Raw genomic sequence first — 112,694 nt, 5'->3', positions numbered from 1 at the left:
GACTCCCCGCGGTCCTCCGAGCGGTACAGCGCCGCCGGTTCCGTCCCCGCGTAGACCACGTCGGGCTCGGCCGCCGCCGGGTGCAGCTGCCACACCCGCTCCAGCGAAGCCCCGGTGTCCTGCGGGAACTTGACGGCGGGCGCGGCCGGTTCGGTCCAGGTGCGGCCGAGGTCGTCGGAGTGGAACACCGACGGGCCCCAGTGCGCGCTGTCACCGCCGACCAGCAGCCTCGGCCGCTCGCCCCGCGTGTCGACGGCTACCGAATAGATCGCCTGTGCGTTGAAGTACGGCGATTCGTCGAACTCCCATGTGCTGCCGCGTCGGCGCCCGATGAACAGGCCTTTGCGTGTGCCCACGGCGAGCAGTACCTCGGTCATGCCGATCTCCTCCGCTGTGTCTTCGACCTCGTTGTCCCAGACACCGGCCAGTCTGCACCCCGCCACTGACAGTCACCTCCGGACAACCCGTCACCGCAGGTCACAGTGGTCGCGCCGGTCCCGGACCGCATGTCCTCGGCCACGTTCGGACGGACGCCTGCGCGGGCGGTGTGACGCGTGCGACCGTCGGGACCGGGGACTCGCCCTGAGCATCCGGACCGCCCGCCCCGTATGGGAGGGCGGTCCAAGGATGTTCGTGCGCTCATGAGGAGGAAGCCTTCGATGGCGTTCCGTGGTCCGAAGGTGTGGCTGTGGCGCTGGCGGCGCAACCCGCTGAGGCGTCGCGCCGACGCGGTGGAGGCCTGGGTCGTGCTCGGTGCCTGGGTACTGACCGTCCTCGTCGGGGTTCTGGCGGGCTGGGGGGCCGCCGTGTCCGTCGAGCACGGGCTGGCCAGAGAGCGCGTCGAGTGGCGCCCCCTGGAGGCCCGGCTGACCGAACCGGCCCCCGGCAAGGCCGGCGGGCAGTCCGGCTCCGCCGGTGCCGACCAGGTCTGGGCGAAGGTCGGCTGGACCGGCCCGGACGGCTCCGCGCACACCGGTCAGGTCCGGGTCGCGACCGGCAGCCCCACCGGCACCCCGGTCACCGTCTGGACGGACCGCCAGGGCCGCCTGGTCACCCAGCCCGCCACCCCCGCCCAGGCCCGGCTGCGCTCCACCCTGGTCGGCGGCCTGGCCGGGGTGGCCGCGGCGGCGCTGCCCTTCGCGGGCGGCCGTCTTCTGCGCGGCCGACTGGAACTGCGCCGCATCGCCCAGTGGGACACCGACTGGGCCCGCTTCGACGCCCTGCGGGGTCGCCCGATGAGCTGACCCCACCCACGCGGCCCGCCGCCAGCCCCCCGTAGCACCGGGGCTACACCCCGGCCGCCACCTCCCGGCACAGCCGCAGCAGTTCCTCGTCCCTCGGGATGTCATGGCTGCCGTGGCCGTCCGGGCGGGCGGTGTGGCGGCGGGGTGCGGAGAGCTCCCCCGCCGCCAGCTCCCGCAGGGGCGCCGCACCGGAGCCGAGGGCGGCCAGACACGCGGCGATGTCCACGCGCGCGTGCGGGTGCCCGGCCCAGGCGGAGCGCAGGGTCGCCTCGACGGCCGGATCCTCCTCCCCGGTGATCCGGGCCACCGCACACGCGGCGGCCGTCCGTTCCGCTTCGGGGCGCTCCGCTGACGCCGTCCGGCGCAGCACGGCCAGCGCCGGACGCGCGGCACCGCCGAGCCGCGCCAGGCGGCGGGCGGCGCGTGTTCGGCGCCGGGAGTCCCCGTGCGCAGCCTCCCGCAGCAGGACGGGCAGCACCCTCCCGGCGTCGCCCTCGATCGCCCACAGGGCGTCCACGACGGCGAGCGCGAGCTCACCCTCCCCGTCCTCCCGTACGTCCCCCCACAGCCGCAGCAGCGAGGGCACGGCCTGCGTGTCCCGCAACGCCGTCACGGCCGCCAGCAGGGGCAGAGCCGCCTCGGGGGCGCCGGGCGGGGTCGCCGCGAGGGCGCGCCGCAGGTCCGGCGCCAGCGGGGCCGCGTGGACGCCCAGATGAACGACGACGGAACCCAGGTCCCGGGGCACGACCGGTTCCTCCGCCAGCCGGGCCAGCACCGGGACCGCGCGAGGATCCCCGGCCCGGGCCAGGGCCCGCAGCGGCGCGCCGAGCGCGGGCGCCCCCGGTGGCCACCGCCGCACCCACAGGTCGGGCCGCGCGACCACCAGGGCGTGGAGTCCGTCGGCGGCCGGGGCGGCCAGCGCGAACAGGCCCTCCAGGACGGACACGGCCGTGTCGCACCACCGTCCCGGCTCCCCGCCCGCCGCCCGCAGCCCCTCGCCGATCAGCGCCACCGTCGCGCTGTGGTCGCCGCGCCACTCCCGGAACAGCGCGGAGGACAGCACCAGAGCGTTGCACCGGTCGGTCGGCACCGGGCTGCCCAGCTGACCGTGCAGCAGGGCGATCCGGTCGGACAGCCGGTCGTCGAGGGCGGTGTGCAGCGTGCGCAGCAGCCGGGCCCCCTCCTCGTCGGAGGGAGTCAGCCGGCGCATCCGGTCGACGAGCGAGTACGCCGCATCGGGCGCCGGCACGCGCGCGTGGCACGCGCTCTCCCCGGCGCGCTCCTCGAGCAGACCGAGGACCGTCGGCACCAGGTCGGCCGGGAGCCGCCCCGGAGCGCCGGCGGCGAGCTGCCCCAGCGCGGCCAGCCGAGGCCCGGGACCGTACGGCGGAGCGCTCCGCTCGGCCAACAGCTCCACCGCTTCACCGGCAACCGCCGGAGTCCCGCCGCGCGAACTCACCGAGGCACTCGATCAGCGGGATCACCAGCCGGTCGTCCCGCTCCACCGCCAGCCGCCGCCGCAACAGCTCCAGCACCCGCGCCGGTTCGTCCAGAAACCGTACGACCGCCCCCGCCGCCGCCCGCCGCACCCCCGCGTCCGGATCCCCGGCCAGCCGCGCGAACACCTCACCGCCCGCCCGTACGGCAGCGGCACCCCCGCTCTCGACGCCCTCGGCACCGCGCGTCGTCCCGGCGCCCTCCGCGTCGGCCCCTCCGGCACCGGCATCCGGCGCCGCGGTCCCGATGGCGACCAGCAACTCCACCACCCCGCCCCGCTCCGGCACCCGCTCGTCGGCGGCCAGCGCGAGCAGAAACGGAACGCAGGCGAGCGTCGCGTCGTACACCCTCCCCTCGCCGTGCACCGCGTCGTAGAGCCCGTCCAGCGCGCTGTGCCGGGTGTCCGGGTCCTCGGAGGCGAGCCCCCTGAGGAGTCCGGGCACGTCCTCCGCGCTGCCGTGGGCGTGGCGCAGCGCCGCCCAGTCGACGCGGTCGATCCCCGTGAACACGGTGTCCTCCCCCGGACGGAGTGCCAGAAGTGCCAACCGATCACGAGTCTGCACCACGCCACTGACAACCAACCGGAATCGGACGACGACTCACAGGGACGGGGCGTCAGTTGGGGGCGGGAAGGCTCCTGTCCAGGATTCCGCCGACGTCGGCCCCGTCGGGGAGGGTGCCGAAGGCGTACCCCCAGTCGCCAGCGAGCCGGGTCGCGCAGAACGCGTCCGCCACCGCGGGCGGGGCGTGCCGGACCAGGAGGGAGGCCTGGAGGGTGAGGGCCATCCGCTCGACCAGCCGGCGCGCACCGGACGGCGTCGCCGAGCCCAGGTCGGACCGCAGCCGTGCGACGGCCGCGTCCAGCCGGGCGTCCGCCCCCCGCGCCAGGGCGAGTTCGCCGAACAGCGCCTCGGCGGTCCCGGGTTCCCGTGTCAACGCGCGCAGGACGTCGAGGGCGTTGACGTTGCCCGAGCCCTCCCAGATCGACAGCAGCGGCGCCTCGCGGTAGTGGCGGGGCATGCCGGAGTCCTCCACATAGCCGTTCCCGCCCAGGCACTCCAGCGCCTCCGCCGTGAAGGCCGGACCCCGCTTGGTCACCCAGTACTTGCCGACGGCCGTGGCGATCCGCCGGAAGGCCCGCTCGGACCCCTGGTCGTCGTCGCCCCGCACCGCGCGGTCGGCCGCCCCGGCCAGCCGCAGCGTCAGCGTGGTCGCCGCCTCCGACTCCAGCGCCAGGTCGGCCAGGACGTTGCGCATCAGCGGCTGGTCCAGCAGCCGTGCGCCGAACGCGCTGCGGTGCCGTACGTGATGACCCGCCTCGACGAGCGTCCTGCGCATCAGCGCCGCCGACATCATCACGCAGTCCAGACGGGTGCAGTTGACCATCTCGATGATGGTCTTCACCCCCTGCCCCTCCGGCCCCACCAGCCAGGCCACGGTTCCGTCGAACTCGGGCTCGGAGGACGCGTTGGAGCGGTTGCCCAGCTTGTCCTTCAGCCGCTGGATGCGGAACGTGTTGCGCGTGCCGTCCGGCAGCACCCGCGGCACCAGGAAGCAGGACAGCCCGCCCGGCGCCTGTGCCAGCACCAGGAACAGGTCGCACATCGGCGCCGACGTGAACCACTTGTGCCCGCGCAGGGTGTACACCCCGGGCTCCGCCGTCGGCGAGGCCGCCGTGGTGTTCGTACGGACGTCCGAGCCGCCCTGCTTCTCGGTCATCCCCATGCCGGCCAGCAGCCCGCGCTTCTCCGTCGGCACCCGCAGCCCCGGGTCGTACTCCCGGCCGGTCAGCAGCGGCTCGTACACCTTCGCGAGCTCCGGCTGCCGGCGCAGGGCGGGCACGGCCGCGTACGTCATCGACGTCGGGCAGCCGTGCCCGGCGTCGGTGTGCCCCCACACCAGCCCGCCCGCCGTCCGCGCGACGTGCGCGCCGGGCCGGTCGTCCGCCCAGGGCGCGCCCGCCTGGCCCTCGGCGACCGCCACCCGCATCAGCTCGTGCCAGCTCGGGTGGAAGTCGACCTCGTCGATCCGGTGGCCGTACCGGTCGTGCGTGCGCAGCACGGGTTCGTGCCGGTTGGCCAGCTCGCCCCACTCCTGCGCCTCGGGGCCGCCGGCCAGCAGCCCGAGCCGGCGCACGTCCGGCTCCGCCCAGCCGGCGCCCTCCCGCCGCAGCCCCTCCAGCAGGGCGGTGTCTTCGGAGGCGTCGTAGGGGGACAGCGGCGGCGGCTGATTGGACACGTCGTGCGTGTCGTACGGCTGCGTCTGTGCGGGAGTCGAGGTCATGCGGTCATGTTGCACTTTTTCTTCAGCCGCATCAATAGTGCAACATCACGGGGGACGTACAGTACGTGCCCATGCGGATGAACGTCTCGGCGGAACCCGGCGGGGTCGATCTGCGCCCTCTGTCCGCCCGGTCGGTGGTGCTGAGCCTGCTGCTCGGCGCGCACCCGCCCGAGCTGCCCGCGCGGGACCTGGTGCGCGGCGTGGAGCCCTTCGGGGTGGGCGGATCGACGGTGCGGGCCGCCCTCAGCAGGATGGTGGCCGCCGGTGACCTGCGGCGCACGGACACGGTCTACCGGCTCAGCGACCGGCTGCTGGAGCGGCAGCGCCGCCAGGACGACGCCGTCGGTCCCGACACGCGCGCGTGGGAGGGCGACTGGGAGATGGCCGTGATCACCGCGACCGGCCGGGGCCCCGCCGAACGCGTCGAACTGCGCAGCCGGCTGACCGCCCTCAGGCTCGCCGAACTCCGCGAGGGGGTGTGGCTGCGCCCCGCCAACCTGGGCCGCCCCTGGCCCCCGGACCTCGACCAGGTCCTCCGGCGCTTCACCACCCGGCCCGAGGCGCCCGCCCCCGATCTGGCCGCGGGCCTGTGGCCGCTCGGCGCCTGGGCGGGCACGGCGAGGGCCCTGCTGGCCCACGTGGAGCGCTCACCCGGACCGGCGGACCTCTTCACGGCCCTGGCCGCCGTCGTACGGCACCTGCTGGCCGACCCGGTCCTGCCTCCCGCGCTGCTGCCCGCCGACTGGCCGGGCCCCGCGCTGCGGACCGTGTACGAGGACCGCCGCCGCACCCTCGCCGAGCTGGCACTCGGCACCCGGACATAGGAGCGGCGGCCGTGCGAAGCGCCGTGCGGGGGCGCTTCGTACGGCCGCCTTCACCGTGGGGGGACGGTGGGGGAGGGGGCTACTTGTACGTGAGGTCGGCCGCCGTGTAGTTGCAGTAGGTGCCGTCGGCGCTGGTGCCGTTGGTGGTCGGCTCCGCACCCGTGTTGTTCCCGATGTACTTCTGGCAGGGGATGATCTTCTTGCTGCTGTCGCCGACGACGGTGATGGCGCGCAACGCCACGCTGTCGCCGTAGTTGGTGTTGATGCCGGCGATCCGGCCGCCCGGGTAGGTCACCTCGATGGTGTTCAGGATGATCGTCCGCTTGTACTGCGTCTTGCAGTTGCCGCAGGACCGCACGAAGGTGCCGAAGTTCTGCACGGCGAACTTGGAGACGACCAGCTTGCCCGCGCCGTTGAACTGGAACACCTTGTCGCTGGCGGCCTTCGCGCCCCCGCCGTAGACGGTGTAGACGCTCGACGAGGAGGTGCCCTTGAAGGTGGCGGCGTCCTCGCCGACGTCCTCCCACCACACGTTCTGCAGCGTGCAACTGCCCTTGCAGTGGACGCCGTCCGCGGCCGGGGCGCCGATGATGACGTTCTTCAGGACGGCGCCGTCGGCCAGTTCCAGGATCGGCCCCTGGTCCTCGTCCTGGCTGCCGCTGCCCAGGTCGCCGGTGCCGTAGAGGCGGAGGTACCCGTAGTCCTTGGTTCCGGACACGGAGATGGTGGAGGAGACGGCCTGGCTGCCGGTCGCGGTGGGCCAGGTGGCGGCGTGCGCGGGCGCTGAGCCAAATGTCGTGATCATGCCAACCGAGAGGCCGAGGGCGGCCAGCATGCCGGTCAGCGCGCGCACGAAGCTGCGCGGTCGTGCCGAAGAAGTCATGTCCCGATTCCTTCTTCCTGGTTGGGGGCAGGGCCCTGCGGAGAGTGGTCAGAGCTTTCCGGCGCCCGCGCCGGACGTCACCGAGGCGACGACGGTCGAGGCGGGCTCGGCGGTGTAGCCGTACGGCGGCTTGGTGAACGTCCCCACCTGCGACACCTCGGTCGCGGCTCCGCCGAGGTCGTTGCCGGTGAGGTTGGCGTAGCCGTCCACGTCGCTGTCCCGGCTGGTGGTCACGGCGACCAGGGTCGAGCGGAAGACGTTGTTCTCGACCAGCATCTGGGCGCCCATACGGGAGTGGACGGCCGTCTCGGCGCCGACGACGTAGTTGTCGTAGAAGTGCCCGGTGCCGAACCGCAGACTGGGGATGCGCGAGTAGACGTTGCCGAACAGGTTGTGGTGGTACGTCACCCTCAAGTGACCTGTGTCCTCACCGGCGTTGTTGTCGCTGTGGCCGACGAGTGAGCCCTTGAAGTGGTCCTTGAAGGTGTTCCAGGACACCGTCACGTAGTCCGAGGCGTGGTTGATGTCCAGCAGGCCGTCGTAGTAGTCCTTGTCGTGATCGCGGTCCGCGGAGAAGGAGTTGTGGTCGATCCACACCTTGGTCGAGGCCTGGACCTCGATGCCGTCGGCCGGCTTCAGCGGCTTGCTGATGTTCAGATTGCGGATGACGACGTTCGTCACCTTCTTCAGCCGCAGCCCGCCGCCGGTGAATCCCGACGACGAACCGACGCCCAGCACCGTTGTGTTGGAGCCGATGTCGACCTGACCGCTCAGCGTGATCAGGCCGTTGACCTTCACGACCTTCGATGTGCTGCCGGTCACCGCCGTCTTGAAGGCGTCCAGTGTCGAGACGGTGACCGCCGTGGCGCTTCCGCCGCCGGTCGTCCCGGCGCCGAACCCGACCGGCGCGGCGTCGGCCGCACCGGCCGGCTGGGGGAGGGCGAGCACCGCCGTCGCGGCGAGAGCGGCGGCAGCCGCGACGAGGGAGGACCTTTGCGGTTGTGTACGTGGGGGGCCTGTGCGCATGCGGATGCGTCCCTTCGGGAGGCTGGGGAGAACGCATGTGTAAACGTTGTTCTTGTATCTGAACAGCGGAATGCCGGGAGCGCGACCTTTGGGGGATCTTGGGGAGCGGCTCGGTCACACTGCTGAACGGAACGTAGAGGGCAAGCGCTTTCTAGTCAACGCTTTGCGCAGAACGCGTCGCCGTACGCGAATGCCGTGGGAGCGCTTCCATGGGAAGCATGCGCATGCCACCATGCGAGGCGGACTCCACGTACGACGTCCCCCGAGCCCCCACGAGAAAGGGACAAGCACGTGTCCGACTTCTTACGAAGAGCGCTGCGTTCCTTGGGGGGAGCCCTCGCGCTCCTGCTCGCCGCAGCCCTCCTCGCGGCCCCCGCCGCCGCGGCCCGCCCGCAGGCCGCGGCGCCCGTCCCGACCGCCACCCTCACCGAGGTCACTGACTTCGGAGCCAACCCCAGCGGTCTGCGGATGTACGTGTACGTGCCGACGAGCGTCACCGCGCACCCGGCCGTCCTCGTCGCGGTGCACTGGTGCACCGGCTCCGGCCCCGACATGTACAACGGCACCGAGTACGACGCACTGGCCGACCAGTACGGGTACATCGTGGTCTACCCGTCGGTCACCCGCAGCAGCAAGTGCTTCGACGTCTCCTCGCCCCAGGCGCTCAGGCGCGGCGGCGGCAGCGATCCCGTCGGCATCAAGTCCATGGTCGACTGGGTGACCACCAACTACGCCGCCGACACGAGCCGCGTCTACGCCACCGGCATCTCCTCGGGCGCGATGATGACCAACGTCCTGCTCGGCGACTACCCGGACGTCTTCGCGGCGGGCGCCGCCTTCTCCGGCGTCCCCTTCGGCTGCTTCGCCACCACCGACGGCTCCGAGTGGAACAGCGCCTGCTCCGGCGGCACGGTGATCCACACCGCTCAGGAGTGGGGCGACATCGCCCGCGCCGCCTACCCCGGCTACACCGGCACCAGGCCCCGGATGCAGCTGTGGCACGGCACCGAGGACGACGTCCTGCGCTACCCCAACTTCGGGGAGGAGATCAAGCAGTGGACGAACGTGCGCGGTCTCGGTCAGACACCGGCCGCCACGGACTCGCCCCAGTCCGGCTGGACCCGCACCCGCTACGGCGGCACCGGTGACCAGGCCCCGGTGGAGGCGATCAGCCTCCAGGGCATCGGCCACAACCTGTACACGTACGGCATGGCGGCCCGCGTGCTCACGTTCTTCGGCCTCGACAGCGGCGGCACGGTCCCCCAGCCCCAGCCCGGTGGCTGCAAGGTGACCGTCACCACCAACGCCTGGAACACCGGGCTGACCGCCTCGGTGACCGTCACCAACACCGGCACCACCACCGTCAACGGCTGGCAGCTCGCCTTCACCCTGCCCTCCGGCCAGACCATCACCAACGGCTGGAACGCCACCTACACCCCGGCCTCCGGGGCGGTGACGGCGACGAACGCGTCGTACAACGCCACCATCGCCCCGAACGCGAGCGTCAGCATCGGCTACCAGGCGAACCACACCGGCAACAGCGCGGCACCGGGTGCGTACACCCTCAACGGGGCCGCCTGTACGACCGGTTGAGACCCATGCGGTCCGTCGGCAGGTGAACTCGGCTCTCCGCGCGGGAGGCAGGCCCGCACGGAGAGCCCCGGTGGCCTACGCCGCCGCTCCCCGGGCCTCCCCGCCACCGGTGGGCGGCGTCGCCGTCTCCGGCACCGAACCGCCCTTCGCCGGGAGGTGGTTGAAGACCAGGTTCAACGCGATCGCCGTCAGACAGCCCGCGCTGATACCGCTGTTCATGATCGTCTGGAACCAGTCGGGGAACTTGTCGTACACCGTCGGCACCCCGACCGGCAGCATGCCGACGGCCACGGACACGGCGACCACGGTCAGGTTGTGGTTGTCCCCGAAGTCCACCCGGGCCAGCGTGCGCAGCCCGCTCGCGGCGACCGTCCCGAACATCACCAGCCCCGCTCCGCCGAGGACCGGCGCGGGCACGGCCGCCACCAGCGCGCCCAGCTTGGGCAGCAGGCCGAGCAGGACGAGGATGCCGCCGGCGGTGGCCACCACCCAGCGGCTGCGCACCCGGGTCATCCCGACCAGGCCGACGTTCTGCGCGTACGCCGTGTAGGGGAAGGTGTTGAAGACGCCGCCCAGGACGGTGGAGAGGCCGTCGGCGCGCAGCCCGTCGGCGAGGGAGCGCGGCTCGACCCTGCGCCCGGTCAGCTCGCCGACCGCGATCAGGTCACCCGTCGTCTCCGTCATCGTCACCAAGGCCACCACCAGCATCGACACGATCGCCGAGGCCTCGAAGGAGGGCGCCCCGAAGTGGAACGGCGTGCTGATCCCGAGCCAGTCGGCGTCCTGGACCCCGCCGAAGTCGGTGAAGCCGAACGGCACCGCGACCGCGAGCCCCACCGCGATGCCGGTCAGCACCGCGATCCGGCTCAGGAACACGGGCGCGAACCGCTGCACCGCCAGCACCACGGCGAGGACGAACGCGGCCAGCGCGAGGTTCTTCGGCGCCCCGAAGTCCTTCGCGCCGGCGCCGCCCGCCGCCCAGTTGCCGGCGACCGGCAGCAGCGAGAGACCGATGATCAGGATCACCGTGCCGGTGACGAGGGGCGGGAAGAACCGCAGCAGCCGGCCGAACACCGGGGCCAGCAGCACGATCGCGAGCCCCGCGACGATGACCGACCCGTAGATCGCGGGCAGTCCGCCGCCCGTCGTCCCGATCAGCACCATCGGCGACACCGCCGCGAACGTACAGCCCTGCATGATCGGCAGCCGTACGCCGAAGCGCCGGAACCCGACGCACTGGATCAGCGTGGCGATCCCGCACACCAGCAGATCGGCCGTGATCAGATACGCCAGATCGGCGGGCGAGAGCTTCATCGCCCCGCCCACGATCAGCGGCACGGCCACCGCGCCGGCGTACATCGCGAGCACGTGTTGCAGGCCGAAGGCGGCCAACTGCCGTACGGGGGGCACCTCGTCGACGGGATGAACGGGTGCGGTCGTGGCCATGGGCACTCCTGAGCGGGGCGACATCCGAACAGCACGGGACGGTACGGGGCTTGAACAGATTGTTGATTTCCGGGGTGTTGCCGCTACGTGCAATCGTCAGCGGTCTCTGCCCGGCCCGCGGCCGTCCGCAACGCCGCCCAGTCCGGCAGTTTCACCACGCCCCGCCCCAGCGACGCCCCGAGCTCCGCCTCGGCCCGCTCGATCGCCAGCCACCCCTGCCACCCGACCGGCTCGGCCCCCGCCGCCCTCAGCGGCGGCAGCGCATCCTCCGGCACCGGCGTCCGTACGAGCCGGGAGGCATCCTCCAGCAAGGAGGCCACCGTCTCCTTCGCGCACGGCCGGTTGGTGCCGATCACCCCGGTCGGGCCCCGCTTGATCCACCCCGCCACGTACTCGCCCGGCGCCACCGCGCCCGCGCGCACCACCCGCCCCGCCGTATGCGGCACCGTGCCCCGCGCGGCGTCGAACGGCAGCCCCTCCAGCGCGACCCCGCGATAGCCGACCGACCGCAGCACCAACTGCGCCTCGACCTCCTCGTAGCGACCCGTGCCCGTCACCCCGCCCCGGCCGTCGGGTACGGTCCGCTCGAACCGCACCCCGCCCACCCGGCCCCCGACGGCGAGCAGTTCGACCGGCCGCAGGAAGAAGCGGAGCCGGATCCGCCGCCGTACGTCCCGCGACGGCAGAGCCGTCCAGCCGCGCAGCACCTCCACATTGCGGCGCTGGGCCGCCGGCAGCCCGGACGGATCGCCGTACGCCGGGTCGAGCGCCAGCTCCGCCTCGTCCACCAGCACGTCCGTGTCCGGCAGCGCGCCGAGTTCCCGCAGCTCCTTGGTGGTGAAGCGGGCCTGGGAGGGGCCCCGCCGGCCCACCATGTGGAGGTCCGTGACCCCGCTCGCGGCCAGCGCGGTCAGTGCCGCCTGAGGCATGTCGGTGGGGCTCAGCTCGGCCGCGCCGCGCGCCAGGATCCGGGTGACGTCCACCGCCACGTTCCCCACCCCGACCACCGCCGCCGAGCGGACACCCCGTACGAAGCCCTCGCCGGCCGCGTCCGGATGCGCGCTGTACCAGGAGACGAACTCCGTGGCCGACCAACTGCCGGGCAGCTCCTCGCCCGGGATACCCAGCCGGCGGTCGGCCGCCGCACCCACGCAGTACACCACCGCGTGGTACAGCTCGCGCAGCCGGGCGACCGGCACCCCGCCCGCGCCGATCTCGACCCCGCCGAGGAACCGCACCCGCTCGTGCTCCAGCACCGTCCGCAGGTTCCCCTGGAGCGACTTGATCTTCTCGTGGTCGGGGGCCACGCCGTACCGCACCAGGCCGTACGGGCACGGCAGCCGGTCCAGGACGTCGACGCGCACCTCGGGATCCTGCTGGACGAGGCTCTGGGCGGTGTAGACCCCGCTGGGCCCGGAACCGACGACGGCGACACGCAGCACGGCGTGACTCCTTACCCGCACGACTCACCCGTGCGACGGAGGAGATCGCTGGTGCCTCCAGCATCGCACCGAGAATGCTCCGCTGACAGGGTGCCGTCACTCCGACCCGTGTGCGTGTCCGTTCGTATGGAAAGTGATCATGCGGTTACGTTGCGTGTGTGCTAGAAGCATCTTTCCTTAATCTCTCCGATCGTTCCGCAGAGGACGGGACCGTGTCCGTGTGGCCGGCCTGGGAGGTGCGGGAGAGCGGCGAATCCACCGTGACCTGGTTCGACGTCCGGCTCGCCTTCGCCGACGGGGCCGGTGTGGACCTGCTGGCCGTGGTGTCCGAGGGGAGCGTCTCCATCGAGGACGTCCACGCCCGGCCGCCCCTCTCCCTCGTCGATCTGACGGAGCTCGCGGACTGGATCGAGGGTCCGCTCTTCGACGCGTGCGCGGGCGGCGCGGAGGCGGAGACCCGGGAGATCACCGCCTGGCCGGACGGTCCCCGGCGCGCCCGCCCGGCCTGGCCGCGCGGGGGCGAGGGGTGTCGGCTGGTCGCCCAGGAGTACCGCGCGGCCCAGCGGGAGGGCGTGGACCCCGTCCTCGCGGTGATGTGCGCGACAGGGCACAGCCGCCGCAGGTCCCTGCGCCTGATCGCCCAGGCGCGGGACGCGGGCTATCTGACACCGCGTCACGCCAAACGGTAGGCGCCGCGCCCCGGGGCTCGCTCACCGCATCTGCTGCATCCGGGCGATCTCGCTCGTCTGCTGGGCCACGACGTCGTCCGCCATCTCCTCGATCCGCAGGTTGTTGCCCTGCGCCTTGACCTCGGTGGCCATGGTGATCGCCCCCTCGTGATGCGTGATCATCAGGCTGAGGAAGAGGGCGTCGAAGGACGTGCCGCGCGCCGCGCGCAGCTTCTTCAGCTGGGCCGCGCTCGCCATGCCGGGCATCGTGGTGTGCTCGTGCGCACCACCGGTCTCGGCCTTGTCGTAGGACCCGAGCCAGGCCTTCATGGCCTCGATCTCCGGCCCCTGCGCGGCCGCGATGCGCAGCGCCAGGCGCTTGACGTCGGCCGACTCGGCCCGCTCCGGGACGAGTTCGGTCATCTCCAGGGCCTGGGCGTGGTGCAGGATCATCATCCGGGCGTACGACACGTCCGCCGAGTTGGGGGTGTCGTCCTCGGCCCGCTGCTCGGCCGCCTCCTGGGCGGAGAGCGTCCGGTTCCCCTCGCCCGGCCTGCCCGGCGCGATCACCGAAGGGCCGCTCGCCGCGGCCGACTTGTCCTGCGTACCGGAGTCGCAGCCCGCGAGGGCGAGCACGAGCAGCGCGGCCGTGGCGGTGAGGAATGCGCGGCGGTGGGGCACAACGACCTCCTGGAGCAAGGGGGTTGCGGACCTGGACCTTCCATTTCCGGCTCTGCTGCGAGTCGCCCTTGGGATCTTCGCATCAATGACCGGAAGGAATCATTACGAGTACGTTGCCAGCCTTTGATATGTGCATGATGAAGACGATACTTCAGGGGACCGTGAACCGTTCCACAGGAACGGAAACGAGGGAGGACGCAGTGACCCTGTTGAACGATCCCCGAACGCGGCGCAGACGGCTGGGCGTTACCGCTGCCTGTACCGGGCTCCTGGCCGCGTTGCTCACGGCGGTCCCGGCCGCCGCCACCCCCGACCCGGGGGACGCGCCGGCCGCGGAGCGCGGGATCTCCAGAAGCGCCCAGGCCGAGGCCGCCGCGGCGATCGCCGACGGCGAGATACCCGGACAGGACGAGATCGTCCACTCCGACAACGTCGAGCACCTCACCAACATCCCCAAGGACGCGCTGTCCGGCATCAATTCGGACCTCGCCTTCCAGGGGAAGTACGCCTTCGCCGGCAACTACGACGGCTTCCGCATCTTCGACATCAGCAACCCGAAGGCCCCGAAGACCGTCTCGCAGGTGCTCTGCCCCGGCTCGCAGAACGACATCTCCGTCTCCGGCGACCTGCTCTTCCTCTCCACCGACTCCTCGCGCAGCGACAGCAGTTGCAACAGCACCACGCAGCCCGCGACCGAGAAGTCCTCCTGGGAGGGCATGAAGGTCTTCGACATCAGCGACAAGAAGAACCCGAAGTACGTCGCCGCCGTCGAGACCGCCTGCGGCTCGCACACCCACACCCTGGTGCCCGAGCGCAAGAACGTCTACATCTACGTCTCGTCGTACTCGCCCAGCGCCACCTACCCCGACTGCCGGCCCCCGCACGACGGCATCTCCGTGATCAAGGTGCCGCGCAAGGCGCCCGAGACGGCGGCGGTCGTGAACTTCCCCGTCCTCTTCCCGGGCGAGGGCCCGGACGGCGGCGGCAACCCCGGCTCGCCCACCAACCCGGGCGTGTCCAAGACCACCGGCTGCCACGACATCACCGTGCTCCCGGAGAAGGACCTCGCGGCCGGCGCCTGCATGGGCGACGGCATTCTCTTCTCGATCAAGGACCCGGAGAACCCCAAGGTCATCGACCAGGTCCAGGACAACGTGAACTTCGCGTTCTGGCACTCGGCGACCTTCAACCAGAAGGCGAACAAGGTCGTCTTCACCGACGAGTTGGGCGGCGGCGGAGCGGCCACCTGCAACGCGGCGATCGGCCCGAACCGCGGCGCCGACGGCATCTACGACATCGTCGGCAAGGGCGACAAGCGCAAGCTCGTCTTCCGCAGCTACTACAAGATCCCCCGCCACCAGGCGGACACCGAGAACTGCGTCGCCCACAACGGCTCGCTGATCCCGGTCAAGGGCAAGGACATCATGGTCCAGGCCTGGTACCAGGGCGGCGTCTCGGTCTGGGACTTCACCGACTCCTCCGCCCCGAAGGAGATCGCCTGGTTCGAGCGCGGCCCGCTGAGCACGACGGCGCTGTCGGTGGGCGGCGCGTGGTCGGCGTACTACTACAACGGCTACATCTACTCCAACGACATCGCCAAGGGCTTCGACGTGCTGAAGCTCAGCGACCGGCGCACGGATCCGGCCAAGCGGATCCATCTGCGGGAGCTCAACGTCCAGAGCCAGCCGGACTACTTCGACTGATCCCCGGCGGACGGCTCCGTCGCGAAGTAGCGCGACAGATCCGCCTCACACCTCCCGCCGGGCGCCTCCGCGCCCGGCGGGACCCCCGACTCCCAGTCCAGCCGGTAGCGTTCGAACAGTTCCGCGCGCAACGTGGCCAGTGGCAAAGGCACGTTGGGCAGCACCAGCGCGTAGACGGCGCCCATGAGCTGGGAACGCAGCATCGGATAGTCGTGCTCGACGTCCTGCGAGCCGTGCCGGACGGCGGTCTCCCGCAGTAGCTCGGCCAGCCGCTGCTGCTCAGGACACTGCACGAACCCCTCGGCCTGCAGCAGTCCGGCCATGTGCTGGCGCATCAGCACCGTACGGTCCCGGGCCAGTCGGAGGATCGCGTCGATGGCCCGCGCCATCCGCTCCCGGCCGTCATCGGTGCACGGCTCCCGCTCCAGGGCCTCCTCCAGCGTACGGTGCATCAGCCGGTGCACCGCCGACTGCACCAACTGCCGCTTGCCGGGGAAGTAGTAGGACACCAGCCCGCGCGCCGCACCGGCCCGGTCCGCGATGTCGCCGAGCGTCGTCGCCTCGTATCCCCGCTCGCTCACCAGCTCCAGGGCCGCCTGCAACAGCCGCTCCCGCGAACGTCGCCGCAATTCTTCATTGACCGAGGCGCTGCGCGGGGACATCCTGTAACTCCTGCGTTGACTGGCTATCAGCCAACTATACTCAGCGCATCCCGGACGGCTCCGCACGGAGCGGGTCCGGGCTGCCGCCCGCTCTGGGCGACGCGGGGGATCGTCCAGAGTGGGCGTGCCTCCACCCCGATGGTGGCCTCGGGCTACCGACCTGTGGTGTCGCGGCGGGGCTGTCTCCGTGGCGGGTCACCTTTACGGCGGGCGGGTCGCCCTTGCGGTGGGCGGGTCATGTTTGCGGCGGGCGGGGTCACGCTTGTAGCGGGTCGGCCACCGTCTCGCGGTTCGTCGGCCCGCTCCCGGTGTCCGCCGGACGGCTGTCGGCTGTGTCGGTCGGGCCACCGTTTGCCAGGTCGTCGGCCGACTACCCGTTCCCGGCCTCCCGGGCGCGGCTCACCAGGTTCAGGACCGGCCGGAGTCCGTCCGGCCGGTCGGCCGCCGGGAGATGGTCCACGAAGTGCACCGCGCAGCCCAGCGTCGCCGCCCCGCCGTCCGCCCGCCGGTCGTCCCCGACCATCAGGACCGCGCGCGGATCGACCCCGAGCGCCTCGCAGGCCACCGCGAACAGCCGGGGGTCCGGCTTCTGCACCCCGTGCTCGTACGACAGCACATACGCGTCGACGAACCGGTCGAGCCCGTGCTCGCGGAACACCGGCCGCAGATCCCAGCCGATGTTGCTGACCACGCCCACCGAGACCCCCGACTCCCGCAGCCCGCTCAGCACATCGAGGGCGTCGGGGTACGGCGCCCAGGCCGCCGGCGTCATGTGCCGGTCGTACAGCGCGTCGTGCAGACCCGCATCCGGCAGCACCACCTGACGGGACAGCCCGGTGTACGCCGCCCGATGCGCGGCGGCACTCTCGTCCCGCACCCGCCACACCCCGGCCATCTCCGCGGGCACCCGCCCGGGAGCCGCCCCGCCCGGCAGCGCCCCGGCCACCTCCAGCGCCCGCGCGGTGGCGGTCACCTCGCCCTCCGGCAGCCCGACCCCCGCCTCCTCCAGCACGGCACGCAACCAGGCCTCGGCGGACTCGATTCGGAAGAGGGTCCCGGAGAAGTCGAACAGAACGGCAGTCATGCGCCCGATCCTAGGAACCCCGGGGATCCCGCGGGGCCACGTTCCACACGACGGGCAGCTCCTCCTCGCAGAACACGCAGACGTACACCCCTTCACGCACCACATTGATCTCCCGGCACCGCTCGCACCGCCGGAACACCAGGGCGTGCGTGAACCCCTCGGGCCGTGCGACACCCGCCCGGTCCAGGGCGGCGGCGACCGCCGGCCAGCAGTCGGGGTCGGGGCAGTAGCCGGTGGACTGGTTGCTGACCTCGTGGACCTCCCAGCCCCGCCCGGTGCCACGAAACGAGATCTCGCCCGCGCCGAGCACGTCCCCACCGCCCGCGCAGGCCACGTGCTCGCTGCGCCGTGGGGCCAGACGCAGCCGTCCGTCGAGCCCGACGACGTACGTGTACGGCTCCCCGTCCTCCACCGCGAACGCGGCCAGGTCGGCGAGGCCGCCCACGACGTGTCCCTCGGCGCCCGGTGCGACGGCCCGCCGGATGTCCTCCGGCCCTACGTAGGGATACGGCGGCACGCTCATGGCTGCCGGTGGCGGTGCGCCATGATGGCCACGGTCACCAGCAGGGCGCCCAGGAGCCAGCCGCCGAGGACGTCCGAGGGCCAGTGGACGCCCAGCCAGATCCGGGTCAGGCCCACGCCGATCACGGAGACGACCGCCACCGTCACGGCCGTACGCCATACCGGGCGGCTCACGCCGTGGCGGTGCAGGACCCACAGGAGGAGACCCAGGACCACCGTGGCGGTCAGGGCGTGGCCGGAGGGATACGCCTGGTAGTGGGCGGAGTCGACGGGGTCGGGCCATACCGGGCGGTCCCGGTCCACCGCCGCCTTCAGGCCCTGCTGGACCAGCGTCCCCACCGCCGACGTCACCACCAGCCAGCCCGCCGTCCACCAGGCCGCGTACCGCCACACCAGCCACACCGCCACCGCGGCCCCCAGCAGTCGCATTGTCACCGGATCCCACACCCAGTCCGTGAGGATGCGGCAGGCCTGGGTGACGTCGGGGTCGGCCAGGGCCCAGCGGTGGGTCGTACGGGAGAGGTCGCCGTCGACGGACATCAGCGGGTGCCACGCGGTCGCGACCAGGAGGAGAAGGGCGGCCGAGCACAGGCCGAGAGCCGTGGCGAGGCGGGCGGCCGTGTGCTGGGCCGGCGGACGGGGTGGGGAGTCGACGGACCGGGTGTGCATGATGCGATCCTCGCCGACCCATGGGGTGAGAGGCCAATGCGGGGTGTCGCGGAGCCCGGCCCTGGGGTTTCCGCGAGGTGACGTGTGGGTGTACGGCGTGGGGTGTACGGCGACGCCAACCCTCAGGCCGGCGCCTGCGGTCCGGCTTTCACTCAGCCTGGCGTCCCGGCTTCCGCCCAGCCTGGCGTCCCGGCCTCCGCCCAACCGGGCGGCCCGCCCCCGCCTCAGCCCAGTGCCCGCAGCCCCGGTGCCAGTGCCACCAGCACCGGGATCACCGGCACCAGTGAGGCCGCCGCCGTCAGGCGCAGTCTGCGGGCCGCGGGGAGTCGGTCCGGGGGTGTGAGGAGGCGGTGCACCCGCTGCGGGACGTGGGCCTGCGGGGTGGGGGAGGGGCCGAACACCCCGCGGTCCTCGTTGAGCTCGACCAGCGCCAGCGCGGTGGTCAGCCGGCCGAACCGGCGGGAGGCCATGTCGTCGGCGGCCAGTTCCACCAGCCGGTGCATCTCGTCGCGGAACGCCGCGAACACCGGCACCTGCGGAAACCCGGTCGCCAGCGCGGACGACGAGTGCAGCAGCCAGTGGTGCCGGGCCTGCGCGTGCCCCTGCTCGTGCGCGAGCAGAGCGTCCAGCTGACGCCCCTCCAGGCGCTGCAACGCGGCCGTGGTGACGACGAGTTGGGGCGCGGCCCCCGACAGCCACCAGGCATCGGGCCGCTCGCCCTCCAGGACGACGAGCCGCCCCGCCGCCGGCTCCTCACCCGGCAACAGCGGTGCGCGCAGGCGCAGTTCGGTCCGCCGGACCCGGCTGCGGGTCCGGGCGCGCGCCACCTCCCGTACCAGCATCGCCCCGCTCCACAGCCCGGCACTGGCCAGCGCCACCGCGGTGGCCGCCGCCCAAGGGCCGGTCGGACCCAGGGCGTAGGCCTCCACGACCGCCCGCGGCGCCGGCGCGAAGACATGACCTCGTACCGCCTGCCAGGCCGCCGCCGCGCTCAGCGTCATCGACAGCGCACAGCACAGCAGGACCGCCGCCACCACGCACTGCCAGGCCCACAGCGCGACCACGGGTTCCCGGTCCGGCCAGTCGGCCCGGGCGAGCAGCCGGGGCGCCCCGACCGCGGTCAGGGCGCCGAGCAGCAGCAGGACCGCGGGGACCATCATGAGCAGCACCCTATGAGCGGTGCACCGCCCGGGGGTACGGCTTCTCCCGGCAAAGTGACGCAGGCCACGGCCGAGTTGGGTCAGCCGGGGATCACATCGCCAGCAGCATCGCCACCATCCCGATCCCCATCGACAGCCGGCACGCCCGCGCCAGCTCGGGGCGGTCGCTCCAGCCGACGGCGCCCCCGGCGGACGAGGGCGCCCTCGCGGCTCCATCGGTCCCACCAGTCCCATCAGCCCCACCGACCTCACCGGCCCCACTGGTCCGACCGGCCCCGACGGTGACGGCCGCGCCGGCCACCGGCAGCAGTCGTGCCCCCGAGAGGAGGACGTATCCGGTGAAGTAGACCAGCAGTGCGCCCGTGAGGAGCGGGACGCCGGAGGCCGCCGCACCGTGGGCATGTGCGTGGGGCGGCGCGAGGGCCATGGTGACCGCCATGTAGACCATGGCGGAGGTGCCGACCAGGTGATGCAGATGGTGGGTGTGCGTACGAGCCGCCCACAGGGCCCGCAGCGTGGCCGCGCCGAAGACCGTCGCATGGGCCGGCCAGGCCCACGGGGGCGGGGTGAACACCCCCGGGGGCACCGCCATCACCGCCATCCCGAACCCCATCAGCGCCTCGCCGCCGGCGGCTCTGCGCTGCTCCTCGACACGGCTGCGCATCCGCAGCAGACAGTAGGCGCCGGTCGCCGCACACAGCGTGACCAGCAGCCAGCCGGGCGAAGTAGGTCCGTGCACGCGCACCTCCCGCTCGACGGTCGTGTCGAGAGTTGCGATGCCCACGGGACGCGGCGCGCACGCGGCGCAACGATGTACACGGGGAGCATGCGGGGGAGCACACTGGGTGAGCGATTGCCCGGCGCATATGGCACCCCGTCCGGGGTGCCCGGTCCGCCCGCGGCTCTCCGAGCGGCCCCTGGCTCCGACTGATCTTTCACGAGTAAAACACATGCTAAATTGATGAGCATGCCCGGACCCCGCCTCCCGCTGGCCGGCGTGCTGCGCCTCGGCCGTCCCTCCGACATCTGGTTCAAGCCCGCCCTGAGCGTGGTCGCCGCGGTCGCCCCGCCGAACCTGATCCTGCTGGCCCTAGGCCGGCTCGACCTGGCGGCGTACACCATGGCGGGATCCCTGTGCGCCCTGTACGCCCACAACCGCCCCTACGCCGCCCGCGCCCGGGTCCTCGCCCTGGTGGTCCTGGGCATGACCGGCGGCCTGGCCCTGGCGCTCCTGGCGGCCTCGCTCACCGCGAACCCGGTCCTCCTGGTCACCGTCGGCGCGCTGCTGGCCGCCGCCCAGAAGACGCTCTGTGACGCGACCCGCCTCGGACCGCCCGCCCACGTCGTCCTCACCTTCGTCAGCTCTGCCGCGCTGTTCACACCGCAGACCCTCGGCCAGGTCCCCGGCCATCTGGGCCTGGCACTGGCCGCGGGCGCCTGGTCCTGGATGATCGGCATGGCACCGGGACTGCTGCGCCCGCACGGCCCGGAGCGCCGGGCCACCGCCCACGCCCTGCGCACGGCCGCCGTGTACGTCGCCGCCCAGGGAACGGGGACGCCCGCGGCGCCGCCGCACGGCCCCGCCGGGGCCCGCGCCCGCGCCGCCGCTGCCGCCGCCGTCCACGCGGCCCGGCAGACCCTGCTAGTGCCGCGGCAGGCAACGTTTGCCCCGTCGCGGCGCCCGGCACGCACTCTCACCGCACCGGCCGAAAGCCCAAGTACGTCCAGTACGAGGGCTTCCGGCCGGCACTCCCCCAGAGGGGGGACCCCCAGAGCACGCACCGGACGCCGCTCCTTGACGGGCAAACGTTGCCTGCCGCGGCACTAGCGCCCCGCACCCCGGGCCCGCGGCCCGCCGGCCACGGCAAGGACACCCGTCGCGCCCTGGAACGGCTCCTCGTCCGTGCCGAGACCGCCCTCGCCGCCCCCGCCGACACCGACCCGGAACGCCTGCGCACCTGGGCCCGCGCGCTGCGCGGCACCGGCCCGGTCCCCCGCCCCGACGACCTGCCGGACGACGACGAACTCCTCGGCATCGACGCCGAACCCGCCACCGCACCACCGTCGTTGTGGCACCGGCTGGGCCCGCTCGCCCCCCTCGCGGCCCGCACCGCCCTCGGCTGCGCCCTCGCCGGATACGTCTCCCTCGCCCTCGGCATCGGCCGCCCCTACTGGGCCCTGGTCACCGCCGCGTCCCTCTACCAGGCGAACATCACCCTCACCTGGAACCGCGCCGTCCAGCGCGTCGTCGGCAATCTCGTCGGCGTCCTCGCCTTCGCCGCGCTCGTCCCCCTCGCCCACCTCCACCAGGCGGCCCTGGTCCTGGTCTGCCTCGCCCTCAACTTCGGCGCGGAGGCGCTGATCAGCCGCAACTACTGGCTCGGCAGCGTCTGTGTGATCCCGATGGCCCTGCTCATCACCGAGTTCGCCCACGACCAGGACGCGGGCCGGCTGATGACCGAGCGGCTGGTGGACACCCTCGTCGGCGCGGCCGTCGGCTTCGCCGCCGCGCTCGCCGTCACCAACCGCCGCTCCGGCGCCCGCCTGGAACAGGCCCTGACGGCCGTTGCGGAGGCCCGTGACCGCGCCACGCGCCTCCTGGCGCAGCCCGAGCCCGCCCCCGCCGCGGCCCTGGAGTCCGCCCGCCGCGCCCTCGCCGCCGCGCTGGTGGATCTGCGGGCCGCCGCCGACGCCGCGTCCGGCGAGTGGTGGCGGCGCGCCCTGCCCGAGGAGCGGGTCGTGGCGGCCGAGCGGTCCGGACACCGTACGCTCGCCGCGACGGTACGGCACCGGGGGCTGCTCCCGGGCCGGGACGCGACCACGAGAGCGGAGGGCGTACGGCGATGACGGCGACGCGGGGACCAGCGGTGGCCGGGGACGGGGCGGGGAGGGACACCGTCGCGGCGGTGGTGGGGCAGTGGCAGGCCGTGCGGCCCGATCTCGACACCGGGCCCATGGAGATCATCGGCCGCGTCAACCGCTGCGCCGCCCTGCTCCAGCAGGCCGAGGACGCGCCGCTGCGCCGGGCGGGCCTGAGCCGCCCGGAGTTCGACCTGCTCGGCGCGCTGCGCCGCACCGGCCATGAACTGACCCCCGGCGACCTGGCCCGGGAGACCTTCTCCTCCGGCGCCGCCGTCACCAAACGCCTCAAGCAGCTCACCGAACGCGGCCTGGTGGAACGCCGGGGCGACACCCGCGACCGCCGCGTCGCCCACCTGCGCCTCACGGACGCCGGCCGCGATCTCGTGGACGCCGTCCTCCCCGAGCAACTCGCCTACGAGCGGGCGGTGCTGTCCGCGCTCGACGGCGACCGCCAGGGCGAACTGGCCGGGCTGCTGGGTGAGTTGCTGAGCCGCCTGGAAGGGCACGTAAGCACGCTCCGGGCCTGAGGCGTCAACCAGCTCTTCGTGCAGCGGAGTTCAGCGGAGTTCACCCTTCGTCCCCCGCCCGGTACACCCCGAACACCGCGCCCTGCGGATCCCGCAGTACGGCGATCCGCGGGCCGTCGGGCACGGACGTGGGCTCCATCGGCGCGGTGCCGCCCGCTGCGGTCGCCGTGGCCGTGGAGGCGTCCACATCGGCCACCGCGAAGTACGGCAGCCAGTGCGGCGGCACCTCGGGCGGGAACTTCTCGTCCATCCTGATCATGCCGCCGAAGTCGGCGCCGCCGACCCCCCACTGCAGATAGTTCTCCGACGAGCTCACGGTCCAGCCGAAGACAGTGGTGTAGAAGGTCTCCGCCCGGTCCGGGTCGCGGGTCAGCAGCTCCACCCAGCCGAGCGAGCCGGGCGCGTTGAACAGCCCCGCGCCCGGAAAGGCCCGCGCCTGCCACAGCTGGAACGCGGCCCCGCCCGGGTCGAGGGCGACCACGAAACGGCCCACGTCGAAGATGTCCATCGGGCCCACCAGCACCTTGCCGCCGGCCTCGGTCACCAGCCGTGCGCTGACATCGGCGTCGGTCACCGCGAAGGACACGTTCCAGGCGCACGGCTGCGCCTTCTGGTACAGGGGGGTCAGTGCGGCGACGGCCGCCTCGCCGAGATGCGCGACGGTGTACCCGCCGGCCTCCTGCCGCGGATCCGTCTCCGCACGCCAGCCGAACAGCTCCGCGTAGAACCGCTTCGCCGCCTCCGGATCACTGGTCCCCAGCTCGGCCCAGCAGGGCCCGCCGGGCACGGGCGCGTCGAGCTTCATGGCGTTCCTTCCAGAAAAAGGGGACCCCTCCAGCACGCTAAGCCCGCCTCCGCGCCCTGGCATCCGCTCAGCTTTCGACAGAAGATGTCGGGAACCCCTGGGGATGCGGGGCCCCAGCCGACATGCGGCTCCGCCGCGTGGGCGCGACCAGCCCCAACGCACCCGCACTCGCCCTCGGCGGGCGCGAACCGAGTCGGCAGGCAGCCTCTACAGCCCCGGCCGATACCTGATCGGATGATCCGCCGGCACCTCCACCACCACGATCGGCGTCCCGTCCGGATCCTCGATCCACATCTCCACCAGCCCCCACGGCTCCTTCACCGGCGCCCGCACCACGGCGACCCCCTTCGCCCGCAGCTCCTCGTACGCCGCCGTCACGTCCGCGACCTGCAACCACAGCCGTACGGCAGGCTCCGGCGGCGTCTGGGAGCGCCCGGAGAGCTCCAGGAAACCGCCGCCGAGGAAGTAGACGACCCCGCGCTCCGGCCCCGTACCGAACTCGCGGTAGACCGCCAGGCCGAGCTGCTCGCCGTAGAAGGCACGCGAGCGCTCGGGGTCGGTGGGGCGGAGGAGGACCCTACTGCTGAGTACATGCACCATGCGTGGGGAGCCTAGCCGCCGGCCGCCGAGGCGGGCGGCCGGACGGGCCGGGCGGCGGTGCGGATACGCTCGTCCGAGTCCCAGCCGCGCCACACACCGGAGACCGCCCGCATGGACACCGCCGCCACCGCCCCCACCTTCCGTGACGCCACCGACGCCGATGTGGACGAGCTGGTCGCGCTGGTCGAGTCCGCCTACCGCGGGGAGTCCAGCCGGGCGGGCTGGACCACGGAGGCCGACATCCTCGAGGGGCCGCGCACCGACCCCCAGGGTGTCCTGGAGATCATCGGGTCGGCCGACGGACGGGTGCTCACGGTCGAGCGGGACGGCCGGATCGTCGCCTGCTGCCAGCTCGAACACCGCGGCGACCACGCCTACTTCGGCATGTTCGCGGTCAGCCCCACGGCCCAGGGCGGCGGCCTCGGCAGGATCGTCCTCGCCGAGGCCGAGCGGCAGGCCCGGGAAGGCTGGGGCGCCGCCGAGATGCACATGACGGTGATCTCCGTACGCGACGACCTCATCGCCTGGTACGAGCGCCGCGGCTACCGCCGCACCGGACGGATGACGCCCTTCCCCTACGGCGACGAGCGCGTCGGCATCCCGCGCCGTGCCGACCTGCAGTTCGAGCTGCTGGTCAAGCCGCTGTCCTGACACCGCTCAGGCCGTGAAGCGCCCCGTGCGCCTGATCTCCGGGTAGTCGGTGGTCGCCCCGTCCAGCTCCAGCGCGCGCACCAGCCGCAGCTGGTACTGGGTGTTGACGACCCAGCCGATGATCCGCAGATCCCGTCTGCGGGCCTCCTCGACGATCTCCAGGGTGAGGCGCCGCAGGTTCAGACACACGGTCGTGGCCCCGGCGTCCGCGGCCCGGGAAACGATGTCGAGGCCGAAGCGGCTGCCGATCAGCGCGGTGCGCACGCCGGGGACCAGCCGGGCCATCTCGGCCACCGCCTCGTCGTGGAACGAGGACACCTCCACCCGGCCCACCAGGTCCCGGTCGCGCAGCACCTCGGCCAGCGCCCGCGCCGCCTGCACGTCCTTGATCTCGGCCTGCAGCGGCAGCGTCACGGCGTCCAGGACCTCCTCGAACACCGGCACCCGTTCCCCGCGCCCCGCGTCGAGGGTCTTGAGCTCCGCGAGGGTCTGGTCGGCGATGGGCCCGGTCCCGTCGGTCGTACGGTCCACATCCGGATCGTGCATGACCACCAGGGCGCCGTCCTTGCTCAGATGCAGATCGAGTTCGATCACATCGAGGCCGGCTTCCTCGGCGGCGACGAAGGAGCGGAGGGTGTTCTCGGGCTCGACACCCATGACACCGCGATGACCGATGGTGACGAAGTTCAAGACGGGACTCGCTTCCGTCGACGAGCGGGTGCGCAGATCCGCAGCCTAACGGCCCGGGCTCGTCATGGACACGTGTAGATGCCGTGGGGTGCCTCGTGTACCCACTCTGAACGGAACCAGTCACTCCTCCGGTGTCGGACAGGAAAAACTCACGTGAAACTGTGGGTGCGCAGGATAATTTCCCGTGGCCCCACTTGCTGGAGGAAACCTCGTATGCATACGGTGTCCTTACGTGAGGTTCTCCCGTGGAGGATGGGGCATGACGGAAATTCTTGTGCAGGCGGCGACGGGGGAGCGGGTTCCTCCCGGCGGCAGGGTGGTGGAGCACCCGGCGTGGCCCGTGCTCAAGGGTGCCGTGGAGCGGATCCGCCCCTGGCAGTCCAAGGACGGATCGGTCGACTTCACCGCCGTGGACGCGCCCGGGCGCGCCGAGGCCGAGCGGGCCGTGCAGGACGTGATCGACGCGGTCGGCACGCTGTCCCCGCTGCTCCCGCACGACGCCCACTACCACCGGGCCCTGGTCGAGGACCTGCGGCGCTGGGCCGACGGCGGCTTCGAGGTGCCGGACTTCCTCGACTCGCTGCTGGCCTTCCAGCCCGCCGCGAACCGCGCCGACGGACTGCAGCACCTGGTCGTCTTCCCGATGTACACGCAGAACGGCAACCCGGACCGCAACCTCGAGGCGGTCGTGCTGCGTATGGTCTGGCCCGACTGGCTGGCCGAACTGGAGCGCACCCGCTACGACAACCCGCTGTTCTGCGGCATCAAGTTCGAGGACTTCACCTCCGGCTACGACACCAACTCGGCCGTGCTCTTCCCCGAGACCATCGCCGTCCGTGAGGCGCCGGAACGTTTCTCCTGGGGTGGCATCTTCTGCGACCGCGAGGCCGCCCGCTTCCGCCGGGTCACCGACGCCGCCGTCGGCATCCTGGGCCTGGAGCTCCCCGAGGACATCGCCGCCATGGTCCACGACCAGAAGCGCTGCGAGGAGGCCTTCGTCCTGTGGGACATGGTCCACGACCGCACCCACAGCCACGGCGACCTGCCCTTCGACCCGTTCATGATCAAGCAGCGCCAGCCGTTCTGGATGTACGGCCTGGAGGAGCTGCGCTGCGACCTCACCGCCTTCAAGGAGGCCGTGAAGCTCGAGGCCGACGGCGTCCCGCAGGCCCGTGACGTGCAGTACGCGGTCCTCTTCGACCGTATGTTCCGCTTCCCGGTCACCGGCGAGCGCGTCCGCAACTACGACGGCCTCGGCGGCCAGCTGCTCTTCGCCTACCTCCACCAGCACGGCGTCGTCCGCTGGACCGACAACAAGCTGCACATCGACTGGCAGCGCGCCCCGCAGGTCACCAACGAGCTGTGCGGCGAGATCGAGAAGCTGTACCGCGACGGCATCGACCGCCCGAAGCTCGTCCACTGGTTCGCCGGCTACGAGCTGGTCTCCGCCTACCTCTCCCCGCACCCGGGCTCCCGCTGGGCCAAGGGCCCCGACGCCCTGGATCTGACGCAGCCGCCGCGCAAACTCGTGGATGACGTGCTTCCGGACGAGTTTCCGCTGAGCATGTTCTATGAGGCACTGTCCAAGAAGCTGAAGAACGTGATCGCCTCCACCAAGGGCATCACGGCGGACGGCGCCGAGAGGGTCGCCGCGTGAGCGACCGTACGGACACCGCTCAGCAGGAGGCAAGGATGGGGAACGGCGCTCTCAACGGTGCGGTGATCGCGGTGGCCGGCGCGGGCGGACCCGCCGGCCGTGCGGCACTGCTCCGGCTCGCCCGCGCGGGCGCGACCGTCGTCGGCTCGGACAACGACCCCGAGCGCCTGGCGGAGGCCGTCGACCACGCCCGCTACGAGGCCGGCGGCGCCACCGTCACCGGCGACACCGTCGATCTGCTCGACCTCAACTCCACCCGCGAGTGGGCCACCCGCGTCGAGAAGGACTTCGGCCGCGTCGACGGACTGGTCCACCTCGTCGGCGGCTGGCGCGGCAGCGAGACGTTCGTCAAGACCAGCCTGGACGACTGGGACCTCCTCGAACTGCTGCTCGTCAAGACCGTCCAGCACACGTCACTGGCGTTCTTCGAGGGCCTGCAGCGCAGCGAGCGCGGGCGGTATGTGCTGATCAGCGCGGCCGGCGCCTCGAAGCCCACCGCGGGCAACGCCGCCTACGCCGCGGCCAAGGCGGCAGCCGAGGCCTGGACGCTCGCGCTCGCGGACGCCTTCCACAAGGCCGGGGGTGCCGCCGGACCCACCTCCGCGGCTGCCATCCTGGTGGTGAAGGCGCTGGTGCACGACGCGATGCGCGCGGACCGGCCCAACGCGAAGTTCGCGGGCTTCACCGATGTCACCGACCTCGCCGAGGCGATCGCCGGGGTCTGGGAGAAGCCCGCCCCCGAAGTGAACGGACAGCGTCTGTGGCTCACCGAGAAGCCGTGAACCCCCCGAAGACCGACGCCCGCCGCCATCACGACCCGGACATCCGGGGATTCGCCAGCGACAACTACGCCGGGGCCCACCCGGAGGTGATGGCCGCCCTGGCCCTGGCCAACGGCGGCCACCAGGTCGCCTACGGGGAGGACGACTACACGGAGAACCTCCAGCGGATCGTCCGCAGCCACTTCGGCCCCACGGCCGAGGCGTTCCCGGTCTTCAACGGCACCGGCGCCAACGTCGTCGCGCTCCAGGCGGTCACCGACCGCTGGGGAGCGGTGATCTGCGCCGAGAGCGCCCATATCAACGTCGACGAGGGCGGTGCTCCGGAGCGGATGGGCGGCCTGAAGCTGCTCACCGTCCCCACGCCCGACGGAAAGCTCACCCCGGAACTGATCGACCGGCAGGCCTGGGGCTGGGAGGACGAGCACCGCGCGATGCCGCAGGTCGTCTCGATCACCCAGAGCACGGAGCTCGGCACCCTCTACGCACCGGACGAGATCCGCGCGATCTGCACCCACGCCCACGCGCACGGCATGAAGGTGCACCTGGACGGATCCCGCATAGCCAACGCGGCCGCCTCCCTGGACGTCCCGATGCGGACCTTCACCAACGCGGTCGGCGTCGACATCCTCTCCCTCGGCGGGACGAAGAACGGCGCTCTGTTCGGCGAGGCGGTCGTCGTCCTCAACCAGGATGCCGTCCGCCGCATGAAGCATCTGCGCAAGCTGTCCATGCAGCTCGCCTCGAAGATGCGGTTCGTCTCGGTGCAGCTGGAAGCACTGCTCGCCAAGGACCTGTGGCTGCGCAACGCCCGGCACGCCAACGAGATGGCCCAGCGGCTCGCCGAGGGTGTGCGCGCGGTGCACGGCGTGGAGATCATCCACCCGGTCCAGGCCAACGGTGTCTTCGCCCGGCTGCCGCACGAGGTGAGCCTGCGGCTGCAGAAGCGGTTCCGCTTCTACTTCTGGGACGAGTCCGCGGGCGTCGTGCGCTGGATGTGCGCCTTCGACATCACCGAGGAGGACGTCGACGCGTTCGTCGCGGCGGTCAAGGAGGAGATGGCGCACTGACGCCGGCCCGGCAGGGCTTCATGCATAGATATGCGGCCACCCGAAAAATCATTGACGCTCGGGTGGTCGCGTTTCTATGCTCTCCGATCATGGAGCTGATCCAGGAGAACCCCGACCTGTCCGCTTATCTGGCAGCCGACGAGGTCATCGACCACCATCACCCGCTCGTCCGGGAGACCGCCGCACGGCTCGCCAAGGACGCCATGGACTCGTATGTCTATGCGCGCCTGGCCTTCGAGTTCGTGCGGGACACGATTCCCCACTCGTACGACTCCGGCGACCCGCGCGTCACCTGGCGCGCCTCCGACGTGCTGGAGCAGGCCACGGGCATCTGCTACGCCAAGGCCCACGCCCTCGCCGCGCTGCTGCGGGCCGAGGACATCCCCACGGCGCTGTGCTACCAGCGCCTCAGGCACGACACCGGTGCGGGCCACTGTGTGCACGGACTGGTCGCCGTACGCTTCCACGGCGCCTGGCACCGTCAGGACCCGCGGGGCAACAAACCGGGAGTGGACGCGCGATTCTCCCTGGACGGCGAACAGCTCGCCTTCCTCCCGGATCCGGAGGCGGGCGAGCTGGACTGTCCGACGCTGTACGCGGCACCGCACCCGGCGGTGCTGGACGCGCTCAAGGCCGCCCCGGACCGGGCGCACCTGTGGGAGACGCTTCCGGCCGAGCTGACCTGAGGCGCCTCCCGGCCCGCGTCAGTGGGCCTCGGTCTCCCGCACCTGCTCCGGCGTGGGCGCCGTACCGCCCAGGTGCGCCGGCATCCACCAGGTGTCGTTCGCGTCCTTCGGGCGGACCGGATAGGCGCGCTGGGCGGCCTCCAGCAGCTCCTGGACGCGCTCGCGCAGCTGACGGGTGATCGCGCCCGCGTACTTGTCCTTGGACGCCTCGATCGCCTCACCGACGCGGATGGTGATCGGGGTGTGGCTGCGCTTGAAGTTGCGCGGGTGGCCCTTCGTCCACAACCGCTGCGTCCCCCACACCGCCATCGGGATCAGCGGGACGCCCGCCTCCTGCGCGAGCCGCGCCGCACCCGACTTGAAGCTCTTCAGCGTGAACGACTGGGAGATGGTCGCCTCGGGGAAGACCCCGACGATCTCGCCCGAGCGCAACGAGGCCAGGGCGTGCTGGTAGGCCGCCTCGCCCTGGTTGCGGTCCACCGGGATGTGCTTCATCCCGCGCATCAGCGGACCGGAGATCTTGTGGCGGAAGACGGACTCCTTCGCCATGAACCGAACGAGACGTTTCTGCGGGAGCGCGGCCAGACCGTCGAAGATGAAGTCGAGGTAACTGATGTGATTGCTCACCAGCACGGCGCCGCCCGTGCGCGGGATGTTCTCCGACCCCTTGCAGTCGATCTTCAGATCCCAGGCCTTGAACAACGTCAGGGCGAGGCCGACGGCGGGACGGTAGACAAGCTCTGCCATGGGCGGCGCGGACCCTTCCTTCTACCCGGGAAGGGATTCCCCCTCGGGCAAAGTTACGCAGCCGTAGGTTTACGGCATCTCGCAGATCGTGCCCGAAGAACGGCCGGGGGGCCAGTCCCCGTGCCCGTGCACGACGAGATCCTCGTCACTCCGCCCCCGTGATCCACCTCGGCCTTTTAAGCCGCCTTTACTGCGCGCCCGCCGTCACCCGCCGCACCAGCAGGTACAACTCGCACCCCAGGCAGTACCCGAAAGCGGCATTGAGGAAGGCCGCCGCGAGCGCCGCACCGGTCGCCGCGAGCCCCAGCCAGCCGGGCCCCAGCGCCAGGCCCACCAGCCCCACGCCGGCGAAGACCAGCCCCACCGCCTGCGCGAACCGCGGCGGCTCCGGCGACTCGAACTCCGTCGGCGGCCCGATCCGCGGCCGTACGACCCTGCGGAAAACCCAGCCGTACGGCGAACGCCCCACCCCGCCCGCGGCGCCCAGTGCGAACGCCAGCGTCTGCCAGGCCAGCAGCCACACGCTGCCGGTCACCAGAACGACCGCCAGTACTACGGTCGTGACGGCGGCCCCGAGGCGCGGGCCCCTCACATCGATGTCCATGGATCGAGCATTCCTCAGAAGAAACGATTCTTGGTGCGGGGAATCTTTGCAGTCTCATGAACGCTGGAGCAGCTGGTGACCGGACTGGTGGTGTGCGTGACGGTGCTCGCGGCGGCGAGCGCCTACGGAGTGCTGCAGCGGCGGCGGAGCGGGAGGGTGCGCGTGCGCGGGCGCGACGACGGAAAGCGGCTCGGATCCGACCGGCTCGGCGGCGAACTGGGGGAGCGGGCCACGCTCGTGCAGTTCTCCAGCGCCTTCTGCGCCCCCTGCCGGGCCACCCGCCGCGTCCTCGGCGAAGTCGCGGACATGGTCCCCGGGGTTGCCCACATCGAGATCGACGCCGAGGACCACCTGGACCTCGTCCGCGAGCTCGACATCCTCAAGACCCCCACCGTCCTGGTCCTCGACGCCGACGGCCGGATCGTGCGCCGCGCCACCGGACAGCCCCGAAAGGCCGACGTGATCGCCGCTCTGGGGGAGGCCGTGTGACCCGCCACCAGGTGATGCCCAGGCACCTTCCAGTTTCCGGAACGTACTTGACTGGACACGCCACCCATCGTCAGCCTGACCACATGCCTGAGGAACTCCTTCTCCACGGACGGGTCCACGTCGACCTGGTCCGTACCGCGAGCGCGCGCTGTCCGGGCCTTTGACCGCCCCCGGACCTTCCCGCCGCCGCTCCCTCCAGAAGGACGACAACTCCATGACGGCCTCGCTCGACCTCGGCACCGCCCAGCTCGCCTCCCCCGACCTCCTGCGCTCCGTCTTCCGGCGGCACGCCGCCGGAGTCGCCGTGATCACCGCTCCGGGTGCCACCGGCCCGGTCGGCTTCACCGCCACCTCCCTCACCTCCGTCTCCGCCGAACCCCCGATGCTCTCCTTCGGCGTCGGCACGGGCGCCTCCAGCTGGCCCGCGATATCCCGGGCGGAGCACGTGGGTGTGCATCTGCTCGGCGACCACCAGCAGGAGCTGGCCGCCACCTTCGCCCGCAGCGGCGCCGACCGCTTCGGCGCGCCCACCGCCTGGCGCGAGGGCCCCGAGGGTGTCCCCGTCCTCGACGACGTCCTCGCCTGGCTGGTCTGCCGGGTCGTCGCCCGCGTTCCCGCCGGCGATCACCGGATCGTGCTGGCCGAGGTGATCCTGGGCGACCCGGCGGGCGCGGGCCGGCCGCTGCTCTACCACCAGGGCCGGTTCACCGCTCTGCGGGATTGATCACTGTCCGGCTCTCCTGCGAAGCCGTCGAGTTCCGGTTACGCTGCGTTGCAGAGGTCACAGTTCAAAGCGCTTGCTTAGCGGGCAGGAACTGGGTGTACTGACGAGTAATATTTCGTTCGGAGCGCGGGCCGCCCCGATCGGGATCGGCCGCTTGTGGCGCCTATGCTGCCTGAAAGAAGGCAGCCGAGAACTGACGATGCAGTAGGAGAGCCGGCGTGAGCTTGAGGATCGTTGTCACTGTGAAGTACGTGCCCGACGCCACTGGCGACCGGCACTTCGCCGATGACCTGACCGTCGACCGGGACGACGTGGACGGCCTGCTCTCCGAGCTCGACGAGTACGCGGTCGAGCAGGCGCTGCAGATCTCCGAGAACTCCGACGACGACGTGGAGATCACCGTTCTCACGGTGGGCCCGGAGGACGCCAAGGACGCGCTGCGCAAGGCGCTGTCGATGGGCGCGGACAAGGCGATCCACGTCGAGGACGACGACCTGCACGGCACCGACGCCATCGGCACCTCGCTGGTGCTGGCCAAGGCGATCGAGAAGGCCGGCTACGACCTGGTGATCTCCGGCATGGCCTCCACCGACGGCACCGCCGGCATCGTCCCGGCCCTGCTCGCCGAGCGGCTGGGCGTCCCGCAGGTCACCCTGCTCTCCGAGGTCTCGGTCGAGGACGGCACGGTCAAGGGCCGCCGCGACGGCGACGCCGCGAGCGAGCAGCTCGAGGCGTCGCTCCCGGCGGTCGTGTCGGTCACCGACCAGTCGGGCGAGGCCCGTTACCCGTCCTTCAAGGGCATCATGGCGGCCAAGAAGAAGCCGGTCGCCGCCTGGGACCTGTCCGACCTCGACATCGAGGCGGAGGAGGTCGGCCTGGACGGCGCCTGGACCAAGGTCGAGGACGCCTCCGCGCGCCCGGCCCGCACCGCCGGCACGATCGTCAAGGACGAGGGCGAGGGCGGCAAGCAGCTCGCCGAGTACCTCGCGAGCCAGAAGTTCATCTAAGGCTCGACACGCCGACCGCCCCCTCAACTTCGTTTCGCAGGAGAGCAATCCCATGGCTGAAGTCCTCGTCTACGTCGACCACGTGGACGGTGCCGTCCGCAAGCCGACCCTGGAGCTGCTGACGCTGGCCCGCCGGATCGGCGAGCCCGTCGCCGTCGCGCTCGGCGCCGGTGCGGAGAACACCGCCGCCGCGCTCGCCGAGCACGGCGCGACCCGCGTCCTCACCCACGACGCGTCCGAGTACGCCGACTACCTCGTCGTACCGAAGGTGGACGCGCTGCAGGCCGCCGTCGCCGCCGTCTCCCCGGCCGCCGTGCTGGTCCCCTCCTCCGCCGAGGGCAAGGAGATCGCCGCCCGTCTGGCGCTGCGCATCGGCTCCGGCATCATCACCGACGCCGTCGACCTCGAGGCCGGCGACGAGGGCCCGGTGGCCACCCAGTCGGTGTTCGCCGCGTCCTTCACCACCAAGTCCCGTATCGCCAAGGGCACCCCGGTCATCACCGTCAAGCCCAACAGTGCCGCCGTCGAGGCCGCTCCGGCCGCCGGCGCGGTCGAGGCCCTCGCCGTCACTTTCTCCGCGCAGGCCACCGGTACCAAGGTCACCGGCCGCACCCCGCGCGAGTCGACCGGGCGTCCGGAGCTGACCGAGGCCGCGATCGTCGTCTCCGGCGGTCGTGGCGTCAACGGCGCGGAGAACTTCGCGATCATCGAGGCGCTCGCCGACTCCCTGGGCGCGGCCGTCGGCGCCTCGCGCGCCGCCGTCGACGCCGGCTGGTACCCGCACACCAACCAGGTCGGCCAGACCGGCAAGTCCGTCTCGCCGCAGCTCTACATCGCCAACGGCATCTCCGGTGCCATCCAGCACCGCGCCGGCATGCAGACCTCGAAGACCATCGTGGCCGTCAACAAGGACGCCGAGGCCCCGATCTTCGACCTCGTCGACTACGGCATCGTCGGCGACCTCTTCGACGTCGTCCCGCAGCTCACCGAGGAGATCAAGGCCCGCAAGGGCTGATCACCCGATCGGCGCAGTCGCCCGAGGCCCCTGTGACCCCCGCGGTCACGGGGGCCTCGGGCGTTCACTTCAGGCTCACCGACGCCAGCACCGGCAGATGGTCGCTCGGATAGTGGCCGTTCACGGTGAAGGGGTCGGCCCACGCCCGGTGGACCGTCACGTCGGGGGTCGACAGTATCCAGTCGATGCGGTCGCCGTCGGGCTTGAGCCTCTTCCAGCCGTTGAACGTCCCGAACAGCGGACCGTTCTCCCGCGCCGTGTCCCAGGTGTCGACGAGTCCGGAGTCCAGCAGGGCGGCGTAGGCCTCGTCCGTGTGGGCGACGGCGTTGAAGTCGCCGGTCAGCAGGACCGGACGGGAGGGGCCGAGCCCGCTGATCCGCTCGGCTATCAGCCTGGCCGCCCGCACGCGCGCGTACTCGCTCCGGTGATCCAGATGGGTGTTGAGCACATGGAACTCCCGTCCCGGGTCCTGCCGGTCGCGGAAGAGAACCCGGGTCACCAGCCGGGGGAAGGCCGCCCCCCAGGTGTTGGAGCCCGGCACGTTCGGCGTGTCGGAGAGACGGAACACGTCGTGTTCGAGGGGCTCGAGCCGACGGACGTCGTAGTAGATCGCCACCGACTCCTCGTCACCGCTGCCCGGGGTGCCGATCCAGTCGTAGTGCGGGCCCATGTCGGCCCACACGGCCTGGAGTTGCCGGAACTGCCCCTCCTGGGTGCCCATGACATGCGGCGCGGTCCTCTGTAACAGCGCCCGCATCACCGGGCGGCGGTGGACCCAGCTGTTGCCGTCCTGGTCGACCGGGACCCGGAGGTTGAACGTCATGATCTTCAGCGGGGCCACGGGGTGCGGCCTCCGGGCCCGTGCCGGGGCCGATCCGCGCGGCTCGGCGGCCCCGACCGCGGCGAGCAGAGGCACCCCGACGGCTGCCGCGACCATCGTTCTCAGTCCCGTCCGCCGCGTCGGTCCCGCGGTGCCTGTCATGTGTCCCCTCTCGCCCCGTGAGCCAGGATGAAGGTGTGCGGGTCTGTGCGGAAGAGGGTGAAGGTGCGGAAGTGATCACACAGAACCATGGCTCCGTGCTCGCCCGGGGCACTCGGTGTGCGCGAGATGACCAGGGCGTGGACGGGGTGTTGACCCGCCGGAATGTCCACGGATAACTTCACTCTACGGACTATTGATTCCGCTATACGGAAAACTGGAGGGTGCGGGATGGGTCAGGGCCAGCAGGAGACGGTGGCGACGAGCCTCGCGGGCGCCGTCAGCGAAGAGATCAGCGCTTCCCTCGCCCCCGTCGACGCCGAACTCGACCGCCGCTACCCCGGCGACCCCGGCACCCGCCAGCCCGTCCACACCGTCTACGTCCCCGCGGACACCTTCGCCGGCGACACCATCCGCTCCTGGGGCGACCGCGCCCTCGCCGCCCTCGACGAACACGCCCCCGACGCCGCCACCTTCGCCGCCTGCCTCGGCCTCTCCGACGAACTCGCCGAACCCGTCCACGCACGCGTGCGGGCCAAACTGGAGCGCGAGCCGGTGGAAGACCTGCGCATCGACTTCGAGGACGGCTACGGTCCCCGCCCCGACCCCGAGGAGGACGAGACCGCCGCCCGCGCCGCCCGGCTCGTCGCCGAGGCCCACGCCAAGGGCACTGCGGCCCCGTACATGGGCATCCGCATGAAATGCATGGAGGCCGCCGTCCGCGACCGCGGCATCCGCACCCTCGACATCTTCCTCACCGGCCTGCTCGCGGCCGGCGGCCTGCCCGAAGGCCTGCTGCTGACCCTGCCGAAAGTCACCTACCCCGAACAGGTCACCGCCATGGTGCGGCTCCTGGAGGCCTTCGAGAAGGCACACGGCCTCACACCCGGCCGGCTCGGCTTCGAGATCCAGATCGAGACCAGCCAGGCCATCCTCGCCACCGACGGCACCGCGACCGTCGCCCGCATGATCCAGGCCGCCGAGGGCCGCGCCACCGGACTGCACTACGGCACCTTCGACTACAGCGCCTGCCTCGGCGTGTCCGCCGCCTACCAGGCCAGTGACCACCCGGCCGCCGACCACGCCAAGGCGGTCATGCAGGTCGCCGCGGCCGGCACCGGCGTCCGCGTCTCGGACGGCTCCACCAACGTCCTGCCCGTCGGCCCGACCGCGCGGGTCCACGACGCCTGGCGGCTGCACTACGGCCTCACCCGCCGCGCCCTGGCCCGCGCCTACTACCAGGGCTGGGACATGCACCCCGCCCACATCCCCACCCGCTACGCGGCCGTCTTCGCCTTCTACCGCGAGGGGTACGCCCAGGCCGCCGAGCGCCTCGCCCGGTACGCCAACCGGACCGGCGGCGACGTGATGGACGAACCGGCCACCGCCAAGGCCCTCAGTGGCTACCTGCTGCGCGGCCTGGACTGCGGCGCCCTCGACCTCGCCGAGGTGACCGACGCGACCGGGCTGTCCCGGGCGGCCCTGGAGGGCTTCGCGGCCCCTCGACGAGGCGATCTCACGGCTTCGGCACCCTAGGGCGTGTCCGCAAAGTCCCGTCGTCCGCCCGAAGGGCGGGCCGTGCGGCGTCTGGTGCGCGCTCTCGGCGTGCCGGGGCGGAGACCCTCGTACTGGATGTACTTGGGGCTTCGTCCGGCGCGGCGGGTGGGGGTGCCCCCTCTGGGGGAGAGTGCCAGGCGTCGCGGGGCTGGGGGTACCCCCTCTGGGGGAGGGACTTTGCGGACACGACCCAGGGCCCCGCAGCCCTCAGGGGCTACTCCTCGGAGAACGTGTACGGGCGCGTGATGATCTCCATCCCGTGCCCGGCCGGATCCATGAAGTACAGGCCCCGGCCGCCGTGGTGACGGTTGATCTCACCCGGCTGCTTCCCGTGCGGATCCGCGAAGTACGTGATCCCCGCCGCCTGGATCCGGGCGAACGCGGCGTCGAACTCCTCGTCCGAGACGAGGAACGCGTAGTGCTGCGTCACGATCGACTCCGCCGGCACCGTGACGAAGTCCAGGGTGACCTTGTTGGTGGTGTCGACGGGGACGAACGGGCCCCATTCCGTTCCGACCTCGAGCCCGAGGATGTGGGCGAGGAACTCGGCGGACTCCCGGTTGTCACAGGAGTGGACGATGGTGTGGTTCAGTTCTATGGACATGTGTGGAATGCCTCCGCAAGGCAATCTCACGGGCACCTCCATGCCTCACCCGGCCGGTGACCGACACGCGATGCCGTACTCCGATCCTAGCCGCACCGCAGATCCTCCAGCCCGGAACACGTCACCCGCTTCTCCTCCGCGAACAGCCGCGTACCCCGCTCGCAGAGCCGCACGTCGGCCCTGGCCCGGGCCACGAACTCCTCCGGCGTCGCACCGAACAGCCGTCTCAACGCCGGTGATTCCACAAGGAGTTCGGCGATGAGCACACGCTGGCCCGGGTGGCTGCGCGGGGAGCCGCCGCCGTTGTGCAGGACACCGTGCCGATTCACGTACGAGAACACGTCGTCGAGCACCTCGCCGCTCTCCAGCTCGACCCGGAACCGCGCTGCGGGCAGGACGACCCGGTCGTAGTTCGGCTCGGTCGCGTCGACGGCGGCGAGCTGCTCGTCGTCCAGCCAGATGACGAACAACTCCCGTGCGGTGCCGGGGGAGTCGACCGGAGAGGCGGACATGTATCCCAGACGGCTGACGTGCGCCGAGACGCCGACGTCGATACCCGTCACCCGGGTCCGCACCATCGGGACCGGGGACGTGATCCCCAACACGGCCATCTTGTACCGCAGTTGCCCGGCAGAGGCGTTGGAGCCGACGGCCAGGACCGGGCTGCGCCCGGGATGCGTGAGCCGGTCCAGGGGCAGCAGCAGATCACCGGCGAGCAGGCCCGACTCGGCCGGCCACACACCCGGGTAGATGAGCGGATGGTCGCGCGGCGCACGGGCCAGACCCAGCGCCTCCAGCGTGCGGTGCTCCTGGCGTTCGTCCATCTGTGCCCAGTCTGCCTCAGTCCGCGGGCGCCAGCTCGCCCGAACCGCGCATCACCAGCCGGGTCGGCAGCTCGATGCGCTCCGGGACGACGAGCGTGCCCTCCAGCTGCCGGAACAGCCGCTCCGCGGCGGTCCGGCCGAGCGCCGCCGCGTCCTGCGCGACCACGGTCACCCCCGGCTGCAGCAGATCCGCCAGCTCCAGGTCGTCGAAGGCCACCAGCGCCACCCGGCGGGACCGCTCCGCGAGGACCCGGATCGCGGTGACCGTCACCCGGTTGTTGCCCGAGAACACCGCCGTGACCGGCTCGGGACCGGACAGCATCTCCTCGGCCGCCCGGCGCACCCGGTCCGGATCGGTGGTGCCCAGCGAGACCCAGGCGTCCGCGACCTCTGTCCCCGCGTCCTCCATCGCCGTCCGGTAACCGCGCAGCCGCTCCGCGGCGGTGTGGATGCGCGGCATGTCACCGATGAAGCCGATCCGCCGGTGCCCGTGCGCGATGAGATGGGCCACGCCCGCACGCGCCCCGCCGAAGTTGTCCGACAGCACGCAGTCGGCGTCGATCTGCCCGGCCGGCCGGTCCACGAACACCGTCGCCACGCCCGCCTTGATCTCCGGCTCCAGATACCGGTGGTCGTCACCGGCCGGGATCACCACGAGCCCGTCCACCCGCCGCGCGCACAGCGCCAGCGCCAGCTCCTGCTCACGGTCCGGGTCCTCGGCGCTGGAGCCGTTGATCAGCAGCGCCCCGTGGGCCCGGGCCACCTCCTCCACCGCGCGGCTGAGCGGGCCGTAGAACGGGTCCGCGAGATCCTCCAGGACCAGACCGATGCTCGCGGTACGGCCCTTGCGCAGCACCCGCGCGCTGTCGTTGCGGCGGAAGCCCAGCGCGTCGATGGCCTCCTGGACGCGGCGCTCCGTCTCGGGGGTCACCCCCGGCTCGCCGTTCACCACCCGGGAGACCGTCTTGAGTCCGACCCCGGCGCGTGCCGCGACATCCTTCATGGTGGGACGGTTGCCGTAACGGCTGTCGGGGCGGCGCGGCGTCTCGGGCACGATGCGGAGTCCTGTTCCTGTCGTCCACGGGACGGCGGCCACGGCGGCGATCGGAAGACGACACCGGTGGGGTGGATGGGTCCCTGGATTTGTATGAGGATGTGGCGTCGAGCATAGAGCCTGGACAACGTTGTCAGATGCGAGAGAGACTGTCCAGCGACAAACTCCGGCCCACGTCCCCCACCACAGGCCGGCCGGCCCCTTTTCCAAGGTTGACGGGGAGAACCGAGACTTGATGCAGACCGACCTCGTGGCCGCGCTCGACATGGGCGGCACCAAGATCGCCGGAGCTCTGGTGGACGGCGACGGCACGATCCTGGTCCGTGCGCAACGGCCCACGCCCGCGCAGGAGGACGGCGACACCGTGATGGCGGCCGTCGAGGAGGTGCTCAAGGAGCTGACCGCCTCGCCGCTGTGGCCGCGCGTGTACGCCGTCGGCATCGGCAGCGCCGGCCCGGTGGACGCCTCCGCCGGCACGGTCAGCCCGGTGAACGTGCCCGGCTGGCGCGACTTCCCGCTCGTCGACCGCGTCCGTGCCGCGACCGGCGACCTGCCGGTCGAGCTGATCGGCGACGGCGTGGCGATCACCGCGGCCGAACACTGGCAGGGCGCCGCCCGCGGCCACGACAACGCCCTGTGCATGGTGGTCTCGACCGGGGTCGGCGGCGGCCTGGTCCTCGGCGGACGCCTGCACCCGGGCCCCACCGGCAACGCCGGCCACATCGGCCACATCAGCGTCGACCTCGACGGCGATCCCTGCCCGTGCGGGGCGCGCGGCTGTGTGGAACGCATCGCCAGCGGCCCCAACATCGCCCGGCGCGCCCTGGAGAACGGCTGGCGGCCCGGCCCCGACGGCGACACCTCCGCGGCCGCCGTGGCCACCGCCGCCCGCGCGGGGGACCCGGTGGCCGTCGCCTCCTTCGACCGCGCCGCCCAGGCCCTCGCCGCCGGCATCGCCGCCACCGCGACCCTCGTCGAGATCGACATCGCGGTGATCGGCGGGGGCGTGGGCAAAGCCGGCGACATCCTCTTCGCACCGCTGCGCCGGTCGCTGGCCGACTACGCCACCCTCTCCTTCGTCCAGCGCCTGACGGTGGTCCCGGCCCAGATGGGGACCGACGCGGGGCTGGTGGGGGCGGCCGCGGCGGCACTGGCGCGGGCCGGGGCCGTACGGGTGTGAGGGCCTGCCCCGCAAGAACGTTCAGGCGGGCCGTGCGGCGGGAGGTGAACGCGGTCCGGGCGTGACCTCCATCCGGTCCGGCCGTTGGAGTGGGCATGAAGAAGCGCAGCATGCTCGCCATCGCCTCCCTCGCCACCGGGTTCGTCGTCGCGGCCATCACCCCCTCCCACGGCCTGGGCGCCGACGACCTCGACGACCTGAACGTCCGCGACACCGTCGGCAGCCTCGACCACACCATCGCCAGCGACAGCCTGGCGATCGAGGACAACGCCCTGGGCCAGGGCGACTGACGGCGGGCGCGGCACGCCGGACGCAGCGGGCCGTGGCGCCGGTGCCCCTTCGCGGGAGCACCGGCGCCACGGCCTTCGTGCGCCCTCTTCCCGGAGGTGGTTTCCGTGGCAGGGTGGAGCGGGCAAGCCACAGGGGGCCAACAGAAGAGGGGGACATGTGACCGTCGTTTGGATCAACGGCGCGTTCGGTGCGGGCAAGACCACGACCGCACGGGAACTGATCGACCTGATCCCGAACAGCACGCTCTTCGACCCCGAGGTCATCGGCGGAGCGCTCCCGCACCTGCTGCCGCCCAAGCGCCTCGCGGAGGTCGGCGACTACCAGGACCTGCCGATCTGGCGCCGGCTCGTGATCGACACCGCGGCCGCGCTCCTCGGCGAGGTCGGCGGCACCCTCGTCGTCCCCATGACCCTGCTGCGCCAGGAGTACCGCGACGAGATCTTCGGTGGTCTCGCCGCTCGCCGCATACCGGTCCGCCACATCCTCCTCGCCCCGGCGGAAACGATCCTGCGCGGGCGTATAGCCGGCCGGGAGGTCCCGCCCGACCTCCCCGACGGCGAGATACGCGTCCGCCAGTGGTCCTACGACCACATCGAGCCCTACCGCGCCGCCCTCGCCTCCTGGCTCACCACCGACGCCCACCTGGTCGACACCAGCCACCTCACCCCGTACGAGACCGCCGTCCGCATAGCCGACGCGGTCGGCACCGGGACCGTGCCCGCCTGCGACATCGTCCAGACCCCCGAACCCACCGGCGAGACCCTCGCCTCCGGCGTGCTGCTCTTCGACGATCAGGACCGGGTGCTGCTCGTCGACCCGACCTACAAACCCGGCTGGGAGTTCCCCGGCGGGGTCGTGGAACCCGGCGAGGCACCCGCCCGCGCCGGGATGCGCGAGGTCGAGGAGGAGACCGGCGTCCACCTGGACGACGTACCCCGGCTGCTCGTCGTCGACTGGGAACGGCCCACACCCCCCGGCTACGGCGGACTGCGCCTCCTCTTCGACGGCGGCCGGCTCGACGCCGCGGCCGTCGCAGGGCTGCTGCTGCCCGGCCCCGAACTGCGCGGATGGCGCTTCGTCACCGAGGCGGAGGCGGCGGATCTCCTGCCGCCGGTCCGCTACGAGCGGCTGCGCTGGGCGCTCAGGGCACGGGAGCGCGGCGCCGCCCTGTACCTGGAGGCCGGGGTTCCGGTCGGCTGAGCCCACCTCGGCCGAGCGCACGCCGCACCTCCTGCGCCGGGAACGGAGCCGAACGGCTCCCCTCCACCAGCCTGCGCCGGAACTCCTCCATCACGACCGCGACCGGGGCGTGGCGGCGCAACAGCGAGGCCGCGCCCTCGGGGACCCCTGCGACCGAAGGCCCTCCGGGCAGGCACGCACGAAGGCCTCACGCTCCTCGCGTCCTGGTGTACGGCGAGGAAGTCCCGTTCCCGGAGGCCGAGCCGGAACCGGGCGGACACGGCGAGGCCGTGGTCGGCCGCGTGGTAGAGCCGCCGCCCGTCGGTGGATGTTGCGGAATGCGCGTCGAAGTGGAGGAGCCGACGCTCACGGAGGAAGGACGCGAGGGCCGACAGCTCCCGGTCCACCAGCGCGCACGCCGCCTCCGCCGCCGCGTCCGACGTACGCAACCGCGCCGCCAGCCAGTCACGGAGGGTGCCTGGGACGTACGGCCCCTCTTCCGTCACAGGAACGGTACGTGTCCGCTCATCCTGCCGCGTAGTTCCGCAAGAACAGTGCTTCCGCCACGGACAGGCGCTCCAACTCCTCCGGCGACACGCTCTCGTTGACCGCGTGGATCTGGGCCTCCGGCTCGCTCAGACCGATGAGGAGGATCTCCGCGGCCGGGTACAGGGCCGCGAGGGTGTTGCACAGCGGGATCGAGCCGCCCTGGCCCGCGTACTGCATCTCCTGGCCCGGGTAGGCGACGGCCATCGCGTCGGCCATCGCCGCGTACGCCGGGCTGGTGGTGTCGGCGCTGAACGGCTGGCCCTGGCCGATCTGCTCCGTGCTCACCCGCGCACCCCACGGCGTGTGCGCCTCCAGGTGCGCCTGGAGCAGCTTCGTCGCCTCGGCCGCGTCCACGCCCGGCGGCACCCGCAGGCTGATCAGCGCACGGGCGCTCGCCTGCACGGACGGTGTGGCGCCGACCACCGGAGGACAGTCGATGCCGAGCACGGTGACGGCCGGGCGGGCCCAGATCCGGTCCGCGACCGTGCCGGAGCCGATCAGCCCGACGCCGTCCAGCACCTTGGCGTCCCGACGGAACTGCTCCTCGTCGTACTGCAGCCCCTGCCACCGCGCGTCACCGGTCAGCCCGTCGACCGTCGTCGAGCCGTCCTCGGCCCGCAGCGAGTCCAGTACGCGGATCAGCGCGCCCAGCGCGTCGGGGGCCGCGCCGCCGAACTGCCCCGAGTGCAGGTTGCCCTCGAGTGTGTCGATCTTCACGCGCAGCATCGTCATACCGCGCAGGGTGGAGGTGGCCGTGGGCAGACCGACGCGGAAGTTGCCCGAGTCGCCGATCACGATCGCGTCGGCTTCCAGCAGCTCCGGGTGCTGCTCGGCGTACCGCTCCAGACCGCCCGTGCCCTGCTCCTCCGAACCCTCCACGATCACCTTCACCTGCACCGGGACACCGCCGTTCGCCTTCAGGGCGCGCAGCGCGAGCAGATGCATGATGAAGCCGCCCTTGCAGTCGGCGGTGCCGCGCCCGTACCAGCGGCCGTCGCGCTCGGTCAGCTCGAACGGCGGGGTGGTCCAGCCCGACTCGTCCAGCGGCGGCTGCACGTCGTAGTGCGCGTAGAGCAGAACCGTCCGCGCGCCCTCCGGGCCCGGCAGACGGCCGTACACCGACTGCGTGCCGTCGGGGGTCTCGAGCACGGCCACGTCCTCGAAGCCCTCGGCCCGCAGCGCGGCCGTGATCCAGTCGGCGGCGGCCTCGCTCTCGCTGCGCGGGAACTGGTCGAAGTCCGCCACCGACTTGAAGGCCACCAGCTCGGTGAGCTCCGCCTTCGCCCTGGGCATCAGCGAGGCGACGGTCTCGGCGACCGGATTCGACGACATGGGCACGCTCCTTGTGGGTGCGACGTTGTACAGGGTGGCACGGGTCCGTTCGAGGGACCGTGCGAGCGTACGCGCTGCCGGGATGGGGTCGCGCACCTCGCCGATCTTTCCACAGCGGACTGTCATCGGGCCGTGACGATCTCCGCCGTAGGATGCGGGGGACAGGTGCGGCAGGCGGCTTGATCGGGAGCAGTAGACCATCGTGAGCAGCGAGAACTCTTCGGCGGACGACGTGCGGCAGGTGTGGGACGTCGTCGTGGTGGGCGCGGGACCCGCGGGGGCTTCGGCCGCCTATGCGGCGGCGGTCACAGGACGGCGCGTGCTGTTGCTGGAGAAGGCGGAGCTGCCCCGCTACAAGACGTGCGGCGGCGGCATCATCGGCCCTTCGCGGGACGCGCTGCCACCCGGCTTCGAACTGCCCTTCCGCGACCGGGTGCACGCGGTGACCTTCTCCAACAACGGGCGCTTCACCCGTACCCGCCGCTCGCGGCAGATGCTGTTCGGGCTGATCAACCGGCCCGAGTTCGACCAGCAGCTGGTCGAGCACGCGCAGAAGGCGGGCGCCGAACTGCGCACGGGCGTCACCGTCACCCGTGTCGAGCAGCACGGCTCGGCGGTGCCCGACCGGCGCACGGTGGCGATCGTCCTGCAGGGCGGCGAGACCCTGCTGGCGCGCGCGGTGGTGGGCGCGGACGGCAGCGCCAGCCGCATAGGGGCGCACGTCGGCGTGAAGCTCGACCAGGTCGACCTGGGCCTGGAGGCGGAGATCCCGGTCCCGGACACCGTCGCCGAGGACTGGAAGGGCCGCGTCCTCATCGACTGGGGCCCGATGCCCGGCAGCTACGGCTGGGTGTTCCCCAAGGACGACACACTGACGGTCGGTGTGATCTCCGCGCGCGGCGAGGGCGCCGCCACCAAGCGGTATCTCGAGGACTTCATCGGGCGGCTGGGCCTGGCCGGCTTCGAGCCGAGCATCTCCTCCGGCCATCTCACCCGCTGCCGCGCCGACGACTCGCCGCTCTCCCGCGGGCGCGTGCTGGTCTGCGGGGACGCGGCGGGCCTGTTGGAGCCGTGGACCCGCGAGGGCATCTCCTTCGCACTGCGCTCGGGCCGGCTCGCGGGTGAGTGGGCGGTCCGCATCGCTGAGGCGCACGACGCGGTGGACACCCGCCGCCAGGCCCTGAACTACGCCTTCGCGATCAAGGCGGGCCTCGGCGTGGAGATGGCCGTCGGCAAGCGGATGCTCGCGGCCTTCGAACGCCGCCCCGGCCTCTTCCACGCGGCCCTCACCGGCTTCCGCCCGGCCTGGCGCGCGTTCGCCGACATCACCCGCGGCCGTACGACTCTCGGTGAGCTCGTCCGTTCGCATCCGATGGCCCAGCGCGCGCTGACCCTGATGGACCGCAGGCAGGAGCCGGTCGCGACACCGACGGAGGAGCCCGAGGACGCCTGAACCGGCGGGCGGCCGGGCCGGAGGCGGTGCGCCGCGCTCGGTGCGGGCGTGCGCCGCTGGGGCGGGCGTGCGCCGCTGGGGCGGGGCTGTGTCGGTGGACGGCTGTGCCGGGGCCAGACCTGTGCCGGGCAGACCTGCGCCGGCCGAAGCTGTGTGGGGCGGGGCCGCGCGGGGCGGCGGGTGGGGCTGTGCCCGGCCGGGCGGGCGGCTGCGGGCAGCCAGCGGCGCGGTGGAGCGCGGGTCGCGGCGGCTGGGCCTGGCCTGGAGACAACCGCCGTGCCGGGACCATGGCCGAGTCCTTCCCCGAGTCCGATTCCGATTCCGGGGCCGGGCTTGTGGGCAGCCCGTGGCCGGGCTTGCACGCCTGCTGGGAACTTCGCCGAGCTGCGGCCGCCGCAGAGCGGGCCCTGGGTGAGTTGTCGGCCCCGCGTGGTCAGCCCTCGACCGTGATCCGGAACACCGGGTGGTCGGGGGCCGCCGCCACGATCTCCTCGTCGGTGGACTTCGACGTGACCCCGTTGAAGTACTGGTTGACCTCCCAGCCCCACTTCTCCAGATAGGTCCGCAGGATCGGGAGCTTCTCCTCGTCGGGGAGCTCCACCGCGGTGAACGTCCGCACCTTGCGCCCCACCCGCAGCTCCCCGCCGCCGGCCACACGCATATTGCGCACCCACTGGGAGTGCCCGCGCGCCGAGACCAGGAACTGCGCCCCGTCGTACGCGTGCGGATTGACCGGGATGCGCTGCAGCTGCCCGCTCTTGCGGCCCCGTACGGACATCTCCGCCGAGCCCATGAGGCTCAGCCCGTGCCGGGCCAGCCAGCCGATGACACTGTTGAGACGGACGTTCAGCGGGCTGCCCTTGAGGTAGTACGGCTGCGACGACATCGGTGACCCCAGTCATTTGGGAGAGCGGTGCTCTCGCTTGATTCGAGTGTGCCGGAGAGTGGCGATCCAATGCAAGAGCAGTGCTCTCGAATTTTTGCGTCGCTCTCGAATGTGTGCACTGATCCGCTCCCATGGGAGACTGGCGTACATGAGCAGCAACGCCGCCCAGGGGGCCCGCGCCCGCGCCCGGATCGAAGTCACCGCCGCCATCAAGGAGGAGGCGCGCAGACAGCTGGCCGCCGAGGGCGCCGCCAAGCTCTCGCTGCGGGCGGTGGCGCGTGAGCTGGGCATGGTCTCCTCCGCGCTGTACCGGTACTTCCCGAGCCGCGACGACCTGCTCACCGCACTCATCATCGATGCGTACGACTCCCTCGGCGAGCGCGCGGAGGCCGCGCACGCCGCCGTCGCCGGGGCGGACCCGGTCCGGCGCTGGGTCGCGGTGTGCGAGGCGGTGCGCGGCTGGGCGCAGGCGCATCCGCACGAGTACGCGCTGATCTACGGCACACCCGTCCCCGGCTACAGCGCACCCCGGACCACCGTGCCGGCCGCGTCCCGGGTCGGTCTGCTCCTCATCGCCATCGTCCGGGACGCGCACCGGTTGCAGATGCTGGAGGTGCCGCTCCTCGCCGACGAACTCGTTCCGGAGGCCGTGCGGATGGCGGGCGACTTCGCCCCCGACCTGCCGCCGGGAGCGGTCGCGGCGCTGGTCGCGGCCTGGGCGCAGCTGTACGGACTGGTCGGCTTCGAACTGTTCGGCCAGTTCAACCGGATGGTGGAGGAGCGCGAGCCCTTCTTCCGCCACGCGGTGACGCGACTGGCGTACGGGGTGGGGCTGCGCTAGAGCCCTTCGGAGTGTTCGTCGACCGCGCCTCCGGGGCTGCGGTCGTGGCCACGACCGGTGGGTGGGCCGGGCTGTTCGGCCAGGTGAGTGAAGTCCCGGACGAACCGGGTCAGCAGCCGGGCCAGCGCGTCACGGTCCTCGGGCGGCCACTCGGCGACCGTCTCGGCGACCACGCGGTGGCGGAAGTCGTGGATACGGGCGAGGGCGGTGCGCCCGTCGCCGGTGAGGGTCAGCAGGGACCGGCGGCCGTCGCGCTGATCGGCCTCGCGACGCAGCAGCCCGGCCTGCAGGGCCTGCGCGGCGAGGCGACTGGCCCGGGGCTGGTCGACGCCGAGCGCGGCCGCCGCCTCGGTCACCGTCAGGGCCTCGCCCCGTTCCGTGGCGGACTCGACCACGTCCAGGAGATCGAAGACGCCGTCGGGCAGCGCGGCGTGCTCGCCGGTGCGCTCGGCGCGCCGCTCCGACAGCCGGGCCAGGTTCCGGCGCCGTTGCGCCCGGCGCAGAGCCACGACGGCCCGCTCGATCGCCGCCGTGCCCTCGTCCGCACCCGTCCCGCCCGCCGGGGCCATGGGGTCCGCCGGGTCCGCCGGGCCCACAGGGCCCACAGGGTCCGAAATCGGCTTGCCGCCCACGAGCCCTCCTGCGCATAGTAGAAGACAACTACATGTCATTTTACATGGAACTGATCTGGAAATGGGTATGCGATCTCTTCCGGAGGCCTCCGTGTCCGTTCCCGCCCGTCCCCTCGGCTACTGGCTCAAGCACCTCGACAACCTCCTGGACCAGCACTTCGAAGCCACCCTCGCCGATCTCGGCGTCAGCCGGCGCGAGTGGCAGGTGCTCAACACGCTCGCCGACGGCGGCCCTGTCGGCCGCGCCGGGCTCTCCGACGCCCTCGCCCCGTTCTGGACGGAGGGCGGCCCCACCCTGGACGAGGTGCTCGGGCGGCTCACCGCCCGGGAATGGATCCCGGCCGGCCCGGACGAGCGCCTCGCCCTCACGGACGAGGGCCGCGCCGCGCACGCGGAGGCGCGGGCCCGCGTCCGGACGACCCGAGCCACCCTCCTCACGGGCCTGACCGGCGAGCAGTACACGCAGACCGTGCGGGTGCTCTCCGTGATGGCGGGCAACGTCGAGGCGGCGCTCGCGGCCCGCTGAGGACGGCCGTCCGCGCGGGCGGCGGGACCGGTCCTACTTCCAGGGGAGTACGGCTGATCACCTCGCCCGGCGGACGTCCGGCGCGGCTCCCGACGTCTAGCGTGGCCGACATGGACGCAGAACAGGCGCGCGGGGACGGCGGCCCGGGGTGGTGGCGGGGGCACGGCCCGCCGTGGCCGCGCCGGGCGGGGGAGGGAGCGGACGGCAGCCGTTGGCCGTGGCGCTCCACCCTGCTGCTGACCGCCTTCGTCCTCGCCGGCTCGAACTTCGCCGCCCAGGTGCAACAGGGCGAGCGGGCCGAGCTCGATCCCTTCGCCCGTGTCCTGCTGCTCGTCGCCTGCGCGCTCCTGCTGTGGCGGCGGCGCCATCCGGTGGCCGTCGTGTTCGGTACGGCGGTCGTGGTCGCGCTCTATCTGGGGGCGGGCTATCCGTACGGGCCGGTCTTCTTCACGGTGGCCGTGGCCTGCTTCTCCGCCGTCGTCGCCGGGCACCGGCGGGCCGCGTGGACCGCGCTCGGGCTGCTGTGCGCCGTACATCTGCTGGTCGCGTACTGGCTGTACCGGTGGCTGCCGCCGTCCGGTGACGAGCCCGCGTCCCTCGGGCAGGAGATCGTGATCACCGGCTGGGTCGTCGCGATCGTGGCGGTCGCGGAGCTGGCCCGGACCCGGCGAGAGCAGTGGACACGGGAGCGGGCCGAGCGCGCACAGGCCGCCCGGCGGCGCGCCGACGAGGAACGGCTGCGGATGGCCCGTGAACTGCACGACGTCCTCGCGCACAGCCTCTCCGTCATCAACGTCCAGGCGGGTGTCGGCCTCGCCCTCCTCGACGCCGACCCGGACCAGGCGCGCACCGCGCTCACCACAATCAAGTCCGCCAGCAAGGAGGCGCTCGGCGAGGTGCGCCAGGTACTCGACACCCTCCGTACGCCGGGAGACGCGCCGCGCGCTCCGGCACCCGGCCTGGACCGGCTGCCCGAGCTGGTCGAGCAGGCGGCACGCGCGGGACTCACCGTCGAGGTGGCGGGGGAGCCGCCCCGACTGTCGCCCGGCACCGATCTCGCCGCCTTCCGTATCGTCCAGGAGGCCCTCACCAACGTCGTACGCCACTCCGGTTCGCGGCACGCGCGCGTACGGCTCGACGGGGACCTCGACGAGGACGGCACGACGCTACGGCTGCGTATCGACGACGACGGGCCGGCGACCGGCGCGGACGCGGGCGGCAGCGGCAACGGTCTCGCCGGGATGCGGGAGCGGGCCTCGGCGCTGGGTGGCACGATCGAGGCGGGGCCGCGCGCCGACGGCGGCTTCCGTGTGCTCGCCGTCCTGCCGGTGCGGACGAGGACGACGACGGCCGAGGATGGGGAGGACCAGTGATCCGCGTACTGCTCGCCGACGACCAGTCCCTGGTCCGTGCGGGATTCAGGGCGCTGCTCGACGCGCAGCCGGACATCGAGGTGTGCGGGGAGGCCGCCGACGGGGAGGAGGCCGTGCGCACGGTCGGCGAACTGCGGCCGGACGTCGTCCTGATGGACATCCGCATGCCCCTGCTGGACGGCCTGGCGGCCACCCGCCGAATCACCAGGGACGACGCCCTCGCACAGGTCAAGGTGGTCATGCTGACCACCTTCGAGCTGGACGAGTACGTCTTCGAGGCGATCCGGTCCGGGGCCTCCGGCTTCCTGGTCAAGGACACCGAACCCGAGGAACTCCTGCGTGCGGTACGGGCGGTGGTGGCCGGGGACGCGCTGCTCTCGCCCGGTGTGACGCGCCGGCTCATCGCCGAGTTCGCCGCCCGCTCCAAGGAACCGGCCGCAGCCGACGAGTTGGGCCGGCTCACGGAACGCGAGCGGGAGGTGATGGCACTGGTCGGCATCGGCCTGTCCAACGAGGAGATCGCCCGCCGCCTGGTGGTCAGCCCCCTCACCGCCAAGACCCACGTCAGCCGCACCATGGTGAAACTGGGCGTCCGCGATCGCGCCCAACTGGTCGTCCTGGCCTATGAGTCGGGCCTGGTGCGACCGGGCTGGCTGGGCTGACCCGCCCGGGAGAAGCGTCGCAGCACGCTCACCACACGGACCACGAACAGCACCGCGGCCAGCCCGTACCCCGTGCCCAGCAGCAACCGGGCGACGGAATCCGGCAGTTCGAACAGCAGCACCGGGCCGGCGACCGTGCCGAAGACGACCACCGCCGCGAACGCGGCGCTGAACAGCGCGTATCCGATCTCCACCGTGATCGCATCCCGCTCGGCCCGACTCCGCCGACCCCCGTGACCGCCCATCCCGCGATTCTCACAGCCGTGCGCCCGGCGGGGCAACCACCACCGCCGGGCGCCGACTTGGAGACGATGCCCCGGTCAGTCGCGGACCACCGGTACGCGGTCCGGCTGCGCCGACTCCACCGTGGAGCTCGCGACGACGACCGAGCCCCGGGCGCGCCGGGTACGCAGACCGGGGAGGGTGATGAGGAGGCCTGCGGCGGCGATGGCCGTCACCACCGCGAGGCCGGGGCGGTAGCTGTCCAGGACCGCCTGCGGGGTGGGGTCGGCCGGGGTGCCCGCGGTCACCACCGCCGTCACCACGGCGAGGAAAATGGCGCCGCCCACCTGCACGGACGTGTTGAGCAGACCGGACACCATGCCCTGCTCATGGTCCGCCACACCGTTGGTGGCCTGGATGTTGAGCGAGGGGAAGACCAGCGCGCAGGCCGCGCCGATCAGCAGCATGGTCGGCAGGATCACGGCGGCGTACACCGGGTCGAGGTCGACGCGCAGGAACAGCGCGTACCCGGCGACCATAAGGGCGAAGCCGGTCGCGATCAGCCGGGGCGTGCCGAACCGGTCCACGATCGCGCCGACCTTGGTCGAGGACACCGCCACCAGCGCACCCGCAGGCAGGAACGCGAGGGCCGTGTGCAGCGCCGACCAGCCGAGCAGCGACTGCATGTAGAGCGTGGCCAGGAACTGGAAGCCGACGTACGACCCGAAGAACGCCATCGCGCCGAGCTGGGCGCGGATCTGGCTGCCGGAGCGCAGCACACCGAGCCGGATCAGTGGTCCGGCGGAGCGCCGCTCCACCCGCACGAACACCGTCAGCAGGACGGCGACCGCGAGGAACGAGAGCAGCGTTCGCGCGGACGTCCAGCCCGCCTCCGGTGCCTGGACGACCGTGAACACCAGCAGCAGCATCGACAGGGTGCCGAGGACGGCGCCCGGGACGTCGTACCCGTTGTGCTCACGTTCGCGTTCGCTGCGCGGCAGCAGCCTGATCCCCGCGACCAGTGCGATCAGGGCGATCGGCGCGGGAAGCAGCATGGTCAGGCGCCAACTGGCCTCCGTGAGCAGGCCGGAGAGGACCAGGCCCATGGAGAAGCCGGTGGCGGCGCAGGTGGTGTAGATGGACAGGGCCCGGTTGCGCAGCGGCCCCTCCGGGAACGTCGTCGTGATGATCGACAGTCCGGCCGGTGCGGTGAACGCCGCGCTCAGCCCCTTGATGAAGCGGCTGGCGATCAGCAGCGGACCCGAGTCGACGAGCCCGCCCAGCAGCGAGGCGAGCGCGAAGACACCGAGGGCGACCAGGAAGACCTGGCGCCGGCCCAGCAGGTCGGCGGTCCGGCCGCCCAGGAGCAGCAGTCCGCCGTAGCCGAGGATGTAGCCGCTGACGATCCATTGCAGCGTCGAGGTGGAAAGGCCCAGGTCGGCGCCTATGGACGGCAGTGCGACGCCGACCATCGACACATCGAGCGCGTCCAGGAACATCGCGGCGCACAGCACCAGCAGGGTGCCCCACAGCCGGGAGGTCCAGCGTCCCTCTGGCACGCCGGGGACGGGGGAGGTGAGCGGAGAGGTCATGACGACGACAGTACATGCGCATGCATTGAGTGCAAGCGCATTTAATTCCCGTGCAACAAAATCGTTTCTCTGCTACGGTGCGGGCCATGGCGGCGAAGAACGGCGAGGTGGACGGAGCCGAGCGGGCGCTGGTCGAGCAGTGGCGGGACATGCTGGCCCTGCACGCCCGGACGCAGTGCGAGCTCGACCGGGTGCTCCACCGGCACGGCCTGTGTGCCAGTGACTTCGAGGTGCTGGACGTCCTCGCCGACTCGACCGCGAACGTGGTGTGCGGCTACCGCGTCCAGGAGATCGCCGAGCGCGTCCATCTCACCCAGAGCGCGCTGTCCCGGCTGATCGCGCGGCTGGAGAAGGACGGCCTCGTCGAACGCGGCCTGTGTGCCGAGGACCGGCGAGGCGTCCGGGTCGAGCTCACCGGCAAGGGGCGAGCGCTGCACGGGGACGTCCTGCCGGTCCAGCGAGCAGTGCTCACCCGCATGCTGGCGCGGCCGGACGCCCACTAGCTTCAGGTGACGGCGGACTTCTCCCGCCACAGGGCCGCGAGTGCCGGGTCGCCGGTGACGGCGGGGAACGGCAGGCGGTTCCACAGCGCCAGGTAGAGCAGCGCTGCCGGTGCGGTGATCTCGCAGTCCGCGTCGCCGTCGGCGGTCCGCTCCGTCACGGGCGGCTCGGGGGACAGTCGTACGGTCCACACGGCGTCCTCCGCGAGATCCGTCGCCCGTACCCGCAGCACCCGGGGCTTCTCGGTGCGCACCCTGCTTCTGTCGCGGGCGTGGAATCCGCTCAGCAGCTCGTCGATGCCGTCGGCGGCGAAGGCGGCGGGCAGACTCCGCGCGCTCTCCTCCGGGCTGCGGCCCAGCGCCGAGTCGGCGTCCACGCGGTGGACGGCCGTCTCGTGCGCCTGCCGTCTGGCCCAGAACGCCAGCGGCGACGGAGCGGGCAGGAAGTGCCAGCACGCCACGTCGGGCTGTGCGGTGGTCAGGGTGTCGACCAGTCGGCGGTGCCCCTCGCGGAACCAGTTCAGCAGCTCGGTCCCGTCGAGGTCCGGCTCGCCCTCGCCTGGGTGGTACGCCGTCCTGCCCTCCGCCACGAACGACGCCGCCCACCGGTGCACCGTGCCCGTGTGCCGCAACAGGTCGCCGACCTGCCAGCCCGGGCAGGTGGGCACCTCGGCGTCGGTGCCCGCCCCGGCCGCAGCGTCGGCCAGTGAACGGCCCTCCCGGTCGAGGGCACGGATGAACTCGGCAGTCTCCATGAGGGTGAGTCTGCCGGACGGGGCGCGGTCCGAGGCCGGAGTTTCGGGAGGTGGTCCTGATTCGACGGGTTCGCTGGTCGCTCCCGCTCAGGCCACCCGTCGGGTGCCGAAGCCGATCAGCGCGGCCAGCCCGGCGAGGGCGGCCACACTGGTCAGGGCGATGGAAAGGGAGAGCCACTCGGCCAGGAAGCCGATGGCGGGCGGTCCGAGGAGCATGCCGCCGTAGCCGAGGGTGGAGGCGGTGGCGACCCCACCGGGGCCGGCCAGGGCGCCCGCGCGTTCGACGGCCACCGGGAAGAGGTTGGCCAGGCCGAGCCCCGCGATCAGATAGCCCAGCAGCGCCGCCCAGAGCGCGGGGGCGAGTGAGCCGAGCAGCATCCCGGCCGCCGCGACGGAACCGCCGGTCACCACCGTACGCGTGCGGCCGAGCCGTTCGAGGAGAGTGGTGCCGGTCAGCCGGCCGACGGTCATGGCCAGCGCGAAACACGAGTACCCGATCGCGGCGGCCCCGGCGGAGGAGCCGAGGTCCTGCCGCAGATGCAGCGCACCCCAGTCGGCGAGGGCTCCCTCACCGTAGGCCGTGCACAGGGCGATCAGGCCGAAGACGAGGACGAGCCGACGGGTGCGGGCGTCGGACCGGGGAGCACCCACCGGCTCCGGGCGAACCGCCCGGGAGTGGCGGGCCGCAGCCGACTCGGGGGAAGAGTGAGACAGCGGCGCGGGGTGGCCGGCTTCTGGTGAGGGCTGCGGCAGTGTCGCGGGAGCGGCGGCTTCCGGGGAGGGCTGCGTGAGTGTTGAGGGGTGGGTGGCTTCGGGGGAGGGCTGCGTGAGTGTTGAGGGGTGGGCGGCTTCGGGGGAGGGCTGCGCGAGTGTTGAGGGGTGGGCGGCTTCGGGGGAGGGCTGCGCGAGTGTTGAGGGGTGGGCGGCTTCGGGGGAGGGCTGCGTGAGTGTTGAGGGGTGGGCGGCTTCCGGGAAGGGCTGCGCGAGTCTTGGGGAGTGGGTGGCTCCCGGGGAGGACTCCGGCAGTGTCGCGGGGGCGTTGGCGTCCGGCGAGGGCTGCGCGAGCGTCGCGGGGACGGCCGGTTCCCGGGAGGGCTGTGACAGCGTTGTCGGGGCGGTCGGGTTCGGTGAAGGGTGTGGCAGGCTCGCGGTGGCGGGCGGTCCCGCAGGCGTACGCGGTTCCCCGGGCGTATCCGCCCCCGTCGGCGCGGGCCGCCCCGCGGAGGTGCCCGGCGCCGCCGAGCTGTGTCCCCCGGCGATCGCCTCTGAGCCGTGCTTCCCAGCGATCGTCGCCGACGCCCCCGCGGCCGATGCCGATGTCCATGCAGGTGCCGAGGCCGGTGCCTCGCGCAGCAGTGCCGGGCCTGCGGCGGCCGTGACGGTCAGGCCGATGATTCCGAGGCCGAGCAGATGGACGGTGGGCGAGAGCGCCCCGGCGACCAGCGCGCCGAGCCCCGCGCCGAGCATGCCGCCCAGGCTGAACGCGGCGTGGAAGGTGGGCATGATCGGCCTGCGCAGTGCCGCGACCAGGTCGACGGCGGCGCTGTTGAAGGCGACGTTGATCCCCCCGTACGCACTGCCGAACACGAGGAGCACGAGCCCGAGGGTGAGGGCGGAGTGGGTGAGCGGGGGCAGCATGACGCCGAGGGAGAGCAGGACGGCGCACACGACCGTGACCGGATGGCTGCCGTGGCGGCGGCACAGCCGTCCGGTCAGGGTCATGGTGACCACCGCTCCGGCGGAGACCCCGAGCAGGGCCAGGCCGAGGGTGCCGGCGGTGGCGCCGGTCTGGTCCTTGATGGCGGGGATGCGGACGACCCAGCCGGCGAAGACGAAGCCGTCGAGGGCGAAGAAGACGGTGAGGATGATCCGGAGGCGGGTGAGGTGGTTGCCCGGCACGGCACTGTGCGTTCGGGTTTTGTTTATCAGCGGCACAAACTCAGGCTAGGGGTGTGCCGGGGTTCGGACAAGGTGGCGATTTTCATGCCGGCGGGGCCGGAACGGCGAAAACGCGCAGCTGAAGGGCGGGCGTGCCGCAGTACCCGATCAGTGTCGACAGTTCGGAGAGGGTGCGCTCCCCGGGAGCGGGGCCGAGCGGCATGGCGTTGACGGGCCCGGCAGACGTGAGTTCGGTGGGGTCCACGAGCCGCGGCCGCGGGTTCACCGCACCTCCTCGGCCAGCGTCGCCAGTTCCTCGTCCGTGGGCAACCGGCCCTCGTGCGCCATCAGTTCGCGGGCCCGGTCGAGCACCTTGTCCACTTGGGCGCGGCTGAGGGTGACGCCCTGCGCGGCCAGTTTGTCGGTGAGGGTGTAGGGGCCGCTGTCGGGGGTGAAGGGGACCCGGCGGGCGTTGCCGACCAGGCCGGGCTCCACGCAGTTGTGGAGGAGGGGGTCGATCTCCGTCTCCTGGGTGATGAAGTCCAGCCCGCCCCAGCAGAAGGCGTGGCTGCCGGTGACGGGGTGGTTCCAGGCGGTGTGATAGCCCGTCAACTCCTCACCCATCCGCGCCAGTTCGGTGAGGCGGTCGGTTCTGATGCCCGTGCGCACCCCGTACAGCGCCTCGAAGGCGAGTGCCGTGGCCGCGAGATCGGCGTTGCCGGGGCCGCCGCAGTAGCCGTTGACCGAGAGTTCGACGGCGGAGGCGCCCGCGCGGACGGCGGCGACCGCGCAGGCGACCGCCAGGCCGAAGGTGTTGTGCGGATGGAGGCCGACCTCGACCTCGGGGGCGAGGGCGCGGGTGAGCCGGACCAGGTGGGCGTACGCCTCGGGGCTCATCGCCCCCGGACCGTCGAACAGGGTGAGTTCGCTCGCGCCGGCGGCGGTGAGCACGGTGACCGACTCCTCGTGGCTCTCCTCGGTCGCGTACGACACCATCAGCAGCGGCACGATCACCCGCAGGCCGCGCTCACGGGCGTACGACACGAGCCGCGCGGCCCGGGCCAGTACGGCAGCCCGGTCGCGCGGGGTGTCCTCGGCGCGCCACTCCTCGCCGCGCCAGGCCCGGGCGTACGCCTGCGGCTGATAGAGCAGTGCCGCCTCGCCGAACGCCTGCACCCACACCTGTACGGCGTCGTAGCCGGCCGCGGCCGCGCGGTCGACGTCCTGCGCGCACCGCATCAGCGGGCAGATCACCCGGCACTCCTCGTTCGCCCCCTTGACCAGTTCCACCTCGCCCTTGAGCGCCGCGTCGGTCCGGCCGCCGAGCCCCGCCGTGACGACCTCGGCCACCCCGCCGGCCACGAGCCCGCGCAGGAACGCCTCCTTCGCCCCGGCGGTCGCCACGACTCCGGGCAGTGTCTCCACCGAGCGCAGCGTCGCGTCCCGCAGCCGCACCGACGCGGGCAGCGAACCCACCACGTCCGTACGGCGGTTGAGCGGGCTCACCGACCAGCGGCCGGGCTCGTGGGCGCCGGGGGCGCGCCGCGCCGCCAACTCCTCCCGGAAGCGGGCGATCTCCTCGGGCGTGAACACGGGTGGCTTGTCCATGGGCCTCCTTCGGGCTCCTTCGGGGTTCCTGTCCCTGCCATGCAGGTGACCTGTCGACACTATGGGCATTACCTTCGCATCGGAGCCGCAGATGTTTACTTTGTGTCGACACTTGGCTAGAACTGTCGACAGTTTAGCCGTTCGAGCGAGGAGCATCCATGACTCAAGACCTGCCCGACGACCTGCCAGGGCCACGGCTCGGCCGTCTCGCGGGCCGGATCGCCGTGATCGGCGGAGCCGGCAGTGTGGGCCCGGGCTGGGGCAACGGCCGTGCCACGGCGGTGATCTTCGCCCGTGAGGGCGCCACCGTCTTCCTGGCCGACCGGGACAAGGAGTCCCTGGAGGTCACCGCGCGCCAGATCCGAGAGGAGGGCGGCACCGCGCACACGGCGGTCCTGGACGTGACCGAACCCGAGGCCGTCCAGCACTACTTCGCCGAATGCGAGCGCCTGGCGGGACGCATCGACGTCCTCGTCAACAACGTCGGCGGCTCGCGGCCCGGCGGTGCGGTCGACCTCAGCCTGGAGGACTGGGAGAGCCAGTTGCGCACCAACCTCACCAGCGCCTTCCTCGCCTGCAAGTACGCCGTGCCCGCCATGCGGCGCGCGGGCGGCGGCGCCATCGTCAACACCGCCTCGGCGTCCGGGCTGCGCTGGACGGGCGCGGCGCAGGTGGGATACGCGGCGGCCAAGGCGGCGGTCATCCAGCTGTCCCGGGTCACCGCCGTGGAGTACGCGCCGGACAACATCCGGGTGAACACCGTCGTGCCCGGACAGCTGCACACCCCGATGGTGGAGGCGCGGCTCGCCCATCAGCGCGCGGGCGGCGACGTGGAGAGGCTGCTCGCCCAGCGGCAGGCCCGGATCCCGCTCGGCTTCATGGGCGACGGCCGCGACACGGCGTACGCGGCGCTCTTCCTCGCCTCCGGCGAGGCCCGTTTCGTCACCGGCACGGAGATCGTCGTCGACGGTGGAATGACGGCGCGCTGTGACTGAACACGCCGTACACGCAACGGAGTGGGTGCCGTCCCCGGGCTGTCCCCCGCCGCACCCGGCCCCCCGCATTCCGTCCCTGGCGCTCCCCAGGGACAGCTGCGACGCCCACTGCCACATCCTCGGGCCCGCCGACGTCTTCCCCTACGCCCCGGACCGCACCTTCACGCCCCTGGACGCCCCCAAGGAGCAACTACGCGCCCTGCACGCCCATTTGGGCATCGGACGGGCGGTGGTCGTGCAGTCCTCCTGCCACGGCTACGACCACGCCGTGCTGCTGGACGCCCTGCGGGCCGGCGAGGGGCGGCTGCGCGGGGTGGCGCTGATCGGCGAGCACAGCACCCGGGCCGAGATCGAGGAGCTGCACCGGGCCGGGGTGCGCGGGTTCCGGCTCAACTTCCTCCCGCATCTGCGCACTCCGCCCACCCGTGACGAGATCGACGCCGTGCTGGAGCGCGTCGACGGTCTCGGCTGGGCCGCCCAACTCCACGTCAGAGGCGAGGAGATCGCCGTCCTCGAAGACCTCGTACGGGCCCTGCCGGGCAGAGTGGTCGTCGACCACATCGGACGCGTCGACCTCGCGGCCGGACACGACGGCCCGGCGCTGCGCAGTCTGCGCGCCCTGCTCGACACCGGGAACGTATGGGTGAAGGTCAGCGGGGTGGACCGGGTCTCCCGGCAGGGGCCGCCGTACGCCGACGCGGTGGCGCTGGCCGCCTCCCTGGTGGCGTACGCCCCGGAGCGGGTCGTCTGGGGTACCGACTATCCGCACGTCAACATCACCGGTGAAGCCCCCGACGACGGCCTGCTCGTCGACCTCGTCGAGCGCCTTGCGCCCGACCCGGCCCATCTGCGGCGGCTGATGGTCGACAACCCCGCGGAACTCTTCGGCTTTCCGGCCGCTCACCGGACCGATTCATAGTGTCGGCAGAAACCCACAGGTTTTTCCCTGTCACCTCCCTTGAACGGCAAAAGTGTCGACAGTAGTGTCCCGACTCGAACCTCTTGAGAGGAGGACCGCCATGGCTGTGCCGCCCCCCGCCAGGCTGCTCAGGCGCGGCGAGGCCGCGTACGAACAGGCCCGGCTCGATGCCGTCTGGAACGAGCGCAAGCCCCACCGGTACCCCGACGTCATCGTGCTCGCCGCCGACGAGCAGGACGCGGTCGCCGCCGTACGGCTCGCCCGCAGCGAGGGGCTCGCCATCGGGATCCGCTCCGGCGGCCACAGCTGGGTGGGCAACGGGGTGCGGGACGGAGGCATGCTGCTCGACCTCTCCCGGCTGCAGGACGTCACCGTCGACCCGGCCACGCGCACGGCCGCGGTCCAGCCCGCGGTCAAGGGGCCGGCCCTGCTCGAACAACTCGCTCCACACGGCTTGTTCTTCCCCGCGGGACACGCGCCCACCGTCGGCGTCGGAGGTTTCCTCCTGGGCGGCGGCTACGGCTGGAACTCACGCCGGCTCGGCCCCGCCTGCATGAGCATCAGGGCGATCGACGTCGTCCTCGCCGACGGCACCCTGGTGCACGCCACCGACGCCACCCATCCCGACCTGCTGTGGGCGGCCCGGGGCAGCGGCCCCGGCTTCTTCGGCGTGGTCACCCGCTTCCATCTCGCCGTGCACGACCTGCCGCGCCGTTTCCTGCGGACCGTGCACAGCTACCCGCTGGAGCTGCGCGACCAGGTGCTCGCATGGTCGTACGACATCCTGGAACACCTCGCGCCCGAGGTGGAGTTCTCGGCGAAGGTGGGCTTCACGCCCGGCCTGGACCGGCAGACGGTCTCCGTCACCGCCACCGCGTTCTGCGAGGGCGACGACGATCCCCTCGCCCCGCTGGAGGACGCCCCCTTCCGGGGCCGGGCGATCCGCGCGCTGGTCGCACGGGAGACCACCATGGCGGCGCTGTACGAGCACGCCGACCGGCTGACCCCGCCCGGCATGCGCTGGGCGCTCGACGGGATCTGGACCGACGAACCGGTGGACAAGGTCCTGGAAGCCGCCAGGCCGCTGTTCGACACCATCCCCGACACCACCAGTCATGTGCTGTGGATGCTCTGGGGCGGCTTCCCCGAGCGCCCGGACGCCTGCTGGTCCAGCCAGGCCAAGCTGTACCTCTCGCCCAACGCGGGCTGGACCGACCCGGCCGAGGACCTCGCCCACGAGCGGTGGGCGCACGGCCGGCTCGCCGACCTCCAGCACCTCTCGGTCGGGCTGCAGTTCTCCGACAACAACGTCGCCGACCGCTTCGACCACGGGCTCAGCCCCGCCCACGCCGCGCGCCTGGAGGAGATCCGGGCCGTGTACGACCCCGAGGGCCGCTTCCGCACCTATATGACCCCCGGGGAATCCACCACCGCCTACGCCGCCGCGGGACACGCGCGGACGCATTAGCTCGCACCGGTCGACCTGAACCCGACTGGTTCGTACGTGAGTCATCAAGGAGAGCCGTTTCATGGAAACCTCGAGAACCCCGCGGCGTCGTGGTCTCATCGTCCTGTCCGCCCTCGCCGTCACCGCCTCGCTCACCCTCACCGCCTGCGGGGGCGACGCCGCCGGTGACACCACCGCCGACGGCAAGGCCAAGGTCACCGTCCTGCGCTCCAACGGCGCCATCTTCGAGCCGCTCTACATCGCCGAGCAGCAGGGCTACTTCAAGTCCGCGGGCCTCGACGTCACCATCAAGGCCGGCGCCCAGGACACCTCGCAGAACGCCCCGTCCGTCCTCAACGGCGAGGCCCAGTTCGCCATGACGGACAGCTCCGGCTTCCTCAAGGGCGCGGCCCAGGACATGCCCATCCGGATCGTGACGGGGCTGCAGTCCGCGACGACGAAGACGGACCCCACCGACGGACTGCTGGTCAAGAAGGACAGCGAGATCGAGTCCTTCAAGGACCTGGAGGGCAGGACCGTCGGCATCTCCGCGCTCGGCGGCACCATCCAGTTCATCTGCGAGTACCTGGTGCAGAAGGCCGGCGGCGACCCGTCCAAGGTCAAGTTCGTGGCCCTGCCCACGACTTCGCTGACCGACGCCGCCACCTCCGGCAAGACCGACGCGATCTTCTCGTTCGGTCCCTTCTACTTCGCCGGCAAGGACAGCGGACTGCGCTCCATCGGCAACGGCATGAACGACGTGCCCGGCATGGTCCAGGGCCTGCTGTTCTCCAGCCAGGAGTACCTGGCGAAGAACTCCGGCACCGCGAAGAAGTTCATCGACGCCGTCGCCAAGGCCATCGACTACGCCAACGCGCACCCCGAGGCCGTCAAGGCCATCGACAAGAAGTACACCCAGGTGCCCGCCGACTTCATCGACAAGCACGACACCAACCACTACGACAAGAACCTCGACACCACCGTGATGCGCACGGTGATCACGAAGATGCACGAGTTCGACCTGCTCGACACGGAGCCCAAGGACGACGCCCTCTACTGGGACCAGGCCCCGACCTCGGCCGGGGAGTAGCGGTGCTCAAGGTCCGTCTGCTCCAACTGGCCGCGCTCGCCGCCGTGCTGGCGCTGTGGGCGCTGATCACCGCGGCCGGCGTGGTCAGTTCGACCGCGCTGCCGGGGCCGCGAGCCGTCCTGGTCGCCTTCGGGGACCTCCTCGGCAGCGGCGGCTTCTGGCAGGCGGTGGGGGAGACCCTGCGCGGCGCGGTCACCGGGCTGCTCGTGGCGATCGCCGTGGGCATCCCGGTCGGCCTGCTCACCGGCGTGTACCAGACGGCCGAGGAATCCTCCCGGCTGCTCCTGGAGATCCTCAGGTCCTTCCCGGTGATCGCCCTGCTCCCCGTGTTCCTGCTGGTCCTCGGCTCCACCCCGGGCATGAAGGCCACGGTCGTCTTCATCGCCTGCGTCTTCCCGGTGCTGCTCCAGGCCCAGTACGGGGCGCGCGCCGTGAGCCAGGCCGTCCACGAGACCGTGCGCAGTTACCGCATTCCGAGGCTGCTGCGGCTGCGCCGGGTGGTCCTGCCGGCCGCGGTCCCGTCCATCACGACGGGCCTGCGGCTGGCAGCGACCACCTCGGTCCTGGTCGCCATCGGCGTCGAGGTGCTCACCACGCTCCCCGGCATCGGCCACATGATCATGGAATCCCAGCAGGCGGGCGCCTCCGCCCGGGCCTACGCCTACATCCTCACCGCCGGGGCCATCGGCTACACGATCACCCTGCTCGCGCAGTTCGCCGAGCACCGGCTGCTGCGCTGGCGTCCGCCGACCCGGGCCGGAGAGGAGTGAGTCACGTGCCCTGGAAACCGCTCCTCCGTCAACTCTGGCTTCCCGCCCTGGTGTTCGTCGTCCTGCTGGTGTCGACGGCCGGCAGCACCAGCTTCTACTTCCCCCCGCTCACCGAGGTCCTCGCCGCCCTGTGGCACGAGCTGGTCCACGGCGACCTCCTCGGCGACCTGGCCTTCAGCCTCCGCAACATCCTCTGCGGGCTGGGCATCGCGACCGTCGTCGGCGTCGGCGCCGGGCTGGTCATCGGCGAAATCCGCACCCTGCGCCTGGCGACCGGACCGCTCCTCGACTTCGCCCGCGCCACCCCCACCGTCGGATTCGTGCCCGTCATCATCCTCACCCTGGGCATCGGCTCCGGACCGAAGATCTTCCTGATCTTCCTCGGCTCGGTCTGGCCGATCCTGCTCAACACGGTCAGCGGCGTCCAGGCCATCGGCCCGGCCGTCCACGAGACCGCGCGCGGCTACCGCATCCCCTGGCCGCTCAGGCTGCGCCGCGTCATCCTGCCCGGCGCACTGCCACAGATCCTCGCGGGCATCCGGGTCGCCCTGTCCGTCGCCGTCGTCCTCATGGTCGTCAGCGAGATCTACGGCTCTCCCGTCGGCCTCGGCAACTTCATCCTGCAGAGCGGCTCCAGCTTCCACGTCGCCGAGACCTGGGCCGGCACCATCCTCATCGGCGTTCTCGGCTACGGCCTGAGCGTGCTGCTCCTGCTGGTGGAGCACCGGCTCCTGGGCTGGTACCACCAGCGCGCTCCCCGAGTGCGCTCACCACGCCCCGTCCCGGCCGGGGCCACCGACAGCACCGACAGCGTCAAGAGCAACGGAGTCGTCGTATGACACGCGGATCGAGCCTGCACGTCGAGGACGTCGGCATGTGCTTCGGCCAGGGACCGCAGGCCCACCAGGTCCTCGACGGACTGTCCCTGCGCGTGGACCCGGGGGAGTCGGTCTGCCTGGTCGGCCCCTCCGGCGCGGGCAAGACGACCCTGCTGCGCTGCCTCGCCGGACTGACCCGGCCGACCTCCGGCCGGGTCCGCTACGGCGACCAGCAGCTGACCGAGCCGCACGGCGACATCGCCGTGGTCTCCCAGGACTACCGGGGCTCCCTGCTGCCCTGGCTGCGCGTCTGGGACAACGTCGCCTTCCCGCTCCAGGGCAGGGGCGTGAAGAAGGCCGTCCGCAAGCAGCGCGCGCTGGAGTGCCTGGACGCCGTAGGCCTCCCCGACGTCGGCGACAAGTACCCCTGGCAGCTCTCCGGCGGGATGCAGCAGCGGGTGGCCATCGCGCGCGGACTGGCGTACGACGCCCCCGTGCTGCTCATGGACGAGCCCTTCGGGTCGGTGGACGCCCAGTCCCGGTTCGAACTGGAGGACCTCACCCTGGAGTTGCGCCGCCGGCTCGGCATCACCGTGGTGGTCGTCACGCACGACATCGACGAGGCGGTCTACCTCGGCGACCGGGTCGTCGTCCTCGGCGGGAAGCCGACGGCCGTGCTCGACACGCTCACCATCCCGCTCGGCACCGACCGCGACCAGCTGACCACCCGCTCGGACCCCCGCTTCGCCGAACTGCGCACCCGTGTCCTGGCGTTGATCCGCGGCGAGATCGAGCTGGCGCCCCGCGCGGTCTGACCCACCACGCGCCCGCACGCACAGACCCACCCCCCTCAACCGGCCGACGCCACGCGTCGGTCCGGCCTGCCCGAAAACAGCACGAATCCCCCGTCCGCATCCCGTCCGCATCCCCCGGACACCCCCTGCACCCCCAATCGCACACTGAGAACAAGGGAGTTCACCGTGACACACACCACCAGCAGGCAGGGCCCCGAGCTCAGCTACCGGACCCGCCCCCGCGCCCTGCTCGTGGCGGTGGCCGCCGCCCTCGCGCCCACCCTCGCCGCCCCGGCCGTCGCCCAGGCCGCGACGACCAAGGCCGGCAAGCGGATCACCGTGGCCTCCGGCGAGACCCTGGAGCTGACCGAGACCACCACGGCCACCCGGCTCACCATCGCCGAGGGCGGCGCCATCACCGTCCCCGACGGCTACAGCCTCAGCCTCACCGTCAACGGCGTGGAGACGGGGAGTGAACTCGCCCTGCTGACGGACGGATACGGCGGAGCGGCCACCGCCATCGCGGCCGGCACCTACCGCGGGACGATCGTCCTCACCGTCGCCGAGGCCACCGAGGTCGCCTACAGCACCCTCACCTTCCCCTTCCGCCAGGCCATCTACGTGGACGCGGACGGCGTGGACGAGGCCAAGTCGGTCCCCTCCGACGTCAGCGGCGGCACCGTCACCGACACCGGGGCGAGCGACATCACCCTCGCCTCCAACGGCGAGGCGTTCAACGGCGTCTACGTCACCGGCGGCGGCAGCTACACCCTCACCAACCCGAAGATCCTCTTCGACGGCAACGGCCGCTGCGACTTCATCGGGTACGGCGCCTCCGTCGTCGGCACCGGCGCGGGCACCACCCTCGTCCTGGACGGCGCGACCATCAGCAACGTGGGCGTGGTCCGTACGGCGGTCATCGCCGACGCCACCGCCAACGTGATCGTCAAGAACTCCACCCTGCACTGCGCCGACGGCGTCGTCCCCGACGAGTACCCGACGGCGGGCACCGGCGACACCCGCTACATGATCACCGTGCCGTGGATGCTGGGCCTGTCCGGCAACGTCCGCACCACCAACCTGCTCGGCGCGAACACCAAGGCGTCGTACATCAACTCCACCATCTCCTCGGAGAAGTGGGGCGCGCTCTCGGTCGACGGCGGCAGCTACTGCACCCTCACCGCCATCAACAGCACCATCGCCAACACCGGCGGCCAGGGTTACGGCTCGTACGCCATCGGCAACGTCACCGAGCACTTCCTGGGCTGCACCTTCGACGTCGGCGACTACGCCCTCATCCACTGGGGCGCCTCGGCCCACTACGGGGACAGCACCGCGGAGGCCGTCGCCGCCCTCAACGAGTCCCTGGAAATCGGCCTGACCAGCGCCGAACTGGCCGACCTCGAGGTCAAGTCCACCGTCATCGACGCCGGCCGCTTCATGGTCATGTGGTACGCGGCGGGCTCGGTCACCATCGACGGCGGCACCGAGGTCAACACCGGCGAGACCACCTTCGTCAGCAAGGCGGTCGCGGGGACGGTCACCGTCGACGGCTCCGACGGCGCCACGATCAACCCCGGCAACGGCGTCATCTTCCAGCTGATGGACACCGACCGGCCGAGCAGCGTCTCGGTCTCCGGCAAGGCCTGGAGCACCGAGACGACCGGTACGTACACCGAGCCCACCGGTTCGCCGACCAGGTCCTCCAGCTGGGTGACCACGTCGTCGCAGTCCACCGACTCCAAGGGCACCTTCAGCGACATCGAGCTGACGGGCGACTTCTACAACTCCGTCTGGGGCGGCGGCAACGGAAGCATCCAGGGTCAGAACCTCAGCCTGTCCTTCACCCGTTCGACCGTGGCGGGTGTGATCTCCGCGAGCACGGCCAAGCACGCCGTCTCCACCATCACCTCGGCCGAGTACCGGCAGATCAGCGAGGTCACCAACACCCCGAGCGCGGTCGTCAACAACGGCGTCCTGGTCACCCTGGGCACCGGCTCCACCTGGACGGTCACCGGAACGTCCTACCTGAGCGCCCTCACCCTGGCCTCCGACGCAACCGTCACCGCCCCCTCCGGCAAGACGGTCACCCTGACGGTCAACGGCACCACCACCACCCTCAAGGCAGGCACCACCTACACGGGCGCCCTGACCCTGACAGTGTCCTGACCCTGACAGTGTCCTGACCACAAGGACCGGCCCCCGGGATGCGAACCATCTCCCGGGGGCCGGTCTGTGTGGTGATGGTGGAGGGCGGGGTCGACCGAGAGCGGCCGCTCCCAGGCCTCGTCCGGTGTCTCGAGGACGGGTCTGCGGTCGTTGGCGCCGTAAGCCGGTCTACGGTTTTGTGTCCACACTTAGCCTGCCTCTTGACGGTCAAGAGGGGTATTGGCAGGCTGAGTGTCGACAGTTAAGGAGATCTGATGAAGCTGGTGACGTTCGACGCGGGACCCGAGGCGGGGCTGGTGGGCCGGCTCGACGGGGGCACCGTGGTGGAGCTGGAGGTGCCCTCCACGCGGGTGTTCTTCGAGTGGGAGGGGCGGGTCCGCGAGACGGGGCGGACGTTCGCCCTGGACGGCGTACGACTGCGGGCGCCCATCGTGCCCAGGAAGTTCTTCCACACGGCCGGCAACTTCCGTGAGCACCACGAGGACCTGGTCCGCGTCGACTGGTCCCACCCCGTCAACAAGGGCATCGTGTTCTTCCAGAACGTCGATGCGATCATCGGCCCCGACGAGCCGATCGTGTACCCGGCGAACCTGACCCGCGAGCTCGACTACGAGCTCGAACTCGCCGTCGTCATCGGCACACCGGGCCGCTTCTTCTCCGCCGAGCAGGCCGCCGAGCACATCGCGGGCTATCTGGTCTTCAACGACATCACCGCCCGCGACATCCAGCGCAAGGAGATGGAGTCGGGGGTCTTCTCCTTCTCCAAGGCGATCGAGACGTTCTGCCCGATCGGCCCGTACATCGTCACCGCCGACGAGATCGACGACCCGCACGCCCTCGACATGGAACTGAGGGTCAACGGGGACGTCCGGCAGAAGTCCAGCACCGCCCGGATGTCGGTGTCGATCCCGCAGTTGGTCGCCTATCACTCCCCGCAGACCTACAGCGCCGGCGACCTCGTCACCACCGGCACCATCGCGGGCGTGGCCGCGAGCACCGAGGACCCGTTCGCCAACTATCTCAAGCCCGGTGACGTGGTCGAGGCGGAGATCGAGGGCCTCGGGGTGCTGCGCAACCAGGTGATCTCCTGGTGGGACGCGTACGGCACCGAAGAGCCGCCCGCGGAAAACTGGGTGTGAGCGGCCGATGCGCATCGCACGACTCGCGGGCCGTACCGTGCTGCTTACCGAGGACGGAGCCCTCGACATCCCCGCCTCCTTCGAGGGGCGGCTGTTCGACCACTGGGACGAACTGCTCGACTGGTCCAGGGGCGCCACAGGGGGGCGTCCCTATGACGAGTCCGAGCTCGAAGCGCCCGTCCCCGCCCCCCGGCAGGTCTTCGCCGTCGCCCTCAACTACCGCCCCCACACCGCCGAGGCGGGCTACGAGGAACCCGAAGTCCCGCTCGTCTTCACCAAGTTCCCGACCTGTCTCACCGGGCCGGACACCGTCGTCGAGCTGCCGCCCGGGCACGTCGACTGGGAGCTGGAACTGGTCGCGGTCATCGGCCGCGAGGCGCGCCGGGTGCCGGTGGAGAAGGGGTGGGAGCCGGTCGTGGCGCTCACCGTGGGCCAGGACCTCTCCGAGCGGATCGCCCAACTCGCGGGCCACCCCGCCCAGTTCTCGCTCGCCAAGTCCCATCCCGGGTTCGGCCCGGTCGGCCCCGCCCTGGTCAGCCTCGACGAGATCCCCGACCGCGACGACCTCGAACTGACCTGCGCGCTGAACGGCGATACCGTGCAGCACGACCGCACCTCCAACATGATCTTCCCGATTCCCCGACTGGTCTCGTACCTCAGCGAGTTCTGCACCCTGCTCCCCGGCGACCTGATCTTCACGGGCACTCCGGCGGGCGTCGGCAACCGGCGCACCCCCCGGCGGTTCCTGACGCCCGACGACGAACTGGTCAGCCGTATCGGGGGAGTCGGCGAGATGCGGCACCGCTTCCGGAAGGCGACGACGGCATGACCCGCACCCTGTTCACCGACGTCCAGGTCTTCGACGGCACCGGACGCGACCCGTACCCCGCCCATGTCCTCGTCGAGGACGGCCGGATCACCGAGGTCTCCGACCGGATCCCGCGCGACCTGCGGACCGACGCCCGGGTGATCGACGGAGGCGGCGGCACCCTGCTCCCCGGACTCGTCGACGCCCACGCCCACCTGGGCTTCGGCTCCACCGTCGAACACCTCTCGCGCCGCCGTGACGAGCCCGACGAGGAGAAGGCGCTGCTCGTCGCGCACGCGGGCCGGGTCCTCCTCGACCACGGCATCACCAGCGCCTACTCCGGCGGCAACCGGCTGCCCCGGACCGAGACCGCCGCCCGCAAGGCCTTCGCCGAGGGCTGGATGCCCGGCCCGCGCCTGAAGGCAGCCTCCTGGGAGGGCACGGCCGGCATGGTCGAGCCCGGCGTCTACGACTTCCCGGGCGTCGAAGGACGCGCCTCCGACCCGGAGTCGGTGTCCCGGTTCGTCGGCGACATGGCCGAACTCGGCGTCGACATCGTCAAGTTGTCCCTGTCCGGAGAGAGCGCGGTCGTCCAGGGCACCTCACGGATCGTCCAGTTCACGGACGAGGAGGTGGCCGCCGCGGCAGCGACCGCCGACAAGCACGGGGTCTGGCTCACCGCCCACGCCCATGCCGCCGAGTCGGTCAAGATGGCCGTACGGCACGGCATTCGGGCCGTCTACCACTGCACCTTCGCCGACGAGGAGGCCCTCGACCTCCTGGAAGCCGCCCGCGACCGGATCTTCGTCGCCCCGACCCCCGGCATCATCCACGCCAACCTCCACGAGGCGGGCAGTGAACCCGAGCCGGGCATGGAGGTCGAGGCGACGGCGGCGGCCGTGCGCGAGGTGGTGCCGGAGCTGGTGCGGCGGGGTGTACGGGTCCTGCCCGGCGGCGACTACGGCTTCGCCTGGAACCCGGTCGGCCGCAATCTGCGCGACCTGGAGCTGTTCGTCGACTGGTTCGGCCTCACGCCCGCCGAGGCACTGCGCGCCGCCACCCGGTACGGCGGTCAGATCATGGGCATGGACAGCGAACTCGGCCTCGTACGGCCCGGGTTCCTCGCCGACCTCGTCCTCGTCGACGGCGACCCGCTGGCGGACATCGCCGTCCTCCAGGACCGCGCCCGACTGACGGCGATCATGAAGGACGGCCGGCTGCACAAGGCACCCGCGTGATCCGGACCAGGACGGGCGGCGGGCGGCTGGCGGGGGAGTGGCAGGCCGGTGTCGCCGTCTTCCGGGGCATCCCCTTCGCCGAGCCGCCCGTCGGCGACCTGCGCTGGCGACCGCCCCGGCCCGCCGCGCGCTGGGACGGCGAGCGGCGCGCCGACGCCTTCGGCCCGGCCCCGCTCCAGCCCCAGCCGCCCCGCGACTCGATCATGTACCACACCAACTTCGCCGACCGGCGCGCGCTGGTGATGAGCGAGGACTGCCTCTACCTCAACGTGTGGACCCCCGACCCGGCGCCCGGCGCCGCACTGCCGGTGCTGGTCTGGATCCACGGCGGCGGCAACCGCTACGGCCACGGCGGCCAGGAGATCCACGACGGCGCGGCGATGGCCGGGCGCGGCCTCGTCATGGTCACCCTGAACCACCGGCTCGGCGCCCTCGGCTTCCTCGCCCACCCCGAACTGGCCGCCGAGGACGACCTGGACGCCACCGGCAACTACGGGCTGCTCGACATCGTCGCCGCCCTGACCTGGGTACGGGAAAACATCACGGCCTTCGGCGGCGACCCCGACCGGGTCACCCTCGCCGGCAACTCCGCCGGAGCCGCCCACATCTGCCACCTCATGGCGGCACCGGCCGCCCGGCCCCTGTTCCGGGCCGCGCTCGGCCAGAGCGCCTCGGGCATCGGCCGCGCCGAAGGCCCCCTCGCCGACCGGGGCGAGGCCCGGAAGCAGGGGCTGCGCTGGGCGGAGGCGTTCGGCGACCGCGACTTCGCGGGACTGCGGCGGCTGGACGGGGTGGAACTGGTCCTGCGGGGCCACTTCGGGCCGGTCGTCGACGGCCGGGTCCTCACCGAGCCCACCGACGAGGTGTTCGCGGCCGGACGGCAGCACGCGGTACCGCTCCTCGTCGGCAGCAACACCGACGAGGGCTCCGTGTACTCGACCCTGGATGTGCTGCGCCGGCTCCCGGTGGAACCCGGCACCGACGAGGTGTACCCCGTACGGGACACCGAGGAGGCCCGCCGGACGGCCCGGCGGTTCACCGGGGAGAGCCGCTTCACCCACCCGGTCTGGCACTGGGCCACGGCCCACCGCCGGAGAGCGCCGACCCGGCTGTACCGCTTCACCCGGACACCTCCGCTGCCCCCGGACCTCCCCCTGACACCCCCACGGGACGGACTGCCGGGATACGGCGTCCACCACACCGCCGAACTCCCCTACACCCTCGACACCTTGGACTGCCGCCCCTGGCACTGGACCGAGGCGGACCGTGAACTGGCGCGCACGATGGCGGACGCCTGGGCGCGCTTCGTGGAGACGGCCGACCCGAACGGCGCCGGGCTCCCGTCCTGGCCCGCCTTCACCGGGGACGAGGTCATGGTCTTCGGCGACCGGGTGGGGCTCGGCACCATCGAACGTCCGGAGGCCATGCGGCTGTTGGCCGCCTGCCCCCGCCCCCTGTGAAAGGACCCCCCATGGCACGACTCCCCGACACCGAGGGCACCGGCGAGATCGCCGCCCGCATCCGCGACCGCCGCGGCGGCGATCTGCGACCCCTCGACCGGATGCTGCTGCACAGCCCCCAGCTCGCCGACGGCTGGAACAGCCTCCTGGGCGCCATCCGGGGGCGGCTCCGACTGCCGCCGGACATCCGGGAGTCGGTGATCCTCAGGATCGCCGTCCTCAACCGCGCCCCGTACGAATGGACCGCACACGAACCCGAGGCGCGGCGGGCCGGGCTCGACGACGCCGAACTGGCCGAACTCGGCCGGGACAAGCCCGAACTCGGCGCCCGGATGTCGCGGGTCATCGCCTACACCGATGCGATGACCCGCGACCTCCACGTCCCGGACGAGCTGTTCGACGCCCTCCGCGCCGACTTCACCGACACCGAGCTGGTCGAACTGACGGCGACCGTCGCGGCGTACAACATGGTGTCCCGCTTCCTGGTCGCCCTGGATGTCCGCTCGCCCTCGGAGGACTAGGAGCCGGAGTGCCGCCGGAGGAAGTGGATCAGGAGCCTGTTCCAGGCGGCGGGCTGTTCCCAGTGCGGGTTGTGGCCCGCCTCGCGGACGACACGGGTCTCCACGTCCCGCAGGTGCCCGGAGTTGAGGCGCATCACCGACGGCGGGCTGTACAGGTCGGCGTCCCCGGTGATGAGCTGGACCGGGAGGGTGAGGGTCTCCAGGGCCGCCCAGGTGATCGTGTGGGTGAGGGACTGGGCGAAGGCGTCGGAGGTGCGGGCCCGTTCGTGGATCTCCAGCCAGGCCGCCACCCCGTCCGGGTCGCCGCCCCGGTAGGAGGGGCCCAACTCCTTGAAGTCCACCGGCATGTCACCGAACGGATCGGGCTGGAGCGCCGCGGTCAGCTCCTGGTACTCCGTGTCCTGGATGCCCATGACGCTGCCCGACACGGTGAGGCTCAGCAGCCGGTCCTCGTACCCGAGGGCGTAGTCGACCGCCACCGGGCCGCCCGCCGCCGAGCCGGACAGATGGAAGCGGTCCAGACCCAGCTGGTCGGCGAGGGTGTTCAGGTCGCCCGAGGCGGTGTCGGCCTCCGCCTTGGTGCCGGCGACCGAGCGGTACGCTCCGCGCCGCGAGTAGCCGATCACCCGGAAGCCGGCCCCGGCCAGCACCGGCTGCTGGTACGGCCAGCTCTCGCCGCTGCCCGAGCCCGGATGCAGCAGCACGACCGCCTCCCCGTCGCCGCCGGTGTCCCAGCACCACAGACTGCCGCCTCCGGAGACCGGCACCTGGTACTCGGTGACGGGCGCCTGCGCGGGGACCGGCACGGGCTCCCACGGCTCCCCGGCGGCCCTCGCGAAGGCCGTACCCTGCGAGGCACCGGCCGTCGTGAGGGCGGCCAGCGCGGCGCCGCCGACCACTGCCCGTCTGCTGGGACCCGTGGGGTGACTGGGGCTGATGCGTGCGCGCTTCATGATTCCTCCGGTGGAGACCCGCAAGGGTTGTTGACAGGAATGTTGGAAGTCGACAGGAAGCAGGGGATCCCGTATCGGACGGGACGCGGGGTGAGATAGTGTCGACACCGTTGAATCGGCTGTGAGCCCGGACCAGGCAGGGAGAAGTGCCGCATGACCGATCAGGACACGCACCTCGTGCTGGAGCGCCTCCTGCGGCTGCGGGACCGGCGCGAGCCGCTGGTCGCGCAGATCGCCGAATGGGTCGGCGCGGGCATCATCGAGGGGCGGCTGGAGCCCGGGCAGGACCTCAACAGCGTCGATCTGTCACGCCGGTTCGACACCAGCCGCACCCCGGTGCGCGAGGCGCTGATGCTCCTCGAGCAGGAGGGTCTGGTCGAGATGAAGGCGCGCCGCCGGCCCCGGGTCGCCGCGCCCTCCCCGCAGGACATCCGGGACATCTACCAGGTGCGCAAGAACCTCCTGTCGATGCTCGCGGCCCTGCTCGTCGAGCGGGCCGGCGACGAGGAGATCGCCGAGCTGCGCACCCGGGTCGAGCGGATGCGGAAACTGGCCGACGACGGTGACGTCGACGGGTACTTCTGGAGCCATGTGACGCTCCAGGAGCGGATGACGGAGATCGTCGGCAACGCCACGCTCAAGCAGATCCTGGACTCCCTCGCGCTGCGCACCCTGATGCTGCGGCACCTCAGCCTCACCCGGGCCGGCCGGCTCGCCTACAGCGTGGACGACCAGGAACGGCTGCTCCAGGCCGTCGAGGAGCGCGACGGAGAACTGGCCGCCGCGCTCATCGCGGGCGCGACGGTGCGGGCACAGCGGGCGGTCGAGGAGCAGCTGGAGCAGGACGCGGCAGGACGCGGACGGGGACCCGCACGCCGCCGCCGTACGGCCTCCTGACGCCGCTGCACGGCAGCCTCCTCGGGTCGGTGTGCGGCAGCCTCCCGGCGACGGCGTACGACTGTCTCCTCGGGTCGGTGTGCGGCCGTCTCCCGGCGACGGCGTACGACTGTCTCCTCGGGCCGGCGTGCGGCAGCCTCCCGGCGACGGCGTACGACTGTCTCCTCGGGCCGGCGTGCGGCAGCCTCCCGGCGACGGCGTACGACTGTCTCCTCGGGCCGGCGTACGGGAGCCTCCCGGCGACGGCGTGCGGCCGCCCCCGGGGAGGCCGGGTGGGCGGCTCACTTGGCGAGGACTCCGCCGTCCACGGGGAAGTTCCCGCCGGTCACCCAGGCCGACTCGTCCGACGCCAGGTACACCGCGCACCAGGCGATGTCCCGCGGCGTCCCGACCCGGCCCAGTGGGATCCGGGCCAGCAGCGTCTCGCGGGCTGCTCCGTCGTGGGCCCCGGCGGACTCGGTGGCGGGGGTGCGCACCATGCCCGGTGAGATCGTGTTCGCGCGGATGCCCGACGGCCCGCCCTCCACAGCGAGTTGACGGGTCAGGCCGAGCACCGCCGACTTGCCCGCGCAGTGCGCGACCATCCCGAAGGTCCCGCTGCCCCGGAACGCGTTCACCGAGGCGAAGTTGACGATCGAGCCGCCGCCCGAGGCCGCAAGGTGCGGCCACGCGGCCCGCACCGGCAGGAAGACGACGTCGATCTCGCCGCGGAGGGTCGGCGTCCACTGCGCGTCGAAGTCCATCTCGGCGGTCGTCGCCATGTGCGGGGCGATCGCCCCGGCGGTGACCAGGACGTCGATCCGTCCGTGCCGTTCGTACGCCTCGTCCGCGAAGTGCCGGGCGTCGGCCGGGTCCGTCATGTCGAACGGGGCGAGCACCTCGAGGGCCAGCCCCCGGTCGGCGGCCTCCTTGCGGGTGCGTTCGGCTGCGGCCGCGTCGATGTCGCAGCCGACGACGGTCGCGCCCTGCTCCGCGAAGAGCAGGGCGCAGCCCTGGCCGATCCCGGCCCCCGCCCCGGTGACGAGAACGACTTTCCCGGAGAGCCTGCCGGTCACATGGACCCCCTTCTCGCGACGTCCGCACGAGACGCGGCGCGACTCGTCCTTCCTTCTTAGTGTCGACAGTATGGGCGGGTCAAGAGGCGTGAGCCTCCGAATGGGGCATTCTGTCGACAGTTTGGTTCGATCATGAGGTGCTTCCCCACGCACAGTCGAAGATCGGTGGCACTCGGTAAAGTGGCCCTCGCCAGTCCAGGAATCCCCGGAACCCGTGAGGTACACCCGAACCATGACGACCGAAACGTTTGAGTTCCAGGTAGAGGCCCGTCAACTCCTCCAGTTGATGATCCACTCGGTCTACTCGAACAAGGACGTCTTCCTGCGCGAGCTCGTCTCCAACGCCTCCGACGCGCTGGACAAGCTGCGCCTCGCCAAGCTGCGGGACGACGCACTCGACGCCGACGTCTCCGACCTGCACATCGAGATCGACACCGACGCCGAGGCCCGTACGCTCACCGTGCGGGACAACGGGATCGGGATGTCGTACGAAGAGGTCGGCAAACTCATCGGCACCATCGCCCACTCCGGCACCGCGCAGTTCGCCAAGGAGCTGCGCGAGGCCCAGGACGCGGACAGCGCCGAGGGGCTCATCGGCCAGTTCGGCGTCGGTTTCTACTCCGGCTTCATGGTCGCCGACGAGATGACCCTCGTGACCCGGCACGCCGGCGAGAGCCACGGCACCCGCTGGTCCTCCCGCGGCGAGGGGACGTACACCCTGGAGACCGTCGACGACGCGCCGCAGGGCACCTCGGTCACCCTGCATCTCAAGCCCGCCGACGACGAGGACAAGCTCCACGACTACACCTCCGCCTGGACGATCAAGGACATCGTCAAGCGCTACTCGGACTTCATCACCTGGCCGATCCGCACGGTCCCGCGGCCGGGCGAGGGCGGCACCACGCCCGAGGCCGAGACCCTCAACTCGATGAAGGCGCTGTGGGCGCGCTCGCGCGAGGAGGTGTCCGACGACGAGTACCACGAGCTGTACAAGCACATCAGTCACGACTGGCGTGAACCGCTGGAGACCATCAGGCTCCAGGCGGAGGGCACCTTCGAGTACCAGGCCCTGCTGTTCGTGCCCTCGCACGCCCCGCACGACCTCTACACCCAGGGCTACAAGCGCGGTGTGCAGCTGTACGTCAAGCGCGTCTTCATCATGGACGACTGCGAGGCGCTGCTGCCGCCCTATCTGCGCTTCGTCAAGGGCGTGGTCGACGCGGCGGACCTCTCGCTGAACGTCTCCCGCGAGATCCTCCAGCAGGACCGGCACATCCGGATGATGCAGCGCCGGCTGACCAAGAAGCTCCTGTCCACGGTCAAGGAGATGCGGGACAGCGCCCCGGAGCGGTACGCCACGTTCTGGCGGGAGTTCGGCTCCGTCCTCAAGGAGGGCCTGCTCGGCGACTCCGACAACCGCGAGACCCTGCTCGCCGCCGCGTCCTTCGCCAGCACCCACGCCGAGGACGGGCTCACCACGCTCGCGGCGTACGTGGAGCGGATGAAGGACGGTCAGGAGGACATCTACTACCTGACCGGCGAGTCCCGCGAGAGCATCGAGAACTCCCCGCACATGGAGGCGTTCCGCGCCAAGGGCATCGAGGTCCTGCTGCTCACCGACGCCGTCGACGAGGTCTGGGTCGACGTGGTGGGCGAGTTCGGGGGCAAGCGGCTGCGGTCCGTCGCCAAGGGCGAGGTCGATCTCGACGACGAGGCCGACGACCAGGCCGACGGGGAGCGGGAGAAGCAGGGCGAGGAGTACGCCGCCCTGCTCGGCTGGATGAAGGAGCAACTGGGCGACGACATCAAGGAGGTGCGCCTCTCCGCGCGCCTCACCGTCTCCCCGTCCTGCCTCGTCTCCGACACCGGCGACCTCACCCCCGCGCTGGAGAACATGTACCGCGCGATGGGCCAGGAGGTGCCCAAGGCCCGGCGGATCCTCGAACTCAACCCCGGACACCAGCTGGTGCAGGGCCTGAACAAGGCCTACCAGGAGCGCGAGGACCGCACCGGGCTCGCCGGGACCGCCGAACTGCTGCACGGTCTCGCGGTGCTCGCCGAGGGCGGCCGGCCGACCGATCCCGGACGGTTCGTGAAGCTGGTGGCGGAGCGTCTGGAGCGCGCGCTCTAGCGGTCGCCGGGTGATTCCGGGCGGGGACGGTGTAGAGGCCCCCGCCCGGAATCTTCACTGCCCGCACACCGAACATTCTGATTGGTTGAGTCAATCAACTGGGCCTACGATGCTGGGCAGTTCGTGCTGGACCGCATCCCCCCACGGAGGCCCGCCACCATGTCCCATGCGCACCCCACTCGCTCGGCGACGGGGGATCCCGCCGCCCGGCGGCCGGGTCTCGTCGTCGCGGTGCTGGCCTTCGGCGGGATCGTCGTCTCGCTCATGCAGACGCTGGTCATCCCGATCGTCCCCGAACTGCCGAAGCTGCTAAACGCGTCGGCCTCGGACGCGACCTGGGCCGTCACCGCCACCCTGCTCGCCGCCGCCGTCGCCACCCCCGTCATGGGCCGGCTCGGCGACATGTACGGCAAGCGCCGCATGCTGCTGGTGAGCCTGCTCATGCTGGTCGCCGGATCCGTCACGGCCGCCCTCAGCGACACCCTCGCCCCGATGATCGTCGGCCGGGCGCTGCAGGGCCTCGCCTCCGGTGTCATCCCGCTCGGCATCAGCATCATGCGCGACGAACTCTCCGCCGAGCGGCTCGGCTCGGCCACCGCGCTGATGAGCGCCTCGCTCGGCGTCGGCGGCGCCCTCGGTCTGCCCGCCGCCGCGCTCATCGCGGACCACCTCGACTGGCATGCGCTGTTCTGGACGTCCGCCGCGCTGGGCGTGGTCGCCGCCGCGGTGGTCCCGCTGTGCGTGCCCGAGTCGCCGGTGCGCGCCGGCGGCCGCTTCGACCTCGTGGGCACCCTCGGCATGGCGGCCGGACTGGTCTGTCTGCTGCTGGGCATCTCCAAGGGCGCCGACTGGGGCTGGGGCAGCGCCACCACGCTCGGGCTGTTCGGCGCGGCGGGCGTGGTCCTCCTTCTGTGGGGCCTGTTCGAACTCCGCGTCGCACAGCCCCTGGTGGACCTGCGGACCACCGCCCGGCGTCAGGTGCTGGTGACCAATCTCGCCTCCATGGCCTTCGGTTTCTCCATGTTCGCGATGTCCCTGGTCCTTCCCCAGCTACTGCAGTTGCCTGAGGCGACGGGCTACGGTCTGGGCAGGTCGCTGCTGGCCGCCGGACTCGTCATGGCTCCCACGGGCCTGGTCATGATGGCCACCGCCCCGCTGTCCGCGCTGGTGTCCAGGGCGCGCGGCCCCAAGGTGACCCTGATGATCGGCGCCGTGATCGTGGCCGCCGGATACGGTCTGGGCATCGTGCTGATGGACGCCGTGTGGCAGCTCGTGCTGGTCTCCTGCGTCGTCGGCGCCGGCATCGGCTTCGCCTACGGCGCCATGCCCGCGCTCATCATGGGTGCGGTGGACCCCGCCGAGACGGCCGCCGCCAACAGTCTGAACACGCTGATGCGGTCCATCGGCACCTCCACCGCGAGCGCCGTCGCCGGGGTGATCCTGGCTCAGATGACCACCACCTTCGGCGCCGTCGCCCTGCCGTCCGAGAACGGCTTCAAGGTGGTCATGGCGGTGGGCTCGGGTGCGGCGCTGCTGGCGCTGGCGGTCGCCGCGTTCCTTCCCCGGCGGCAGCGCGCGGCCGCGGAGCCCGCCGAGGCGGCGACGCCACCCGCCGGCCCCGACGAGCGGGCCGTCGGCGCGGCGGTCGCCGTCCCGCTGGCCCGTGCCGTCGCCGAGCTGGTCGCCACGGTGCCGGGGCTCGACGCCGGCGAGCCGGGCGCCGGCGCGCATCCCGTGCGCGGGCGGGTACGGGGCGCGGAGGGAACGCCGGTCGCCGGGGCCGCGGTGACGCTGATCTCGCTGGGCGGACGGCAGCTGGGCCGCGCTGTCGCCGCCGCCGACGGCTCCTACGCCCTCGACGCGCCAGGGGAGGGCACGTATGTGCTGATCACCGCCGCCGACGGGCACCAGCCGCAGGCGACGACCGTCGTGGCGGGGGCGGCGCCGGTGACGTACGACGTCCTCCTCGTCGGCAGCAGCGGGCTCGTCGGAGCGGTGCGCTCTGCCGAGAGCGGTGCTCCGGTCGCCGGGGCGGTCGTGATCGTCACGGATGTGCGCGGGGATGTGCTGGCCAGTGTGCGGACCGACGGCATAGGCGAGTTCGCGGTGGCGGACCTGGTGCCGGGACCGGTGACCGTCGCCGTCAGCTCGCCCAAGCACCGGCCCCTGGCGCTGCCCGTGGAGATCGGCGCCACCGGTCTCACCCGGGTCGACGTCGAGCTCCGGTCCGGCGCGCAGGTCCGGGGCACGGTACGAGGTGCGGGCGCCCCGCTCGGCGACGCCCGGGTGACGCTGGTGGACGCCGCCGGGAACGTCGTCGCCTCCACGACGACCGGCAGCGACGGCGCGTACGCCTTCTCCGATCTGGACGGCGGCCAGTACACGGTGATCGCGACCGGCTATCCGGCCCGTGCGACCGGGATCAGCCTCGGCGGTGACGTGGACGACCACGACATCGAACTCGCCCACGCGGGCGAGTAGTCGCCTTGCCGCCTCACGAGCGGACCGGCATCCGCCCCACTCGGGTGCCGGTCCTTCAACTTGTTCTTCCTTCGAGCCAAGTGTCCTCCCAGAGACGGGAGTTGATGGTTTCGGTGTGCGGGCCGGACAGCGCAGAGGCAGTCGCACGGCTCATGCCCGATGGAGCGCAAGACCGTCCTCGTGCGCCGGCGCACGCGACTGGCGAAGATGCGGGCCTGGCTGGAGCGGGCCCGCACACAAACGCGGCGGCTACCGGCAGGGATGCAACATCCAACAATCCGGGCCGCACGGCTCCCCGGCGACATCCAACTCTGGTTCGCCGACAGCGGATACGGCGCCCGTTCGGACCGGCCGCGGGCGGCTAAGGACGGCGTGGAGCATCTGTCGCTTCACGAGTTCACGAGCTGGGACTGCAGACGTCTGTGGCGCCGGTCAGCGCTGCGATCCGGATTCCGCCGCGGACAACCCCTCCCGCGCCATGCCTTCCGTGGCGCTCAGCTCCTGGGTCCCTACGACAGACAGCAGTTCCAGCTGCTCAGCTCCCGGGCTTCCGGGCGGGGCGGTGAACCACAGCAGGCGTTGCCGTCCGTCCTCGCTGAGGAGGTTGTGGCAGTCGAGTTCGATGACGCCGAGCATGGGGTGGATGATCTTCTTGCGGTCCATGCGGCGCACCGCCACGTCGTGGGTGTCCCAGAGGGTCGCGAACTCCTGGCTGCGGCGGCGTAGTACAGCGATCATTTGCGTGACCTCCGCGTCCCGGCCGCGCCGGGCGGCCGCTGCCCGGAGGTCGGTCACGAACACCCGGGAGTGGTGCGGGTGATCCTCGGGCGGGTGGATCTCGCGCGTCCGTGGGTCGGTGAACCAGCGGTACACGAAGCTCGCCGTCGGGCCGCGGTGGGCGGGGGAGCCGCCGAGCAGGTTCCGGGCCAGGTCGTTCTCCACCAGGGTCTCGTGCAGGTCGTTGATGACGCGTGCCGGTGTGTTGGTGAGCCGGTCCAGCAGGCCCAGAAGTGCGGGCTGTACATGGGCCGACGGTCCGTGCGTCGAACGGGGGATCGGCCGTTCGGCCAGGTGGAACAGGTGGTCGCGCTCGTCGCCGGTCAGACGCAGGGCTCGGGCGAGGGCGGCCAGGGTCTGGGCAGAGGGCTGCACGCCGTGCCTGCCGCCGCCGCGTTCCAACTCGGTGTAGTAGTCGGCCGACAGCCCCGCCAGCTGGGCGACTTCCTCGCGGCGCAGCCCGGGGACGCGCCGGCGCGGGCCGTGGGGAAGACCGACGTCGGCGGGGCGGATGCGGTCGCGGCGGGTCCTGAGGAAGGCACCGAGTTCGGGAAGGTTCACCCTTCCATGGTCGTTCGCGCGCCGGACCGTAGCCAGGGGGTGGCAACCCCTGGGTGGACGCAGCCCTGGCTGGGAGTGGGGAACCGGGCGATCGTGGAGGACACAGCAGGGCGGACGGCGAGACAACGCCGCCCCCTCCGCCTCCACCCCACCTTCGCATCGACCAACAGGAGTCAGCCATGCCCACCCACACCTCCCCCGACGGGACCGCCGCGCCACCCCGTGTCGCGATCGTCACCGGCGGCTCGCGCGGCATCGGCCGTCGGCCCGTCGGCCGACTGGCCGCCGACGGGTACGCCGTCGTGGTCGGCCCCACGGCCACCGACATGTTTCCTGGACGGCAAGGACGAGGAGACCATCGCCCGCCTGGCCGCCCAGCCCCCGCTTCAGCGGCTCGGCACCCCGGCCGACATCGCCGAGGTGGTCGCGTGCCTTGCGTCCCCGGCCGGCCACTGGATCAACGGGCAGGTCGTCCGTGCCAACGGCGGAATCAACTGACACCGGGGCCTCCAGCGGCATCGGGGCACTGTCCGTGCGTGCTCTGGCCCTTGCCGGTCACACCGTGTACGCGGGCATCCGCCGGATCGCGACCCGCAACGCGACCGCGGCGGCCGACCTGACGCGCTACGGCACCGACCACCGGGTCGACGTGCACGCCGTCGAGCTGGACGTGGTCGTGCACAACGCCGGGCACCTGCTCCCGGGAGCCGCCGAGAGGTTCACGGACCTGTACGACGTGAATGTTCTGGGCACCCACATGGACTCCGCCGCATCGGGCTGGACAGCCCGCTCACCGCGGGCAGCTCCCTGTAACACCCCACTCAGAGAAGGAACAACCAGCCATGCCTTTCGCGAACTTCAAGGTTCCCGAGAAGACCCTCACCCCGAAGCAGAAGGAGGAGATCGTCACCCGCACCACCGAGCTGTATGTCGAGATCTACGGCGAGCGCGCCCGCGACAACACCATGGTTCTGGTCGAAGAGGTCGCCGACGGCGGCTGGGGCATCTCCGGCAATGTGCTGACCCTCGCCATGCTCGGCGAGGCGACACCGACCGACACCAGCGGCGCCTGACCGCACCGGCCGTCATTCGGCCACGACAGCACCCTTGAAACCGAGGGCCGCCGGGGTGGCGTGGGGCCAGAACAGCGCGGTCAGGCCGCGCCGGTCCACGTCGCTCACATTGTTCGCCCGGACTGGAGCAGATGAAGCGCGAGCTTTCCTTCTAGACGACTGGTCTACTCGGGTGCTAATTTTTCTGCATGCCAGTCGCTACGCGTACCACCGACACCCGTCGGATCATCCTCGACACCGCCCAGCGGATCATGGCCCGCAAGGGCTACTCCGCTGTCGGCATCAACGAGGTGCTCGCGGAGGCCGGCGTGCCGAAGGGGTCCTTCTATCACTACTTCGCCTCGAAGGACGCCTTCGGTGAAGCGATCCTGCGGAGCTATTTCGCGGACTACCTCATGGACATGGACCGTGTTCTGGCCCGGGCCGATCGGTCGGCGGCCGAACGGCTGATGGCCTACTGGCAGCAGTGGCGTCAGACGCAGAGCCTCGAGGAGTGCCAGGGCAAGTGCCTGGCCGTGAAGCTCGGTGCCGAGGTCGCGGACTTGTCCGAGACGATGCGAATGGCTCTGAAGGAAGGAACGAGCGCCGTCGTCGACCGCATCGAGCGGACGATCACCGACGGCTTGGAGGACGGCTCTCTCTCGGTCGACGGTGAGGCCCGCGATGTCGCGGAGGTCCTGTACGACATGTGGCTCGGCGCCAGCGTCATGGCCAAGATCCATCGCAGCTTGGCCCCGCTCGACACCGTCACAGAGGCAACCCGCAGGCTTCTGCACCTGTAGACGGCCGGCAACCCCATGGCCCGTCCGGTCATGGGGCCCCTTTCACCCCCCAAAAAAGTAGACTGGTCTACTCACCCCCAGGAGTGTGTCATGAAGGTTCTGATTGTTCTCACCTCGCACGACGAGCTGGGCGACACCGGCGTCAAGACCGGGTTCTGGCTCGAGGAGCTCGCGGCGCCGTACTACCGCTTCAAGGAGGCCGGCTGGGAGATCACGCTCGCCTCGCCGAAGGGCGGTCAGCCGCCGCTTGACCCCAAGAGCAACGAGCCCGGCTTCCAGACCGACGACACCCGGCGCTTCGAGGCCGACGCGGAGGCGACCGAGGCACTGGCGAACACCGTGCGCCTCGACTCCGTCTCGGGCGGCGACTTCGACACGGTCTTCTATGCCGGCGGGCACGGACCGCTGTGGGACCTGGCCGAGGACACCGTCTCCGCGCGGCTGATCGAAACGACGCTGCGCTCGGGTAAGCCGGTGGGACTGGTGTGCCACGCACCCGGTGTGCTGCGGCACACCGTCAACGAGGACGGCACCCCGCTGGTCGCGGGCAAGAAGGTCACCGGATTCGCCAACTCCGAGGAGGAGGCCGTCCAGCTCACCGACGTCGTCCCCTTCCTGGTCGAGGACGAACTCACCGCGCTCGGCGGCCTCTACTCCAAGACCGACGACTGGCAGCCCTATGTCCTCACGGACGGTCTGCTGATCACCGGGCAGAACCCGGCCTCCTCGGCCCCCGCGGCCGACGCCGTGATCGAGCTGGTCACCAAGGCCGGCTGATGAGCGCCTACGTCGTCATGCCGCGCGAACGCGTGACGGACCCGGCCATGATGTGACGCCCGTCGTCGGACACGGGGCGACAGAAACTCTGGAGGCCACGGCGTTCGACGGTGTGCTCATCCCCCGTGTTCATCGTCGAACGAGTGGACGGCACTCAAGCCCGCTGAGACTGCTGACCGGCGGCCACCCGCGCCCTGGGGCACAGCGGCCCGGGGAGCCGCAGCGCTGGCCGCCGGCAACGGAGTCTGGCGTTTCGCCCACACCCCGATCCTGCCGCTGATGCACTACCAGGCCCACCTCTCCGCCGCCGACGGGGCCAACCTGGCGCCAGCCATCATGCTCTCCGGACTGCTGGTCCTGGCGGTCCGCGAGGTCGCGACCTGGGGTACGGCGTGGTGGATCGCGACCGTCCTCACACTGCTGCTCACCGCAGCCTCCTGGAAACTCGGCCCGCCGACCCCGCAGACGACCGGCGCGGCGAAGAACCGTACCCGCACACACCGGTGGTTCACCGCACTGGCACTCAGCTACACCCTCGAAGGCATCGGCTACATCATCGCCGCACCTTCCCCGTCGCCTCGATCACTCAGGACGCCCCCGGCTGGGTCGGCGCAGGCGCGTGGGTCGTCGTCGGACTCGCCGCGATCCCCGGTTCAGCACCGGGGACGGCCCTGGCCAGGCGGTGGGGCCGCCCCACCCTGCCGGCATCGGCTCGGACGCTGCCCACGCCGGGGAGGAGACGCGTCGTAGCCTCCGGCCTCGCCGTCGTAGTCGATCACCTGTCATCCTGTCCGTGCGCCACACGGCGCACCCATCGCGAGCACGTCCAGACATCGTTCGAGGCCAGACCCGGAAGGACGAGCACAGGCTCTCACCTCGGCCGACACGGGCGTCCGCACCGGCCGTCTCACACCACGACGACCCGGATCCCCGCCTCCTCGTACCGCCGGACGGTCTCCGCGTCCGCGCCCGTGTCCGTCACCAGGGTGTCCACCGCGTCGGCCGCGCAGATCCGGGCGAACGCCCGCCGCCCCAGCTTGCTGGAGTCTGCGGCCACCACGACCCGCCCGGCGCGTGCGCACAGCATCCGGTTCACGGCCGCCTCGGCCTCGTCGTGCGCGGCGGCACCCTCCGTCGGATCGAAGGCCACCACCCCGAGCACCGCCACATCGAGGGTGATCTGCCCCAGCACCCCGTCGGCCAGCGGCCCGACCAGCTCGTACGACTGCGCCCGCGCCACCCCGCCCGTCACCACGATCTTGAACTGGGGGCGCACCGCCAGCTCGGTCGCGATGTTCAGGGCGTTGGTGACCACCGTCAGCGCCGGTGTACCGGACGCCAGATCGGCACGCACCGCCAGCGCCCGAGCCACCTCCGTCGTCGTCGTGCCCCCGGTCAGCCCGACCGCCTCGCCCGGCCCGACCAGATCCGCGACCGCCCGCGCGATCCGCTGCTTCTCGGAGGCGCGCCGGGCCGTCTGGTAGCGCAACGGCAGCTCGTACGACACCCCGTGCACCACCGCGCCGCCCCGCGTGCGGACCAGCATCTGCTGCTCGGCGAGCCGGTCGAAGTCCCGCCGGATCGTCGCCGCCGACACCCCCAGCTCCGCCGCGGCCTCCGCCACCTCCAGCCGGCCCCGCTCGACCAGCAGCTCCAGCAGCGCCTTCCAGCGGGCGTCGTGTGCCATCGGCCGTCTCCGTTCGCATGCTTGAAGTTGTTCGAAACCTGGCTCAATCTTGCAGGAACAATCACCGTCGGCGGGAGGTGGGGCATGACCCACGTCGAGGACGAGCTGAGGAGCCAGCCGGAGTGCTGGACCCGGGCCGCGGCCGAAGCCGGCCGGTGGGCACACGAACTGCCCCGGCCGGGGGAGCGGGTGGCGATCGTGGGGTGCGGCACGTCCTTCTTCATGGCCCAGGCGGCCGCCGCCCTCCGGGAGGGCGCCGGGCAGGGCGAGACGGACGCCTTCGCCGCCTCCGAGTTCCCCCACCACCGCCCCTACGACCGGGTCCTCGCCCTCACCCGCTCCGGCACCACCACCGAGGTGCTCGACCTCCTCGCCCGCCTCAAGGGGCGTACCCCCACCACCGCCGTCACCGCCGACCCGCGCACCCCGGTCGGACGGACGGCCGACCGGGTCGTCGTCCTCGAGCACGCCGACGAACTCTCCGTCGTGCAGACCAGGTTCGCGACCACCGCCCTCACCCTGCTGCGCGCCCACCTCGGCCTGCATCCCGACACCGCCGTCTCCGACGCCCGCACCGCGCTCGCCGAGCCGCTGCCCGAAGGGCTCGTGGAACGCGGGCAGTTCACGTTCCTCGGGCGCGGCTGGACCGTGGGCCTGGCCAACGAGGCGGCCCTGAAGATGCGCGAGGCCGCGCTCGCCTGGGCCGAGGCGTACCCCGCCATGGAGTACCGGCACGGCCCGATCAGCGTCAGCACGGCCGGCACGGCCACCTGGATGATCGGCGAGGCTCCCGACGGGCTGGCCCGACAGGTGGGCGACACGGGCGCGCTGTGGGTGCGGGGAGCGCTGGACCCCCTCGCCGAGCTGGTCCGCGCCCAGCGGCTCGCCGTGGCCGTCGCCGCCGCCCGGGGGCTCGACCCGGACCGGCCCCGACACCTCACCCGCTCCGTGATCCTCTGACCCGCCCGACCGGGAGCTGCCGTGCCCCTCACCACCACCGGCGAGCTGGTCACCCGCGCCCGCGCGGCCCGTACCGCCGCCGTCGCCTTCAACATCATCACGCTGGAGCACGTCGAGGCCGTCGTCACCGGCGCCGAGGCCGCCGGCGCGCCCGTCGTCCTCCAAGTCAGCGAGAACGCCGTCAGGTTCCGCCAGGACCGGCTGCTCCCGCTGGCCCGTGCCGCCGTGACCGTCGCCGAACAAGCCGCCGTACCGGTCGCGTTGCACCTCGACCACGTCCGGAGCGACCCCCTGCTGCACCGGGCCGCGGACGCCGGGTTCAGCTCGGTGATGTACGACGCCTGCCGGCTGCCGTATGCGCAGAACCTCGCGGCGACCCGCGCCGCCGTCGACTGGGCGCACTCCCGAGGACTGTGGATCGAGGGGGAGTTGGGGGAGATCGGCGGCAAGGGCGCGCACGCGCCCGGCGCCCGCACCGACCCCGCCGAGGCGCGCGCCTTCGTCGACGGCTCCGGCGTGGACGCCCTGGCCGTCGCCGTCGGCAGCGTGCACGCCATGACGACCCGCACCGCCACCCTCGACCACGCCCTGCTGGCGCGGCTCGCCGAGGCCGTCGACGTGCCGCTGGTCCTGCACGGCTCGTCCGGCGTCCCCGACGACCGGCTCACCGCCGCCGTCGCGGGCGGGATCGTCAAGGTCAACATCGGCACCGCCCTCAACCAGGCCCTCACCCAGGCGGTCCGGGGGTTCCTGGAGACCGAGCCGACGGTGGTCGACCCGCGCCGCTACCTGAGCGCGGGACGGGAGGCGATGGCCCACACGGTGGAGCGGACCCTGCGGCTGCTCACCCGCGTCTGACCGCCCTCAGCACCACGAACTTCGGGTCCCCGGCCACCAGTCGGCAGTTCCCGAACAGCCGCTTCAGCTTCACGTGGTAGCCCAGATGGCGGTTGCCCACCACCCACAGCTCCCCGCCCGGCCGCAGCACCCGCCGCGCGCCCGTGAACATCCGCCACGCCGTCGCGTCCGTGGTCGCCTGATGGGAGTGGAACGGCGGATTGTTCAGGACGACGTCCACACTGCCGTCCGGCACCCCGGTCAGCCCGTCCCCGACCCGGAACTCGGCGTGCCCGGGCACCCCGTTCGCCTTGAAGGTCGCCTCCGCCGAGGCCACCGCCTGGAACGACTCGTCGGTGAACAGCACCTCCGCCTCCGGATTGGCCAGCGCCACCGCCGTCCCCACGATCCCGTTGCCACACCCCAGATCCACGACCCGGCGCGTGCCCTCCGTAGCAGGCAGGTGCGTCAGGAAGAACCGGGTGCCGATGTCCAGCCGGTCGGCGCAGAAGACCCCCGCGTGGTTGACGACCGGGCGGCCCGACAGCGATCCGACGTCGCCCGGAAGGTCGTAGAGGTACGGCCACGGGTTCGCGGGGCGGGACAGCGACCCGTCCGGGGTGCAGAAGATCAGCCGCGCCTTCTGCTGGGCCGGCGAGGTCCTGGTGGGGCCGAGGATCCGCTCGAACAGGTTCAGGGTGGAGGTGTGGATCTCCTTGACCATGCCCGTGCCGATCACGACCGTTCCCGGGTGGACGGCGGGCGCGAGCCGCAGCAACTGGTCCTCCAGCAGCGCCAGGCTCTTCGGCACCCTGACCAGGAGCAGGTCGATCCGCTCGGGCACCGGGTCCTGGGTGGTCAGCTGCCGCACCGCGCCGGGCTCGACACCGGCCCGCGCGAGGTTCGCCCGGGTCGCCTCCTGCCCCAGCCAGGAGTCGGTGATCTGCACCGGGCGGTGTGCCGCGAGCGCCGTGACCAGCGCGCCCCAGCGGTCGCCCAGCACCACGACCGTGCCGGTCAGGGGTACGTCCCGCTCCGCGAGGTGCCGGAGCAGATACGCGTCGGAGGCGTCCCAGGCACGCAGCCGGTCGCGTGGGTCCTCGGGGAAGCGGGCCAGGGCGACCTCGCCCCACGGCGTCGTCATACGGTCGTTCATGGTGCCCCAAGGCTAGCCCAGCCGCAGCTCAGACCCGGTGTCGGTGCGGTGGGAGAGGATGGCCCCATGGACGGCGAGCTGTTTCCCCGGGAGCGGGCCCGGATCGCGCCCGGCGCGGTGCACGTGCCCGACTGGCTCGACGCGGACCGGCAGGCCGACCTCCTTCGAGCCTGCCGCGCCTGGGCGAGACCCCCGGCCGGCCTGCGCACGGTCCGCACGCCCGGCGGCGGCACGATGACCGCCCGCCAGGTCTGCCTGGGCTGGCACTGGTACCCGTACGCCTACGCCCGCACGGTCGTCGACGGAGACGGTACGCCGGTGAAGCCCTTCCCGGACTGGCTGGGCGAGCTGGGGCGGCGCGCGGTGGCCGACACGCTCGGACCGGACGCGGCGACCGCCGCCCCGTACGACATCGCGCTGATCAACTTCTACGACGCCGACGCGCGTATGGGCCTGCACCGGGACGCCGACGAGCGGTCCGACGCGCCCGTGGTGTCCCTGAGCCTCGGCGACACCTGTGTGTTCCGCTTCGGCAACACCGAGACCCGCACCCGGCCCTGGACCGATGTGGAGCTGCGCAGCGGCGATCTGTTCGTCTTCGGCGGACCGTCCCGGCTCGCCTACCACGGAGTGCCGCGGATCCTGCCCGGTACGGCACCGGCGGGGCTGGAGCTGACGGGGCGGCTGAACCTCACGCTGCGGGTGAGCGGCTTCCCAGAGGCACCCTGCACGTCCGCCGCCGAGCCCGGACGTCCCGCGGACGCACCACGCCGTTCCGCGGACGCACCCCGCCGTCCCACCCCCGCACCGGGCCGCTTCCCCGGCGGCGGCTGACGAACGGATCATGGGAGACTCCCCCTCATGAGCGGCAAGGCGGACCCCCGGCCGACGGGGGAAGGAACCACCTCGAGGGCGCGGTTGGACCGGGGGCGCGGCGCGCTCGGGCCCGCGTTGGAGCTCGTGCACACCGGGCGGGCGCCCACCCGGTCGGTGCTCACCGCCGAACTCGGCGTCACCCGCGCCACGGCCGGCGCGGTCGCCGCCGAACTGGAGGCGCTGGGGCTGATCCGGGTGGACGCACGGCCCGGCGCCGCCGCCGGTTCCCAGGGCCGGCCCTCGCATCGGCTCGAACTCGCCGAGGAGGGCCCGGTCGCCCTGGCCGCCCAGGTGCACGCCGACGGGTTCCGGGCCGCGCTGGTCGGCCTCGGCGGCCGGATCGTCGCCACCACCCCCAGCTGCGAGGCCGTGGACGCCGATCCGGCGAAGGTGCTCGGGGCCGCCATGGACGCCGGTGCCGAGCTGCTGCGCCGGACCGGACGCCGGTGCGTGGGCGCCGGGCTCGCCGTGCCGTCGGCGGTCACCGAACCGGAGGGCCTGGCGCTGAACCCCCTGCACCTGGCCTGGCCGGTGGGGGCGCCGGTGCGGGAGGTCTTCGCCGAACGCGTGCGTGCCGCCGGGATCACCGGCCCCGCCTTCGTCGGCAACGACGTCAACCTCGCCGCCCTCGCCGAACACCGGCACGGCGCCGGCCGCGGCGCCCGCGACCTGCTGTGCGTGGCCACCGGACACCGCGGCGTCGGCGGCGCGCTCGTCCTCGACGGCCGTCTGCACACCGGCAGTTCGGGACTCGCCCTCGAAGTCGGGCACCTCACGGTCAACCCCGAGGGCCGCCCCTGCCACTGCGGCGGCCGGGGCTGCCTCGACGTCGAGGCCGACCCCCTGGCCCTGCTGACGACCGCGGGCCGCGAGCCCGGCCCCGAGGGCTCCCTGCTCCACCAGGCCAACGAGCTGATCCGCGAGGAGTACGGCGATCCGGTCGTCCGCACGGCCGCCGAGGCCCTCATCGACCGGCTCGGCCTCGGACTCGCGGGCCTGGTGAACATCCTCAACCCCGACCGGATCATCCTCGGCGGACTGCACCGCACCCTCCTCGACGCCGACCCCGGCCGACTGCGCGCCGTCGTCGCCGACCGCAGTCTGTGGGGCCGCAGCGGCGGCGTCCCCATCCTCGCCTGCACCCTCGACCACAACACCCTGGTCGGAGCGGCCGAGCTGGCCTGGCAGCCGGTGCTCGACGACCCCCTCGGCGCACTGAGCGCGGCCTGAACGGCGGAGCCGCTCAGGCCCGGTGGGGCTCCGCAGCGCTGCCACGGCGGGTCCTCACGGCCCGGTGGGGTTCCGCAGCGCTGCCATGGCGGGTCCTCGTGGCCTGGTGGGGTTCCGCAGCGCTGCCATGGCGGGTCCTCGTGGCCTGGTGGGGTTCCGCAGTGCGCCGTGGCGGGTCGTTGCGGCCTGGTGGGGTTCCGCAGTGCGCCGTGGCGGGTCCTCGTGGCCTGGTGGGGTTCCGCAGTGCGCCGTGGCGGGTCCTCACGGCCCGGTGAGGTTCCACAGTGCGCCATGGCGGGTCCTCACGGCCCCGTCAGGCTCCACAGTGCCGCCACCGCCGGTCGGCGCAGGTCCGCACGGCGCACGCACAGTCCGATCGGGAACGGCTCCGGCGGCGGGCCGGCCGCCGGCACCACCGTCAGCCGCTCCCGCACCGCGCTGTGCTCCAGGACCAGCCCCGGCACCACGCCGGTGCCGCAGCCCAGGGCGACGAGCGCCAGCAGCCCCTCGTGCCCGTCCGGTTCACAGGCCACCTCGGGGGTCCGGCCGCGCGCCCGGAACCAGCGGTCGGCCGCCTCGCGCACCAGCCCCCGGTGCGGCAGCACGAACGGTCCGTCCAGCCCGTCGTCCGGCCGCTCCCGCGCGGTCACGAACACCAGCTCCGTGACCGCCACCGTCCGGCTCACGAGCGCCTCCGGCAGCCGCGCCGGGATCCCCGCCACCGCCACGTCGACCTCGCCCTCGTCCAGCCGGGCCAGCGCCGCCGCCGCGTCCCCGGTCCGCAGATCGAGCCGCACCTGCGGATGCGCGGCCCGCAGCGGCGCCAACAGGTCCGGCAACAGCGCCTGACAGGCGGTCACCGTCGCGAACACCGCCAGCCGACCGGTCAGTTCGGCCGGATCCGGATGCTCCTCACGGTACGAGCGCCACAACTCCAGCACCTGGACGGCATAGGCACGGAACCGGTGCCCCTCCGCCGTCAGCGACACCCCCCGCGGCCCCCGGTCCAGCAGCCGATGCCCCAGATCCGCCTCGAGCCGCTGCACGGTCCGGGTCAGCGTCGCCGGACTGACGTGACAGTCCAGGCTCGTCCGCCCGAAGTTCAGCGTCTGCGCCAGATGCAGGAACAGCCGCAGCTCCCGATGGTCGTCCCGCATGACGTCCCGCATGACCTCGGCCTTTCACTCCGTGCAACGCGTCGCTGCAAGAGTTGCGCTTGTCGCAACATCGGCCCGGAGCCTACAACTCGACCATGACCTCGACGACGTACACCTCCCGAGTGTTCCCCCTGGAGACGATGGCCGTGCCCGGCGGCACCGAGACCGTCCTGCCCGGCGGCCGGCACCTCTTCCCGCTGCTGCCGCGGGCCTTCGCCGGAGTGCGCCGGATCGGCGTGCTCGGCTGGGGGCCGCAGGGCCGGGCGCAGGCCCTCAACCTGCGCGACTCCCTCGCCGGCACGGACATCGACGTCTGCGTCGGACTGCGCCCGGGCTCCCGTTCGGCCGAGGACGCCCGCGCCCACGGCTTCACCGAGGAGGACGGCACCCTCGGCGACTGGCTCGCCGTGGCCGCCGACAGCGACCTGGTGATCCTGCTCATCGCCGACGCCGCGCTCGCCGCCCATCACCAGGAGATCTTCCGGGCCCTGAAGCCCGGCGCCGTCATCGGACTCTCCCACGGCTTCCTGCTCGGCCATCTCCGCGAGAACGGCGGAGACTTCCCGCCCGGTCACGCCGTGATCGCCGTCTGCCCCAAGGGCATGGGCGACTCCGTCCGCCGTCTCTACCGGCAGGGCGCGCAGACCAACGGCGCCGGGATCAACAGCAGTTACGCCGTCCACGCCGACCCCGACGGCCGGGCGACCGACCTCGCGCTCGGCTGGTCCGTCGCGCTCGGGTCGCCGTACACCTTCCGCACCACCCTCGACAGCGAGTACCGCTCGGACGTCGTCGGCGAACGGGCCGTCCTGCTCGGCGCGGTCCACGGCATCGTCGAGAGCCTCTACGGGCGCTACCGCCTCGCGGGCGACGACGAGATCACCGCCTATGAGAAGTCCTGCGAGAACGTCACCGGCCCGATCGCGCGCACGATCTCCCGTGCCGGGCTGCGGGCGGTGCGCGAGGACCTCGGCCCGGACGGGCGGGAGGTCTTCGACCGCGCGTACACGGCGACCTACGCACCGGCCCGCGAGCTCGTCGCGGAGATCTACGACGAGGTCGCCGACGGCACCGAGCTGCGCAGCGTCGTCCTGGCCGAACGCCGGCTCGCCCAGCGCCCGATGAGCAGGATCGGCGGTTCGCCGATGTGGACGGTGGCCCCAAGCGTCCATGCCCGCCGGGGCCGACGCCATCTGCCCGTCGAGCCGTTCACCGCCGGGGTGTTCGTCGCGACCATGACCGCCCAGATCGACGAGTTCGCCGAACGCGGCCACCCCTGGTCGGAGATCGTCAACGAGTCCGTCATCGAGGCCGTGGACTCCCTGCTGCCGTACATGCACGCCCGGGACGTCGCGTACATGGTCGACAACTGCTCCCGTACGGCCCGGCTCGGCGCCCGCCGCTGGGGGCCGCGCTTCCAGGCGGCCTACGAGCAGATCGCCTACCCCGCCGCCGAACTCCCGGCGGACGGCGCGCTGTTGAAGGCCTTCGACGCCCATCCCGCGCACGGGGCGCTGGCCGCGGCGGCCCGCCTGCGGCCCTCCGTGGACATCTCCGTGGACATCTCCGTGGCCTGAGTCGGCGCGCGAGCGGTCACCAGGCGGAGGCGGCGGCCCGCAGCCGGTCGCGGACCCGCAGCACCTCCGGGTTGGCGTCCGCCCCGGGCCGCTGGACCAGGAACAGGGTGTTCAGCGGCGGCTCCTCGGGGTCGTGGAGCCGGACGAGACGGCCCGTGTCCAGGTGCTCCTGGCACAGGGAGTGCGGCAGGACGCTGTATCCGGCGCCCGCGGTGACCGCCGACAGCACCGCGTACAGATTGGGCACGGTGACCGCCGCGCTCGCGGTGAGCTGCTTGCCGAAGACGGTGCGCCAGTAGCGGCGGGCGATCGGCAGGTCCTCGGCGTAGGTGACCAGGGGCACGTCCCGCAGTGCGGCGCACAGGTCCTCGCCGGCCCGCGGGTGCGCGCCCACGCCGTCCGCCCAGGCGGGCGAGGCCACCAGGACGTACTCCTCGTCGGCCAGCGGCACCGACTCCAGCCCCCGGCCGCGCGGCCGACGCGTGGCGATCACCAGGTCGTGCCGCCCGGTCCGCATCTCCTCCAGCAGCGGCTCGGTCAGCCCCTGCGCGACCCTCAGCCGAAGCCCGCCCGCGACGAGCGGCGCCAGCGCCGGCAGGACCCGTACGCACAGCAGCTCCGACGGCCCGGCGAGATGGACCGGCGCGGTCCGCCCGGCCGACGGGCCCCCGCCCTCCAGCGCGGCCAGCGCGTCGAGCGGCACCGACACCCGGGCCGCGAGTTCGTGCGCGAGGGGGGTGGGCTCGACGCCCCGGGGCAGCCGGGTGAACAGCTCTCGCCCGCTCTGCTGCTCCAGGGTGCGGATCTGGGCGGTCACCGTGGGCTGCGACAGCCCCAGCCGCGGGGCCGCCGCCGTGAACGAGCCGGAGCGGTACACAGCCAGGAAGGTGCGCAGCAGGTTCAGATCGGCGTGCGCCGGAAGCCGCCCGGCACCGCCGATCACGGTCCCCGGGACCTCGGACGTCCGGTTCCTCATACCGACCAGCGTAGCCGCCTTACACATCGGCATCCCGATGGAGGATATAGAGGGCCTTATTGGTTTCCCGATGGGTGGCGGGCCTAACGTCGAGGACGTCGCCGGCCGGCGGCACCCCCGATCCCCGTGAGGACCCCCGATGACCACGCAGAACGCGATCGACTGGCCCGAGAAGTACCTGCCCGGCACCGGCGACAACTTCGTCTCCAACGAGGTGATCGTCCAGGGCCTCACGGCCGCCCGGGTCTGGCACTTCCTGACCGACACCTCCGAGTGGGAGGGCTACTACGACAACGTCGCCGACATCTCCTTCCCGCAGGGCGGCGGCCCGCAGCTGAAGGACGGCCTGCTCTTCCGCTTCGGCACCTTCGGCTTCCCGCCCCTCGACGCGCACGTCGTCGAGTTCCGGGCCCCCGGCGACGGCGCCCCCGGCCGGCTGTCCTGGACCGCGAGGCAGGACGGCGGACCCGAGGAGCGCCTCGACGTCCTGCACGCCTGGCTGGTCGAGGACCTGCCCGGCGGCCGGGTCCGTGTCCTCACCCAGGAGACCCAGCACGGCCGGCCCGCCGCGGCGCTGGCGCAGGAGCGCCCCAACCCGATGCTCAACGGTCACCAGGCCTGGCTGGACGGCCTCGTGAGCGCCGCGTCGAAGTAGGTTGACGGCATGACCGACAAGACCACCGTGAGTGTCCTCGGCACCGGCATCATGGGTGCCGCCATGGCCCGCAACCTCGTCCGCGCCGGGCACACCGTCCGCGCCTGGAACCGCACCCGCGCCAAGGCCGAGCCGCTGGCCGCCGACGGCGTCACCGTCACCGGCACCCCCGCCGAGGCCGTCCGGGGCGCGGACGTCGTCCTGACCATGCTCTACGACGGCCCCGCCGCCCTGCACGTCATGCGCGAGGCCGTTCCCGCCCTGCGCCCCGGCGCCGCCTGGGTGCAGTCGACCACCGCCGGCATCGAGGCGATCGGCGATCTGGCCGCCTTCGCCCATGAGCACGGGCTCGTCTTCTTCGACGCGCCGGTGCTGGGCACCCGCCAGCCCGCCGAGGCCGGGCAGTTGACGGTCCTCGCGGCCGGCCCGGCCGGGCACCGGGACGCGGTCGCGCCCGTCTTCGACGCGGTCGGCGCGCGCACGGTGTGGACCGGCGAGGACGGCGGCGCGGGCAGCGCCACCCGGCTGAAGCTGGTCGCCAACAGCTGGGTCATCGCCGCGACCGCCGCGACCGGCGAGGTGCTCGCCCTCGCCCGGTCGCTGGAGGTCGACCCGGCGGCGTTCTTCGGGCTCATCGAGGGCGGCCCCCTGGACATGGGCTATCTGCGGGCCAAGGCCGGGATGATCCTCGACGGCCGGCTCTCCCCGCCCCAGTTCGCGGTGGACACGGCGGCGAAGGACGCCCGTCTCATCGTCGAGGCCGGCCGCGCGGGCGGCGTCCGCCTCGACGTGGCGGCCGCGAGCGCGGAACGCCTGGAGCGGGCGGCGGCCCAGGGACACGCCGCCGAGGACATGGCTGCGGCCTACTTCGCGAGCTTCGACGAGAAGCCGTCCGCCTGAGCCACGTGACACACCTCCCGGGCGGAGGCCCGAGCCGTCACTCCCGGGCGGCTCGGCGCGGCCGGGGCACCAACTCGCCACCGCAGTTGGGGCAGACCCCCCGCAGCGCCGCACCGCACGGCCCGCAGAAGGTGCACTCGTAGGAGCAGATCAGCGCCGGCCCGTCGGGCGCCAGGGCGGCCGTCGTGCAGCGCTCGCATCGGTCACGCATCTCCAGGGCCATGCCGTACCACTCCTCACCTGCGGGTCCGTCCGTCACCGGCCATGCTCGCGGACCGTACGGCGACCGACAGCGCACCCACGGGACAGGGACCGACACGATCGGGCCACCCGCCACCCGCGGGGAGCACGTCCGGCACCCCCGCGTACTCCCCGGGAGGTACCCGCACTGCCGCTGGCCGTACGACGACCCGGACCCCCTCCCGGCGGGACGCTCGAGGCATCGCAGCACCGAGGCCCCTCACCGAGGCCCCGCACCGAGGAGATGACTCGAGATGAACACTCTGGCCAACTGGGACGGCGGCGGCCCCGGCCCCTGGATCCTGTTCCTCCCGCTGATCTGGGCGGCCGTCGTCGTCGGCGTCGTCACCCTGCTGCGCCGCACGGTGTGGCGCGGCCGGCGCGGCCCCTGGCGCCCCGTCGACCGGCCCAGCGGCGACTCGCCCCTCGCCGTCCTCGGCCGGCGCTTCGCCTCCGGCGAGATCGACGAGGACGAGTACTGGCGCCGGCTGTCCGTCCTGGACGAGCAGTTCGGCCGGAACGGGGGTGCGCGGTGACCACCGTGACCGCCCTCACGACGGCCGCCCGGGTCGCCGACGCCGTGAAGGTGTACGGCGTCGGCGACACCGCAGTACGGGCCCTGGACGGGGTCAGCGTGGCCTTCCCGGCCGGACGCTTCACCGCGATCATGGGCCCGTCGGGCTCCGGCAAGTCCACCCTGATGCACTGCGCGGCCGGCCTGGACACGCTCACCTCCGGTACCGCCTGGATCGGCGACACCGACCTGGGCGCCCTGGACGACCGCCGCCTCACCCTCCTGCGCCGCGACCGGGTCGGGTTCGTGTTCCAGTCGTTCAACCTGGTCCCCACCCTGACCGTCGAGGAGAACATCCGGCTGCCGCTGGACCTCGCGGGCGCGGGGGGCGAGGCCGAGTGGATCGACGCGTTGGTCGACACCGTCGGTCTGCGCGACCGGCTGCACCACCGGCCCTCGCAGCTCTCCGGCGGACAGCAGCAACGGGTCGCCGTGGCCCGGGCGTTCGCCGGCCGCCCCGACGTCGTCTTCGCCGACGAGCCCACCGGCAACCTTGACTCCCGCACCGGGGGAGAGGTCCTCGGGCTCCTCGCCGGGACCGTGCGCCGCACCGGCCGTACGGTCGTCATGGTCACCCACGACCCGGTGGCCGCCGCCCACGCCGACGAGGTCGTCTTCCTCGCCGACGGACGGCTCGTCGACCGGATGGAGTCCCCGACCGCCGACCGCGTCCTGGACCGCATGAAAGCCTTCGAGGTGCCGTCATGAACGCGTCCCTGCGCCTCAGCCTCACCTCCCTGCGCGCCCACAAGCGGCGGTTCGCCGGCACCTTCCTCGCGGTGTTCCTCGGCGTGGCCTTCCTCGCCGGGACGCTCGTCATGGGCGACACCCTGCGCGCGAGCTTCGACTCGATGTTCGGCAGCGCCACCGCCGGCACCGACGCCGTCGTCCGCGGCGCCGACGCCCTCACCACCCCCGGGGAGAGCCAGGGCGTACGCAGGCCGGTCGGCACCTCCCTCGTCGCGGCCGTCGAGAAGGTCCCGGGGGTGGCGGCCGCCGCCCCGGACATCCAGGGCGCGGGCCAGCTCATCGGCAGCGACGGCAAGCCCATCGGGGGTCAGGGCCCGCCCACCCTCGCCGGCAACTGGATCGCCGATCCGAAGCTCAACCCGTACCGGCTCGCCGAGGGCCGCGCCCCCGCCCGGTCCGGTGAGGTCGTCGTCAACCGCGGCACCGCCGAGAAGGGCGGACTGAGGATCGGCGACACGACGGTCCTGCGCACCCCCGACCCGGTGCGCGTGACGATCGTCGGGCTCGCCACCTTCGGCGGCGAGGACGGCATGGCCCAGGTGACCTTCACCGGCCTGACCCGCGCCGACGCCGAGAAGTACCTCACCGCCCGGCCCGGCGAGGCCACCGGCATCGTGGTCCGCGCCGACCCCGGAGTGAGCCAGACGGAGCTGGTCCACCGGCTGACTCCCGTCCTGCCCCAGGGCGTCGAGGCCATCACCGGACAGGAGTCGGCGCGTGAGAACACCGACATGATCGCCAGTCAGTTCCTCACGCTCTTCACCACGTTCCTGCTGGTGTTCTCCGGAGTCGCCCTGCTCGTCGCGACCTTCTCCATCCACAACACCTTCGCCATCGTCGTCGCCCAACGCACCCGTGAGAACGCCCTGTTGCGCGCCCTCGGCGCCTCCCGCCGCCAGATCACCGCGGCCACCCTCACCGAGGCGGGCGCCGTCGCCGTGACCGCCTCCGCGGCCGGACTGGCCGGCGGCATCGGCATCGCGGCCGGACTCCAGGCCCTGTTCCCGGCCATCGGATTCCCCTTCCCCGAGGGCGACCTGGTGATCAGCGGCCTGTCGCTGGGCATCCCCCTCGCGGTCGGCGTCCTGGTCTGTGCGGGCTCCGCCCTGCTGCCCGCCGTACGCGCCGGACGCACCGCCCCGCTGGCCGCGCTCCGCGAGAGCGCCGTCGACACCTCCGGCGCCTCCCGGCCGCGCGCCGTCCTCGGCGCCGGACTCCTCGCCCTGGCCCTCGCGGTGACCCTGACCGGCGTCCTCGTCTCCCCGTCCGTGTGGTCGGCCGGCGTCGGGGCCGTCCTCGCGCTCGTCGCCTTCGTCGTCCTCGGCCCGGTCGCCTCCGGCACGGCGGTACGCGTCCTCGGCAGCCCCCTCGACCGGCTGCGCGGGGTCACCGGCGGCCTCGCCCGGCGCAACGCCCTGCGCAGCCCCGGGCGGACGGCCGCCACCGCGAGCGCCCTGATGATCGGTGTGGCCGTGGTGTCCCTGTTCACCGTGTTCGGGGCCTCGCTGAAGGCCACCATGGACCAGACCGTCTCCCGGTCCTTCGCGGGTGACGTCGCCGTCAGCACACCGTCCTTCGGCGCGGGCGGCAGCGGGCTCAGCCCGAGGCTGGCCCCGGCGATCGGCGCACTGCCCGAGGTCGACACCGCCGTCGGGCTCGGCCGCGGAGTCGCCGAAGTCGACGGCAAGGGACGGGCGTTGACCGTGACCGACCCGGCGGCCCTGGCCCGCACCTTCGACCTCGGCACCGTACAAGGAGACCTGGGGGCCCTCGGCGCCGACGGCATCGCGATCACCCGTCAGGAGGCGGACCGGCAGCACCTGTCCCCGGGCGACACGGCACACCTCGTCTTCACGGACGGCCGGAAGAAGGCCTTCACCGTCCGCGCGGTCTACGGGCGGTCCGAACTCGCCGGCGACTACGTCATCACCCGCGCCGCCTGGGCCCCGCACCGCACCCAGGACGCCGACACCCTGGTCGCCGTCTCCTTCAAGGACGGCGTGCCCACCGCCCAGGGCAAGGCGGCCGTCGAGAAGGTCGCCGCGCACTACGGCAACCCGGAGGTCCAGACCCGCGAGGCGTACGCGGCGTCGTCGGCCGGCGGCATCGACATGATGCTCACCCTCGTCTACGCCCTGCTCGCCCTCGCGGTGCTCATCGCGCTCCTCGGCATCGCCAACACCCTGACGCTGGCGCTCCACGAACGCACCCGCGAACTCGGTCTGCTGCGGGCCGTCGGGCAGACCCGGTCCCAGCTGCGGGCCATGGTCCGCTGGGAGTCGGTCCTGGTCGCCGCCTTCGGCACGGCGGGCGGTCTGGCGCTCGGCGCCTTCCTCGGCTGGGTGCTGGTGCGGGCGTCCGACGGGGCGAGCGACAGCGCGTTCGCCTTCGCGCTGCCGCCCGTCCGGCTCGCCGTCGTCGCCCTCGTGGGCCTCGCCGCCGGAGCCCTCGCGGGACTGCGCCCGGCCCGGCGCGCGGCCCGGCTGGACGTGCTGCGGGCCGTCGCCGCCGAGTGACGCGCCCCGAAGGGCAGGTCACCGCCCGGTCAGCCGACGACGGCGGACCGGGCGGGAGCAGGGGCGCCGCGGTGCGCGTCCACGGCGACGACCTCCGGGAACCGGGGCGCGACCGTTTCCCGGGGCGTACGGCGCGGCGGACGCGCCGACCGTTCCGGTGCGACGGCAGACGCGGGCAGCGTGAACCAGACGACCTTGCCGGACTCCCCGTCCGGCCGGGCACCCCAGCTCTCGCTCATCGCGGCCACCATGGCGAGCCCGCGCCCGCAGGTGGCCAGGGCCCCGGTCTCGACGTCCGCCGGCACCGGAAGCCGCGGATCGCGGTCGCGCACGGAGACGGTGAGCCGGTCCAGCAGCAGCTCCATCTCCACGACACACGTCTTGTCGGGCCGGGCATGCAGGTGGACGTTGGTCAACAGCTCCGTCACACCGAGCGCGGCCCGGTCTATCAGGGGATCCAGATGCCAGTAGCGCAACTGCGCCGATACGATTCTGCGGACCTGGCCGATCCGCGACGGCAGGGCTTGGAGCTCCACCGTGCAGTGCCTGCTTGGGTTGCTGATCACGGCTGCGACTCCCCGACTGAGGTCCGGAAGAACACGGAGTTCGGATCGATCGAGCAGAGCTGCTGCGCAAGGCGGCCGCCTGCTGCGGTGGCCGGCGGGCTGGTTCGCAGCGTTATCGCCGGTAAACCCAGAGTGACGTGAGAACAGCGTGACTCAGGGGGTGCCGCGGCGCAACTCGCACTGCCCGGGCTGCTTCAGCGGGGGTGCCCCGCCGCCTTCCGTACCGCCTCGATGAACCGGCGCGCCGCGGGCGGCCCCGGCTCGCCCGGCGCGGGGTCGTGGTCGCCGAGGGTCAGCAGGTACCGGTTGCCGTTGAGGTCCGCCAGCGCCCGGTCCTCCGGGGCGAACCAGGGCCTGGAGGCGCGGACCGCCTGCACCGGCGCGCTGTCGATCTCACTGCCGTAACTGGTGAGCAGCTCCAGCCTGCCCCCGCTGATCCGGACCTGCCCGGCCCGGGTGAGCGAACGCAGTCTCTTCCCGATCCGCACGCCCGTCGCCGTGAACTCCGGCTCCGCCATGCCTCCCCGCCCCCTTGCGGTCGTACTCGCGTGAGCGAACTCGTCGTGTCCGTGATCCAGTGTGCGCCCCCGTCCGGGACCCGCGCCGCGTCCAGGGGCGTACGCCCTGACCGGGAGCTCCGCCCCGCCCGGTGCAGTCTGCCCGCGCCCGGCGTCGAGCACCAGTGCGCACGACACGCCGACCACGGCCTTCAGGAGCACTCGCGTGAATGCGCCCCCCCGTGCGCCCGCACCCGCTCCCCAGGACCGCCTTTGAGGCCCCCAAAGGTGTGTTTATGCAGGTGAGAAGCGGTACGGAAGGTGCTTATGATCGGTGTGCCGGCCGCCTCGGGCGCCCGTCGGCGCGCAGCGTGTAAGGAGCTCCTGCCGTGACCACCCCCCAGCAGACCAGGACCGGCGCCACCCTCGACGTCGACCACAGCGATGTCTTCTACCGCGACTGGCTGAAAGAGGCCGTCCGCAAGGTCCAGGCCGATGCCAACCGCTCGGCCGACACCCATCTGCTCCGCTTCCCGCTCCCCGACAGCTGGGGCATCGACCTGTACCTCAAGGACGAGTCGACCCACCCCACCGGCAGCCTCAAACACCGCCTCGCGCGCTCGCTGTTCCTCTACGGCCTGTGCAACGGCTGGATCCGGCCTGACCGCCCGGTGATCGAGGCGTCCAGCGGCTCCACCGCCGTGTCCGAGGCGTACTTCGCCAAGCTGATCGGCGTGCCCTTCATCGCCGTCATGCCGCGCACGACGAGCGCCGAGAAGATCCGCCTCATCGAGTTCCACGGCGGCGGCTGCCACTTCGTCGACGACCCGCGCACGATGTACGAGGAGTCGGCCCGCCTCGCGGCGGACACCGGCGGCCACTACATGGACCAGTTCACCTACGCCGAGCGGGCCACGGACTGGCGCGGGAACAACAACATCGCCGAATCCGTCTTCCGCCAGCTGGAGTCGGAGCGCTTCCCGGAGCCCGCCTGGATCGTCGCCACGGCCGGCACCGGCGGCACCTCCGCGACCATCGCCCGGTACGTCCACTACACCCAGCGCGACACCCGCATCTGTGTCGCCGACCCCGAGAACTCCTGTTTCTTCGAGGGCTGGACCACCGGCGATCCGGACGTCACCTGCGACTGCGGCTCACGGATCGAGGGCATCGGCCGGCCCCGGATGGAGCCGAGCTTCGTGCCGGGCGCCATCGACCGCATGATGAAGGTCCCGGACGCGGCCAGCATCGCCGCCGTACGGGCCCTGGAGCAGGCGATCGGCCGCAAGGCGGGCGGCTCGACGGGCACCGGACTGTGGAGCGCGCTCAAGATCGCCGCCGAGATGGTCGCCGACGGCCGGCGCGGCAGCGTGGTCACCCTGCTGTGCGACCCCGGCGACCGCTACCTCGACAAGTACTACTCCGACGCCTGGCTCGCCGAACAGGGCCTGGACATCGCGCCCTACACGGCGGCCATCGAGTCGCTGCTGGCCACGGGGGTGTGGCCGGAGCCGGCCGAGCAGGTCTGAAGGGTGTTGCACAAGGCCCTTCAGGGGAGTGTCGCGAGCCGCTGTTCGAGCCGGGTCATCGCGCCCCGGAACGACCACCCGAGTCCCGGGCCCGCCAGCCGCAGCGCGCCCCTGACCAGGACGGGCCCGTCCGCCGCGAACGTCCACCGCACCCGGGTCCCCGCACCGTCGGGCGCGAGCCGCCACTCCTCGACCAGCGCCCGCACCCCCGGCGCGTTGGTGACGTCCACCCGGTAGGCGTACAGCTCGGGCTCCTTCGCGGCGAGGACCGTCTCCCGGAACCGCCCGCCGCCCGACAGCCGGACATCCCGCCCCGCTCCTTCGTCGATCGGCTCGATCGAGGTGACGGCCGGGAACCACTCGGCCCAGCCGGAGACGTCCGAGGCCAGCGCGTGGAAGACCCGCTCCGGCGGGGCGGAGAGCACTCGTGTGAAGACCAGCCGTACAGGAGCGGCCCCGACGAAGTCGAGGCTTTCGGCGTGCAGACGACGGACCATGACGACACGGACCCCCTCGGTCGACGGCCCCGTCACCCTAGCCGTCACCCCGTCAGATGTCTTCCCCCGTACCGCTCTCGCCGGCCACCACCACCTGCCGCAGATGCTCGGAGATCTCCGCGCGGGCCGCGCCCGGCAGCCCGGCGTCCGTGACCAGCGTGTCGACCTGCTCCAGGGCCGCGAACGAACTCAGGCCCACCACACCCCACTTGGTGTGGTCGGCGACCACCACGACCCGGCGCGCCGACTGCACGAGACGCCGGTTGGTCTCGGCCTCCGCCAGGTTCGGCGTGGACAGCCCGGCCTCGGTGGATATCCCGTGCACACCGAGGAACAGCAGATCGAAGTGGAGCGCCGCGATGGCCTGGTCGGCGACCGGCCCCACCAGCGAGTCGGACGGGGTGCGCACCCCACCGGTCAGCACCACCGTCGCCGCGCCCTGCCGGGGACCCGAGGTGCGCTGCGCCACGTGGAAGACATCGGCCACCCGCACCGAGTTCGTCACCACGGTCAGGTCCGGCACCTCCAGCAGCTGGTGCGCCAGCGCGTAGGTCGTCGTACCGCCCGACAGCGCGATCGCGCTGCCCGGAGCGACCAGCTCCGCGGCGGCCCGCGCGATGTCCTCCTTGGCGGTCAGCTCCAGCCCCGACTTCGCCTCGAAGCCCGGCTCGTGCGTGCTCGCCTCCACCACCGGCACCGCGCCGCCGTGCACCTTCTCCAGCACGCCCTGGCGGGCCAGCGCGTCCAGGTCGCGGCGGACCGTCATGTCCGACACGCCGAGCTTGCGGGTCAGCTCGTTGACACGGACGCCGCCCCGTCGGCGTACCTCGTCCAGGATCAGGGCGCGGCGCTGCTCCGCGAGGAGGTTCTGATTCTCGCTCACGTACGCTCCGGTCCTTTCCTCGAACGTCTCGACAGGCCCGCTCACCTGCTGCGACGAGAACATTCTCGCCAGTCACAGGTGCGCGGGCGACCCATCCTCGCACGACAGCGCCCCGACTGTGCCGGCACCCCGATGCGTGCATGCCATCAGGGGGCTGTGATGTTCCTGTGGCGCACGGATCGGGGAGATTCGGTGCGCCGAGGTGTAGAAGCCTCCCGGAGCGGAGATCCTGTGCCCGCACGAGGACGGGGAAGCGGCGTGTCAATGGGGGAAGTGCGAACGGTGGAATGTTCCTCGACGGGTTCCTCGACGGGCGGAGCGGCCCTGGAACTCCTGGTCCACGGGGTGGGCGGCGCCACGCCCGAGAAGATGCTGAACGATCCGCGTACCGTGCGGATCACCGGCGACGACACGGCCGCGGTCTACCGGCGCGCCGAGGACGCCGACGCGGACTCCCCGGCGGCCGACGCCAACACGCCGTCCGGCGAGCACGACGGACGCCCGGTCCGGGAGGCGTACGTCTGGTCCAACCTGACCTCCGGCAACGGCACCCGCGCCCTGTGGCTGTTGCTGCTGCCGTTCATGGTGGTCAACCTCGCCCACTGGATGCGCCCGGCCGCCCGCGAGGGCACCCGCGGGGTCCGCCTGTACGGCCTGCTCGTACGGCTAGCCGGCCTCAGCCTGACGGTCCTGCTCGTCGCGGCGGCCTGCGAGGTCGCCCTCGACCTCACCGCCTGGCAGTGCGCGGGCACCCGCGCGTGCGCCGCCCGCCACTCCTGGCTGGGTTTTCTGTCCCCCAGCGGCTCGCACGGCGGCTGGTGGAGCCTGCCCGGCCGCCGCCTCGCCCTCGCGGCCCTGGTCCCGACCGCCCTGACCGGCCTCCTGTGGTACCTCTCCCACCGCACCTGGCGGGCGTACGAGTCCCAGGAGCCCCTCGACCGCGGCCCCGAGCCGGAACCCGGACCCGCCCACACCGCGCTGAGCCGACCCGGCTTCTGGTACGGCCGCCGCCTCGTGGCCCGCCTGCGCGCCGCCCACACCGCGGCGGGCCTGTTCACGGTGGCCGCCGCGGTCGGTACGGCGGCGGCCCGCGAGGACCACCGCCCAGGCGGCCCCGCCGTCCTGGACGCGCTCGGCCGGCTGCTGGAGATGTCCCTGGCCGTCGGCGCGTTCGCCGTGGTCTGGGTGGTGTGCCGGCGCGGCCGCAGCGAGAACCGCCTCGACCGCACCCTCGACGCCCACCTCGTCCACCGCCTCCCCCTCACCGCCCTCGCCCTCCTCGCCCTCACCCTCGTCTACGCCGGCTGGAGCCGCCCGCACTGGCACTCCTCCGGCCGCCTGGCCGGCGACACCGCCTTCGGCACCCTCGCCCTGGCCCAGGGCGCCCTGGTCCTGGCCCTGACCGCCGTGGCCCATGTGCTGCACAGAGCGGCGAAGGGCGGCGCCGACAAGGGGACGGGGGCCGTGACCCCGCAGGAGCGGTCCGCGCTGCGCGGGCTCGGTGGGCCCGCCGTCGTGATGCTGGCCTGTGCGCTGGGCGGGGTGATGTCCGGCGGAGTGTCACAGCGGGTCTCGGACTGGCTCGACGGCACCGGGACCTCGCTCGACGGCCCCCCGGTGCTGCTGACCTGGCAGGCGTCGGTGATCCCCGTGCTGCTCGTAGTCCTGCTGGTGCTGTGCGCGCTGCTCGGCCGGCGGACCTGGCTGCTCACCCGGGCCGAGCGGGCGGCAGTGGTCCGCGAATATCGGGCCGACCCCGGCGACCCGGCCCGCACCGGCCGTATCGCCCGTACGCGGTCGACGGCCACGCTCACCGACCGCGCCCCTCTCCTGGTCGCCGTCACCGCCGCCTCGACCCTGCTCCTGGGCGCGGGCGCCCTCGTGGGAGCCTTCGCGAGCGGGCGGACCCCGGTCCGGGCCACGGCGGCTGCCGGACCCTTCGTGCAGGGCGCGGCCCAGGCCGGGCAGGCGCTCGGCTCCTGGCTGATCGGCCTCGGCTTCATCCTGTTCGTCACCTGGGGCCGGCGCGCCTACAAGGACGCCTCCGCACGGCGCACCATCGGCATCCTCTGGGACGTCGGCACCTTCTGGCCCCGCGCCGCCCACCCCTTCGCCCCGCCCTGCTACGCCGAGCGCGCGGTGCCCGACCTCACCTGGCGGATGACCGGCTGGACCCGCGCCACCGGCGGCCGGCTCGTCATCTCCGGGCACTCCCAGGGCAGCGTCCTCGCCGCGGCCGCCGCCTGGCAGCTGAAACCGTCCGACCGCAGACGGGTCGCCCTGCTGACCTACGGCTCCCCGATCGAGCGCCTCTACGGCCGCTGGTTCCCCGCCCACTTCGGCCCGGCCGCGCTCGCCGCGCTGCACCGGGACATCGACTGCTGGCGCAACCTGTACCGGCTCACCGACCCCATCGGCGGCCCGGTGCGGCTGACCGGCGACGACTGCGGCCCCGAGGTGGACCGCGCGCCCCTGGCGGACCCCCTGGCGTACGGCCGCACCGCCGAGCATCCGCTGCCCGCGCCCGTCCTGGGCCACTCCGACTACCAGGCGGACCCGGCCTTCGCCGAGGAACGCGCCCGCCTGCTGGCCCGGCTGAGCCCGGAGCTGCCCGGGCAGCGCGCCTGAGCGGGTCAGGGCAGCTCGGGCAGGTCCTCCACGAACAGCAGGGTCAGGTCGTCCGTGCTGGGCTCGGCGAGCTGCGCGACCCGGCTCGCGTGCCGCTCCACCATCGCCTCGAACGTCTGGCGTGCCGTGCGCCCGTTGCCGAAGGCGGCACCCTTGGGGATCTCGGTGAAGTACTTCTGCAGGGCCTCGGCGCTGCCCGGCGCCAGCCGGTACTCGTGCTCCTCGGCCTGCTGCTCCACGATCCGCAGCAGCTCGTCGGGGCCGTAGTCGCCGAAGGTGATGGTCCGTGAGAAACGGGACGCCACCCCCGGGTTGACGGTCAGGAACCGCTCCATCTCGGCCGTGTAGCCCGCCACGATCACCACGACGGAGTCCCGGTGGTCCTCCATCAGCTTCACGAGCGTGTCGATGGCCTCCTTGCCGAAGTCCCGCCCCGCGTCCTCCGGCGACAGCGCGTACGCCTCGTCGATGAACAGCACCCCGCCGTGCGCCCGCTGGAACGCCTCCTGGGTACGGATGGCGGTGGAGCCGATGTGCTCGCCCACGAGGTCGACCCGGGACACCTCGACGAGATGGCCCTTCTCCAGCACCTCCAGGGAGGCGAGGATCTCGCCGTAGAGCCGCGCGACGGTCGTCTTTCCGGTGCCGGGGGAGCCGGTGAACACCAGATGGCGCTTGACCGAGGCCGCCTTCAGGCCCGCCCGCTGCCGGCGCCGGCCCACCTCGATCATGTCGGTCAGCGCCCGCACCTCGCGCTTGACGCTCTCCAGACCCACCAGCGCGTCGAGTTCGCCCAGCACGTCCTTCGACGTCCGCACCGACACCTCCGTCCCGGCCTCGGCCGGCGCCGCCTGCGGCTCCGGCAGGGTCATCCGCTGCTCGGGGATCGGACCGAGCAGACCCACCGCGGAGGGGGTCGTCTGCAGGGCCGTCTCCCGGCTCGCCGCGGTCCGCAGACCGGCGCTCCCGTCGCTGGTGCAGTCCTCGACCACGGCCCCCGCACCGGGCGCCCCGTCGGCGCCGGTCTCCGCGAACTCGTACCCCCCGCGCGCGCAGCGCTCGGTACGGCATCTGCGCAGCGTCGCACGGCAACCGTCTATGACGTGGAAGCCGTAGCCCCCGCTGTCGCTCACCCGGCAGTTCAGGAAGCTGCCCCGGCCCCCGGCCGAGACGTAGAAACCGGCCTCGGCGGGGGAGGTGACCGTGCAGCGCTCGACCGTCGGGTCGGCGCCCTTGGTGACGATCACGCCGGTCTGGACGCCGTCCACCGTGCAGTTGCTGAGGGTGCCGCCGCTGCCGTGGTCACGGAACCAGGCGCCGGTCGCGGCCTCCCGGATCCGGCAGTCGTCGAGTTGGGCGGTCGCGCCGTCGCTCACCGACACGGCCGTGTTGCGCACCTGGGCCAGATCGCTGTCGATGACGTCCGCGCGCGAGCCGCGGTCGAGGACGAACAGCGCGTCCGGCACGTCGTGCACCCGGCAGGAGTCGAGGACGGCGGTCGCGCCGTCGCTGACCCATACGGCCGGGTAGTCGCCGGTGCTGTCGAAGATCTCGCACTGGTTGGCGTCGACCCGGGTGCCCGGGTCCCACACCGACAGCCCGTTGCGCCCGAACTGACGCACGGTCGTGCGGGTCAGCGTCAGCACCGAGCGCGACCTGAGGTCGATCGCGTTCTCCGGGATGTCGTGGATACGGCAGTCGGCCAGCGTCAGCACCGCGTCCGTGTCGAGCGTGACCCCGTCGGCGGTGGTGCGGTGCACGGCGCAGTCCGTGAGGTGGGCGGTGGCCCGCGCGGTGATCTGCACCCCGCTGCCCCGGACCTCGTAGATCTCGCAGCCCACCGCTTCCAGACCGGAGTTGTCGCCGGTGACGCTCACCCCGGTGCCGGAGGCGTGATGGATCCGGGAGCGCTCGAAGCGGGGGTGCGCGCCCCCGCGGACCAGGACGCCCGCCTGCCCGGCCGCGACGACCTCGCACTCCTCGAAGACACCGCCGCCGCCGTCGACCACGGCGATCCCGATGCCCGCCGGGTTGTCGACGGTGCACCGCCGGAGCGTGGGACGGGCGTTGCCGCGCACCTCGATGCCCGTCGCGGACCGGGTGACGATCCGCATGTCCAGCAGCTCGGGCGTGCCCTCCTCGACGAGGACCGCGGGCGCGGCCGCGTCCTGGCCCTCGACGTGCAGATCCTGCACCACCGCCGACGCGCACACCGTCAGCGGCACCCCGTCCACCGGAGCGATCCGCACGGAGCCGGGCGAGCCCTCGGGGCCGCGCAGGGTCACCGACCGCTGCACGACGAGGTTCTCCCGGTAGGTGCCGGGAGCGATCGTGAGGACATCGCCCTCGGCCGCGGCCTCCAGGGCGGCGGCGAGCGATGCGTACTCACCTGTGCGGCGCCGCCACCTCGATGTGCCGGTGTGCGTCACCTGGACCGTGCCCTGTGCCATGGCGTTGCTGTGCCCCCACCTCGTCGTACGCGGGTTTGATGCCGAATCATGCATGGTTCGGCCGGACCACCGTAGCGTGCGCGCGGGCGGTGAGTTGACCACTGACCGAACGACGTCAGCTACCGGTACCTGTACGGCCCCAGTCCGGGCCCGCGCGGTCCCATGCCTGGTCCCAGCGGGCGTACCGGCGGCGGACCATGCGCCACACGATCAGCCGTCTGCCGCCCTCGACCGCGCCGGCGGTCAGCAGCGCCGCGCCGAATCCGGCCAGCACCGCGTGTGTCGTCGCGGTCGCGGAGTCCAGCGGCCGGGCCACGAGCCGGCCGTGCGTGTCCGTCCATATCCCGAAGTGGTCGCCGCGGTGCGGGGTCTTCAGGGGGGCCAGCACCGTGCCGTGCCGGTCGGTGCCGTCCGGGGCGGTCCAGTCGGCGACGACCCGGCGGCGGGTCTCCCGCCCGGAGGCGGCCTCGGGGTCGGCCTCCAACGGCGAGGCGCTCGCCTTCCCTACGACGGTGGCCGTGATCTCGTGCCGGGCCTGCCGCTGCTCACGGACCGCCTGTTGCAGGGAGTCCTGGGCGACGGCACCGATGAGGGAGCCCACGACGGGCGCGACGAGGAGGATCAGCAGCAGCGCCGACAGCGCCACCCAGGCCTCGACCAGATCCGTCCCGCGGCGCAGCGGATTGTGCCGCCAGCGCCAGATTCCACCGATCGCTCGCACCGTCCCGCACCCCCTTCCCGCTCCGTGATAACCCCCGGCGGAGCCGTTCACGCGGGAAACCGGGCGAAGAGAGAGCGAAATCACCCGCGCCCGGGACCTCTCATGAACTTCTCACGACACCCCAACGCTCCGGCACCCGGCGGAGGTTCCCGCACGTCGAGGCTCCGTGGAACGCGGCCTGATCCAGGGCCCTGTCCTGAAATCGGCAGGCCCTAGCCGGTCACCCGGACCGGGTCGCCGATCCGGACGGTGCCGTGGGTGAGGGGCACCAGGTTCTGGCCGAAGACGAGCTTGCCGCCGATCCGGCGGTGCCGGCCGAGGGTGTGCAGGGGTTCCCGGCCGCGTTCGGCGGTGGTCTGGTCGGTGGTGGTCACGACACACCGTCCGCAGGACTTGGCGACCCGGAAGGCGACCTCGCCGATCTCCACCCTCGACCAGTGGTCCTCCGCCCAGGGCTCGGTGCCCGCCACGACCACGTTCGGCCGGAAACGGTTCATCGGCAGCGGGCCCTCGGCGGCGTGGTCACCGTCGGCGATCAGGGCGTTGAGGGCGTCGAGCGAGGCGACCGTGGTGAGCAGCAGCGGATAGCCGTCGGCGAAGGCGACGGTCTCGCCGGGCAGCGCGTACTCCGGATCGACGGGCCGGCGTGTCGCGGGATCGTCCATGTGGACCAGGCGGACGTCGACGCCGAGATACGCGCTGCACCAGGCATGCGTCTCGGCGTCGGCGAGGACCCCCTCCACCTTGTCCCGGAAGATCTCCAGCGCGACCGTGCCCACCGGCTCGGGCACCGCCACGGTCAGCGGCTCGAGGCCGGGTGCGGACAGCCGGACGCCGCCGCCGGGCAGAAGCTCGGCAGCGGTCTGCGCCAGGGGCGGCTGCTGGCGTTGCGTGACGACCTTTCCCCCGTCGTCGATCAGCGCCCAGCGTCGGTCTCCGGTCAGCCCCCAGGGCTCCACGACGGCCTCCCGGGGCGACTGGCCCCGGCACGCCTTGACCGGATAGCGATGGATGGACAGCAGCTCCGCATTCCCCATGGGGTCATCCTGCCAGGTGGCACCGACGACCCCGGGGCGGCTCAGTACCCGCGGTACTGCTGGTTGTTGTACGGGTCCTGGTACTGGGGCGCGGCCGGCCGGGGAGCGGCGGGGCGCATGGCCTCGTAGCCCATCCCGGGCGCCGCGGGGCGCGGCTGCTGCGGCATCTGCGGACCCGGGTAACCGCGGGGCGCGGACTGCGGCGGGATGTACGCCGCGGGCGCCTGCTGCAGCGGCGAGGGCTGCTGCGCCTGCGGGTAGCCGTACGACGCCTGGGACGGGGCCGCCGGGAGGGCGGGCAGCGCCGACGGCAGCGCGGGCAGGTTGCTGCTGCTCGGCGTGTCGTACGCGGCGGGGACCCGGATGGGGGCGATCTGCGGGGTGCCTCGCTCAGCCACGAGCGAGTCGTAGATCGGGGTGTCCGGGAAGGCGGAGTAGTAGCCGCCATAGGTGGAGCGGGGGGAGGTCATGGCACATAAGTTAAGCCCACGATGTGCTGGTTGGGGAGACCGATAAGAGGGTTGTTTTCCGTGTCGGCAGTGACCTCGGATCCCCAATGCGAGCGAACTCGGCAAAAAGGGGCGGCGGGCAGGGCTCTGATCGGGTAAAAGCCGAGTTCCGGGCGGGTTACCGGCGGGTCGGGAGGGGGCGTTCCTGTGCCTTCCTGTGCCCTTCCTGGGCTTGCGCTGTCCTGCGGAATAGGTTGACCGGGTAGACAACCGAGAGGCGCCGGCACGCGGCCCGGTGCGGGGAAGGTCGAGGGGGCGGACATGTCGATGCCGAAGGGGTCCAACACGCCGGTGCCGACCACGGCGCTACGGGTCGAGCTGGGCTGGCGCTCGGGGCCCGGGGTGCCCGACGCGGACGCCTCGGCGCTGCTGCTGGTGGGCGGGAAGGTGCGCTCCGACGCCGACTTCGTCTTCTACAACCAGCCGGCCCACGCCTCGGGCGCGGTCCGCCACGAGGGCAAGAGCACGTCCGGTGGGCGGGTGACCGACACCCTTGTCGTCGACCTCGCGCGCGTGGAGCCGTCGATCGAGACCGTCGTCCTGGCCGCCTCCGCCGACGGCGGCAGCTTCGCGCACCTGCCCGACCTCTACATCGAGGTGCGGGACGCCGCGCGGGGCACCGTCGCCGCACGGTTCGACAGCACGGGCGCCACGGTCGAAACCGCTTTCGTGCTGGGTGAGTTCTACCGCCGCCAGGGGGCCTGGAAGTTCCGCGCCGTCGGGCAGGGGTACGCGACCGGCCTGGAGGGACTGGCCACCGACTTCGGCATCACCGTCGACGAGCCGCAGCACACGGCACCGCCGGTTCCCCCTGCGGCCCCGGCCCCGCCGCACCCCTCCGCCCGGCCCACCATGCCCGCGCTGCCGGTCACCGTGCCCCCGCCCGTCCACCAGGCCCCGCCGCCCCCGCCGCTGGCCCCGGTCCGGCTGACCAAGGTGACGCTCACCAAGGCCGCCCCCGCGGTGTCCCTCACCAAGCAGGGCGCCACCTCGGGGGCCATGCGCGTGAACCTCAACTGGGAGGTGCGCAAGCAGTTCTCGGGCTGGGGCGCCAAACACGGCCGTGCCGTCGCCCTCCACCACGACCTCGACCTCGACCTGTGCGCCCTGTTCGAACTCTCCGACGGCCGCAAGGGTGTCGTCCAGGCCCTCGGCAACGCCTTCGGCGCGCTGCACCAGCCGCCGTACATCCACCTCGACGGCGACGACCGCACCGGGGCCGTCGCCAGTGGGGAGAACCTCACCATCAACCTCGACCACAGGGACGACTTCCGGCGCATCCTCGTCTTCGTCACCATCTACGAAGGCGCCCGCTCCTTCGCCGACCTGCACGCGACGGTCACCCTGCAACCCCAGTTCGGCGCCCCGGTCGACTTCGCCCTCGACGAGTGCACCGTCCCCTCTACCGTGTGCGCGCTCGCGCTGATCACCAACCAGGGTGGCGATCTGATCGTCCAGCGCGAGGCCCGCTATCTCGTGCCCGACCGGGGCGTCAGCCCGCAGCGGACCGTCGACCGCGTCTACAACTGGGGCATGAACTGGACACCGGGCCGTAAATAACCCCTTCCCCAGCCGCTCAGCCCTCGTCGGCCACGGCGTCCGGACGGGCGTAGGTGCGGCCCTTCCAGGCCGCGCCCCGCCCCCGGTAGTGCTGCACGGCGGAATCCACCGTCATCAACAGGTACAGGAACGCGGTGAACGGCAGCAGCGGCGCGAGCCACAGCGGCTGCCGGTAGTAGCGGAGCATCGGCATGTACGTCCCCGTCATCACCAGCCACGCCAGGCCGCCCAGCAGCGCGGTGGCCGGGGCGCCGACGGCCGATCCGGCGACCAGGGCCAGCGGCGGCACGAGATACACCAGCGTCAGGCCGAGCACCGTACCGGCCAGGAGCGGCGGACTGTGCCGAAGTTGCGCGTAGGCACTGCGCGAGACCATCCGCCACAGGTCGTGCAGCCTCGGATAGGGGCGCACGCTGTCCACCCGCTCGGCCAGTCCCAGCCAGATGTGGCCGCCCGAACCCTTCACCACGCGCGCGAGCGCCACGTCGTCGATGACCGCGTGCCGGATGGCGTCCGGGATCCGCGCCCGCTCGGCCGTCTCGGCGCGCAGCAGCACACAGCCGCCCGCCGCTGCCGCCGTCCGCGCCCCGCGCCGCCCGATCCGGCGGAACGGATACAGCTGGGCGAAGAAGTAGACGAACGCCGGCACGACCAGCCGCTCCCACAGGCTCTCCACGCGCAGCCGCGCCATCTGCGACACGACGTCGAAGTCCCCGGTGCGCGCCGCCGCGACCAGCTGACGCAGGCTGTCGGGTGCGTGCGCGATGTCGGCGTCGGTCAGCAGCAGGTACTCGGGCTCACGCGCGCGTGCCAGCGCGATGCCGTGCCGTACCGCCCACAGCTTCCCGGTCCAGCCCGGCGGCGGTTCGCCCGGCGAGCCGACGGTCAGCGGCAGCCCGCCGTGCCGCCGCGCGAGTTCACGTGCTCGTTCCCCGGTGCCGTCCGAGCTGCCGTCGTCGACGAGGAACACCTCGGCCCGCCCCGGATAGTCCTGCGCGAGCAGCGACGGCAGGCTCGCGGGCAGCACCGCCGCCTCGTCGCGCGCGGGGACGACCACACACACCGGCGGCCACTCCTCGGGCTCCCGCCGGGCCGGCAGCTTGACATCCGTGCGCCAGAAGAAGCCCTGACAGAGCAACAGCCACACCCAGGCGGCCAGGGACACGGCGGCGATCCACACGACGGCGCTCACCCGCGCAGTGTCCCCCACCCGGCCGGTCCGCAGGAGCACATCGTCTATGGTGGCCGGGTGAAGATCGCGCTCATGGACTCCGGAATCGGGCTGCTGGCGGCC

Annotated in this window: 107 protein-coding genes and 5 pseudogenes (2 of these 112 cut by a window edge); 61 read left to right on the top strand and 51 right to left on the bottom strand. The window is 72.4% G+C overall.

Going from position 1 to position 112,694, the window contains the following annotated elements; translation table 11 throughout:
- A protein-coding gene (locus ABZ464_RS10100) for a sialidase family protein (RefSeq protein ID WP_359273611.1) crosses the window boundary here: on the bottom strand, positions 1-443 show its 5' portion. Its footprint begins 709 nt before the window's first position; 443 of the gene's 1,152 nt are visible here — the first part of the coding sequence; its start codon is at positions 441-443; its stop codon lies off the left edge, out of view.
- 216 nt (positions 444-659) lie between these two features.
- Between ABZ464_RS10100 and ABZ464_RS10095 the strand changes: the two genes are divergently transcribed.
- On the top strand, positions 660-1,244 hold the full coding sequence (locus ABZ464_RS10095) for a hypothetical protein (protein WP_359273608.1): 585 nt from the start codon (positions 660-662) through the stop codon (positions 1,242-1,244).
- A 43-nt stretch (positions 1,245-1,287) separates the two neighbouring features.
- Here ABZ464_RS10095 and ABZ464_RS10090 read toward each other — a convergent pair whose 3' ends face one another.
- From ABZ464_RS10090 to ABZ464_RS10080, 3 genes are all read right to left on the bottom strand, one after another.
- Positions 1,288-2,661, bottom strand: coding sequence for a HEAT repeat domain-containing protein (locus tag ABZ464_RS10090; RefSeq protein WP_359273606.1), 1,374 nt, complete (start codon positions 2,659-2,661; stop codon positions 1,288-1,290).
- Between the two features lie 4 nt (positions 2,662-2,665).
- Positions 2,666-3,250: a hypothetical protein gene (locus tag ABZ464_RS10085; protein ID WP_359273604.1), complete on the bottom strand. Its 585-nt coding sequence runs from the start codon at positions 3,248-3,250 to the stop codon at positions 2,666-2,668.
- Between the two features lie 106 nt (positions 3,251-3,356).
- Positions 3,357-5,024 (bottom strand): DNA alkylation response protein, encoded by a 1,668-nt coding sequence (locus ABZ464_RS10080; RefSeq protein ID WP_359273602.1) that lies wholly within the window; start codon positions 5,022-5,024, stop codon positions 3,357-3,359.
- A 71-nt stretch (positions 5,025-5,095) separates the two neighbouring features.
- On the opposite strand from ABZ464_RS10080, the gene ABZ464_RS10075 reads away from it, so the two are divergent.
- Positions 5,096-5,848: a PaaX family transcriptional regulator C-terminal domain-containing protein gene (locus ABZ464_RS10075; protein ID WP_359273599.1), complete on the top strand. Its 753-nt coding sequence runs from the start codon at positions 5,096-5,098 to the stop codon at positions 5,846-5,848.
- Positions 5,849-5,927: 79 nt separating this feature from the next.
- Here the strand turns inward: ABZ464_RS10075 and ABZ464_RS10070 are convergent, their stop codons facing one another.
- On the bottom strand, positions 5,928-6,731 hold the full coding sequence (locus tag ABZ464_RS10070; protein ID WP_359273596.1) for a pectate lyase: 804 nt from the start codon (positions 6,729-6,731) through the stop codon (positions 5,928-5,930).
- A 48-nt stretch (positions 6,732-6,779) separates the two neighbouring features.
- A complete protein-coding gene (locus ABZ464_RS10065) occupies positions 6,780-7,757 on the bottom strand; it encodes a polysaccharide lyase family 1 protein (protein WP_359273594.1) in 978 nt (325 codons plus the stop codon).
- Between the two features lie 291 nt (positions 7,758-8,048).
- On the opposite strand from ABZ464_RS10065, the gene ABZ464_RS10060 reads away from it, so the two are divergent.
- The gene (locus ABZ464_RS10060; protein WP_359273591.1) at positions 8,049-9,350 is read left to right on the top strand and encodes a PHB depolymerase family esterase; all 1,302 of its coding nucleotides are present in this window, start codon (positions 8,049-8,051) and stop codon (positions 9,348-9,350) included.
- A gap of 75 nt (positions 9,351-9,425) precedes the next feature.
- Here the strand turns inward: ABZ464_RS10060 and ABZ464_RS10055 are convergent, their stop codons facing one another.
- The gene (locus tag ABZ464_RS10055) at positions 9,426-10,796 is read right to left on the bottom strand and encodes a nucleobase:cation symporter-2 family protein (RefSeq protein ID WP_359273588.1); all 1,371 of its coding nucleotides are present in this window, start codon (positions 10,794-10,796) and stop codon (positions 9,426-9,428) included.
- Positions 10,797-10,879: 83 nt separating this feature from the next.
- Positions 10,880-12,238 carry an FAD-dependent oxidoreductase gene (locus ABZ464_RS10050; RefSeq protein ID WP_359273586.1) on the bottom strand — a complete coding sequence of 453 codons (1,359 nt, stop codon included), beginning with the start codon at positions 12,236-12,238 and terminating at the stop codon, positions 10,880-10,882.
- A 212-nt stretch (positions 12,239-12,450) separates the two neighbouring features.
- Between ABZ464_RS10050 and ABZ464_RS10045 the strand changes: the two genes are divergently transcribed.
- Positions 12,451-12,927: a DUF6214 family protein gene (locus tag ABZ464_RS10045; RefSeq protein ID WP_359273583.1), complete on the top strand. Its 477-nt coding sequence runs from the start codon at positions 12,451-12,453 to the stop codon at positions 12,925-12,927.
- Between the two features lie 21 nt (positions 12,928-12,948).
- Here the strand turns inward: ABZ464_RS10045 and ABZ464_RS10040 are convergent, their stop codons facing one another.
- Positions 12,949-13,587 (bottom strand): DUF305 domain-containing protein, encoded by a 639-nt coding sequence (locus ABZ464_RS10040; protein ID WP_359273580.1) that lies wholly within the window; start codon positions 13,585-13,587, stop codon positions 12,949-12,951.
- A 200-nt stretch (positions 13,588-13,787) separates the two neighbouring features.
- Here ABZ464_RS10040 and ABZ464_RS10035 point away from each other — a divergent pair, with 200 nt between their 5' ends.
- Positions 13,788-15,290 (top strand): hypothetical protein, encoded by a 1,503-nt coding sequence (locus tag ABZ464_RS10035; protein ID WP_359273577.1) that lies wholly within the window; start codon positions 13,788-13,790, stop codon positions 15,288-15,290.
- Here ABZ464_RS10035 and ABZ464_RS10030 read toward each other — a convergent pair.
- The 6 genes from ABZ464_RS10030 to ABZ464_RS10005 all read right to left on the bottom strand — a co-directional run bounded on the left by ABZ464_RS10030 (position 15,278) and on the right by ABZ464_RS10005 (position 20,126).
- A complete protein-coding gene (locus tag ABZ464_RS10030; RefSeq protein WP_359273574.1) occupies positions 15,278-15,952 on the bottom strand; it encodes a helix-turn-helix domain-containing protein in 675 nt (224 codons plus the stop codon). The two genes, ABZ464_RS10035 and ABZ464_RS10030, sit on opposite strands and share 13 nt — an antisense overlap.
- Positions 15,953-16,322: 370 nt before the next feature.
- Positions 16,323-17,036 (bottom strand): HAD-IA family hydrolase, encoded by a 714-nt coding sequence (locus tag ABZ464_RS10025; RefSeq protein ID WP_359273571.1) that lies wholly within the window; start codon positions 17,034-17,036, stop codon positions 16,323-16,325.
- 10 nt (positions 17,037-17,046) lie between these two features.
- Positions 17,047-17,559, bottom strand: a complete 513-nt coding sequence (locus tag ABZ464_RS10020) for a hypothetical protein (protein ID WP_359273568.1) — start codon at positions 17,557-17,559, stop codon at positions 17,047-17,049.
- Positions 17,556-18,227 carry a phosphatase PAP2 family protein gene (locus tag ABZ464_RS10015; protein WP_359273565.1) on the bottom strand — a complete coding sequence of 224 codons (672 nt, stop codon included), beginning with the start codon at positions 18,225-18,227 and terminating at the stop codon, positions 17,556-17,558. Before ABZ464_RS10015 ends, ABZ464_RS10020 begins: the two co-directional genes overlap by 4 nt.
- A 224-nt stretch (positions 18,228-18,451) precedes the next feature.
- Positions 18,452-19,387 (bottom strand): M56 family metallopeptidase, encoded by a 936-nt coding sequence (locus ABZ464_RS10010; protein ID WP_359273562.1) that lies wholly within the window; start codon positions 19,385-19,387, stop codon positions 18,452-18,454.
- 91 nt (positions 19,388-19,478) lie between these two features.
- The gene (locus ABZ464_RS10005; RefSeq protein ID WP_359273683.1) at positions 19,479-20,126 is read right to left on the bottom strand and encodes a DUF5134 domain-containing protein; all 648 of its coding nucleotides are present in this window, start codon (positions 20,124-20,126) and stop codon (positions 19,479-19,481) included.
- 222 nt (positions 20,127-20,348) lie between these two features.
- Between ABZ464_RS10005 and ABZ464_RS10000 the strand changes: the two are divergent.
- Positions 20,349-22,234: pseudogene (locus ABZ464_RS10000) on the top strand (FUSC family protein).
- The gene (locus ABZ464_RS09995; RefSeq protein ID WP_359273559.1) at positions 22,231-22,776 is read left to right on the top strand and encodes a MarR family transcriptional regulator; all 546 of its coding nucleotides are present in this window, start codon (positions 22,231-22,233) and stop codon (positions 22,774-22,776) included. The pseudogene ABZ464_RS10000 and the gene ABZ464_RS09995 overlap by 4 nt, the downstream one beginning before the upstream one ends.
- A gap of 40 nt (positions 22,777-22,816) precedes the next feature.
- Here ABZ464_RS09995 and ABZ464_RS09990 read toward each other — a convergent pair whose 3' ends face one another.
- Together ABZ464_RS09990 and ABZ464_RS09985 are read right to left on the bottom strand one after the other, a co-directional pair.
- Positions 22,817-23,581 (bottom strand): VOC family protein, encoded by a 765-nt coding sequence (locus tag ABZ464_RS09990; RefSeq protein ID WP_359273557.1) that lies wholly within the window; start codon positions 23,579-23,581, stop codon positions 22,817-22,819.
- Between the two features lie 207 nt (positions 23,582-23,788).
- Positions 23,789-24,181 carry a VOC family protein gene (locus tag ABZ464_RS09985; RefSeq protein ID WP_359273554.1) on the bottom strand — a complete coding sequence of 131 codons (393 nt, stop codon included), beginning with the start codon at positions 24,179-24,181 and terminating at the stop codon, positions 23,789-23,791.
- Positions 24,182-24,292: 111 nt separating this feature from the next.
- Here ABZ464_RS09985 and ABZ464_RS09980 point away from each other — a divergent pair, with 111 nt between their 5' ends.
- Entirely contained in the window at positions 24,293-24,832 is a 540-nt protein-coding gene (locus ABZ464_RS09980; protein WP_359273551.1) for a GNAT family N-acetyltransferase, read from the top strand.
- Positions 24,833-24,838: 6 nt separating this feature from the next.
- Here the strand turns inward: ABZ464_RS09980 and ABZ464_RS09975 are convergent, their stop codons facing one another.
- Positions 24,839-25,522 (bottom strand): glycerophosphodiester phosphodiesterase family protein, encoded by a 684-nt coding sequence (locus ABZ464_RS09975; RefSeq protein WP_055637629.1) that lies wholly within the window; start codon positions 25,520-25,522, stop codon positions 24,839-24,841.
- A gap of 259 nt (positions 25,523-25,781) precedes the next feature.
- Between ABZ464_RS09975 and ABZ464_RS09970 the strand changes: the two genes are divergently transcribed.
- The 4 genes from ABZ464_RS09970 (at position 25,782) to ABZ464_RS09955 (ending at position 29,714) form a co-directional block, all read left to right on the top strand.
- Positions 25,782-27,179, top strand: a complete 1,398-nt coding sequence (locus ABZ464_RS09970; RefSeq protein ID WP_359273548.1) for a DUF6421 family protein — start codon at positions 25,782-25,784, stop codon at positions 27,177-27,179.
- 35 nt (positions 27,180-27,214) lie between these two features.
- On the top strand, positions 27,215-27,961 hold the full coding sequence (locus ABZ464_RS09965) for an SDR family NAD(P)-dependent oxidoreductase (protein WP_359273680.1): 747 nt from the start codon (positions 27,215-27,217) through the stop codon (positions 27,959-27,961).
- Positions 27,958-29,028: a low specificity L-threonine aldolase gene (locus ABZ464_RS09960; RefSeq protein WP_359273544.1), complete on the top strand. Its 1,071-nt coding sequence runs from the start codon at positions 27,958-27,960 to the stop codon at positions 29,026-29,028. The genes ABZ464_RS09965 and ABZ464_RS09960 overlap by 4 nt, the downstream gene beginning before the upstream one ends.
- 89 nt (positions 29,029-29,117) lie before the next feature.
- Positions 29,118-29,714, top strand: a complete 597-nt coding sequence (locus tag ABZ464_RS09955) for a transglutaminase domain-containing protein (RefSeq protein WP_359273542.1) — start codon at positions 29,118-29,120, stop codon at positions 29,712-29,714.
- Positions 29,715-29,732: 18 nt separating this feature from the next.
- Here ABZ464_RS09955 and ABZ464_RS09950 read toward each other — a convergent pair whose 3' ends face one another.
- Positions 29,733-30,461 (bottom strand): lysophospholipid acyltransferase family protein, encoded by a 729-nt coding sequence (locus tag ABZ464_RS09950; protein WP_359273539.1) that lies wholly within the window; start codon positions 30,459-30,461, stop codon positions 29,733-29,735.
- Between the two features lie 187 nt (positions 30,462-30,648).
- Positions 30,649-31,065, bottom strand: a complete 417-nt coding sequence (locus ABZ464_RS09945) for a DUF4395 domain-containing protein (protein WP_359273536.1) — start codon at positions 31,063-31,065, stop codon at positions 30,649-30,651.
- Positions 31,066-31,140: 75 nt separating this feature from the next.
- Between ABZ464_RS09945 and ABZ464_RS09940 the strand changes: the two genes are divergently transcribed.
- The 4 genes from ABZ464_RS09940 (at position 31,141) to ABZ464_RS09925 (ending at position 34,300) form a co-directional block, all read left to right on the top strand.
- The gene (locus tag ABZ464_RS09940) at positions 31,141-31,554 is read left to right on the top strand and encodes a thioredoxin family protein (RefSeq protein WP_359273533.1); all 414 of its coding nucleotides are present in this window, start codon (positions 31,141-31,143) and stop codon (positions 31,552-31,554) included.
- A 214-nt stretch (positions 31,555-31,768) separates the two neighbouring features.
- Positions 31,769-32,278, top strand: coding sequence for a flavin reductase family protein (locus ABZ464_RS09935; protein ID WP_359273530.1), 510 nt, complete (start codon positions 31,769-31,771; stop codon positions 32,276-32,278).
- Positions 32,279-32,496: 218 nt separating this feature from the next.
- The gene (locus tag ABZ464_RS09930) at positions 32,497-33,285 is read left to right on the top strand and encodes an electron transfer flavoprotein subunit beta/FixA family protein (protein ID WP_359273527.1); all 789 of its coding nucleotides are present in this window, start codon (positions 32,497-32,499) and stop codon (positions 33,283-33,285) included.
- Positions 33,286-33,337: 52 nt separating this feature from the next.
- A complete protein-coding gene (locus ABZ464_RS09925; RefSeq protein ID WP_359273524.1) occupies positions 33,338-34,300 on the top strand; it encodes an electron transfer flavoprotein subunit alpha/FixB family protein in 963 nt (320 codons plus the stop codon).
- A gap of 64 nt (positions 34,301-34,364) precedes the next feature.
- On the opposite strand, the gene ABZ464_RS09920 is transcribed toward ABZ464_RS09925, so the two are convergent.
- Positions 34,365-35,282 (bottom strand): endonuclease/exonuclease/phosphatase family protein, encoded by a 918-nt coding sequence (locus ABZ464_RS09920; protein WP_359273521.1) that lies wholly within the window; start codon positions 35,280-35,282, stop codon positions 34,365-34,367.
- Positions 35,283-35,510: 228 nt separating this feature from the next.
- Between ABZ464_RS09920 and ABZ464_RS09915 the strand changes: the two genes are divergently transcribed.
- Complete coding sequence (locus ABZ464_RS09915; RefSeq protein ID WP_359273519.1) at positions 35,511-36,815, top strand: aldolase/citrate lyase family protein; 1,305 nt, start codon at positions 35,511-35,513, stop codon at positions 36,813-36,815.
- 235 nt (positions 36,816-37,050) lie between these two features.
- Here the strand turns inward: ABZ464_RS09915 and ABZ464_RS09910 are convergent, their stop codons facing one another.
- The 3 genes from ABZ464_RS09910 to ABZ464_RS09900 all read right to left on the bottom strand — a co-directional run bounded on the left by ABZ464_RS09910 (position 37,051) and on the right by ABZ464_RS09900 (position 39,318).
- Entirely contained in the window at positions 37,051-37,440 is a 390-nt protein-coding gene (locus ABZ464_RS09910; protein WP_359273516.1) for a VOC family protein, read from the bottom strand.
- 86 nt (positions 37,441-37,526) lie between these two features.
- On the bottom strand, positions 37,527-38,264 hold the full coding sequence (locus tag ABZ464_RS09905; protein ID WP_359273514.1) for a hypothetical protein: 738 nt from the start codon (positions 38,262-38,264) through the stop codon (positions 37,527-37,529).
- 16 nt (positions 38,265-38,280) lie between these two features.
- Positions 38,281-39,318, bottom strand: a complete 1,038-nt coding sequence (locus ABZ464_RS09900) for a LacI family DNA-binding transcriptional regulator (protein ID WP_359273511.1) — start codon at positions 39,316-39,318, stop codon at positions 38,281-38,283.
- A gap of 235 nt (positions 39,319-39,553) precedes the next feature.
- Here ABZ464_RS09900 and ABZ464_RS09895 point away from each other — a divergent pair, with 235 nt between their 5' ends.
- The 3 genes from ABZ464_RS09895 (at position 39,554) to ABZ464_RS09885 (ending at position 41,989) form a co-directional block, all read left to right on the top strand.
- Entirely contained in the window at positions 39,554-40,498 is a 945-nt protein-coding gene (locus ABZ464_RS09895; protein WP_359273508.1) for an ROK family protein, read from the top strand.
- Positions 40,499-40,593: 95 nt separating this feature from the next.
- The gene (locus tag ABZ464_RS09890; RefSeq protein WP_359273505.1) at positions 40,594-40,788 is read left to right on the top strand and encodes a hypothetical protein; all 195 of its coding nucleotides are present in this window, start codon (positions 40,594-40,596) and stop codon (positions 40,786-40,788) included.
- Positions 40,789-40,945: 157 nt separating this feature from the next.
- Positions 40,946-41,989, top strand: coding sequence for an NUDIX domain-containing protein (locus ABZ464_RS09885; protein ID WP_359273502.1), 1,044 nt, complete (start codon positions 40,946-40,948; stop codon positions 41,987-41,989).
- 504 nt (positions 41,990-42,493) lie between these two features.
- Here ABZ464_RS09885 and ABZ464_RS09880 read toward each other — a convergent pair.
- The gene (locus ABZ464_RS09880) at positions 42,494-43,849 is read right to left on the bottom strand and encodes a dipeptidase (RefSeq protein WP_359273499.1); all 1,356 of its coding nucleotides are present in this window, start codon (positions 43,847-43,849) and stop codon (positions 42,494-42,496) included.
- Between the two features lie 202 nt (positions 43,850-44,051).
- Here ABZ464_RS09880 and ABZ464_RS09875 point away from each other — a divergent pair, with 202 nt between their 5' ends.
- Positions 44,052-45,302, top strand: a complete 1,251-nt coding sequence (locus ABZ464_RS09875; protein ID WP_359273496.1) for a geranylgeranyl reductase family protein — start codon at positions 44,052-44,054, stop codon at positions 45,300-45,302.
- Between the two features lie 433 nt (positions 45,303-45,735).
- On the opposite strand, the gene ABZ464_RS09870 is transcribed toward ABZ464_RS09875, so the two are convergent.
- Positions 45,736-46,188, bottom strand: a complete 453-nt coding sequence (locus tag ABZ464_RS09870; RefSeq protein ID WP_359273493.1) for a nitroreductase/quinone reductase family protein — start codon at positions 46,186-46,188, stop codon at positions 45,736-45,738.
- Positions 46,189-46,336: 148 nt separating this feature from the next.
- Between ABZ464_RS09870 and ABZ464_RS09865 the strand changes: the two genes are divergently transcribed.
- Positions 46,337-47,029 carry a TetR/AcrR family transcriptional regulator gene (locus tag ABZ464_RS09865; protein WP_359273490.1) on the top strand — a complete coding sequence of 231 codons (693 nt, stop codon included), beginning with the start codon at positions 46,337-46,339 and terminating at the stop codon, positions 47,027-47,029.
- On the opposite strand, the gene ABZ464_RS09860 is transcribed toward ABZ464_RS09865, so the two are convergent.
- Positions 47,026-47,625 (bottom strand): MarR family winged helix-turn-helix transcriptional regulator, encoded by a 600-nt coding sequence (locus tag ABZ464_RS09860; RefSeq protein ID WP_359273488.1) that lies wholly within the window; start codon positions 47,623-47,625, stop codon positions 47,026-47,028. The genes ABZ464_RS09865 and ABZ464_RS09860 overlap by 4 nt on opposite strands.
- A gap of 103 nt (positions 47,626-47,728) precedes the next feature.
- On the opposite strand from ABZ464_RS09860, the gene ABZ464_RS09855 reads away from it, so the two are divergent.
- The 3 genes from ABZ464_RS09855 (at position 47,729) to ABZ464_RS09845 (ending at position 50,222) form a co-directional block, all read left to right on the top strand.
- Complete coding sequence (locus ABZ464_RS09855; protein WP_359273485.1) at positions 47,729-48,187, top strand: MarR family winged helix-turn-helix transcriptional regulator; 459 nt, start codon at positions 47,729-47,731, stop codon at positions 48,185-48,187.
- A 110-nt stretch (positions 48,188-48,297) separates the two neighbouring features.
- Complete coding sequence (locus ABZ464_RS09850) at positions 48,298-49,560, top strand: sensor histidine kinase (RefSeq protein ID WP_359273483.1); 1,263 nt, start codon at positions 48,298-48,300, stop codon at positions 49,558-49,560.
- Positions 49,557-50,222 carry a response regulator transcription factor gene (locus tag ABZ464_RS09845; protein ID WP_359273480.1) on the top strand — a complete coding sequence of 222 codons (666 nt, stop codon included), beginning with the start codon at positions 49,557-49,559 and terminating at the stop codon, positions 50,220-50,222. The genes ABZ464_RS09850 and ABZ464_RS09845 overlap by 4 nt, the downstream gene beginning before the upstream one ends.
- On the opposite strand, the gene ABZ464_RS09840 is transcribed toward ABZ464_RS09845, so the two are convergent.
- Positions 50,183-50,467 (bottom strand): DUF6332 family protein, encoded by a 285-nt coding sequence (locus tag ABZ464_RS09840; protein WP_359273477.1) that lies wholly within the window; start codon positions 50,465-50,467, stop codon positions 50,183-50,185. The two genes, ABZ464_RS09845 and ABZ464_RS09840, sit on opposite strands and share 40 nt — an antisense overlap.
- 75 nt (positions 50,468-50,542) lie before the next feature.
- Positions 50,543-52,036: an MFS transporter gene (locus tag ABZ464_RS09835; protein ID WP_359273474.1), complete on the bottom strand. Its 1,494-nt coding sequence runs from the start codon at positions 52,034-52,036 to the stop codon at positions 50,543-50,545.
- 86 nt (positions 52,037-52,122) lie between these two features.
- Here ABZ464_RS09835 and ABZ464_RS09830 point away from each other — a divergent pair, with 86 nt between their 5' ends.
- Positions 52,123-52,539 carry a MarR family transcriptional regulator gene (locus ABZ464_RS09830; protein ID WP_359273472.1) on the top strand — a complete coding sequence of 139 codons (417 nt, stop codon included), beginning with the start codon at positions 52,123-52,125 and terminating at the stop codon, positions 52,537-52,539.
- A 2-nt stretch (positions 52,540-52,541) separates the two neighbouring features.
- Here ABZ464_RS09830 and ABZ464_RS09825 read toward each other — a convergent pair whose 3' ends face one another.
- The 5 genes and pseudogenes from ABZ464_RS09825 to ABZ464_RS09805 form a co-directional block, all read right to left on the bottom strand.
- A complete protein-coding gene (locus ABZ464_RS09825; protein WP_359273469.1) occupies positions 52,542-53,291 on the bottom strand; it encodes a maleylpyruvate isomerase family mycothiol-dependent enzyme in 750 nt (249 codons plus the stop codon).
- An 87-nt stretch (positions 53,292-53,378) separates the two neighbouring features.
- A pseudogene (locus tag ABZ464_RS09820) lies at positions 53,379-53,921 on the bottom strand (MFS transporter); the annotation flags it as partial.
- 708 nt (positions 53,922-54,629) lie between these two features.
- A pseudogene (locus ABZ464_RS09815) lies at positions 54,630-55,190 on the bottom strand (MFS transporter); the annotation flags it as partial.
- 82 nt (positions 55,191-55,272) lie between these two features.
- On the bottom strand, positions 55,273-55,455 hold the full coding sequence (locus ABZ464_RS09810) for a hypothetical protein (RefSeq protein WP_359273466.1): 183 nt from the start codon (positions 55,453-55,455) through the stop codon (positions 55,273-55,275).
- Positions 55,452-56,777, bottom strand: a complete 1,326-nt coding sequence (locus tag ABZ464_RS09805; protein WP_359273463.1) for a hypothetical protein — start codon at positions 56,775-56,777, stop codon at positions 55,452-55,454. The genes ABZ464_RS09810 and ABZ464_RS09805 overlap by 4 nt, the downstream gene beginning before the upstream one ends.
- A 158-nt stretch (positions 56,778-56,935) precedes the next feature.
- Here ABZ464_RS09805 and ABZ464_RS09800 point away from each other — a divergent pair, with 158 nt between their 5' ends.
- The 13 genes from ABZ464_RS09800 to ABZ464_RS09740 all read left to right on the top strand — a co-directional run bounded on the left by ABZ464_RS09800 (position 56,936) and on the right by ABZ464_RS09740 (position 70,945).
- A complete protein-coding gene (locus tag ABZ464_RS09800; protein ID WP_359273460.1) occupies positions 56,936-57,772 on the top strand; it encodes an SDR family NAD(P)-dependent oxidoreductase in 837 nt (278 codons plus the stop codon).
- Positions 57,765-58,691 carry an amidohydrolase family protein gene (locus ABZ464_RS09795; RefSeq protein WP_359273457.1) on the top strand — a complete coding sequence of 309 codons (927 nt, stop codon included), beginning with the start codon at positions 57,765-57,767 and terminating at the stop codon, positions 58,689-58,691. The genes ABZ464_RS09800 and ABZ464_RS09795 overlap by 8 nt, the downstream gene beginning before the upstream one ends.
- 100 nt (positions 58,692-58,791) lie before the next feature.
- Positions 58,792-60,159 (top strand): FAD-binding oxidoreductase, encoded by a 1,368-nt coding sequence (locus ABZ464_RS09790; protein WP_359273455.1) that lies wholly within the window; start codon positions 58,792-58,794, stop codon positions 60,157-60,159.
- 61 nt (positions 60,160-60,220) lie between these two features.
- On the top strand, positions 60,221-61,228 hold the full coding sequence (locus ABZ464_RS09785; RefSeq protein ID WP_359273452.1) for an ABC transporter substrate-binding protein: 1,008 nt from the start codon (positions 60,221-60,223) through the stop codon (positions 61,226-61,228).
- A 2-nt stretch (positions 61,229-61,230) separates the two neighbouring features.
- Positions 61,231-61,998 (top strand): ABC transporter permease, encoded by a 768-nt coding sequence (locus ABZ464_RS09780; RefSeq protein ID WP_359273449.1) that lies wholly within the window; start codon positions 61,231-61,233, stop codon positions 61,996-61,998.
- Between the two features lie 5 nt (positions 61,999-62,003).
- A complete protein-coding gene (locus ABZ464_RS09775; RefSeq protein ID WP_359273447.1) occupies positions 62,004-62,837 on the top strand; it encodes an ABC transporter permease in 834 nt (277 codons plus the stop codon).
- Positions 62,834-63,631, top strand: coding sequence for an ABC transporter ATP-binding protein (locus ABZ464_RS09770; RefSeq protein WP_359273445.1), 798 nt, complete (start codon positions 62,834-62,836; stop codon positions 63,629-63,631). Before ABZ464_RS09775 ends, ABZ464_RS09770 begins: the two co-directional genes overlap by 4 nt.
- 165 nt (positions 63,632-63,796) lie before the next feature.
- Positions 63,797-65,779 carry a hypothetical protein gene (locus ABZ464_RS09765; RefSeq protein WP_359273443.1) on the top strand — a complete coding sequence of 661 codons (1,983 nt, stop codon included), beginning with the start codon at positions 63,797-63,799 and terminating at the stop codon, positions 65,777-65,779.
- Between the two features lie 254 nt (positions 65,780-66,033).
- The gene (locus ABZ464_RS09760; protein ID WP_359273440.1) at positions 66,034-66,918 is read left to right on the top strand and encodes a fumarylacetoacetate hydrolase family protein; all 885 of its coding nucleotides are present in this window, start codon (positions 66,034-66,036) and stop codon (positions 66,916-66,918) included.
- Positions 66,919-66,925: 7 nt separating this feature from the next.
- Positions 66,926-67,747 (top strand): fumarylacetoacetate hydrolase family protein, encoded by an 822-nt coding sequence (locus tag ABZ464_RS09755; protein WP_359273437.1) that lies wholly within the window; start codon positions 66,926-66,928, stop codon positions 67,745-67,747.
- Positions 67,744-68,964: an amidohydrolase family protein gene (locus ABZ464_RS09750; RefSeq protein WP_359273435.1), complete on the top strand. Its 1,221-nt coding sequence runs from the start codon at positions 67,744-67,746 to the stop codon at positions 68,962-68,964. Before ABZ464_RS09755 ends, ABZ464_RS09750 begins: the two co-directional genes overlap by 4 nt.
- Complete coding sequence (locus tag ABZ464_RS09745) at positions 68,961-70,424, top strand: carboxylesterase family protein (protein WP_359273432.1); 1,464 nt, start codon at positions 68,961-68,963, stop codon at positions 70,422-70,424. Before ABZ464_RS09750 ends, ABZ464_RS09745 begins: the two co-directional genes overlap by 4 nt.
- A gap of 11 nt (positions 70,425-70,435) precedes the next feature.
- Positions 70,436-70,945 carry a carboxymuconolactone decarboxylase family protein gene (locus ABZ464_RS09740; RefSeq protein ID WP_359273429.1) on the top strand — a complete coding sequence of 170 codons (510 nt, stop codon included), beginning with the start codon at positions 70,436-70,438 and terminating at the stop codon, positions 70,943-70,945.
- Here the strand turns inward: ABZ464_RS09740 and ABZ464_RS09735 are convergent.
- The gene (locus tag ABZ464_RS09735) at positions 70,942-71,898 is read right to left on the bottom strand and encodes an alpha/beta hydrolase (protein ID WP_359273426.1); all 957 of its coding nucleotides are present in this window, start codon (positions 71,896-71,898) and stop codon (positions 70,942-70,944) included. The genes ABZ464_RS09740 and ABZ464_RS09735 overlap by 4 nt on opposite strands.
- A 153-nt stretch (positions 71,899-72,051) precedes the next feature.
- Between ABZ464_RS09735 and ABZ464_RS09730 the strand changes: the two genes are divergently transcribed.
- Positions 72,052-72,795, top strand: coding sequence for a GntR family transcriptional regulator (locus ABZ464_RS09730; protein ID WP_359273423.1), 744 nt, complete (start codon positions 72,052-72,054; stop codon positions 72,793-72,795).
- Positions 72,796-73,076: 281 nt separating this feature from the next.
- Here ABZ464_RS09730 and ABZ464_RS09725 read toward each other — a convergent pair whose 3' ends face one another.
- The gene (locus ABZ464_RS09725) at positions 73,077-73,850 is read right to left on the bottom strand and encodes an SDR family oxidoreductase (protein ID WP_359273420.1); all 774 of its coding nucleotides are present in this window, start codon (positions 73,848-73,850) and stop codon (positions 73,077-73,079) included.
- Between the two features lie 232 nt (positions 73,851-74,082).
- Between ABZ464_RS09725 and htpG the strand changes: the two genes are divergently transcribed.
- Together htpG and ABZ464_RS09715 are read left to right on the top strand one after the other, a co-directional pair.
- A complete protein-coding gene (gene htpG, locus ABZ464_RS09720) occupies positions 74,083-75,981 on the top strand; it encodes a molecular chaperone HtpG (RefSeq protein ID WP_359273417.1) in 1,899 nt (632 codons plus the stop codon).
- Between the two features lie 159 nt (positions 75,982-76,140).
- Positions 76,141-78,462: an MFS transporter gene (locus ABZ464_RS09715; RefSeq protein ID WP_359273414.1), complete on the top strand. Its 2,322-nt coding sequence runs from the start codon at positions 76,141-76,143 to the stop codon at positions 78,460-78,462.
- 432 nt (positions 78,463-78,894) lie between these two features.
- On the opposite strand, the gene ABZ464_RS09710 is transcribed toward ABZ464_RS09715, so the two are convergent.
- Positions 78,895-79,800: a helix-turn-helix transcriptional regulator gene (locus tag ABZ464_RS09710; RefSeq protein ID WP_359273411.1), complete on the bottom strand. Its 906-nt coding sequence runs from the start codon at positions 79,798-79,800 to the stop codon at positions 78,895-78,897.
- Positions 79,801-80,108: 308 nt separating this feature from the next.
- Here ABZ464_RS09710 and ABZ464_RS09705 point away from each other — a divergent pair.
- From ABZ464_RS09705 to ABZ464_RS09685, 5 genes and pseudogenes are all read left to right on the top strand, one after another.
- Positions 80,109-80,298, top strand: a pseudogene (locus ABZ464_RS09705) (SDR family oxidoreductase); the annotation flags it as partial.
- Positions 80,299-80,642: 344 nt separating this feature from the next.
- Positions 80,643-80,873, top strand: coding sequence for a 4-oxalocrotonate tautomerase family protein (locus tag ABZ464_RS09700; protein ID WP_222977293.1), 231 nt, complete (start codon positions 80,643-80,645; stop codon positions 80,871-80,873).
- Between the two features lie 188 nt (positions 80,874-81,061).
- Entirely contained in the window at positions 81,062-81,655 is a 594-nt protein-coding gene (locus tag ABZ464_RS09695) for a TetR/AcrR family transcriptional regulator (protein ID WP_359273408.1), read from the top strand.
- A 90-nt stretch (positions 81,656-81,745) separates the two neighbouring features.
- Positions 81,746-82,432 carry a type 1 glutamine amidotransferase domain-containing protein gene (locus ABZ464_RS09690; RefSeq protein WP_359273406.1) on the top strand — a complete coding sequence of 229 codons (687 nt, stop codon included), beginning with the start codon at positions 81,746-81,748 and terminating at the stop codon, positions 82,430-82,432.
- A 279-nt stretch (positions 82,433-82,711) separates the two neighbouring features.
- Complete coding sequence (locus ABZ464_RS09685; protein ID WP_359273403.1) at positions 82,712-83,182, top strand: YbfB/YjiJ family MFS transporter; 471 nt, start codon at positions 82,712-82,714, stop codon at positions 83,180-83,182.
- 157 nt (positions 83,183-83,339) lie between these two features.
- Here the strand turns inward: ABZ464_RS09685 and ABZ464_RS09680 are convergent, their stop codons facing one another.
- Positions 83,340-84,119, bottom strand: coding sequence for a DeoR/GlpR family DNA-binding transcription regulator (locus ABZ464_RS09680; RefSeq protein WP_359273400.1), 780 nt, complete (start codon positions 84,117-84,119; stop codon positions 83,340-83,342).
- Between the two features lie 84 nt (positions 84,120-84,203).
- Between ABZ464_RS09680 and ABZ464_RS09675 the strand changes: the two genes are divergently transcribed.
- Complete coding sequence (locus tag ABZ464_RS09675) at positions 84,204-85,079, top strand: SIS domain-containing protein (RefSeq protein WP_359273397.1); 876 nt, start codon at positions 84,204-84,206, stop codon at positions 85,077-85,079.
- 21 nt (positions 85,080-85,100) lie between these two features.
- Complete coding sequence (locus tag ABZ464_RS09670; protein WP_359273394.1) at positions 85,101-85,937, top strand: class II fructose-bisphosphate aldolase; 837 nt, start codon at positions 85,101-85,103, stop codon at positions 85,935-85,937.
- Here ABZ464_RS09670 and ABZ464_RS09665 read toward each other — a convergent pair.
- Positions 85,924-87,060, bottom strand: a complete 1,137-nt coding sequence (locus ABZ464_RS09665; protein ID WP_359273678.1) for a methyltransferase — start codon at positions 87,058-87,060, stop codon at positions 85,924-85,926. The genes ABZ464_RS09670 and ABZ464_RS09665 overlap by 14 nt on opposite strands.
- Before the next feature lie 78 nt (positions 87,061-87,138).
- On the opposite strand from ABZ464_RS09665, the pseudogene ABZ464_RS09660 reads away from it, so the two are divergent.
- Positions 87,139-87,783 (top strand): annotated as a pseudogene (locus tag ABZ464_RS09660) (alpha-ketoglutarate-dependent dioxygenase AlkB); the annotation flags it as partial.
- A 150-nt stretch (positions 87,784-87,933) separates the two neighbouring features.
- On the top strand, positions 87,934-89,178 hold the full coding sequence (locus ABZ464_RS09655) for an ROK family protein (protein ID WP_359273391.1): 1,245 nt from the start codon (positions 87,934-87,936) through the stop codon (positions 89,176-89,178).
- 302 nt (positions 89,179-89,480) lie between these two features.
- Here ABZ464_RS09655 and ilvY read toward each other — a convergent pair whose 3' ends face one another.
- On the bottom strand, positions 89,481-90,335 hold the full coding sequence (ilvY, locus tag ABZ464_RS09650) for an HTH-type transcriptional activator IlvY (RefSeq protein WP_359273675.1): 855 nt from the start codon (positions 90,333-90,335) through the stop codon (positions 89,481-89,483).
- Between the two features lie 95 nt (positions 90,336-90,430).
- Here ilvY and ABZ464_RS09645 point away from each other — a divergent pair, with 95 nt between their 5' ends.
- Positions 90,431-91,912, top strand: a complete 1,482-nt coding sequence (locus ABZ464_RS09645; protein WP_359273388.1) for a ketol-acid reductoisomerase — start codon at positions 90,431-90,433, stop codon at positions 91,910-91,912.
- A 16-nt stretch (positions 91,913-91,928) separates the two neighbouring features.
- On the opposite strand, the gene ABZ464_RS09640 is transcribed toward ABZ464_RS09645, so the two are convergent.
- Positions 91,929-92,888, bottom strand: a complete 960-nt coding sequence (locus ABZ464_RS09640; RefSeq protein ID WP_359273385.1) for a LysR family transcriptional regulator — start codon at positions 92,886-92,888, stop codon at positions 91,929-91,931.
- Between the two features lie 139 nt (positions 92,889-93,027).
- Here ABZ464_RS09640 and ABZ464_RS09635 point away from each other — a divergent pair, with 139 nt between their 5' ends.
- Positions 93,028-93,543, top strand: a complete 516-nt coding sequence (locus ABZ464_RS09635; protein WP_359273382.1) for an SRPBCC domain-containing protein — start codon at positions 93,028-93,030, stop codon at positions 93,541-93,543.
- Positions 93,544-93,552: 9 nt separating this feature from the next.
- On the top strand, positions 93,553-94,443 hold the full coding sequence (locus ABZ464_RS09630; RefSeq protein WP_359273379.1) for an NAD(P)-dependent oxidoreductase: 891 nt from the start codon (positions 93,553-93,555) through the stop codon (positions 94,441-94,443).
- 37 nt (positions 94,444-94,480) lie between these two features.
- On the opposite strand, the gene ABZ464_RS09625 is transcribed toward ABZ464_RS09630, so the two are convergent.
- Positions 94,481-94,666 (bottom strand): DUF1272 domain-containing protein, encoded by a 186-nt coding sequence (locus ABZ464_RS09625; RefSeq protein WP_359273672.1) that lies wholly within the window; start codon positions 94,664-94,666, stop codon positions 94,481-94,483.
- A gap of 271 nt (positions 94,667-94,937) precedes the next feature.
- Between ABZ464_RS09625 and ABZ464_RS09620 the strand changes: the two genes are divergently transcribed.
- Genes ABZ464_RS09620 through ABZ464_RS09610 form a run of 3 tightly spaced genes read left to right on the top strand, consistent with a single transcriptional unit; the run spans position 94,938 to position 98,523 of the window.
- On the top strand, positions 94,938-95,219 hold the full coding sequence (locus ABZ464_RS09620) for an SHOCT domain-containing protein (RefSeq protein ID WP_359273377.1): 282 nt from the start codon (positions 94,938-94,940) through the stop codon (positions 95,217-95,219).
- Positions 95,216-95,965, top strand: a complete 750-nt coding sequence (locus ABZ464_RS09615; RefSeq protein WP_359273374.1) for an ABC transporter ATP-binding protein — start codon at positions 95,216-95,218, stop codon at positions 95,963-95,965. The genes ABZ464_RS09620 and ABZ464_RS09615 overlap by 4 nt, the downstream gene beginning before the upstream one ends.
- A complete protein-coding gene (locus tag ABZ464_RS09610) occupies positions 95,962-98,523 on the top strand; it encodes an FtsX-like permease family protein (protein WP_359273372.1) in 2,562 nt (853 codons plus the stop codon). The genes ABZ464_RS09615 and ABZ464_RS09610 overlap by 4 nt, the downstream gene beginning before the upstream one ends.
- 29 nt (positions 98,524-98,552) lie before the next feature.
- Here the strand turns inward: ABZ464_RS09610 and ABZ464_RS09605 are convergent, their stop codons facing one another.
- Complete coding sequence (locus tag ABZ464_RS09605; RefSeq protein ID WP_359273369.1) at positions 98,553-99,089, bottom strand: ATP-binding protein; 537 nt, start codon at positions 99,087-99,089, stop codon at positions 98,553-98,555.
- A 194-nt stretch (positions 99,090-99,283) separates the two neighbouring features.
- Positions 99,284-99,607 (bottom strand): hypothetical protein, encoded by a 324-nt coding sequence (locus ABZ464_RS09600; protein ID WP_133913046.1) that lies wholly within the window; start codon positions 99,605-99,607, stop codon positions 99,284-99,286.
- 368 nt (positions 99,608-99,975) lie between these two features.
- Here ABZ464_RS09600 and ABZ464_RS09595 point away from each other — a divergent pair, with 368 nt between their 5' ends.
- Positions 99,976-101,115 carry a PLP-dependent cysteine synthase family protein gene (locus ABZ464_RS09595; RefSeq protein WP_359273365.1) on the top strand — a complete coding sequence of 380 codons (1,140 nt, stop codon included), beginning with the start codon at positions 99,976-99,978 and terminating at the stop codon, positions 101,113-101,115.
- Between the two features lie 20 nt (positions 101,116-101,135).
- On the opposite strand, the gene ABZ464_RS09590 is transcribed toward ABZ464_RS09595, so the two are convergent.
- A complete protein-coding gene (locus ABZ464_RS09590; protein WP_359273362.1) occupies positions 101,136-101,612 on the bottom strand; it encodes an SRPBCC family protein in 477 nt (158 codons plus the stop codon).
- A 52-nt stretch (positions 101,613-101,664) separates the two neighbouring features.
- Positions 101,665-102,495, bottom strand: coding sequence for a DeoR/GlpR family DNA-binding transcription regulator (locus ABZ464_RS09585; protein ID WP_359273360.1), 831 nt, complete (start codon positions 102,493-102,495; stop codon positions 101,665-101,667).
- Between the two features lie 264 nt (positions 102,496-102,759).
- On the opposite strand from ABZ464_RS09585, the gene ABZ464_RS09580 reads away from it, so the two are divergent.
- Positions 102,760-105,123, top strand: coding sequence for a hypothetical protein (locus ABZ464_RS09580; protein WP_359273357.1), 2,364 nt, complete (start codon positions 102,760-102,762; stop codon positions 105,121-105,123).
- Positions 105,124-105,128: 5 nt separating this feature from the next.
- Here ABZ464_RS09580 and ABZ464_RS09575 read toward each other — a convergent pair whose 3' ends face one another.
- The 4 genes from ABZ464_RS09575 to ABZ464_RS09560 form a co-directional block, all read right to left on the bottom strand.
- Entirely contained in the window at positions 105,129-107,573 is a 2,445-nt protein-coding gene (locus ABZ464_RS09575; RefSeq protein WP_359273354.1) for a right-handed parallel beta-helix repeat-containing protein, read from the bottom strand.
- A 115-nt stretch (positions 107,574-107,688) separates the two neighbouring features.
- Entirely contained in the window at positions 107,689-108,294 is a 606-nt protein-coding gene (locus ABZ464_RS09570; protein WP_359273351.1) for a hypothetical protein, read from the bottom strand.
- A 212-nt stretch (positions 108,295-108,506) separates the two neighbouring features.
- On the bottom strand, positions 108,507-109,331 hold the full coding sequence (locus tag ABZ464_RS09565; protein WP_359273349.1) for an MOSC N-terminal beta barrel domain-containing protein: 825 nt from the start codon (positions 109,329-109,331) through the stop codon (positions 108,507-108,509).
- Positions 109,332-109,372: 41 nt separating this feature from the next.
- Positions 109,373-109,801 (bottom strand): DUF6643 family protein, encoded by a 429-nt coding sequence (locus tag ABZ464_RS09560; protein ID WP_359273346.1) that lies wholly within the window; start codon positions 109,799-109,801, stop codon positions 109,373-109,375.
- 306 nt (positions 109,802-110,107) lie between these two features.
- Between ABZ464_RS09560 and ABZ464_RS09555 the strand changes: the two genes are divergently transcribed.
- Positions 110,108-111,400, top strand: coding sequence for a TerD family protein (locus tag ABZ464_RS09555; RefSeq protein WP_359273669.1), 1,293 nt, complete (start codon positions 110,108-110,110; stop codon positions 111,398-111,400).
- A 16-nt stretch (positions 111,401-111,416) separates the two neighbouring features.
- Here ABZ464_RS09555 and ABZ464_RS09550 read toward each other — a convergent pair whose 3' ends face one another.
- Complete coding sequence (locus ABZ464_RS09550; protein WP_359273666.1) at positions 111,417-112,610, bottom strand: glycosyltransferase; 1,194 nt, start codon at positions 112,608-112,610, stop codon at positions 111,417-111,419.
- Between the two features lie 39 nt (positions 112,611-112,649).
- Here ABZ464_RS09550 and ABZ464_RS09545 point away from each other — a divergent pair, with 39 nt between their 5' ends.
- A protein-coding gene (locus tag ABZ464_RS09545; RefSeq protein WP_359273343.1) for an aspartate/glutamate racemase family protein crosses the window boundary here: on the top strand, positions 112,650-112,694 show its 5' portion. Its footprint extends 741 nt past the window's final position; only the first 45 of its 786 coding nucleotides appear in the window; it begins with the start codon at positions 112,650-112,652; its stop codon lies off the right edge, out of view.

This window comes from Streptomyces sp. NPDC005820, assembly GCF_040630255.1.
Taxonomy (GTDB): Bacteria; Actinomycetota; Actinomycetes; order Streptomycetales; family Streptomycetaceae; genus Streptomyces.
The sequence above is the reverse complement of the archived record's forward strand: the minus strand, read 5'-3'. Positions and strand labels throughout refer to the sequence as shown.

Coding starts and splice junctions, on each gene's coding strand:
- ABZ464_RS09835 (WP_359273474.1), bottom strand. CDS start 52,036: ATGACCTCTCCGCTCACCTCCCCCGTCCCCGGCGTGCCAGAGGGACGC.
- ilvY (WP_359273675.1), bottom strand. CDS start 90,335: ATGCGGGACGACCATCGGGAGCTGCGGCTGTTCCTGCATCTGGCGCAG.
- ABZ464_RS09755 (WP_359273437.1), top strand. CDS start 66,926: ATGCGCATCGCACGACTCGCGGGCCGTACCGTGCTGCTTACCGAGGAC.
- ABZ464_RS09895 (WP_359273508.1), top strand. CDS start 39,554: ATGCAGACCGACCTCGTGGCCGCGCTCGACATGGGCGGCACCAAGATC.
- ABZ464_RS10030 (WP_359273574.1), bottom strand. CDS start 15,952: ATGTCCCCGCGCAGCGCCTCGGTCAATGAAGAATTGCGGCGACGTTCG.
- ABZ464_RS09830 (WP_359273472.1), top strand. CDS start 52,123: ATGGCGGCGAAGAACGGCGAGGTGGACGGAGCCGAGCGGGCGCTGGTC.
- ABZ464_RS10055 (WP_359273588.1), bottom strand. CDS start 10,796: ATGGCCACGACCGCACCCGTTCATCCCGTCGACGAGGTGCCCCCCGTA.
- ABZ464_RS09945 (WP_359273536.1), bottom strand. CDS start 31,065: ATGGACATCGATGTGAGGGGCCCGCGCCTCGGGGCCGCCGTCACGACC.
- ABZ464_RS09735 (WP_359273426.1), bottom strand. CDS start 71,898: ATGAAGCGCGCACGCATCAGCCCCAGTCACCCCACGGGTCCCAGCAGA.
- ABZ464_RS09715 (WP_359273414.1), top strand. CDS start 76,141: ATGTCCCATGCGCACCCCACTCGCTCGGCGACGGGGGATCCCGCCGCC.
- ABZ464_RS09760 (WP_359273440.1), top strand. CDS start 66,034: ATGAAGCTGGTGACGTTCGACGCGGGACCCGAGGCGGGGCTGGTGGGC.
- ABZ464_RS09645 (WP_359273388.1), top strand. CDS start 90,431: ATGACCTCGACGACGTACACCTCCCGAGTGTTCCCCCTGGAGACGATG.
- ABZ464_RS09555 (WP_359273669.1), top strand. CDS start 110,108: ATGCCGAAGGGGTCCAACACGCCGGTGCCGACCACGGCGCTACGGGTC.
- ABZ464_RS09805 (WP_359273463.1), bottom strand. CDS start 56,777: ATGGACAAGCCACCCGTGTTCACGCCCGAGGAGATCGCCCGCTTCCGG.
- ABZ464_RS09785 (WP_359273452.1), top strand. CDS start 60,221: ATGGAAACCTCGAGAACCCCGCGGCGTCGTGGTCTCATCGTCCTGTCC.
- ABZ464_RS09800 (WP_359273460.1), top strand. CDS start 56,936: ATGACTCAAGACCTGCCCGACGACCTGCCAGGGCCACGGCTCGGCCGT.
- ABZ464_RS10075 (WP_359273599.1), top strand. CDS start 5,096: ATGCGGATGAACGTCTCGGCGGAACCCGGCGGGGTCGATCTGCGCCCT.
- ABZ464_RS09695 (WP_359273408.1), top strand. CDS start 81,062: ATGCCAGTCGCTACGCGTACCACCGACACCCGTCGGATCATCCTCGAC.
- ABZ464_RS10070 (WP_359273596.1), bottom strand. CDS start 6,731: ATGACTTCTTCGGCACGACCGCGCAGCTTCGTGCGCGCGCTGACCGGC.
- ABZ464_RS09575 (WP_359273354.1), bottom strand. CDS start 107,573: ATGGCACAGGGCACGGTCCAGGTGACGCACACCGGCACATCGAGGTGG.
- ABZ464_RS09655 (WP_359273391.1), top strand. CDS start 87,934: ATGAGCGGCAAGGCGGACCCCCGGCCGACGGGGGAAGGAACCACCTCG.
- ABZ464_RS09685 (WP_359273403.1), top strand. CDS start 82,712: ATGCACTACCAGGCCCACCTCTCCGCCGCCGACGGGGCCAACCTGGCG.
- ABZ464_RS09965 (WP_359273680.1), top strand. CDS start 27,215: ATGGGGAACGGCGCTCTCAACGGTGCGGTGATCGCGGTGGCCGGCGCG.
- ABZ464_RS09915 (WP_359273519.1), top strand. CDS start 35,511: ATGGGTCAGGGCCAGCAGGAGACGGTGGCGACGAGCCTCGCGGGCGCC.
- ABZ464_RS09665 (WP_359273678.1), bottom strand. CDS start 87,060: ATGACGACGCCGTGGGGCGAGGTCGCCCTGGCCCGCTTCCCCGAGGAC.
- ABZ464_RS09850 (WP_359273483.1), top strand. CDS start 48,298: ATGGACGCAGAACAGGCGCGCGGGGACGGCGGCCCGGGGTGGTGGCGG.
- ABZ464_RS09880 (WP_359273499.1), bottom strand. CDS start 43,849: ATGTCGTCGAATCCGGTCGCCGAGACCGTCGCCTCGCTGATGCCCAGG.
- ABZ464_RS09680 (WP_359273400.1), bottom strand. CDS start 84,119: ATGGCACACGACGCCCGCTGGAAGGCGCTGCTGGAGCTGCTGGTCGAG.
- ABZ464_RS10020 (WP_359273568.1), bottom strand. CDS start 17,559: ATGAGCGTGCCGCCGTATCCCTACGTAGGGCCGGAGGACATCCGGCGG.
- ABZ464_RS09865 (WP_359273490.1), top strand. CDS start 46,337: ATGAGCAGCAACGCCGCCCAGGGGGCCCGCGCCCGCGCCCGGATCGAA.
- ABZ464_RS09630 (WP_359273379.1), top strand. CDS start 93,553: ATGACCGACAAGACCACCGTGAGTGTCCTCGGCACCGGCATCATGGGT.
- ABZ464_RS09890 (WP_359273505.1), top strand. CDS start 40,594: ATGAAGAAGCGCAGCATGCTCGCCATCGCCTCCCTCGCCACCGGGTTC.
- ABZ464_RS09840 (WP_359273477.1), bottom strand. CDS start 50,467: ATGGGCGGTCACGGGGGTCGGCGGAGTCGGGCCGAGCGGGATGCGATC.
- ABZ464_RS09700 (WP_222977293.1), top strand. CDS start 80,643: ATGCCTTTCGCGAACTTCAAGGTTCCCGAGAAGACCCTCACCCCGAAG.
- ABZ464_RS09560 (WP_359273346.1), bottom strand. CDS start 109,801: ATGACCTCCCCCCGCTCCACCTATGGCGGCTACTACTCCGCCTTCCCG.
- ABZ464_RS09635 (WP_359273382.1), top strand. CDS start 93,028: ATGACCACGCAGAACGCGATCGACTGGCCCGAGAAGTACCTGCCCGGC.
- ABZ464_RS10015 (WP_359273565.1), bottom strand. CDS start 18,227: ATGCACACCCGGTCCGTCGACTCCCCACCCCGTCCGCCGGCCCAGCAC.
- htpG (WP_359273417.1), top strand. CDS start 74,083: ATGACGACCGAAACGTTTGAGTTCCAGGTAGAGGCCCGTCAACTCCTC.
- ABZ464_RS09920 (WP_359273521.1), bottom strand. CDS start 35,282: ATGACAGGCACCGCGGGACCGACGCGGCGGACGGGACTGAGAACGATG.
- ABZ464_RS10010 (WP_359273562.1), bottom strand. CDS start 19,387: ATGATGGTCCCCGCGGTCCTGCTGCTGCTCGGCGCCCTGACCGCGGTC.
- ABZ464_RS09625 (WP_359273672.1), bottom strand. CDS start 94,666: ATGGCCCTGGAGATGCGTGACCGATGCGAGCGCTGCACGACGGCCGCC.
- ABZ464_RS10065 (WP_359273594.1), bottom strand. CDS start 7,757: ATGCGCACAGGCCCCCCACGTACACAACCGCAAAGGTCCTCCCTCGTC.
- ABZ464_RS09610 (WP_359273372.1), top strand. CDS start 95,962: ATGAACGCGTCCCTGCGCCTCAGCCTCACCTCCCTGCGCGCCCACAAG.
- ABZ464_RS09995 (WP_359273559.1), top strand. CDS start 22,231: ATGACGGCGACGCGGGGACCAGCGGTGGCCGGGGACGGGGCGGGGAGG.
- ABZ464_RS09790 (WP_359273455.1), top strand. CDS start 58,792: ATGGCTGTGCCGCCCCCCGCCAGGCTGCTCAGGCGCGGCGAGGCCGCG.
- ABZ464_RS09955 (WP_359273542.1), top strand. CDS start 29,118: ATGGAGCTGATCCAGGAGAACCCCGACCTGTCCGCTTATCTGGCAGCC.
- ABZ464_RS09580 (WP_359273357.1), top strand. CDS start 102,760: ATGGGGGAAGTGCGAACGGTGGAATGTTCCTCGACGGGTTCCTCGACG.
- ABZ464_RS09730 (WP_359273423.1), top strand. CDS start 72,052: ATGACCGATCAGGACACGCACCTCGTGCTGGAGCGCCTCCTGCGGCTG.
- ABZ464_RS09675 (WP_359273397.1), top strand. CDS start 84,204: ATGACCCACGTCGAGGACGAGCTGAGGAGCCAGCCGGAGTGCTGGACC.
- ABZ464_RS09825 (WP_359273469.1), bottom strand. CDS start 53,291: ATGGAGACTGCCGAGTTCATCCGTGCCCTCGACCGGGAGGGCCGTTCA.
- ABZ464_RS09870 (WP_359273493.1), bottom strand. CDS start 46,188: ATGTCGTCGCAGCCGTACTACCTCAAGGGCAGCCCGCTGAACGTCCGT.
- ABZ464_RS09590 (WP_359273362.1), bottom strand. CDS start 101,612: ATGGTCCGTCGTCTGCACGCCGAAAGCCTCGACTTCGTCGGGGCCGCT.
- ABZ464_RS09950 (WP_359273539.1), bottom strand. CDS start 30,461: ATGGCAGAGCTTGTCTACCGTCCCGCCGTCGGCCTCGCCCTGACGTTG.
- ABZ464_RS10080 (WP_359273602.1), bottom strand. CDS start 5,024: ATGACCTCGACTCCCGCACAGACGCAGCCGTACGACACGCACGACGTG.
- ABZ464_RS09905 (WP_359273514.1), bottom strand. CDS start 38,264: ATGGACGAACGCCAGGAGCACCGCACGCTGGAGGCGCTGGGTCTGGCC.
- ABZ464_RS09565 (WP_359273349.1), bottom strand. CDS start 109,331: ATGGGGAATGCGGAGCTGCTGTCCATCCATCGCTATCCGGTCAAGGCG.
- ABZ464_RS10025 (WP_359273571.1), bottom strand. CDS start 17,036: ATGACTGCCGTTCTGTTCGACTTCTCCGGGACCCTCTTCCGAATCGAG.
- ABZ464_RS09985 (WP_359273554.1), bottom strand. CDS start 24,181: ATGGTGCATGTACTCAGCAGTAGGGTCCTCCTCCGCCCCACCGACCCC.
- ABZ464_RS09980 (WP_359273551.1), top strand. CDS start 24,293: ATGGACACCGCCGCCACCGCCCCCACCTTCCGTGACGCCACCGACGCC.
- ABZ464_RS09640 (WP_359273385.1), bottom strand. CDS start 92,888: ATGAGGAACCGGACGTCCGAGGTCCCGGGGACCGTGATCGGCGGTGCC.
- ABZ464_RS09970 (WP_359273548.1), top strand. CDS start 25,782: ATGACGGAAATTCTTGTGCAGGCGGCGACGGGGGAGCGGGTTCCTCCC.
- ABZ464_RS09740 (WP_359273429.1), top strand. CDS start 70,436: ATGGCACGACTCCCCGACACCGAGGGCACCGGCGAGATCGCCGCCCGC.
- ABZ464_RS09620 (WP_359273377.1), top strand. CDS start 94,938: ATGAACACTCTGGCCAACTGGGACGGCGGCGGCCCCGGCCCCTGGATC.
- ABZ464_RS09990 (WP_359273557.1), bottom strand. CDS start 23,581: ATGAAGCTCGACGCGCCCGTGCCCGGCGGGCCCTGCTGGGCCGAGCTG.
- ABZ464_RS10095 (WP_359273608.1), top strand. CDS start 660: ATGGCGTTCCGTGGTCCGAAGGTGTGGCTGTGGCGCTGGCGGCGCAAC.
- ABZ464_RS09750 (WP_359273435.1), top strand. CDS start 67,744: ATGACCCGCACCCTGTTCACCGACGTCCAGGTCTTCGACGGCACCGGA.
- ABZ464_RS09770 (WP_359273445.1), top strand. CDS start 62,834: ATGACACGCGGATCGAGCCTGCACGTCGAGGACGTCGGCATGTGCTTC.
- ABZ464_RS09925 (WP_359273524.1), top strand. CDS start 33,338: ATGGCTGAAGTCCTCGTCTACGTCGACCACGTGGACGGTGCCGTCCGC.
- ABZ464_RS09935 (WP_359273530.1), top strand. CDS start 31,769: ATGACGGCCTCGCTCGACCTCGGCACCGCCCAGCTCGCCTCCCCCGAC.
- ABZ464_RS09855 (WP_359273485.1), top strand. CDS start 47,729: ATGCGATCTCTTCCGGAGGCCTCCGTGTCCGTTCCCGCCCGTCCCCTC.
- ABZ464_RS09910 (WP_359273516.1), bottom strand. CDS start 37,440: ATGTCCATAGAACTGAACCACACCATCGTCCACTCCTGTGACAACCGG.
- ABZ464_RS09690 (WP_359273406.1), top strand. CDS start 81,746: ATGAAGGTTCTGATTGTTCTCACCTCGCACGACGAGCTGGGCGACACC.
- ABZ464_RS09600 (WP_133913046.1), bottom strand. CDS start 99,607: ATGGCGGAGCCGGAGTTCACGGCGACGGGCGTGCGGATCGGGAAGAGA.